A 115,343-nucleotide genomic window follows, 5' to 3' on the forward strand; every position below is an offset into this window, starting at 1 on the left:
CCGAAGAGTTGTGGCAAGCCTTGGAAGAACGCAAAGACGGCGAAAGCATCATGAATACGGATATGCCTCGTCCTACGGATTTTGAAGGAGACTATTTGTCGGCGTTCGATGTCGTAAAAGAGATTGTGTCGGGCATCCGTACCGTTCGTTTGCAGAAAAATATTCCTAATAAGGATGTTTTAGAGTTGAATGTTGTAGGTAGTTTTGATACGGCTTTTGCCCCTGTGGTAAAGAAGATGGGTAACCTTTTGGCAATAAACGGTGTGACTGAAAAACCGTCTGCCGCTTCTTCTTTTATGGTAGGTACAACCGAGTTTGCCATACCGCTTGGCGACAACGTTAATGTAGAGGAAGAACTTGCCAAGATGGAAGAAGAACTTAAATACACCAAAGGATTCTTGAATTCTGTAATGAAAAAACTGAGCAACGAGCGGTTTGTTGCCAATGCTAAACCCGAAGTGGTTGAAATGGAACGTAAAAAACAAGCCGATGCCGAGAGCAAAATTAAAACGCTCGAAGAAAGCATTGCCGGCTTACGGAAATAAGAATAAAGCTATATTGAAAAACCTCTCGATGATCCGTTTCAAAGAGAGGTTTTTCTTTTTATTACCTAAACCAATGCTTTTACCTTATACTATATATTCCATGTGTTGCTTATTCAACATAACAAATTTATATATGGATAGTATCCTGTGCAACAAAAATCGACAAACTGCTAAAATGAATCGACATAAAGTATGAAATAATCATTCGTCTGGAGTATTGCTAAACGGTATTCGGGAAAAATGGTTATTTTTGTTCGCTTCTTTACTTTTTCGGGGTGAAGAAAAGAATTCGATAACAAAACATCCGTCTTATATATATGGTGACCGCAAAAGATATCCAAACCCAATTAGAAGGGTATTCAACCCCTGAAAAAAGGGATTTTCTTCCTTACTTTTTTAAGACAGGAGAAGGACAGTATGGCGAGGGCGACAAGTTTATTGGAGTAGTTGTTCCCGATACCCGTAAGGTTGCCAAGGCAAATAAACTAATGCCGGTTGATGAAATCGAGAAACTTTTGCAGAGCCAGTATCACGAATGCCGGCTGTGTGCCTTGCTGATTCTGGTAGAGTTATTTAAGGGCGCAAAGAAGGATGAGAAAAAGAAAATTGTAGATTTTTATCTGGCCAATACCGAACGTATAAATAACTGGGATTTGGTTGATCTCAGTGCCCGTGATATTGTGGGCGAATATCTGGCAGATAAAACAGACCGAAGCGTTTTGTACAATCTTGCCGCAAGCAGTCTGCTTTGGAATCAGCGAATTGCCATCATATCTACTTTCGCTTTTATAAAGCAAAACGATTTTGAAGATACCGTCCGTCTTTCGGAAATATTCCTCACCCATAAGCACGATTTGATGCACAAGGCAACAGGCTGGATGCTCCGGGAGGCAGGCAAACGCGACAAAGAGGTATTGATAGCGTTTCTCGACAAGCATTACCGGGCAATGCCACGGACTATGCTCCGGTACGCAATAGAAAAGCTTTCGCCCGAAGAAAGGGCTCATTACATGAAGAAAGATTAATAAAATCGATATAAAATTCTTAATGGTTAACTATCAGTCATATACTTTACAGAATGGCCTCCGTTTGGTGCATAAACATAATACAAGCAGGGTTTCGTATGCCGGTTTTATAGTCAATGTAGGCACTCGCGACGAGGCCGACGATGAGTATGGAATGGCTCACTTTATTGAGCATATGCTCTTTAAGGGCACAGCCAAACGGACATCCCGCCACATAATAAATAGGGTAGAGGCCGTAGGTGGGGACTTGAACGCTTATACCAATAAGGAAGAAACGGTTCTTTATTCGGCCTTTCTTGAGGAAGATTTCGAAAGGATTTTTGAACTGTTGAGTGACATGATTTTCAGCTCCGACTTTCCGCAGAAGGAGATAGACAAAGAAGTTGAGGTTATTATAGATGAGATAAATTCGTATGAGGACAGCCCTTCGGAGCTTATTTTTGATGAATTTGAAAATCTTTTATTCAGAAGCACACAGTTCGGGCATAATATTTTGGGCACAAAAGAATCTCTGTTGACTTTCGATACTGAAAAAGCAAAGCGATTTTTCTCGAAATACTATGTTCCTGAAAACATGGTTTTTTTCTCGTATGGACAAACCAAGTTCGAAAAAATTGTCCGTTTAGCTGAAAAATATCTGGCAGGAATATGTTCCTCGCCACGAAATACAGAGAGGATAAAACCTGCGAATAATGTGCCATCGGAAGTAAAAGTGAATAAGGAAACATCGCAGGTGCATGCTATAATAGGCGCAACGGCATATACCCTGCACGATCCTAAAAGACATGCCCTTTATTTATTGAACAATATTTTAGGGGGGCCGGGCATGAATAGCCGGCTTAACTTGTCGCTCCGCGAGAAAAAAGGATATGTATATAATGTGGAGTCGAGTATCTCGTCTTTTAGCGATACGGGAATGTTTTCTATCTACTTTGGTACGGATGAGAAAAATTTCGGAAAATGTATCGAATTAGTATATAAGGAATTGGATGCGCTTTGCAGAGGAGGGCTGACGTCCCGACAATTCCAAACAGCTAAAAAACAGCTGTTGGGACAGATTGCCGTCCATAGCGACAATAACGAAAGCATAGCCCAATCGTTGGGGAAAAACTTTTTGCACTACAATCATTTTGATAGCCCCTCGGAAACTTACAGCAAGATAAATTTGATAAAAGAAGACGATTTATTTGCCGTAGCAAACGATATTTTTCAAAAAAATAAACTATCTTGCCTCATATATTTGTAAATTTGATGAAAGCCCATTTGCTCATCGATAGTCTGAAATGTGTTATATAATACATGTTTTGGAGGCGTTACGACACAAAAAATGTCATCCGCACATCAATTTAACAAATATATAAACTATATTTGCATAGTTTTACAGAAAATATATTTTTAAATTAAAATTGAAGGTTATGAAAAAATTATTTCTTACTCTTGCTCTTGCTCTTGGAGTACTAACTGTAAATGCTCAGGAAGTTGGACAATTCTGGGCTGGTGGGTCGTTAGGTTTTAGTATGAAAAGCATTAAAATTGAAAATGAAGCTATTACTGATACAAAATCTAAATCTTACACTTCTTTCAAATTTGTTCCTGAAATAGGATATGTTATTACAGAAAACTTAGGAGTAGGAGTAAATTTAGGATATACTCATGTAGAAGACGTGAGAAACTATAATGGAATAGAAGCGCCAACCAGAGAAGATGGTTACCTTTTTGGAGCATTTGCACGTTACACTTTCTTGAAAGGCGATCTTGGTAGTCTTTTCGTTGACGGTGGTGCTACTTACTCTTATCTTGAAGGAAAAAGAAAACCATTCAAATCAGAAACAACAGATTTGGAAATTGGTTTCCGTCCGGGTGTTGCCGTTAAATTGTCAAACACATTGGCTTTGACCGGAAAACTTGGTTTCTTAGGTTACAAACATGAGAAATCAGTTTTGAAAGGAGTAAAAGACAGTAAAGTTAGGGATAACAGTCTTGGTTTTGACTTCGATATGTCTCAATTCCAATTTGGTCTTAGCTTTATATTCTAAATAAAATACACTTTAAGAACAAAATTTCAGACATTATAGCATTCTATAATGTTGATAACTAAAAAAAGAAGACAATGAAGAAATTATTATTTACTCTTGTTCTTGTTCTTTGTGTATTTTCGATGAATGCACAAGAAGTGGGGCAAACATGGGTAGGAGCAAATATTGGTATGACAACTCATGCTCCTAAATTGGCCGGAAAAAGCCAAAAAGATGTAACCGGAGTTAAAGTATTGGGTGAAATAGGTTACAACCAAACAGATAAATTTGCTTTTGGACTTAAATTTGGTGTTGTAACAACATCAGGAGCATACGATCTTTTTGATGGAGATAAAGGTTACAATTTTGTTGTTGCACCTTTTGCTCGTTATTATGCGTATAAATTTGACCGCGGTTCTGTTTTTGTTGACGGAGGTGTGGAATATACTCATGGTAAAAACAAAAAATCTAAAGCCGAAGCAGACTATTTTAACGTAGGTTTTCAACCCGGATTTAATTTTGGTATTTCAGATAAACTTAGTCTTACGGCACGTGTTGGTTTCTTAGGATACAAACATATTAACGAAGATCAAGCCTTTCTTGATAATGAAGGACACTATTATGATGGCGGAACTAAAAAAACAAATACTTGGGGATTTGATTTTGATCTAAGCCAAATTCAGTTTGGTGTTAACTACGTATTTTAATTAAAAATATCAGATAGTCTATCCTTTTTAGACAACCAGTAAAACAGCCGGAAATATGCATTTTTGTATATTTCCGGCTGTTTTATTGTAAGAAAAGTAAATAGCTGGCATAAAAAATTAAAGTATGTTTTAAACGGAATGTAAAGTTATATCTTTAATTTATGTTTGTTGTGTAATATAAGTTTTCTGTGATGCTTGTATTCACATCTCTGAATTTGTTTTTAATAACTATGTATTTCCGAATAGTATGATAGACGATAATTTGAAAACTGAAGAAAAAATTAGAATTGCTGCTCGTGGAGAGTTTCTTGAAAAAGGTTTTAATGCTACCCGGATACGTGACATCGCAGAATTGGCCGAGGTTAATGTTGCTCTGGTGAATTATTATTTCCGTAGCAAAGAAAATCTGTTCGATATTATAATGTTCGATTGCATGCAAGATATGTTTTCGTTTCTGAATAAGATAGTAAATAATGAACAGACGAGTTTATCGTTCAAGATACAAGAAATAGTGAAGAGCTATGTCAATATGTACAAAACAAACCCTCATTTGCCGTTATTTGTTTTTCGCGAAATACAGACTAACCCCGACCGTTTGATAAGAAAAATAGGAATACCACAGGATAGTATGCAAAATAGCTATTTCTTTAAGCAATTGGGCGACCATATCTCTAAAAAGAAATTAGGTATAACACCTTTACATGTATTCGTAAACATAGTTTCTCTGACTATTTTGCCGGTTGTCGGTAAATCGTTTATTTTTAAAATGTGTACCTTCGAAAATGAGGAATACGAAAATTTTGTAAACGAAAGGGAAGCACTTGTTCCTGAATGGATCAAGGCAATGTTAGATTTGGATGAATAAAAGACAATACATAAAAATATTCTGGAAAGAAGTTATGTTTGCTTGAAAAGTTAATGTATCTTCGTAATAGGTGGTATTATTGATTTTTAAAATTATTTCAAGGTTTAAAAGAAAACAAAAATACCTCCTATTCGTTTATTTATTGTATAGGTGTAATTTGATACTAAATTAAGATTCGATAATCATGGAAATATCCTCGCTCTACGAGCTATATAAGCTGCATCCCCAAATAACAACCGATACCCGAAACTGTTTGCCCGATTCCATTTTTTTTGCTCTGAAAGGCTCTAATTTTAATGGAAATGAGTATGCGCAAAAAGCTTTGGAGTCTGGTTGCCGTTATGCTGTTGTTGATGAAGAACCTCTGGTTGTAAATGACAAGATAATCCTTGTGAGCGACGTGCTCGAAACATTACAGGAATTAGCAAATTACCATCGCCGTCAGCTTAAACTCCCGATAATAGCCATCACAGGAACAAATGGAAAAACAACCACAAAGGAGTTGATAGCCGCAGTATTACGTAAAGAGTATAATGTAATATATACCGAAGGTAATCTGAATAACCATATTGGTGTTCCGCTTACTTTATTAAAAATGACACGTCAGCATGATGTGGCGGTGATAGAGATGGGAGCCAACCATCCGGGCGAAATTAAGTTTCTGGCAAAAATAGTTGAACCCGATTATGGTTTGATTACCAACGTAGGACAGGCCCATTTAGAAGGTTTTGGCTCGTTCGAGAATGTGATAAAAACCAAAGGGGAGCTTTACGATTATATCCGTGATAGCGAAGATGGCAAGATATTTATTGATTATAACAATAGGTATCTGTCTAAAATTGCTGAAGGAATGATGCCTATCTATTACGGGGAGAACGAAGATTTATTTATCTCCGGAAAAGTATTGGCCTTAACTCCTTGCCTTAAATTTGCATGGCGCTCGCTCGACTCCGATTGTTTGGTACAGACAAAGCTGGTTGGCGACTACAATCTGTCGAATGCGTTAGCCGCAATAGCCATAGGGCGGTATTTTGGGGTTCGTACAGAACTCATCAATGAGGCTTTAGAAGAATATGAACCTGTCAATAACCGCTCGCAACTGAAGAAAACCGGTAAAAATATACTTATAATAGACGCCTACAATGCTAATCCTACCAGCATGCATGCTGCCTTGGAAAATTTCAGGCACATAGACGCTACTAACAAGACTTTAATTCTTGGAGAGATGCGCGAGCTGGGAGACGACAGCCAAAAAGAACATCAACGTTTGGTCGACTATATAGCCGACCATAAATTCCAGAATGTTTTTTTTGTAGGCTCAAGTTTTGAGCAAGTGAATACCTACCAGTATCCCCGATACGAAAGTTCGGATACGTTGAAAGAATACCTCTCAAAAAATCCGCTTGAAAATCAATATATATTGATAAAAGGATCGCGGGGCAATCGTTTGGAAGATTGCATTGATATCCTGTAAAGAGAGAACAAACGATTAGATATATAGAAAAAAGAGTTGTGATTATGTTTTTCACAACTCTTTTTTTGGAACAGTTATAGTCAAAAAGCTATTTAAAATCTATAATAAATCTCTTTAAAGAAGTATCCAGCAGGCTTTTGGGAACGGATTGCTTTGTTTCGTCAATCAGTATTTTAACAACACGTTCTCTGAGGAAGTCTTTACGGGTAACAAGGCTCACTTCTCTGACAGGAGTGATACCCACCAAGGGGCGGACATTCTTTTTCTGGCGTTCGCTCAATCCGTCAATTGCCATCTCCGGAATTATAGTCAACCCGCTATTGTTATCAACAATATTAATCAGAGTACTGATACTGCCTGCTTCGTATGAGAAAAGACTATGCGAACTTTTGCGTTTGCGCAGATTACAAATTCTTAGTATTTGCGTGCGGAAGCAATGCTCTTCTTCCAGAAGCCACAGGCGGTTTATGTTCAGGTCGTCTTCTTCCAGTTCTTTTTTGGCGTAGAGCGATGTTTCGCGAGGCGATACGTATGCATAGAATTTTTCGTAATATATAGGATATTCTTTCAGTTTGTCGTTTTTTAAGGGAGTGGCAAGAATAGCCCCGTCTAACGATCCATTTAGCAATCGCTCGGTTATCTGTCCGGTTGTGGTTTCTTCTATATTGAGTTGGATATCGAACCCGTTTTCGTCATGAAACTGCATCAGTTTAGGTAAAAGATAGGGCGCGATTGTAGGTATGATACCCAAGCGGAAAATGCCTTGCACAACCCCTTTTTCTTCTTGTATAATCTCTTTTACCTGCTTTACCTGCGATACGATGACACGCGCCTGATTGATTACCTGCGTTCCGATTTCCGTTGGCTGTACCGGAAGTTGGCTCCGGTCAAATATTTTAACCCCCAGTTCGTCTTCGAGCTTTTGTATCATCATACTCAGCGTAGGTTGTGTAACGAACGATGCTTCGGCAGCTTTCGCAAAATGACGATGATTATCGACAGCAATAATGTATTCTAATTGTTGTATGTTCATAATGGAAAAACTGATAGGGTAAATAATTTAGTATTCTCGGTTTCCGAATATCAAGGAGCCTACTCTTACCATCGTAGCTCCTTCTTGTATGGCTATCTGATAATCGTGCGACATTCCCATTGATATTTCCCGAAAATAGTCAAATTCTTTGAAATAGCTTTGTTTTAGCTGGTTAAAATATTCTTTTAACGCCCGGAATTCGCTCCTTATTACCGATTCGTTGTCTGTATTGGTTGCCATGCCCATCACTCCGGCAATTTTTGCATATTTAAGCTCTCGCCAATTTTCGGTTTCGAGCAAGGTTTTGCATGTATCGAATGTGAGCCCGTATTTGCTTTCTTCTTGGGCAATATGAATTTCCAGGAGGCAGTTTATTTCCCTCCCTGCCAGCTGTGCCTGTTTTTCTATTTCCTGCAAGAGCTTCCAACTGTCTACACTATGAATGGTGTGGGTGAAAGGAACTATAGATTTTACCTTGTTGGTTTGCAAATGCCCTATAAAATGCCATTCGATATCGGCAGGCAATTGAGGGCTTTTCTGAACCACTTCTTGCATGCGGCTTTCACCAAAAATTCTTTGTCCGGCATCGTAGGCCTCTTTAGCGGCAGAGGCAGGATGGAACTTCGATACGGCAACAAGCTTCACCCCATGGGGGATGGTTGCCAATATTCCGTTCAGATTTTCAGTAATGCTCATTGTACTATGAATTGTTTTGTTCGGGATTCACGTTCTTTTCGTTGGCAGAATAGGGGAAAACATCCATGATGGCTGTTTCGGTAAGGCTGGCAATCACATAGTCGGCCAGAGTGCCTTCCATTCCTTTTTCAACAACGGTCAGAGCTTCTTTTATATCGGATGCCTGCGCCAGCATTTGTGCCGCTGTTTTCTTTTCCGATCCGCTTTTTTCGTCGAGTGTGATAAAATACACTTTTGCTTTATAATAACGGTCGCCGTTTTCGTTGAAAAACAACTCCGACAGTTTTGCCCTTTTAATATCGGCAATGGTGAATTCGCCACTGATATAAGGCCTCAATTCTTCAATGATGCGAGCTTCGGCTTCGGTGAACGACAAGGCATCTACCAAATAAGGCTCCGATACTTTTTTTTGTATTCCGTTTTCAAGGGTTTTGTCATAGCTGACCTTGCATTCAAACCAATTGTGCATAGTTGTTTTTATTTGATAATTAGTTGTTTAATAATTTAATTTTTTACTTGGTTTTACCCGTTTATCGAAATCGAAAGGTAATATTTTCTCGTCATATATAGATAAAACCTATACAAATATAGTGAAAAGACTCCCGAAAAGTAAGCAAAAATAAAGAGAATTAGTAAGTGCTTGTGAATTTAGGAGTATCTGCTCGATACCGTTATCTTTACTGAATTACCAAACAGCGATGTGAATACACACCGAAATACATTCACAAGCAAGCTTACAATGACTTTCGGTGTTCACTATATTTTCATTTTTTGAGTATTCTTTTTAAATATCCGATATCCAACAAATTCACTGTCTCAAAACTTCCTTTGTAAAACACAGCCCAATTGTTGAAAACACATGGCAATTCTTTTGCTTTTTGCAGCGTATCCACTTGGATTAGAGATAGAGGAATGTTGTGTATTTTGCAATATTGTTTTATTGTCTCAATGTTTTGATGAACATAGGGGCATTGCATATCGTAATAGATAGTTAATTCCTTGCTTTCAATATTTTGTTTTTTAGCACTTTGTGCGAATTTTGGAGTTGTTCCGTCAAAAGAAAGTGCAAGCAATTCGTATCCGTTATCGGTAGTATCAACAACCTCAAAGCCAAACTTTTTGGCGAACGATTGGTCTGAAAGCCAAGCTTTTTGTTTTGTTGCGCCGAGCATACAAATGCCCGATTTGCCTTTTTCTTTAGCATCGGTTAAGCAGTACTCTATCAGCGATTTCCCATAGCCTTTCCCTTTGTAGCTGCCTAAAACCCATAAACAATACACATAAAGATAGTTGCTGCCGGTTATAGGAACCCATGCTGTTTCAAGAGGAGCGTATTCAATGAAAACAGTAGCCTTTGCATTCAACTTTCTAAAAACATGACCTTCTTTTAGTCGGTCTGAAAGCCATCTACGCTTTGCATCAATTCCCGGATGAGGCTTTTTACTGCGGATAATGCAGCATAAATGCTCATCGATAATATTTTCTGTTGTTAAGTTTATAAAATCGGCATTCATATTTATGCACCATAGTTTTAGCTTTGGGAAATATCAGAACGGATAACCTATGGCAAAGTGCCATGCTATATCACGGCTTACTTTAGGGCGGTAAATAACCCAACGGTCGCCTTCGTCGCGTGCGGGATCGTAAGCTTTCATTCCTACATCGAGGCGAAGCAGTAAGAACCCAAGATCGAAACGAAGCCCTACACCATAAGAAAAAGCAAGTTCTTTATAGAATTTCGAGAAAGAAAATTCGCCACCGGGTTGTTCATCATATTTCTTGATAGTCCAGATGTTTCCGGCGTCGAGAAATGCTGCCAGTTCGATATAATCGGTTGCTTTAGACCTGTATTCGAGATTCAAGTCGAGCTTTATATCACCTGTTTGGTTCACAAAATCGTTTGTTGCTCCCGGTTTGTATGATCCGGGACCCAACCGCCGGGTACTCCACCCGCGCACGCTGTTAGACCCACCCCCAAAATAACGCCGCTCAAAAGGCATAACGTTTGAGTTGCCAAAAGGATATGCCACACCAAGGGCTATCCTGTATGCAACCGAACCGGTTTTATTCAGCATCCGGGTATGGGCAAAACTGATGTCCCCCTTTATATATTCGGCATAAGCGATACCCAGTATCTGTTTTTGCCCGTCGCTGTTTCTTGAAGGCGAATCAAACGAAGTTGCCAAACGAGGCAGCAAGCCCCCCCAATCGGCTCCGAAGCGCAGGGTGTAATTGTCGCGCTTTACCCTTCCGGACGAAGAATTGACGTATACCCCCGTGTAGCCTATGCGCGATATTAATTGGTTTTGGTACATAGTTCTGTACAAAGCATTGTCGGGGTTGGATATAATGGAGTCGAATTTGGCCGAGATAGACGGCATGCGTATATAGTTTACGTCTATCAAGTCGAGAGAATGCCTCAGCCGGTTTCGTTTTGTAGTCCAGCGGTATGTGATTGTGGTATTAAAAAACTGACGTGTATATTCGGGGCGGTGCTGATTGTTCAACCCAACTGAAAATTGTGTACTGGCCGATGGCAGATTTCTCCAATCACTTTTAAGCCAAGGGAATAAAAATTGAGGGAATGATATAGCACTTTCAATCCCATATTCATAAAAATTCTGGTTCAATATATCCGAACTGTTCGACCCTGTGATAAATTCGTATGCCCCTTTCAGCTTTACACTAAATACTTCCCCTCCATTAAACAGGTTCTGATGCTGGTACGAAGCATGAGGAGCAATACCTAAATCGCCAGCGGTATTGGTTCCGTCAATTCCCAATTGAAACCAGTGAGGATTGGCGGGTTTTACTTCTATGAGGGCATCGACAAGCTTCACACTGTCGGGTGTTGCAACAGGGGTGAACAAAATCTGTGTTTGCCGCACAGTACCCATTCCGCTGAAGGCAGAATATGTGTTGGTATAATAATAATCGGAATACCTCTTGCCGGGACGTAGGTGGGTGTTACGGTAGATTGTGGAATTGCGCAGGAAATTACTCGGTCCGCGCACAATGGTCAATCCCCGGTAAGTTGTTGTGTCTAACTTGGTTTGTAGCTCCTGATTCCATTTTCTTACACCGCTAAGCACGGTTGTATTGCGGATATTGAACTTATGAAACACCGTACTGTCTTTATTCTCGGGATAGAACGAGAGGAACAAGTCTACCTGCCGGTTGCCTACTGTTGTATCGGCCTTGAAGTATACATACTCTTTCGAGAAGGAGTAATATCCTACATTCCGGAAGAAATTTGCGATATTGACCTTTTCCTCTTCCAGATTGTCTTGGTCGAACATATCGCCCGGATGTATCCCTGACAACCTTTTGTAATAGAACAGTATTTTATCCATGTGCGGATGGTTGGGATTTTTCCCGAAATCGTAAGTACGTATTGTATAAGGTTTATCGGCTTTTACGTTGTACGTTACTTTCATTTTCTTATCCTTAACCTCCAGAATGGTATCTACCTTAGCATTCAGATAGCCTTTATTTATCAGTTCTCGCTGTATTTGGGTTATTGAAGTTCCGGTCAGCCCCCGATTGTAAATGACAGGGGGTTCGCCTATCTTGCGGATAAAGCGCGTCATCCATTTTGAGGTATCCTGCCCTGCCATATTGTAAAGCCGTAGGCGGACTTTACCTAACAACGGAAAGCTTGAATTGGGTTCTTGCCGCAGGAAAGCTTCGAGCTCGGCAATGTCTACTTTCTTATTATCGGCTTTTATATCAACTTTGTCCAGCAAATATTGTTCTTGTGGGATATTTTTCTGAATACTGCACGACGAAGCCAGAATCAGAATAAAAGTAAATATGCAAAAAAGGCTTTTTTTCATGTAAAAACAATTTGCTGTTGTAGATATCCGGAACAAATATAGACAAATAGAGGCTTTTTTCACAAATTTATTGATAAACTTCTTCTTTATATTTTACATTTCGAATCGACATGCAAAATCTTAAAAAAATGACTAATATTGCATAATAGATATAAAGCATTATGTTCAGCAAAATTTTCATACGGTCATGAAAGAAAACAGGCATAAAGTTCCGTTTGGAGTTCTTGGTTTAGTCTTAGCTATCGGTGTGGTATATGGAGATATAGGAACATCCCCGCTTTATGTAATGAAAGCCATTATAAGCGCACTTCCGGCAGGGAAAATGGCTAATCCGGATTATATACTGGGGGCTGTGTCGTGTGTTATCTGGACGTTAACCATACAAACAACCGTAAAGTATGTTGTAATAACCCTTCGTGCCGATAATAACGGCGAGGGAGGCATCCTGTCGCTATATGCTCTGATACGGCAAAAATACAGATGGGCATATTTCATTGCGGCAATAGGTGCGGCAACACTTTTGGCCGATGGTGTAATCACGCCGGCAATTACCGTCATGACCGCCATGGAGGGGCTCAATGTCATTGTTCCTGAAATACCCGTTATCCCTGCAACAATAACTATTGTGGCCGGTATATTCTTACTGCAACCTTTGGGCACAAGCTCACTGGGGAGGTTCTTTGGTTCCATTATGCTTGTGTGGTTTCTTACATTGGGGATACTCGGATTTGGCCGCTTTATCGGCGACTTTTCGGTTTTGCGGGCATTCAACCCGTACTATGCCGTGAAATTCCTGATAGAAGCGCCGCACACGTTGGTTATTCTTGGAGCTATATTCCTGTGTACTACGGGAGCTGAAGCTTTATATTCCGATTTGGGGCATTGCGGACTGAAAAACATACGTGTATCGTGGATATTTGTGAAAAGTATGCTCATACTTAACTATCTGGGTCAGGCCGCATGGATTATAAGCCATCCTAACCTCATTAATCACGGGGTGAATCCTTTCTTTGCAATGATGCCTTCGTGGTTCACCTTTGTAGGTGTTGTTTTGGCAACACTGGCGGCCGTAGTTGCCAGCCAAGCACTTATTAGTGGTTCGTTTACGGTGATAAGCGAAGCTATTTCGCTCAATTTGTGGCCTAACGTTAAAATTAAATATCCCACCAACATCAAAGGACAAATGTTTATTCCATCCATAAACTGGTTTCTGATGATTTCGTGTATAGTTATTGTCGTGTCTTTCAAGTCGTCGGCAAATCTGGAAGCCGCATACGGGCTTTCCATCACCTTAAGTATGCTGATGACAACCTCATTGTTGTTCCTCTATATGCTCAAAAGGCAGGTTTCGCTGTGGGTTAGCATCGGGCTATCCGCTTTTTTTCTGATTATTGAACTTGGGTTCTTCGTTGCTAATATGCAAAAATTTGCACATGGAGGATTTGCCTCTTTGCTGATAGCAGGTGTTATTTTCTTTATGATGTACTCGTGGTACAACGGACGGCGTATAAAGCAACACTACACGAACTTTGACCAAGTGGATAACAAATATATTGAACGGATCAATAATATGAGCCAAGACCATACGATAGAAAAAACAGCTACCAACTTGGTATTCATTACCCGTGCAAAGAATAAAAATGCTCTTGAAAGTAAAATAACTTATTCTCTGTTTCAGAAAAAACCAAAAAGGGCAGACACCTACTGGTTTGTGAATATAAGGCGTACAGACTCGCCCTACGAGTTTGGCTATTCGGTCAAGACATTTATAGAAAAAAAAATATTCAGATTGGATATAAATGTAGGATTTAAAATAGGGTTGCATACCGACCAATATGTACGCCTCATTACAAATGAACTGGAGCGTACCGGGCAGGTTGATTTGTCGTCGCGCTATCCGTCTCTTCCGGATACGAAAGGCGATTTTACGTTTGTGGTTGTAGACCGTATATTCCGGAATGTAGACCTGTCTGTAAAACAAAAAATTATGTTGGGATGGTATAATATAATCAAACGATTTGCTACCTCCGACACACAAATGTACGACCTCGATCCTTCGTTTGCGATGGTCGAAACCGTACCTCTCACCGATGTGCAATCAAATCACAAAGAGTTGAACCGGCTATTGAATATTGAAAAAAAGGAAGCTGAAAAAGAACAGGAAGTTTAAAGCTTAAAAAATACTACACTACGTAAATGTTAGAATAAAGACAATCTAAACAGACTCTAAGAATAGAGAAAACTACTAAGTTTTTTTAAGAATTCCAACTAAGTTATTAAAAGCATTCTCTCTTTTCTCTTTAGATGACAGTTCACACTCCCATATTACAAATACACGCCATCCGATTTCTTTTAGTTGCTCTTGATTTTGAATGTCTCGATTTGAATTATTCTTTATTTTATTTCGCCAAAACTCAGCATTAGAAACTGGAAATCTACGATGATAAACACCCTTTATTTGATGACCATGCCAAAAGCATCCATGTACGAAAATTACCGCATTATATTTTGGCAATACAATGTCCGGCTTCCCCGGTAGGGTCTTGACATTAACTCTATATCTGAAACCTTGGGAAAAAAGATATTTTCGAACTATGACTTCTGGTTTTGTATTCTTTCCTCTAACTAAAGCCATCACCTCCGATCGTTTGTTTTTATCCCATATATCCATTACACTCGAAGATAATCCCGTAAGGGAAAGTCGGTTATTTCCGCAGCAGTTGCTGAGACTAAATTACACCATTGCTCATATATGATGGTCACATCAACATGAACACCCCAATGTTCCTCCAAATACTCAATATCAATATCTCGTAGCATTATTTTTATAGCATCTAAAGAATCTATAAGGTTCTTTATGATTTTAGGAATATCGTATTTCACTTTCTTATATAAGATTTCTCCACGGCCGCCAGCGGTATATTTATCTCTAATATTGGATGTTATAATGCCTTCCACGGTCGACAACCATAATGTCATTCTTGAAAATTTATCTTGCCGATTACTCAAAAGCTCGGGGAATAAACAAAATCCTTTAATTTTAAGATCGCTAGCCTCTTCTCTTGATAGGCTGCTCCATAAACGTACAACCATATTAGTTTCTTTACTTTTAGTACCGGTATCAGCCCACCAAGTGGTTTCACCTGGCTTTAGCTGTTTTCGATAGTAGTCCAATATCGTTTTTATCGGGTTTTCTTGTTTTCTAAGTTCATCATAGGGTATATCTATTTTATCAAAAAAAGTTTGTCCCTTATCTAAGGTCATGTCTATTAAGTATCTTGGAGAGTGTGTAACAACTACTGACACAAGACATTCTTCATAGGGTCGACACATAAAATCAATCGGCTCGCATATTTTCCCGAATAACATAAAAATCCTTTCTATTCCATTAACTCTTGTGCCTTCTGCAACACTGCTTCCGGTAGATTTCCAATGATTAGACTTAGTTGTTTTAACTTCAACCCCGTAATAATTACTGGCTATTATATCGGGAAAATTTTGACCGGACATTAATTTTATAGAACCTTCAAACGGGGTATTTGTCGCATGATGCTCCATTATATCGAAAACTTTGCCTTCCAATCTATTACCTGACAACGCTAAATATTCTTTAGGATTAGAATGCGACTCTTTCTTCAATGTATGAAGCATATTTGATAATAAAGACTCAAATTCGTTCCTATGCGGGTCGGTATTTATAGAGATAACCATATTATTCAAAATATATATTCCACAAATTTTCTATTCTTTTTGCTATGTGATAAGCTAATAAAGGAGGTACCGCATTGCCAATTAATTTATATGCGGCGGACGAACTAAGAATAAAGCCATTCTTTCTATGAGGGCTTGGTATTACAAACTCATAGTCCATAGGGAATGTTTGAATGACAGCGCATTCTCTCGGAGTTAATCGTCTTTCTATTAAACATTTATTCAATTCTTCAAAATGCCCGCCGCCATGCTCTTTTGATAATCTGCGATACTCAATATTGCCATGATGTTCCGAACGAATTGTCGGGCCAATACTATTCAGATTTATTTCTTTTTGCCCTTGACAATGAGCCCCCATATATTTGGCTTTCGAGTATATTTGTTGAGACGGATCTTCGCTTTTATCCGGCTCAGCCAACATTCCGAATACATCCTTAAGAGTAACGGATGGCTCTAAAGAGTTATCGACGAATGTATGAGCGTGTGTTGGTTTAGGATAAGGATTATATTTGTCAGGTATAGAATCGCTTGTTAAAGCGTCATACACTGATTTTTTTAAAGCTGATTTTTTAATTCCGATAAAGATCACTCTTTCTCTAGATTGTGGCACTCCGTAGTTAGCGGCGTGTAAAACTTGTGGAGGTAGAACCAGATAACCGTCTCCATCGGCCATTGAAAAATCTCTTTGTATAATATCTTTTACATCCGACAGATTAACCAGTCCTTTAACATTCTCCGCAATAAAAATTTTAGGCTTTGTTATGTCTATAACTTCTTTCATCCATGAGTAAAGTTTCCCACGAGTTTCCTCATTGATTATAGTGCCGTTAATCAGATCACCATTGTGATCTTTATGCGAATTAAAGCCCTTTCTTTTTCCCGCTACGCTAAAATCTTGACATGGGAATCCTCCTGTAACGATATCGACATTATCAGGAAATACTTTAAATCCTTGCCTATGCATCTTCACCAAGTCCACAATACTTTCTTGCCTATAAGTATCGGGAGTATATCCGTATTTTTTAAAATAATGAGACCATGCTACAAAAGCTTCTTTCAATATATCATTAGCGAAAACAGTTTTAAAAACCGTAGTTTTTAATAGCACGAAATACTCATTTATGGTTCGTTCTATAAAATCGCTTTTGGAAGACACACTCTTTTTGTAAACCGAGAACCCTCCTTCAAAGCCTAAATCCATACCTCCACAACCAGAAAATAAAGATAAAACATTAACGGTTTTATTCTCCGAATAAGTACTAGTGGTTTCAAAAGACATTGAAGGTTGGGGTATTTTCTTGCTTTTATTGTTTGTCATATACTATTAGAATTCATTCACGAAGGCACCTTATTTAGAATATAAGAAAGTGGAGATGTACATGTCGAGTTCCTCATTTTACTACCAATATTTTGGTGACAACGCCGTTTTTCCCGTCTTCGGATGAACCCATTACCAAGTATGTGCCTATATCCACTTTATTGCCTTTGGCATTGCGTCCGTCCCATACGTATTGTCCACCAAGCGATTTCCCCTGATTGATGAGGTTACCTTTTATATCTGTGATTTTCACATTAGAGTTTGCCTGCAAGCCGGTTACTACAATCGGGCCGTCGTAATCGGGGCGCACGGGGTTAGGGTAAGCATAAACGTCCGAATAGTCGCTTCGGCCTGTGGTTGCATCGCTTTTGTAAGCCACAAGGCCTTTATCGGTTCCTATATAAACCAAACCGGTATTGGGGTTGATAGCAATGGAATAAACCTTGTCCGAAGGCATAGGGCTGTTTTTGGTGGTGAAGTTATGGATTGTTTCCATCCCGTCTTCGCTCACAAGAAATATGCCCGAATCGTCTGTACCGAGCCATTTACGGTTAGCTCCGTCTATGGCTATTGCCGAAACGGATACATTCCCCAGCAGGATATCGGCATTGTTAGTTCCGTCGTTTCTCGGAATCTTTATTTTGTAGAGGGTTAGTTCTTTTTTACTGAAAATATTACTTTGATTGTATATCAGGAAAGGGCCAACATCGGTTGCAGCCCAGATTGTTCCGTTCAGATCCTCTTTCATGTCGTTAAAACTCGTGATGTTCACCGTACCTCCGTCTTGATCCGAGAAATGGTCTTGAAACAAAGTTTTATCGTCGTTCAGGTTGCTTACGGTATTGTTATCGTCCAGAATGAACAAAAAAGGATTCCGGGAGTAAGTAGACATCCACTTCCGGTTATAACGGTCTACCATTACGTTACGGCCAACAGTATTTTTCTCGGCAATGCTGCCATACCCCAATTTATGCCATGTTCCTTCCTTGGTAAGCACAGTTATCGGGTTGGCCACTTGTGTGCCTAAAAACCAGAGGTTGCCTCTTCGGTCGTAACTCATCCCGCCAAAACGGATATAGTTTTTACGTGAAGCTTCATCTATAGTTACCACTCCCTCAAACAGTGGGCTGCGATGTAATGATACAAATTCTTTGTCACGAAATTCATAGACTCCTTCGCCAAAACTTTCCACAAAGATATGTCCGGGATTGGACGGATTGGACGTAACCCTCGAAAAATCTCTCGCTCCACCTAAATCGGATGGGATTTTAGAATCGATCAGCGATTTATCGTAATTGAACCAAATGTTATTATCGCCCAGTTGAGACAGTTGTGCTTCATGCCCCATACGGTCGCCGCTATATCCTCCGCCCACAAGAAGAAGTTTTTCGTTATCGTGATACATCGAAAAAGCTACATTACTTAACGGTCCGTTGGGTCTTAATTCCGTACGTAAAGAATTGACATTCCCCGAAGGATCTACTTCTATAAGGGATAAATTTTCGTTCTTTGTTCCTACCCAATATTGAGTAGAATTTGCAGTACTGGGAGACAGGCTTGTCAGCCCCGGTATTCTTGCCGAGCGGATTTCGCCTAACCCCGTGAATATCCACAACGATTGGTCGTTGTACCCCAAAAGTCCATCTTCGCCATGAGGGATAATTCCTACCGGCCACCAGCCTGCCGCAAACCGTTCCACGTTATCACCGTTGAGGTAATATATGGCTTTAGTGGGGATATAGAAATGCAGGCATCCTTTATAAACACAAATGCCTCGGAGTTCGCTGTCGATAAAGGTATAGTCGCTGTAATGATATTTATCGCTGATGGTTATTGTGCTCCAGTTGTTGATATCCTGTATATTGATTGATGGGTCGACGTATTTAACTCCACCTTCGGAGCATATATACAATTTGTTGTCGTGTATGTACGAATCGTACACTTTAAATTGAAAAATGCATGAGGCTTTGATTTCAGCCTTCAGCATATCTATCACGAGCAGCCCGAAGTTCATAGACAGGTAAGCATAATCTCCGTCGAAATAAATACCATTCAGGGCTTTGTCGATATTTTGTGTGGAATTTTTAAGATAAGGAATATTGTACATATACCCGTTATCGTCCATGAGGTCTATATCGGCGTTTTCTCTGAAAATAAGGAGCAGTTTGTTTGTTTTATCGTACGCTATTTGTTTTATATTCTGATTTCCACCGTCTTTTTTCACATATATTTCCACCAGATTATCGGTTTCGTCTGTGCTGCACGAAAATAACTTCCCGTCGGTAAGTGTATATACTTTTTCGGTGGTAGCACATACGGTGGCAGGGGCGGTTTCGTACGAAAACAATGTTTCCCACTGACCTATGGCCTGTCCGAAACAAGAGGAGGAAAGAGACGTAAATAGTAAAAAAAGAACAGATAGTATTTTTTTCATAACATTTGCTGGTATCTATAACTTCATCATATAAAGTGCTATATAATAGTAAACGAAAAGTTCTTTCTAATATTATGAAAGATGCTTCCCCCTTCCGGAGTTTTGTGTAGGGAGGAACTTTCGTTTCAATCCCTGTATCGTTTTGTTATTTCCCCAAAGGCATCTATACGCCTGTCGCGGAAGAATGGCCAGATGCGGCGTACGGCTTCGGTGCGTTTTGGGTCTATTTCAACTATATGTACCGCTTCTTCGGTATTTGAGGCCTGCCAGAGGATTTCGCCCTGAGGGCCTGCCACAAAACTGTTTCCCCAAAACTGAATACCGTTGGTTTGCCCCGATGGGTCGGGTTCCATACCTACACGGTTCACCGATATAACATGCAGTCCGTTGGCTACGGCGTGTCCACGTTGCGATATTGTCCATGCACCCAATTGGCGGTCTTTTTCGGGCTGACTGTCGGTTTGCTCCCAACCGATGGCGGTAGGGTAAATCAAAATATCGGCTCCTGCCAGTGCCATCAATCGTGCCGCTTCGGGATACCACTGATCCCAACAAACCAACACACCGAGTTTGCCTACCGATGTTTGTATCGGCTGGAAGCCAAGGTCGCCCGGTGTAAAGTAGAATTTTTCGTAATAAGCCGGATCGTCGGGAATATGCATCTTTCGGTATTTCCCGGCAATAGAACCGTCTTTTTCCAGAACAACCGCTGTATTGTGGTAAAGTCCGGCAGCGCGGCGTTCAAAAAGCGAAAGAACGATAACCACACCCAATTCTTTAGCCAGAATGCCGAATTCGTCGGTCGATTTTCCGGGTATCGTTTCGGCCAAGTCAAACACATCGGTATCTTCCGTCTGGCAAAAATAGAGCGAGTTGTGCAGTTCTTGCAACACTATCAACTCGGCACCTTGCCCGGCAAGCGTACGGATTTTCGATTTTAGGTTTTCTATATTCTGTGCAATGTTGGTCGCATTGGCTTGTTGTATTATTCCTACTTTCATATCTGTTCAGGTATCTCGGTTATCGTATTATTCCTTTTGGAAACTGCATCGTTACACAGTGCAACGATCCATGTTGCCTGATTATGGGCAGGCAGTCTATACCCACCACCCGGTGGGAAGGAAAAGCTTTCTGTATCTGCTCAAGAGCCTCGGCGTCTTTGTGCGAGTTGTATGTGGGAACAAGTACAGCGTTGTTCATAATCAGAAAATTGGCATATGTTGCAGGCAGGCGTTCACCGTCTTCGATAACGGGTTCGGCCATGGGCAGAGGGATGAGGTTGTAGGGATTGCCCTCGTAATCGACAAACGTTTTCAGTTGGGCTTCCATCCGCTTCAGCTCTTCGTAATGTTCATCATTTTTGTCCTCAATATGCACGTAAGCAATGGTATGTTCGTTGCAGAAACGGGCCAGTGTATCTATATGGCTGTCGGTATCATCGCCAGCCAAGTAGCCATAATCGAGCCATAGCACACGGTTTAAGCCGAAGGCCTGCTTCAGGTAGTCTTCAATCTGTTGCTTGTTCCAATAAGAATTACGGTTTGGCGAAAGCAAACACTGCGATGTTGTGAGCAGCGTGCCTTTACCGTCCGTTTCTATCGCCCCACCTTCGAGTACAAAGTTTTTGCGGTTCAGATACTGAACATTGGGTGCGAATATGTTTTTGGCAAACAAATGACGGTTTATCTGGTTGTCTTTATCGGCTGCAAACTTCAATCCCCAGCCATTGAAGGTAAAATCGCAGATGCAAGGCTGTCCGCCATCGGCGAAAACCGAAATCGCTGCATGGTCGCGCGCCCAAGTGTCGTTGCTCGGCACTTCTACCAATGTCAGGTTCTGGTGTAATATATCTGCTCCCAGAAATTTAGCTACATTTTCCCTGTTTTGGCAGGCAATAACGAGGCGTTGTTCTTTCAGTATTTCGTTTGCCAAACAGGCAAAACACAGGCTTATCTCGTTGAGCATATAATGCCAGTCGCTATCCCGGTGAGGCCATGTAAGCATCACAGCGTCTTGGGGATACCATTCGGGCGGAAAAAATATTTTACTCATTTCAAATTATTATAACAGCTTCAGATACAAAAGTAAAACTATTTTTTGTGTTTTTAGGAAGATTGCGTCTTTCGGCAAAGATTTTTTATGAAAAAGACATTACCTTTGTCTATCTAAGATACAAAATCAACGTAATACGGGTAAATGGCTAAAAAGAAGGTACAAACCAAGAAAAAAACTCCCAAAGACGAAAACAAGCTTACGGCATTCGTAAATGCCTTCAGGAGCGAGCGGGCTCATTTCCTGATAGGGATAAGCATTGTTTTCATTGCTGTTTATATGCTTTTGGGGATGGTTTCGTTCTTTTTTACGGGTGCTGCCGACCAAAGTAAGGTTGTGAACAAAACCTTTTTCGACCTGATTTCTCACAAACAGATAATAGAAAACTGGACGGGAGTAGGTGGGGCTTTCATTGCCGAACGCCTCATCAATAAGTACGTAGGCATATTTGCCCTCATTATACCTGTTTTTATTACCCTTGTGGGGCTGAAGATGATGCGGGTGAAATCGATTTCTGTCATAAAATCGTTTCTGCTCTGTTCGTTTGCCATAATATGGGGGTCAATAACCAGTTCGTTCATCCTGACAAAATTATTCCCCGATACCCATATTACTTGGGGTGGCAGTCATGGGCTTATTATTGAGCAGACACTCGAAAATGCTCTGGGCATACCGGGAATGGTGATGGTAATAGTTTTGCTGCTGGTGATTTTTATAGTCATCACAAAAAACGCTTCGGTAGCGTTTTTCCGCGAATTGTTTCAAAATCCTTTGCGCAGGAAGAAGAAAGACGAAAGCGGCGATTTCCTGGACGATGAATTCGAGGTAACTCTTGCCGAAGACGAAGAAACACCGGAGGAAGCAAAAAAAGAGAGCCTCTTTGGCCGTATACTTGCCTTGATAAAAGGCACGCCAAAAAATGAAGAAACGAATAACGAAAACGAAGCACCGCAAAGCGATAGCTTTGCGGCGGAAGAAGAAATATATCAACCCTTCCATCAACCTGCCGACAAACAGTATCAGCCTGTCAGTACGGCCGACGATTTTGAAGTGGTGATACCCCATGCGGAAGAAACCGTTGAAGTGCCGCAAAATCAGAATACACCGCCCACGACGTCTGCCCACGACGCGATAGACGAGAATGACCTTGATGAACTGGGAGAATACGACCCCACGTTAGACCTTTCGTCTTATCAAACTCCATCGTTAGACCTCCTGAAAGTTTACGATACCGGCGGCAAAGGCGTGGATATGGAAGAACAGCGTGCCAATAAAGAAAAGATTATAAATACACTGCGGAATTATGGTATTGAAATAACCTCCATAAAGGCAACCGTAGGCCCTACAATCACCCTCTACGAGATTGTTCCGCAGGCAGGTGTCCGCATTTCTAAAATACGGAATCTGGAAGATGATATCGCCCTTAGCCTTTCGGCTCTCGGTATCCGTATCATTGCTCCGATGCCCGGAAAAGGGACTATCGGGATAGAAGTACCAAACAAAGAACCACAGATAGTTTCGATGCAATCGGTCATTGCCTCGAAGCGATTCCAGGAATGTACGTACGACCTCCCTGTGGCTCTGGGAAAGACCATTACGAACGAGATATTCATGTTCGACCTCTGCAAGATGCCTCACTTGCTTGTTGCGGGGGCAACGGGGCAAGGTAAATCTGTGGGGCTGAACGCCATCATAACATCGCTGCTCTACAAAAAGCACCCTGCCGAAATGAAGATGGTGCTGGTAGACCCCAAAATGGTGGAGTTCAATATCTATTCTACCATCGAAAAACACTATCTGGCAAAACTGCCCGATGCCGAAAAGGCCATCATTACCGATGTAACCAAGGTTACGCAAACCCTCAATTCGCTCACAAAGGAAATGGACGACCGCTACGAACTGCTCATGACAGCCAGCGTGCGTACCATTAAAGAGTATAACGAAAAGTTCAAGAAACGTAAGCTTAACCCACTGAAAGGACATCGTTTTCTTCCTTACATCGTGGTTATCATAGACGAGTTTGGCGACTTGATAATGACTGCCGGAAAAGAAATAGAGATGCCCATAGCCCGCATCGCCCAGAAAGCCCGTGCCGTGGGTATGCACATGATTATAGCCACACAACGCCCAACTACGAATATCATTACCGGAACCATCAAGGCGAATTTCCCGGCTCGTATGGCTTTCCGTGTAACATCGCAGATAGATTCACGCACCATTTTGGATATGTCGGGGGCAAATCAGTTGATAGGGCGGGGCGATATGCTCTTTTCGCAAGGCAGCGACTTGGTGCGTATCCAGTGCGCATTTGTAGATACGCCCGAGGTAGAGGGCATTGCCCAATTTATTGGTAATCAGCGTGGCTACTCGCATGCTTTTGAACTGCCTGAATTTATTGGCGAAGGCGGTGGTGACGGCAAAATGGAGTCGGTAGACCTGAACGACCGTGACCCTCTTTTTGAGGAAGCGGCACGCCTTATTGTGGTGCATCAGCAAGGGTCTACATCGCTCATTCAACGCAAATTCTCGATAGGATACAACCGTGCCGGACGCTTGATGGATCAACTTGAAGCCGCCGGAATTGTGGGAGGCACTCAGGGGAGTAAGCCCCGCGATGTGCTTATCATGGACGAATATAGCTTGGAGCAAAAGCTCAGTCAAATGAGATAGCCTACTTTTTACACAACATTAACATGGACTTCAAAACAGTGACAAAACCCGAACACAGGGGAACAATGCGGTCGTATCTGGGTAAAGAATACTTTATCATGAAACGGCGTATGCGTTGGCTGAAAGAAGCCGCCCGGTACGCAAAAGTAGAGCCTCGCAACTGCGGATGCACATATTCCCTCATAAAACACAGGTCGATGCTGTTGCGCCCGCTGAAAGATATAGACATGGTTTTGCAACACAATAAGATAACCAATCTGCGGTTAGCTATATCGAAAATAAATGGGGTGGTGATAAAACCGGGGCAAAAATTTTCTATCTGGAAACTGGTGGGGCGTCCCACAAAAGGGAAGGGCTACCTCGAAGGGCTGATTCTGCACAACGGACAAACACTGCGCGGAACAGGTGGCGGACTGTGCCAGTTGGGCAATCTCATTTATTGGATGGCACTACACTCTCCACTTGATGTTACCGAGCGTTGGCGGCACAGTTTTGATGTCTTTCCCGACGTTAACCGTAAAATTCCTTTTGCTTGCGGAGCCACTTTATCGTACAATTATGTAGATTTGCAACTGACCAACAATACACGGCAATCGTTCCGCCTCAATTTGTGGCTGGACAAAGAATACCTGAACGGTGAACTGTTCTCTGATACGGAGGCTACATCCCGTTTCGAAGTATTCGAAACCGATCACCAGATTCAGCAACAATGGTGGGGCGGGTACACACGGCACAATAAAATATGGAAACGCAGGTTAAACCTCCAAGGCGAAGTACTGGGCGAAGACCTTGTTACCGAAAATCATGCAATAATGATGTATAATCCACTGCTGAGGAAATAAACCTTTTTGCATTTAGCTTGTCTCAATTGAGAGAGCAACCAAAAGAATCAAAACCAAAAGAAGAATCATGAAACTTAAATTTTTATCGTTATTCATCGTTTTTTTGTCTGTTTGCGCCAATGGCCAAAACGCAAAAGCTATTTTGGATAAAGCTTCGTCCGAATTTTCGAAAGCAGGAGGTGTGAGCGTGAGTTTTACCCTCAACAATGAGTTTGTACGCGAAAAGAAAACATACAGCCAAGATGGTACAGCCTTCATAAAAGGCAATAAGTTCCGCATAGAAGTACCCGACGGTATCACCTGGTTCGACGGAAAAACCCAATGGGTACACCAAAAAGGCAGTGGCGAGGTAAACGTAAGCAACCCCACGCGTGAGGAGTTGGCAAGCATCAGCCCCACGGTTTTGCTCAATCTCTATAAAACGGGCTTCAACCTTACCTACAAAGGCGAAGCCAAAGACCGAGGTAAAGCCGTTCTTCAGGTGGAGATGGTTCCTCAGAAAAGCGGTAGTGATGTAAGTAAATTCCTTTTGAAGATAAATAAACAAACTTATCAGATAACATCTATCATCATTTACAATACCGATGGAAATAAAACCCATCTGCTGGTGAACAAATACAAAACCGGAGGCAACTACTCGGATGCTACTTTCCGATTCGACAGGAAAGCAAATCCAAATATCGAGGTCATCGATTTAAGATAAGTTAAGTCAATACCTTTTGCTTTGCATAACCCTTATCTATACCTTTGTACAGAGTATAGCAAAAACTTATATAGAAAGAAAAAATATACATATATGAGCGAAAAAGTAAGATGTCTTATCATTGGTTCGGGCCCGGCAGGGTTCACCTCTGCAATTTATACATCGAGAGCAAACCTCGATCCTGTTCTGTACGAAGGAATCCAGCCCGGCGGGCAGTTAACGATAACTACCGAGATAGAAAACTTTCCCGGATATCCGGAAGGTACTACCGGAACGGAGCTGATGGAAGACTTGAAAAAACAAGCCTTGCGTTTTGGTGCGAATGTACGTGCGGGAATAGTTACGGCTGTCGATTTGCTGTCTTCTCCTAAAAAAATAACGATTGATGGCGAGAAACTTATCGAGGCCGATACGGTTATTATCTCGACAGGAGCAAGCGCAAAATATCTGGGATTGCCCGATGAAACTAAATATGCCGGACAAGGCGTTTCGGCCTGTGCCACATGCGACGGTTTTTTCTATCGCAAAAAACAAGTTGCCGTTGTGGGCGGTGGCGATACCGCTTGCGAAGAAGCTATCTACTTGGCGGGATTGGCCAGCAAGGTATATCTGATTGTACGTAAACCGTTTTTGCGTGCCTCGAAGGTAATGCAAGACCGTGTTTTCAAGAACGAAAAAATAGAAGTGTTGTTCGAGTGTAACACCGTAGGTCTGTTTGGCGAAAACGGAGTGGAAGGTGCTCACGTAGTACGCCGCATGGGCGAAGCCGACGAAGAAAAATTCGATATCGCTATCGACGGGTTCTTCCTTGCCATTGGTCATAAGCCCAATACTGATATATTTAAAGGACAGTTGGATCTTGACGAAACGGGCTATATCAAAACCATACCCGGCACACCCAAAACGAAGATAGAAGGTGTATTTGCCGCCGGTGATGTTGCCGACCCTCACTACCGTCAGGCTATCACTGCTGCCGGAACAGGTTGCCAAGCTGCCATCGAGGTAGAAAGATACCTTTCGGAAAAAGGCTTATAATAGTAATATTATTGAATATGATAACGGGCTGCTTTGTTGTGAAGCAGCCCGTTCTGTATTTTTAGGAAAAGTACTATTTTTTTGTATCTTTGCAAGCTTTTTTAAAAAATACAAACATGGATATTCTTGAACTCGCACAGCAAAATCAACAGGCAGCATGGAAAATACTGGACGATGCCCGTATTTTTGAGACATGGGAAAAGATTGGAGCAAGCGTTCATCTGGTTGGATCGCTCAAATCTGGGTTATTAATGAAAAACAGGGATATAGATATGCACATCTATACCGACAAACTGGATGTAGGCGAAAGCTTCTCGGTGATGCAAGAGTTAGCCCAGCGACTACCACTGGCTGAAATCCATTACGGAAACCTGATCGATACCGAGGAAGAATGTATAGAATGGCATGCCACTTACAAGGATGCGGATGGTAATATCTGGAAGTTCGACATGATTCATATCCGTAAAGGCTCTAAATATGACGGTACGGTTGAGGGGGTAACCGAAGCTATAACCAAATTGCTCACCCCGGAAATTCGCCGGACGATTCTTCAAATCAAGTACGATGTACCGGAAGGTATGTTAATTCCGGGCATAGAGATATACCACGGTGTGTTTTCAGGGAATGTAAAAAGCTACGACCAATTGGAGCAATGGCGCAAAACAAACCCTTTGACAAACAGTCTGGATTGGCTTCCCTAATTAATAATATTCCCCCGATAACATTACATCATCGGGGGATACATTATCGGATAAGTAAGCCCCTTTCTGCCAGGCAAAACTTACTCCCTTATATTTTAATCAAAGCTTTTCAGAGGGGATATTGTTGCCCTTATACATTAAAGCGGAAGTGCATAATATCGCCGTCGGCAGCTATATAGTCTTTACCTTCAACGTTCATTTTTCCGGCTTCTTTACAAGCTGCTTCCGAGCCTAAAGCAATGAAATCGTCGTACTTGATGACTTCGGCACGGATAAAGCCTTTTTCAAAATCGGTATGGATAACTCCGGCACATTGTGGGGCTTTCGACCCTTCGGGAAACGTCCATGCACGTACTTCCTGTACTCCGCAGGTGAAATAAGTGAGCAATCCCAGAAGCTTGTAAGCGGCTTTGATGAGGCGTGCTACCCCCGATTCTTCGAGACCGATTTCGGATAGGAACATCTGCCGTTCTTCGTAAGTTTCGAACTCGGCAATTTCAGATTCAATCTTTGCAGCTACGATAAGTATTTCGGCTTGTTCGTCTTTTATCGATTCGCGTACCTGCTCTACATATTTGTTACCGCTAACGGCGCTTGCCTCGTCTACATTACAGACGTACAGTACAGGCTTGTAAGTGAGCAAATACAACTCACGGGCAATCTTTTGGTCTTCCTTGCTGTCGAATGTTACTGTGCGAGCCGATTTTCCTTGTTCCAGAGCGTCACGGAACTGCACTAAAACATCGTAAGCCCGTTTGGCATCCTTATCGCCTCCCGTTTTAGCCTGTTTTTCAACTTTCTGAATGCGTGCTATAACTGTTTCCAAGTCTTTTAGTTGAAGTTCTATGTCGATAATTTCCTTGTCGCGAACAGGGTTCACACTGCCGTCAACATGAGTTATGTTGTCGTCGTCAAAACAGCGCAATACGTGCAATATAGCGTCCGTTTCGCGGATGTTGGCAAGAAATTTATTGCCTAAGCCCTCACCCTTGCTTGCTCCTTTCACCAATCCGGCAATATCAACAATCTCTACCGTTGTAGGTACTATTCGTTGTGGATTTACCAGTTCGGCAAGTTTATTCAGCCGTTCGTCGGGAACGGTTATTACACCCACGTTAGGTTCTATTGTACAGAAAGGGAAGTTTGCCGATTGCGCTTTTGCGTTCGACAAGCAGTTGAAAAGGGTCGATTTACCAACATTCGGTAAACCTACTATACCACATTGTAGTGCCATTATACGAGTTTAAGTTTTTTATATACACAATTTTTCAGGCTGCAAAGATAATCATTTTTGCAGACCACAGAAAGCATTCTCTTATTTACAAAAATTCTGTATAATAACAGTATAGGACAAAGCGGGGGAATATTATTTCAGAAAAAAGCTGTTTTTAGAAGCGACAGAGTGTTGGGTTTATGGTAAAATCTATTATTTTTGCATATCCTAAAAAGGCGGCGTGGTAGTTCAATGGATAGAATAGAAGTTTCCTAAACTTTAGATTCGGGTTCGATTCCCGGCCGCGCTACACTCTTTCAAGAAAACCTCCCCCCCCTTTTGATTATATCTTGCAGAACAGCATTATAAAACATAAAATATTTGGCGGCATATAACTTTCTGATTGAAAGGCTATAAAATAATATACTGTTTTTTTTGTAATGGTAATTAGTTTTTTTATGACTAAATATATTTGTTTTCACGCAAATCGCATTATTTTTGCTGACTGTTAAAAAATGATGTAACCGATATTTAGAACTAAACCCTAACAAAAACAGAAAAAGATTATGTTGAAAACTATCTTATCAGTTTCGGGCAAGCCCGGTTTATACAAATTGGTATCCAGCGCAAAAAACATGATAATTGTCGAATCGTTGATTGAAAAGAAAAGATTTCCGATTCATGCCCGCGATAAAGTGGTTTCGTTGGGCGATATAGCGATGTACACACAACAAGGCGAGGAGCCGCTGAAGAATGTGTTGTCGTCTATCAAGAAAAAGGAAAACGGAGCAAAAGCTTCCGTTTTGCCAACAGCTAAACCGGAAGAACTGAAAGCATTCTTGGCAGAAGTGCTACCCGATTTTGACGGCGACCGTATTTATAGTAGCGACATAAAGAAACTGATTGGTTGGTATAACCTACTTATAGAAGCGGAAATAGATTTTGAAGCGGAAGACGAATCGGTGGATGAAGAGGGAGAAGCTCCTGCCACTGAATAATAGCAAATATATAACCCTCTTTTACAGAGGTTGAAGAGTAAGGATCCCCCTTGAAAGTTGAACAAAAACTTTCGGGGGATTTTTGTATATAGCCGTGGCAGAAAGATATTGATTCGGAAAAAGGAGAGGTTATCGTAATATTTTTATAGTTTTGTTTTATGTGTATAATTGTTACAGCGATATGATATATTTTAGCTTTAAAAAATTACTATTCATTACAATTTGTTTGTTTACGGGGAGTACATTATCGGCTCAAGAAAAACCTAATTACATCACATCTGGTTATTATCAGTTTATTTATCAGGCCGATTCAGCTTTATGGGAGGCAAACGAAGATCTCGCTTTCAGTAAATACCAAGAAGCCGAAAATGTTATGCCCTTACTACATCAAAGCCATTATTTTGAAATGAATAAGTACGTAGATTTACTTGTTAAACGGGGATATTACGACAAAGCTCTTTTCTATGTAAACAAAATGATAGATGAATATGGAGATATTCCAGAATTTTTGCTTTCTGGAGATTCGTTAGTACAGAATTTTATTCATAAATCGAATATTGACGTTTCGGAAGCTGCACTTTATGCAAGGTATCAAGCCTTTTATACGCCCGAAAGGATGGCTTTGGTTAACGAAATCAACGAGATGTATTATAATGACCAAAGGATAAGAAAAACAGAAAATGAGTGGGAAAAAGAGACCTCAGGGGAGTTCATGGATAGAATTCAAGAAATGAGTCGTATAGATGAATATAATGCAAAACGTATATTAGAGATAATAGAAGAATATGGATTTCCTGATGCTAAATTATTAGGAATTTGGAATTTAAGAGAAACTGTTCATAATGCGGAAATAATATTTCATCATATATCGAAAAAGGTGGATATAGATTCGCTTCTGCTGGCTGCCGTAGAAGAGGGGAAGTTATCGCCACAGCGGTTGGGAGTGATAAGAGACTACAATACTTATATAGTTGACTCTGCCCTAACAAAACGTTACAGTATATATGCTACATACGAGGGAACAAAAGACGAAGACATCGTAGATATCGAAAATCTCGACAAGCGGCGCTTGGCTATCGGTATGCCAACACGAGCTATGGAGAACAAGGTAAAAGTATTGATGAAAAACAAATAGAACAATCTACTGGTGAGTAGCTTCACACTTATGATAAATCGAAATAATATGAAAAGAATAGTATTTATTTTTCTTTGGATTAATGTTTTTTGGGTGGAAAAGGCATTCTCTGACGATAGAGTTGATTATATAACAAGTGGTTACTATCAATTGATATATGAGGCTGACGAAGCTTTATTAGATGGAGATGAAGAACTTGCCTTCGGCAAATACCAACAGGCAGAGAAAGTTACGCCTTTAATAGAACAGAATTTCTATTATGAAATGAGTCGTTATACAGACCTTTTATTAAAGTTTGGACAATACGATAATGCTATACATTATATGAACATTTTAGTGTCGGAATATGGTAGGGACCCAAGTACTTTTTGGAATAAAAATGCTACGTATTTTGCATCGTTGCAGGAACATATTAATACAGATTCGTTACTACTTGCTTTGAACCAAAAATTAGACGCTTATTATTCGCCCGAACGAAATAAACTTACAAATGAAATAGTCCAAATGCTTTCTAATGATGTTAGAATCAGAAATGAGGTTATTTCTAAATTGAAAAATAATAACGATTCGGAAATAATAAAAGATGAAATATTTATAGAGTTACAGAATGTGGATATACATAATGCGAAACGAATATTAGAGATAATAAAAGATCATAGTTTCCCTAATCTGGCATTATATGGATATAAAAATTTAGAGAAATGCAGTGGACTACCTGCACTTTTTCTTCATATTTCTGATAAAGAGAACATTAAGGGTTTATTTCTAAGAAATGTAAGAGAAGGAAAATGTTCACCTTTTGTATATGCAATAATTGTAGATAGAGAGACTATGATGAGTGAAAATCCAAAAAGTTATTATGCTGCATACGAAAGTATTGATGACCAAATCATAGATATTGAGAACCTTGACAAGCGGCGTTTAGCTATCGGTATGCCAACACGGAAGTTTCAGCGGAAAAAACTGGAATGGACAATGAAGCAGGCTGCGGAGTATCCCGAAGCTAACGAATAGTGTATTATCCAGAATAAAAACCGAAAGCCTGCTATCAATCAAGAAAGCAGGCTTTATATTTTTTTAGAAAAGTTGAACGGGAAATATTATTTATAGATATCCTCTCACAATGCCTCTTGGCGATTCTTTGATGAATCTTACAACTAAATCCATTTCTGGAGTGCGTTCAAAGTCTTGTTCTATTTTTTTTACTGCGTCACTAAAATTCAAGCCTGATTGGTAAATGACACGGTATATCTCCTGAATCTGGTTTATCTGTTCGTTTGTGAAACCCGAACGGCGCAGGCCTACCAAGTTGATGCCCGAATAGGTTACAGGCTCGCGTCCGGCAATAACAAAGGGAGGTATATCTTTCCCCAGCCTTGTGCCTCCTTGTATCATAACGTGTTCGCCGATACGTGTAAACTGATGAACAAGCACCCCTCCGCTCAAAATCGCGTTGTCAAATATTTCAACTTCGCCGGCAAGCTGGGTTGCATTACCAATTATGATGCGGTTTTTCAGAATACAGTCGTGAGCAACATGGCTGCATGCCATAAGTAGGCAATTATCGCCTACCACGGTTTTGCCTTTTGCTGCCGTTCCCCGGTTTACGGTACAGCATTCGCGAATGGTTGTATTATCGCCTATGATGGCAAGCGTTTCTTCGCCTCTGAATTTTAAATCCTGAGGAATGGCTCCTATTACGGCGCTCGGAAATATGACACAATTTTTACCTATGCGCGATCCGTATCGGATGTTGGCATTAGACATGATACGAGTGCCATCTCCAATTTCCACATTGTTTTCTACGTATGCAAAAGGCTCAATGGTAACATCGTTGCCAATGATAGCATCCGGATGAATATATGCAAGATTGGATATGTTAGACATAAGATATGAGTGGTTTAATTTTATTTATTTTTGATTATCTGTGCGGTAAATTCGGCTTCCGAAACAACTTTTTCTCCCACAAAAGCGTAGCCTTTCATGTTGGCTATACCCCGGCGGATTTCTGTCAGAAGGTCGAGCCTGAATATCAGTGTGTCGCCCGGAACTACCTTTTGTCTGAATTTAACGTTATCTATTTTAAGGAAGTAGGTAGAGTAGCGGTCGGCTTCTTCCAGTCCGGATAGGACTAAAATGCCCCCTACCTGAGCCATGGCTTCTACTTGCAGAACGCCCGGCATTACGGGTTCCTGAGGGAAGTGTCCTTCAAAAAACGGCTCGTTTGTTGTTATATTTTTAACTCCCACGATGTGTTTCTGACCTATTTCGATGATTTTGTCGACCATCAAAAACGGATAACGGTGAGGAAGCATATTCCTTATCTGGTTTATATCAAAAACCGCAGGCTCATTGACATCGTATATAGGCGGTTGAACGTCGTTCTGTTTTATTTGCTTACGAATAACACGCGCCAGTTTGTTATTGATATTATGCCCCGGACGGGTCGCTATAACACGGCCTTTTATCGGTTTGCCTATCAGAGCCATATCGCCTATTATGTCGAGCAATTTGTGGCGTGCGGGTTCGTTAGGGAAAAGGATGGATTTGTTGTTGAGATAGCCAAGTTCGGAGGCATCCTTATGAGGTACGCCAAGCAAATCGGCAAGCTTGTTGAGAGACTCCTGATCGATTTGTTTTTCGTAAATAACAATCGCATTGTCTAAGTCTCCTCCTTTGATGAGGCCGGCTTCGAGAAGCTTCTGAATTTCCCTGACAAAAACAAAAGTACGGCAACTTGCTATTTCCTTTTCGAAATCCTGAATATTATCGAGGCTTGCCGATTGGTTGGGAATATATTTCGATTCGAATTCGATGAACGAGTTTACACAAAAGTGATCGTCTGGAAGAAGTATAAGTTTAGAACCGGTTTCTTCGTCCATAACCTGTATTTTGCGGCGCACTACAAAGTAGTCGCGGTCGGCCGATTGCTCTTCCAGCCCAACACGGTTTATTTCTTCGACATACTTTATGGAACTGCCATCTAAGATAGGGAATTCGGGGCCGTCAACATCTATCAGGCAGTTGTCAACCTCCAAAGCATACAGGGCAGCCATAGCGTGCTCTACTGTACTTATCTGTATATCATTTTTTATGAGAACAGTGCCTCTCTGTGTTGCGCCCACATTCTCGGCAAGGGCATCTATGATGGGTTGTCCTTCAAGGTCTGTTCGTCTTATTTTATATCCGTGGTTTTCGGGAGCGGGATTAAAGGTTACTTTCAGGAATAAACCTGTATGAAGGCCTTTGCCTTCGAGAGTGAAGCTTTCTTTAATCGTTTTTTGTTTTTCCATCTATAAGTTTAGTATATATACTTTGATTGTTGTATTCGTTGGAGTAATAAATATTATTCTTCTCCTTCCTTAACAGCATGAATATTAAGGCTCTTTAATCGTTCAAGTTCTTTTGTCAAATCGTTTAGCTGTTTATACATATCCGGCAATTTTGCAAAGATAATGCTACTTCTGAAGTAATCTTTTACAGGAATGGCCGGAGCGCCTTGTATCTTTGACCCGGGTTTGACGTTGCTGATAATTCCCGATTGAGCACCGATACCGCTGTCGTCTCCAACAGTGATATGTCCGCCCAAGCCTACCTGCCCGCCAATTACACAGTTCTGCCCTATTTTTGTGGAACCCGATATACCGGCTTGCGAGGCCATGACTGTATTCTGGCCAACTTCAACATTGTGGGCTATCTGAATCAAATTGTCGAGCTTAACCCCACGGTGCACGATAGTGGCATCCATAACGGCACGGTCTATCGTGGTGTTTGCTCCAATCTCAACATCGTCTTCGATAATAACAGCACCCATTTGGGGAATCTTCTTGTAAGTGCCATCGTCTTCCTTTGCAAACCCGAAACCATCGGCGCCGATAACGGCTCCGGCGTGGATTATGCAATTTTTCCCGATTTTGCAACCATAATATATCTTGGCTCCCGGATATACAATTGTATTCTCTCCGATTTCGACTCCCTCACCAACATATGCCTGAGGGTATATTTTTACATTATCTGCAATCTTCGCATTATCAGCCACATAGGCAAACGAACCCAAATAGAAGTTTTTGCCTGCTTGTGCAGAATCGGCTATATACGACATTGGCTCTATCCCGGTCTTTTGAGGCTTGCTTTTTTCGACCATATCAAGTAAAATAGCTAATGCAGCATAGGCATTAGCAACTCTTATGAGGGTTGTTTTTACGGGATGTTCGCAAACAAAATCAGAATTTACCAAAACAATGCTGGCTTCTGTCGAATAAAGGTGATGCGTATATTTAGGGTTAGCCAGAAAACTTAAAGTACCTGTTTTCCCTTCTTCTATTTTAGAGAAACTACTGACTTCAACATTCGGATCGCCTTCTATTGTACCATTAAGAACGCTGGCAATTTGTTGTGCAGAGAATGATATATGCATGTTTTCTATAAAAAAGTGCTTTTATTTTAGCTATAAAACTGCGAAATAATAAATAATTTTCCAAATATAGACTTTTTAGTCCTAAAATATTTTGCAGATGGTGTTAATAATGCATTATTGCTTATTTTCCGAATGTTTTTTCAACTTCTAAAGTTCCGTGAAAAGTGATTGGTAACCGGGCTGCGTCTACTACTTTTAAGTTTCCGAATCCGATTTTCTGTGGGTCGAACTCTAAAGTAAACGTGGTTTGATGTCCCGAACGGGTTTTAACTGTGATAACCCTTTTATTCTTTCTGACATCTTCCGATTGAAAGGAAAATTTCTTTGTTTTAACATTGATTCCTGTACTGGAAGCTCCTATCGGGGCTTTATTCGATTTTCCCAAATAAGGCAAATCGGCATAGAGTTGTTGTTTTGATATTTTGAAGGTATAGCCGCTTTTTGCTACATCAACCGCCCGTTCGCCCATAGGGAAAGCAGTTGTAACTTTTAGCAGGTAGGTTACCGAGTCGAGCTCGTTTTCTGTGTCGGAAGTTGTTACGTTAAAATTTTCGGCCGATATGTTACCTAAACAAATAGCAGTAAAAACAAGGCAAATAGATAATAACTTTTTCATAGCGGGTTGTTTTTTTAAGTAGATTATTTCATAATCAGATAAAAATAGTGAATTTTATTTAACTATCAATATACGAAATGGAAAAATCCGCAAAAAATTAAAAATATAATGACTACCGTATAAAAGAAATATATCTGCCATCGCTTTTGGGTAAGAGCAAAAAAGTGCGCGGCAATCATCGATAAAGACAGCAGAAATATCATTTTGGTAAGCACCTGATTTATGGGTAAAAACAAATAAAGTATTCCGGAAGTAATGAGCAGAATATTGAAGAACGAGATACAGGCTCTTATCCTTATCTTGTCCTTAAAATTGTTCATATAGTTGTATGCCAGAATAATAGTAGATGTAATGATGGCAAAGCCCAAATACATATAATAGAACAAGTTTCCGTACAGGGATATAAGATTGGAGAAGTCTATTTCGGTCCATTTAACGAAAGGGGCATAAAACGCGTCTATGTTGTTTGTGTATACAAAATAGAATATCACAATCCAGTAAACTAACCCTATACCTAACAAAGATGAGAGGATGGCTTTGAAGCGGAACGAGCGCATCAGAAGCAACCCAACCCAGAACAGGGGCAAGAACATCAGAACATCGGGAGTAAACAAACTGCCTAAAGCCAGATAAAACCCCATATATAGCGAATGCCTTGCTGAAATAGGGTTCTGATAAGCATCCAGTAACTTGTCGAGAGTAAGCAAGAAGAAAAATATTGCGAGGTATTGGGGCGTAAATAAAGCAAACGCGGAGTCGGAACTAAGCAATAATATTGAAAAAGCAAAGGGTAGGGAAGTGCGGGTTCTTATCAGGGCATGTTTTGTGTTTATGTGCAACAAGAAGAACGAAATGCCGAAAGCACAGGCAAAACTTAGCACAAACGACAAAAGCCCCGACGAAGTTATGATAGGTTCAATGGGGTTCCATAAATACCCGCCATCGTATTTCACTGTCGGGAAACGCGATGAGAAGCAACTCGCAAAGCGCATAACGAAAGCAAGTATGGTTGCCCAAGTAACAACCAATCTGCCTTCTGATATATATTTTTTGTACGATTTTAGCACTTCGGTTATTTTAGGTCGAACCCGATGTCTTTTCTGAAATATTTTTTGTCAAAATCTATTTTATCCGCATTGCGGAACGATACACTCAAAGCCTCGTCTTTGGTTTGTCCATAAGATGTTACGGCAATAACGCGCCCCCCATTGGTAAGCAAACACCCGTCTTGCTTTTGGGTTCCGGCATGGAACAGTATGCTGTCGGTAACGGTATCGGCGTTTTTAATCGGCTTTCCCTTCTCATAATCGCCCGGATAGCCGCCCGAAACAAGCATTACCGTTACGGCATAGCGGTTATCTATCTCCAGTTCCTTATTTTTTAAAGTGCCGGAGGTTACACCCTCAAGTAAATCTACTAAATCCGATTTTATGCGGGGCATAACGACTTCCGTTTCGGGGTCGCCCATGCGGACGTTATATTCTATAACCATCGGTTCGCCGTTTACGGCCATAAGCCCAATGAAGATAAACCCTTTATATTCGATGTTGTCTTTCCGCAAACCATTAATGGTTGGGATAACGATGCGCTGCTCCACTTTTTCCATGAAAACTTTGTCGGCAAACGATACGGGCGATATCGCCCCCATGCCGCCTGTATTCAGTCCCGTATCGCCTTCGCCAATACGTTTGTAGTCTTTGGCAACGGGCAATATTTTACACGAATGACCATCTGTAAGCACAAATACCGAGCATTCTATACCCGAAAGGAATTCTTCAATAACGACTGTATTTCCTGCTTTCCCAAACATCCCGTTCAGCATGGCATGCAATTCTTTTTTTGCCTCGTCCAAATCCTGAACAATAAGCACTCCTTTTCCTGCCGCCAGTCCGTCGGCTTTCAGTACATAGGGGGCTTTCAGAGTTTCCAGAAAAGTGTAAGCGTCCTGAATCGTATCGAGTGTAAAGCTTTCGTAGCGGGCGGTTGGTATATTGTGGCGGTTCATGAATTGCTTGGCAAAGTCTTTACTGCCCTCAAGTTGCGCGCCATTCTTTGAAGGGCCTATAACGGGAATATGGCAAAGCTGACCATCGCCGGTAAAAAAGTCGTAAATGCCTTTAACCAAAGGGTCTTCTGGGCCTACCACCACCATGTTGATGTTATTGGCCAGCACGAAATTTTTTATTTTAGGGAAGTCCGTCGGTTTTATATCTACATTTGCCCCTAAGGTTTCCGTCCCGGCATTTCCGGGAGCAACAAAAAGATTTTCAACTTTTTTACTTTGTTTTATTTTCCATGCCAACGCATGTTCGCGGCCTCCGCTGCCAAGCAATAGTATATTCATGATTTTATTTTAAAATTTCTCCGGTTGCTGCAAAGATAGTATAACGATTGTTATTTTAAGTTGCCGGAAGGGATGTTTTCGTGCTCAAAATATATTTTATGTGGCATTATTTGTATTTTTGAAACAAATAACCTAACTGTGGTAATGAAAAGATTTATGTTGCTGACACTGTGCGCTTTTGCATTGTGTTCCTTTCAAAATAAAACCAATATGACCAAAGAAGAAATAGAACTTATAAACAACGGAACCGCCCAAACCCCGTTCAGGGTTTTGCTTGTTACCGACGAGGCTGATGCCCTGTTCCTGCGCCGGCAGTGCAGAGATATAGAACACATAGAGGCAGATAAAGACCTGCATTTTTTTATAGAAAGGCTAAAACTGACAATGGAACAGGAAAACGGCATAGGCATTGCCGCACCTCAGGTTGGTCTTGGGCGCAATCTTTTTCTGTTTACCCGGCTCGATAGGCCTGAATATCCGGTTCAGGTAGCAATCAATCCCCGCATCGTTGCCCACTCGGACGAAACGATGGATTTTGAGGGTGACGGTTGCCTGTCGATACCCGATTTTAACGGAACAAGCCTTCGTTACCGCTGGGTAGACGTGGAGTATACCGATCAGGATGGCAGCCTGCACAAAGAACGGCTGCATGCCGGAGGCAGGGGCGACGATTACACAGGGGTTATCTTCCAACACGAATACGACCATCTGCAAGGAATACTGTTTACCGACAGACTGGTTCCGACCCCCGAAGAGGAGGAACAACAAGCTTTTCCTGCCAATAGTATTTTAAAGTAAAAATTAAGAACATTTAAAGGAGATTGTTTAAAGGTATTCTGTACTTTTGAAATTCAAAATAAGATATTAGAACAGAATAAGCACAAATCAGTAATAACACGATACTCAAAAATAGGAGAATCAAATATTCACAAAATTTATCATGCAACAAGAATTTACGATTGGCCGAGGCAAAGCAATGATTAACTTCACCCTGAAGTATTGCGATACCCGTCAGAAAATGATGAACAGTTATGGTTTTAAACGGGTCATCGAAAGCTTTATTCAGCATAAACTGAAAAAAGACGAGGTGATAATCTATAACTATTACATCGAAACCTTCAAAGACGATGAAACTTTAGCCAATTCGTTGATAGACTTTTTTAAGCTGCTCAATGTTTGCGAAACGGACGAGGTTTTGAAGGTGAACAGCATTTACTCGGTTTTTCTTGAAGATAAAGACTTGTTTATTGAACTCATAGAGTTGCTTTATTCGTATTGGCGTCAACTTCAGCGTATTACTATTGTGCGCAACTCTCAATTGGGAGATGGATTGCAGAATGTGCGCTTTATTCAGGCAAACGACCTGTTTAACGAACTGATTCTTTCGATATACCGCCGTGTAGCCGAAACAGTGGTAGGCTACCGCCATCGTGTATACAGGCAACTGTCGGCAGGGGCAATCGCGGGATTGACACTCAATGATGTGAAATGGAATTGCCCGATGGAGTACAACGGATTGTCGGCAGTACCCTTTATCAGTTCCATAGTGTTTAATCCTCCGGTCATTACCTACACAAAGCGTAACACCCGCAGCGGTATTTTTGAAGAACATACATCCAATCCTCTCAATAGGATAATACTTAACGACGACGAGTGGTTTGTGTTTCCGGCATGGGTTGGCAGTATGCTGACGTTCGTATATTTCCATAAAGATTTCATTGACCATGGTTTGGGGTTGGCCAATCTTTTTGAGCTTGCCACCGAGAGCGAATACAACGGGCGCAAACCCGATATGATATACGTGTTTGGATATCCCGACGGATACGAGGAAAAACGTATTTTCTATTACAAGGACAAGAAAAACGATATCATGATAGGCTATGCAAACTATTGCGACGATATCGATTATTTCGGGTATATGAAAAAGATGTTGCTTACCCTCCACAACATCAAGCAGATGGAAAAAGAGCATCTGCCTATACATGGCGCCATGGTTAACGTTCTGCTTAAAAACGGGAAAGAGGCAAATATCGTTATCATAGGCGACAGCGGTGCCGGCAAATCGGAAAGCCTCGAAGCCTTCCGTTCGCTCAACGAAAGCTATATCCGCCACATGCGTGTTATCTTTGACGATATGGGCTACCTGAAAGAAGAAAAAGACGGCTCCATAAAAGGCTATGGAACAGAGATAGGCGCTTTTGTGCGTACCGACGATTTGGACCCTACTTATGCCTTTGAGCAATACGACAGGGGTATTTATACAAATCCCGATAAAATTAATGCCCGGGTTACAATCCCTATTTCAACCTACCAGGTCATATCGAAAGGTTATAAGGTTGACTATATGCTCTATGCCAACAATTATAGCGAAAGCCAGAAGAAGATAAGTTTTTTCGATAATCTGGACGAAGCCATCAAGGTTTTTGAAACAGGTGCGCGCCGTGCCAAAGGCACAACTTCCGAAACAGGCTTGGTGACATCTTATTTTGCTAATCCGTTTGGAGCTGTGCAAGAGAAAAAAACAGCACAGAAACTTGTTCAACACTATTTTAAAGCAATGAATAAGAATGGAGTGAAGATTGGCGAAATACATACCGGTCTGGCTATCGAAGGGCAATCGAAGGAAGGGCCACGCATGGCTGCCGAAGAACTGTTCAACCTCATAAACGAGTAAGAGATGATAATTTAAGGATAAAAACTCTCGGGGCTGCCTATACTTTTTAGGCAGTCCCGTTTTTTCGTGCCTAAAAGTCTTGCATATGTTTTTCTTTGTGTAATTTTGTGAATTTGTGATTTTTTAGTGAAATCGCAGAAATATATCTGTATCAGACATTAAAATATAAGTGTTATGATAAAATTATTAAAGTTTACACTGTTTGGTTTACTATTCCCTTTGGGGTTAGCGGCTCAGAATGTAGAATTGGATTTTCTGCTTAAAGGAAAAGAATACGAACAGATAGAATTGAAGGCCGAACGCTATAACGGAACACGCTTCGATACGAAAGGTGAAAACATAGATGGTTGTTGGCGTTTTTCCATTCCTGCCAATATTTATGAATCTATTACAGGCTTCTGTCTGATACCTAAAGATTATAACAAAGAACCAATTACTAATCATAAAATAGTTTTTGGCAGCGTTGTTTTAAATGATACTATGACCGTTTCCTCTTTTTTCCCGATGGAGAAGAAGAAAATAATTGGGGGCAACTATATCCGGAGAGCAGAAATCAATAAAGTGCTGGGGGAGGATGAAAAGCAAGAACCTGTTATAATGACCGAAGTTGAAGATATCTTCTTAATACCTTACAGCGAAATAGAAGGTGACGAACTGGAAATACGGATGCTTTTCCCACGGTTCGGTCGCGTCATCCCTGAAATGGGAGAAAGTTTGTGTTATACGGATGTTTTGCCTCAATACATACAAATAGCAAAACGATATCCTGATTCAAAATTTCTTGCTGCAAATCTTATAAAGGGGGGGGATATTAGGTTTTATAATTCAAAAGAAGATGTAAAAAAGATTTATGATTGTTTTTCGGAAGAAAACAAGAACTCTTATTTTGGCAGTAAAATAGGTCAGTACCTTTCTTACTTCCGGTTCGAAAATATTTCTTTACCAACAACAAAAGACACCACAATAGTGGAGCCCATCCTTGCCAATAGCCGAAAATATAACCTGATTGTTTTTTCTGCTTCGTGGTGCGTGCCTTGCCATAAACTGATTCCTAAACTAAAAGAAATACACAACGATTTGTCGGATAATCTGGATATCGTTTACCTCTCGCAAGACGAGCCCAAAACAAAAGACAGTTGGGTAAAACTCATGAAAAAAGAATCCATACCGTGGCGAAGCCTGTTTATAGGCGATAATAGGCCTTACATGAGAGAGCGATATGGACTGAAGGGAGTGCCTTATACTCTGTTGGTGCATCCGGACGGCAGAGCCGAAACATTAGAAATAGGGAATAAGAAAGACAGTGCGAAATTGTACGAAATAGTAAAGCAATAAATAAAAGTAATAAAGAATTAACAAAGAAAAAATGTCATTGATTGATTTTAAACCGAAAATTATTTCTTCTCTGAAAGACTATTCGAAGGAGACGTTTTTTGCCGATTTGATGGCAGGTATTATTGTCGGCATTGTAGCCCTTCCGCTGGCAATAGCGTTCGGTATAGCATCGGGTGTAACGCCCGAAAAGGGTATTATCACGGCAATTATCGCCGGGTTCATTATTTCTTTTCTGGGGGGTAGCAAAGTCCAGATTGGGGGTCCTACGGGGGCGTTCATCGTTATCGTGTATGGCATTGTGGCTAATCCGCAGTATGGAATAAAAGGGTTGCTTGTGGCTACCATACTGGCAGGGGTGATACTTATCCTACTGGGAGTGTTTAAGCTGGGGGCGGTTATCAAATTTATTCCTTATCCCATTATTGTGGGTTTTACGAGTGGTATAGCCCTCACGATATTCACAACACAGATAGCCGACCTTTTCGGGTTGGACTTTGGAGGCGAAAAAGTACCGGGCGATTTCATTGGCAAATGGGCTCTTTATTTCAAGCATATCGGCTCCATTAACTGGGCTAACACAGCGGTAAGTATTCTTAGTATATTGATAATTGTTTTCACTCCTAAGTTTCTGAAAAAAATACCGGGTTCGCTGGTTGCTATCATAGTAATTACCGTGCTTGTGTATCTGCTGAAAGAATATGCGGGCGTAACCAACATAGCAACGATAGGCGACCGCTTCACAATCAAGGCGGAACTGCCCGAAGCCGAAATTCCCAATCTGAATTGGGAGGCGATAAAAGGCTTGTTCCCGTTGGCCTTCACGATTGCTTTGCTTGGAGCGATAGAGTCGTTGCTGTCGGCTACGGTAGCCGATGGGGTGATTGGCGACAAGCATAATTCCAATACCGAACTTATAGCCCAAGGAGCGGCAAACATTATAACCCCTTTGTTTGGAGGTATTCCCGCAACGGGAGCCATAGCCCGCACAATGACCAACATAAACAACGGGGGGCGTACCCCTGTGGCTGGCATCATACATGCGGTGGTGTTGCTGTTAATACTGCTGTTGCTGATGCCGTTGGCGCAGTATATCCCGATGGCTTGTTTGGCAGGGGTATTGGTTATAGTGGCTTACAATATGAGTGAGTGGCGGTCGTTCAAGGCATTGTTCAGCAATCCTAAGTCGGATATCCTTGTGCTTGTTATAACATTCCTGCTGACCGTTATCTTCGATTTGACGATAGCCATAGAGATAGGCATGTTCCTGGCATTTCTTCTCTTCTTGCGCCGGGTTACCGAAACAACAAAAATATCGCTCATTAAAGATGCCATAGACCCCAATGCCGAGATAGATATCAAACTGCAAACCGAAGAGCATCTGATAATCCCCAAAGGGGTGGAAGTGTACGAGATAGACGGGCCATACTTTTTTGGTATAGCCAATAAATTTGAAGAAAGTATGCGCTCGATAGGCGACCGCCCCAGAATCCGTATTATCCGTATGCGGCGGGTTCCTTTCATAGATTCCACGGGTGTACATAATCTGGAAAGCCTGTGTAAAAAATCGAGACGCGAGGGCATTGTCATAATTCTTTCGGGGGTAATACCCGAAGTAAGGCAAGTGCTGGAAAGAGCCGGATTTGATACACTTTTGGGCAAAGAAAACGTTTGCCCGAATATTAATTCGGCTTTGAGCAGAGCGAAAGATATATTGAACGAAACAAGCCCTGAAAAGGCTGAATAAATGAACTTGCAGGAAATATTCGCCCGCAACATTTGTATATTTGAAATAAACTATCTATTTTTGCAACCCTGTTTTGTAAAGAATCATAACAAAGAAAATTAAAATATAGCGATGAAAAGAACTTTCCAACCATCAAACAGAAAGAGAAAAAACAAACATGGTTTTCGCTCTCGAATGGCTACTGCAAACGGTCGCAGAGTGCTTGCGGCACGCCGTGGTAAAGGCAGAAAGAAACTTTCTGTGTCGGACGAATATCTGGGCACTAACAAGTAAGTAAGCCAAATAATAGAAGATATTTTGCTTTTGCAAACTAAAGTAAGGATTTCACACCAGAAGTTCTTACTTTTGTTGTATATATACCTTTGGTGTTATGATTTGGTTCGATTCTTTGATTCTTGTAATACTTGCCGTAGCCTGCGTAAAAGGCTTTATGTCGGGGTTTGTGACGCAAATAGCCACCCTTGCCGGAGTTGTGCTGGGGGCTTTGTTTGCGGGTAAGGTTGCGGAGTTCATATTGCCCTATCTGGATGGGGCATCGTCGTCGGCCAACGTGCTTAGTATAGCATCTTTTACTATTGCCTTCGGGCTCATCATGGTAGGTGTGATATTTGCCGGTAAGCTGATAAACACGCTTGTGGACGCAATGATGCTTGGTATTCCTAACAAATTGGCGGGAGCGTTTTTTTGTGCTCTCAAATACTTATTCGTTTTCAGTATAGCCTTAAACCTGCTTATACAAATGGATGGTGACGAAAAACTGATGACACCCCAGATTAAAGAAAACTCCGTTTCGTTTCATTACATCACAAAAATATCATCAATAATTGTCCCTTACCTTAAACTTTAAGAGTGTTGAAGGTGTTTTTTATTTGCTCCGATAGGGCAGAATAAATTATATTTTTGTTAATTTTGTTGTATTACGGCTTCCTTCGTGGTTTGATAAGAATTTAATAATCAATCATCCTTATGGATAAAAAAGAAGAAATAAGGAAACATAAACTTGGTCTTGCCCTTAGTGGTGGAGGGGCTAAGGGCTTTGCGCACCTTGGGGTGATGAAGGCTCTGGAAGAAAGGTATATCCATCCGAACATAATATCGGGGACGAGCGCGGGGGCTTTGGCCGGTGTTTTGTATGCCGACGGATATAGCCCGATGGAAATAGCCGAGCTTTTTAAGAATAAAGGGTTTAAGGAGTTTGCCAAATTTACTATCCCCCAAGCGGGAATATTTAAAAGTGACGGAATCTACGATTTTCTGAAGAAGCATCTCCGTGCTAAAACTTTCGAGGGGCTGAATATTCCACTCCGTGTTGTAGCTACCGATATTGAACGGGGTACGAGCGTTGTATTTTCCGAAGGGCCGGTCATTGACGCCGTTGTTGCCTCGTGTTCTTTCCCCATTATCTTTACGCCAAAAGAAATAAAGGGCAGACATTACGTAGACGGAGGGTTGTTCCGTAACTTTCCGGTTTCGGTTATACGGCAAGAGTGCGAAAAAGTGATAGGAGTGAATGTAACCCCTCTGACGCACGAAAAGTACCGCAATTCGATGATCCATATTGCGGAACGCACCTATCATTACATGTCGATAGGCAATACCATGGGCGACCGCAAACTTTGCGACATACTGATTGAATCGACAGATGTATCGAAATTTGCGATGTTCAGCCTCGACCATATCGACGAAATAATAAAGATAGGTTACGACATAGCCATAGAAGCATTAGGACAAAAGATTGAGGGTACTAAAGAAAATGCTTCGATAGCGAAAAGCACAAAAAAATAATAACCAAGAAAAGTATCGGCAATGGCAAAATTTCTTATATACCAAGTATTTCCACGTTGGTTTGGTAATACCTGCTCCACAAATAAAGAGAATGGAACGAAGGATGAAAACGGGGTAGGCAAGTTTTCTTCTTTTTCGGCGAAGGCGCTTTCGGAAATAAGGAAAATGGGATTTTCGCATATCTGGTACACAGGGGTGATTGAGCATGCCACAAAAACCGATTATTCGGAATACAGAATACAAAAAGATAATGACTCCATAGTGAAAGGCAATGCCGGTTCGCCTTATGCCATAAAGGATTATTACGACGTAGATCCCGATTTGGCTGACAATGTCGAAAATCGTATGCAGGAGTTTGAAGCACTGGTTGCGAGGACACATAAGCACGATTTGAAAGTTATCATAGATTTTGTTCCCAACCACGTTGCCCGCCAGTATTGTTCGGACAGAAAGCCCCGAAAGGTTGACGATTTGGGCACAAAGGATGATACCACAAAAACATTCTTGCCCGACAATAATTTCTATTATATCCCCAACCACGATTTACGATTGGATTTTCTCCCTGCCGATGCGCAGGAAACGTATCACGAATCGCCGGCAAAGGCAACCGGTAACGACCGTTTTGACAGCACTCCTACCGCAAACGACTGGTACGAAACCGTTAAACTGAACTACGGAGTAGATCACCTTAACGGGCACACAAAATACTTTACGCCGATACCCGACACATGGTATAAGATGTACGACATACTGATGTTCTGGGCATCGAAGGGTGTAGACGGCTTCCGTTGCGACATGGCAGAAATGGTTCCTGTTGAGTTTTGGAACTGGGTAATAGGTAAAGTAAAGAATAAACACAAAGATATTATATTCATTGCCGAGGTATATAATCCGAGCGAATACGCGGGCTTTATCAAATCGGGACGTTTTGATTATTTGTACGACAAGGTGGGGCTTTACGATACCCTGCGGGGAGTGGTATGCGGACACCGGCCAGCTTCGGACCTTACAGCCTGTTGGCAAAGCTTGGGCGAGTCGCACTTGCAGATGCTGAACTTTTTGGAAAACCACGACGAACAGCGCATCGCTTCCGATTTTTTTGCCGGCGACCCTCGCAAAGCTATCCCTGCACTGATAGTTTCGGCCACGATGAACACAAACCCTTTTATGGCATATTGTGGGCAGGAGCTTGGCGAACGGGGTATGGACAAAGAAGGGTTTAGCGGTATGGACGGGCGGACTACAATTTTCGATTATTGGTCGGTCGAGAGCGTCCGTAATTGGTATAACGGGGGTAAATGTAATACCGAAAAACTGACCGATGTCCAGAAGTCTTTACGGACGATTTATTGTAGGGTACTGTCGGTCTGCAACACCGAACCGGCTATCAGCAAAGGCGGTTTCTACGACCTTATGTATGTAAATTACCGGAACGAACATTTCGACCCATCCAAGCAATTTGCTTATTTGCGGGCGAGCGAAGGAGAACTGCTGTTGGTTGTTGTCAATTTCGACGATAAGGACGTTCGCCTGAAAATAAATATTCCTGCCGAAGCTTATGCTTATTTCAATATCGATCCCCGAAGCCTGAAGCCGGACAAGGAACTGATGTGGGACGGACAAGAGCCTGTCGGAGAGCCTTTATTATCGGCTTATGAAGTTAGGCTTAAAGCATATTCCGGGAAGATTATTAAGTTTTTAAGTGATTAAATGAACCGACCTTTCTGAAAGTTCGTGAACTATTTTATACCTTTGTGGGGTTTAAAGTCTATTTACACATATTATTATAATATCAAAAGAAGAAATAAATGGAAAGAGCTCCTTTCAAAGTTTTTTCGGGAACAAATTCCCGATATCTTGCCGAAAAAATTTGCAACAGCCTTGGTTGTCCGTTAGGAAATATGAACATCGAATACTTTGCCGATGGCGAATTTTCGGTTTCGTACGAAGAATCTATCCGCGGACGCGATGTGTTTTTGGTGCAATCAACGTTCCCCAATTCGGATAATTTATTGGAGCTTCTTCTGATGATTGATGCTGCAAAAAGAGCATCGGCAAAGTCGATAGTGGCCGTTATTCCTTACTTTGGATGGGCGCGCCAAGACCGTAAAGATAAACCCCGTGTGTCTATCGGAGCTAAACTGATAGCCGATATGCTCAGCGCGGCGGGAATCAGCCGCCTTATTACAATGGATTTGCATGCCGACCAGATACAAGGGTTCTTTAATGTTCCGGTAGACCACTTGTACGCATCGGCTATATTTACCGAATATATTGACACGCTCGATAAAGAAAATCTTGTTATGGCAACCCCCGATGTGGGAGGTACAAAAAGAGCCAGTTCGTATGCCAAATACTTTGGTATACCGATGGTTATTTGCTATAAACTGCGTAAAAAAGCCAACGAGGTTTCAGAAATGCAAATAATTGGCGATGTGGAAGGTATGGATGTTGTTTTGGTTGACGATATTGTTGACACAGCCGGCACGATAACCAAAGCTGCCGATTTGATGATGGCTCACGGAGCCCGTTCGGTGAGGGCTATTGCCAGCCATGCCGTAATGTCAGACCCCGCATCTACAAGGATAGACCAGTCGAGCCTTACACAAATGCTGTTTACAGACAGTATTCCTTATTCTAAAAAATGCGAAAAAGTAACGATACTCTCCGTAGCCGATGTTTTTGCCAAAGCTATTCAGAGGGTATATAACAATGAGTCTATCAGCTCATTATATGTAATGTAGCCCTAAATTGTCCGCTACATTTTGTATATATACATAAAAACAGATATTTTTGCATCATTCTAAACAAACGATGCAAAATAAATTTACATGATATGAAAGTTCACCATGAAGGTCGTGATGTTTTGGGCATACTCATAACTCTGCTTGCCATTATTAATGGATGCTTGTTTTACTTTTGTAGGATAGAGTTTATTAATTATTTGGTTCTTGCAGCATCAGTGGTATTTTTCTTGATTGTTTTGAACTTTTACAGAAGCCCGTACCGGCGTTTTACGGGGAATATGCGCGACTCGGTGGTGGCGCCTGCCGATGGCAAGATTGTTGCTATCGAAGAAGTTTTTGAGCCCGAATACTTTAAAGATACCCGTTTGCAGGTTTCTATCTTCATGTCGCCTTTCAATGTGCATGCAAACTGGTTTCCGGTAAATGGCAAGGTTATTGTCAAGAAGCATCACAACGGGCGCTTCAAGGCGGCTTACCTGCCCAAATCGAGCACGGAAAACGAACGGTCTACCGTTGTTATCCGTCGCGAAAACGATGTAGATGTGCTTGTAAGACAAGTGGCGGGTGCTATGGCGCGCCGCATAGTAACCTATCCCGAGATAGGCGAAGAGGCACATATTGACGAGCATTTTGGTTTCATTAAGCTCGGTTCGCGCGTGGATGTATATTTGCCCGTGGGAACAAAGGTGCTTGTGGATATGGATCAGAAAGTGACGGGCAACCAAACGGTGATAGCCGAACTGCCGATAGAATAGAAAAAAGGAAAGGATGAAAAAACATATTCCCAATCTGTTGACTTGCTTAAACCTATTTTCGGGCTGTATAGCCTGTGTGATGGCTTTTGGCGGGGAATACGGATTGGTTGTTGTTTTTGTTTTGTTGGGATGCGTTTTTGATTTTTTTGACGGATTTGCGGCTCGCTTGCTCAAAGCCCCGTCAGCAATAGGGAAAGAATTGGATTCGCTGGCCGACATGGTTACCTCGGGCATGGCTCCTTCTCTGATGGTGTTCCGCTACCTGTCGGATAATATTACCGAAGCATCTTTATTGTATCCCCTGCACGGCTATGTACCCTATTTTGCGTTCCTGTTGGCGGTATTTTCCGGAATCAGGCTTGCCAAGTTTAATATAGACCAACGGCAAACAACTTCGTTTATCGGGTTGGCCACTCCTGCCAACGCCCTTTTTTGGATTAGTTTTTGCTATGGGTTGCATACACAGGTAACAGGGCGGTACGATTGGGTTTTATTCTTGATTTTGGCTCTTGTTATGGTGTTTTCGCTGCTTCTGGTTTCAGAATTGCCTATGTTCTCGCTGAAAATTAAAAGCTTTGGGCTGAAAGGGAACGAATCCAGATATTTGCTTATTTTATGTTTGCTTATTTCCGTTATTTTGGCTCCTGCCTGGGCATTGGCCATAACAATACTGTTCTATATAGTTCTTGCTGTGACAGAATACGCAAGGATGCCTCATGGAGGTGAACAAAACCAATAAAACGAGTGTTAACTAACTGTCTTATCCTCTCCCGAAGAGGTTCGATATTAGCTTTTTATTTACGAATATCAGGCAAAAAAAGCCTGTAAACACAGATATATGTCTTTTATTGTATTTATACTTTTTCTTATTCTTGCTTTTTTTGTGGCTATTCTTGCCGCGGGAGGGCAGATTATTTCGGCAATACTACGTTTTCTTTTCGGGAAACCCAATACCGGCAATCAATCGAAACAAAATTCAAAACAGAGATACAACAGCAATACCTCACATAACGATACGGCAGATTCTCATTCGCAGAAGAAAATATTCCGAAAAGACGAAGGAGAATACGTTGACTACGAAGACGTAAACGACAGCTCGCAGTAATATGCCATATAATAATATAAAAACACCGCAAACTGTTAGGTTTAGTCTGCGGTGTTTTTGTATATAGTGTGTTTCTCTGCTATTTGTTGAGAGTCTAAATACTTCCTGATTAAGGGCAAGTAGGTTCAACTATCGAAGGATCAGGGTTATTAGGATTACCTACATAACGTTGAGGAATAACTTTCCTTTTAGACTTACTTATTAAACAATAGGCCGGATTTTCGAGAAATTTATCCAACTCTGATTGTATAAGTTCGTTTGATTGGCATTCAATATGCTTCAGGTTTGTATTTTGAGAGACGTCAAGGCTGGTTATCGCACTTCGTTCACAAAGAAGTACTTCCAATTTTGGGTTTTGGGTTACATCGATATAACCCAGCCCATCTATCCTTTGAGCATCCAAAAGGGTCAGGTTCTTATTTTGGGAAACATCTATGCTGGTCAACGGCAAATCGAAAATGCTCAGATGCTCTAACTTTAAAAGTTTCTCAATACCGTCAAGCGAAGAAATTTGACTATCTCCAATATACAGCCATATTAACCGTTTCTCACCGCATTCGTCGGTTTCCCACTTGACGCAAGGGTTACCTATACCGTCCGTACCAAAACTCTCTGTGTCGAAATTCCAGTTGAGGGTATTACCCGGATTATTGTTATATATTTCTTTAAGAGCAGCTATGTCGGAGGCATGACTGTTGTTTGTAGTTCCACAAGGGGGAGTACACGGTTCATGAGGGGGAGTACACGGTTCATGCATGCGCAACCAACGGTTTCCGAGCCAACAATATAGCCCGGGGCAGATGTTTTCGGCCAACACCGTATTGGTGTTATATACCCAAAGGCCGGCATGTGCCGTCATATCCCAACCGGTATCGGCTCCTTCCATTGTAGCCAACATGTTAGCACCGGTTTCTTTTAGTAGATTAACCCTTGGCATCAGTAGCCCACGGGTAGAATTAGCATCCGTTCCTGCCTTCTCCTTGAGTTGGAGTATGGCGCCTTTTTCGGTTTTCTGGTCTTGCCCAATAGTTACCTGGGCTTTCATCCCTGCAAAACTAAAGAATAGAACAACAGGTAGAAGTATTTTTATATATTTTAAGCTTTTCATAATCTTTGTTTCATATTGTTTTGTGTTTATAGTTGGCACCCGTTTTTAATTGGGCGGAGTCAGTTTTACAGCCAGCCATTGGTAAACATCGTTTTCATCTTTGTTCCATACATAGACTCCGGGGTCTATACTGTTACCGCCAATGTGGTAAACCACCAATCCGATATGCTTGTCCTTGTCCCAAGGACCGGTTGCACCGTTTATAGTTGTCGCTATATCGCTACCACTTGCCGTAAGCGATGTGAGGATGACACGTGGCAAAAGGAGCCCTTTGTCTGCATTGGAATTATCGTCAGTAATGCCCTTCTCGGTTTTCAGTTGGAGTAGAGCGCCCTGAACAGGACTTTCGTCTGTACCTATGGTTGCCTGTGCTTTCGCCGATAGGATGGCAAAAAGCATCAAGGTAAGAATGAGTGTAAGTTTTAGTTTCATATGTTTTTGTATAATGTTTTATTTAGTTCTGTTTTCTGGGTCGAACAATATTAATCTTTTTTGCAACGGACTGTATAGAGACCATAACGCCCAGCGGTGCCACGCATTACTTTCTGAGAATCCCCATCGCCCGTTCTACCTGTAAAAAACTGTCGTCGCCATGAATTGCCATTGCTGTGCGCACTGGCCGTCCAAAACTGTGTGTAGCGGCCATAATCTCGAGATTCGCCATCAGCGGCAGAGCCGACAATAAGAATATCGAAGCCACCCTGAGCCGCAGAAAGGCTTCTTCCTTTGTATTCCCCTTCGCCAACTCCAAAACATTCCGAAATCATAGCCAACCCGTGTCCTTGGTCAGTGTCAGATCCTCGATTAACTAAACCATAATAAATTTTTTCCCATTCTGCACCATCCCATGTAGGAGGATTAAAATTATAGTCTGTTTCGTACCAACTGTAAGGTGTAGGGTTATTGTAAATAGCTTCTTCCAGATCGTTCCATTCCCTGTCGCTGGGCAAATGCCAACCATCAGGGCAAACGCCCTGGTGAACTACGGCCACACTTTCTTGTTCATCTCCCTGACCTTCTTTTTTATTATCATGCTTACGGTTAGCAGCAAAATACCAATTATAGAGTATGCCGTTACGAGGACTCCATTCTTCTGTAGCCTTCACCTTGTCATAAGGACATATCCACAAGCCGGGAGAGCTATATTTCCTTGACTCCTCCCAAGGGTAAGCCCAGCATTTAGTAGTATTAACGCTTTGCTTACCATTCCCGTCAACAATAATGGGTTGACGTTCTGCCGTATGCAGATAGTTAGGATCGTTGGGGTCGGCAGGAATAAACCGCAGATTTTCGGTCATCCATTCGCCAACGCTGACGCCGTTCGCATCGAAGAATTCACGGTAGCGATAAGTTTGTGGGCCATTCAACTGAGACCGATTATCGGTAAAGGTATTAACTTCGTCTGCATTGTCCGCATCTACCCCTTTTCCCATATATTGCCATTTGGTTCCATTCCACACATACAATCCTTTGTAGATAGGATCGAGGCTACAATAATCGTCCTTGTGGTTGTAAACGGATAACCCGATATGTTTTTCATATTGTTCGCCGCCATCCTCGGTGTCGGTTATTTCATTTTCCCCCATCTTTAGCTTCTTCAAATCGCTCAATTGTACGCGAGGCATAGCCAGTCCGCGCGAAGCGTTAACTCCGGTGGTTTGCGTTTGTTTCAGGTCGAGCAACGATCCGGGATTAGAAGTTTCTGTCGAACCAATGGTTACCTGAGCCCTAAATGCAGGACTCAAAAATAACGTTACAAAGAGTAATAAAAGCGGTAGCTTTCGTTTGCTCAGTTTTGTGTGTCTGTTTGTTTTCATAAAATTGATGTTACATGTCTGTTATATTAGTAATGTTTTTTTATATCCATTTTCAGAAAAAAAAGTACGGGGCTCTATGCCGGGCTTAATTAATAGAGAGACTACCTGCTATTTTCGCAAACGGCAGGACAATCGAATAAATTAAAAGGCAAAATAATAATGAGGCACAGAATGCCCCGTACTTAGTCTTGAATGGCCACTTCTTCTTTATCTTTTGGTTGAAGTAATGGCACAGAAAGGGTGGATAAACTTTTCTGAAAAAATTTATCCGGATATTTTTATTGATAAAATTATTTGGTATAATATGATGCGTGCACGCACGTTTTTTATTACACGATAAAATAAAGAAATAAGTCTTTATTATTTGTATAATAAAAGATGGTAAAGAATGTAGTTTTGTTAGTTGTGGTTTATGTGAGGCTCTCTCTCTCTCTCTCTCTCTCTCTCTCTAATAAAATAACAACACCATCCAAATTCTTGGATAACAAAAATTCGATTGTAAATCGTTATGTATTGGCCTTTCATTGTTTCAATTCGATATTCAGGATGCAAATATAACGATAAAAATCAAATACAAAACTATAAAAACAGAACTTTTATGAAAAGAAGTTAAAAATAGGCAGACCGTATTTTGCCCCGACAGTGATGTACTTACCGTTGCTTTATGCTACCCGAACCTTTTATGTTTTTATGCACGTTTTCAGGATTTCCTATGTATAGTATATCTCCGCTGCCTTCTATGGCTGCGGTTAGTTTTTGGGTAACGTTTACCTTGATATCTCCACTTCCTTGAACGAAGCATTGGGCTGTTTGACTTTCATAATCGAAGAGATTCATGTCTCCACTGCCCTCTATAACGCAGGTTAGCTTTCGCGATTTTCCGCTGAGTTCGATATCGCCCGAACCTGCAATTTTCATATTGGTTTCCTGGCATTGCAGTTCTTCAGCTTTTATATCTCCGCTACCTTCCACAAGCAAGCCTAAGAATTCGGTGTACATAGGGCCTTTCAGAAGAATGTTGCCCGAGCCTTTTATCACCGCTTCATGTAAAGACCGGGAATTTGTATAGATAGTGAACCGCGTTGGGCGTATATCCGAAGAAGGATGCATGTCGATTGTAAGCGTTTTTCTATGCACTTTTACGATTACTTCCGGCTGTATGTTATCGTCGGTCTCTACCCGTATATAAGGGGCAGTTTCCGTCTTTTTTTCGTATATAAGCTGTCCTCCTGTTTCTAATACAATAAGGTCATAATCTGATATGGTATATTCACGGCTGACTATTTTACCGCTTCCTTTTATTTTTTGAGTGTCGTTATTGTTTTTTGTGATAGTACATGATGTTTGTAATAAGACAGCAAACAGCAGTATAAATAAGAAATGTGCAGATTTTGTATTCATAATAAACAGATTTTAGATAATACCTCTTTTTTGATATGACGAATCGAACAAAATTTTATAACATCAATACCTTTATTTATACTATACATTTGTCATACTGACGATAGGAAACATCCGGAAAGAGATTCTTCATTTCACTCAGAATGACAAAGCGAGTAACACTTTTTCTTTGGCAGCGGCCAGAAAAAATGATTTTACATGCACTTGTGAGTCATGATATCCAGAACAACCTTGTCGGTTTCGTTCATTCCTTGCGATCCTATCAGGGTTAGGTTTCGGATGCACTGGTCTACATCACCGTCAATAATGCCTTCGACCGATGTTACGTATTTTTCTTCCATGGCCATCATTGCCGAAAGAACGGCCGTCGATACGCCTGTCGATAGCTTGAGCGCGCAACTGGGTTTGGCTCCGTCGCAAATCATACCGGTAAGGTTGGCAATCATGTTTTTCACGGCAAAAGTGACCTGTTCATATCCGCCTCCCATCAGGTAAACGATTCCGCAGCTCGAACCTGTGGCCGCCACAACACAACCGCACAGAGCCGAAAGTTTACCCAAGCTTTGTTTTATGTAAATTACGGTAAGGTGGCTCAGGATGAGGGCACGGATAAGCTCTTCGTCAGACTTACTGTATTTTTCGGCAAACACTACAACCGGAACGGTTGCGGCAATACCTTGATTTCCACTGCCCGAATTACTCATCACGGGTATCATTGCCCCTGCCATCCGGGCATCGCATGCCGCAGTGGTGTATGATAGCATTTTGGTGAAAACAGTGCAGCCCATTATTTCCTGCTCAAGCGGACTGCATAAGGTTTTACCCAGACTGTGCCCGTAGCTGCCTTGCAATGATTTTTCGGCCGCCGCCTTGTTGAGACGTGCCGCTTCCATAATAAAATCGATTTCTTCGAGAGGGGCGGTCATGGCAAAATCGTACACTTTGCGCATAGACAACTGTAAGGGGGCTTCTTCCGTTTCCTCTTTTTGCGAGGGAGTACGTTCGTCGAGTAGCACTTCGTTGTTTTTGGCTATGTACACGAAATTGGTGTGCCCTCCGGCAATAACAGCGGTTGCCGAATCGTTGCCGGCCTTGCAGGTGATTTCTATGTAAAGTTTTTCTGTTATTCCTTCTTTAAGGGATATATCTATAACCTTTGCCTCGATTAAATTTTTTCCTTGTTCAACGGCTTGGGGGGTAGAGTCTTTCAATACTTCGAGTTGGTATTCCGATTTGCCAACCAAAGCTCCCAGTGCTATTGCTATCGGCAACCCAATCATGCCTGTTCCGGGGATACCTACGCCCATTGCGTTTTTAAGTATATTGGCACTCAGGTGCGCGTCTATACAGGTTGGTGTTTTTCCGAGTGTTTCGGTAGCTTTAGCTACACACAAGGCTACGGCGATAGGCTCGGTACATCCTATTGCGGGAACAACTTCGCTTTGTATAAGTTGTATAATTTGAGTTCTTTCAGCTTGATCCATCTTTTTTGTTGTAATTAGACAAAACAGTGCAAAGCTAACAAAAAAACAAAAAAGGAAGAGGCAATCCGATACTCTTTCTTAGGTGTGCGGAGAGTTAAAAAAGCAATTCGTTATCAAACATTTGCAATTTCTGGTTCAAACTGTTTATCTCATCTTGCAGATTGTCTATTTTATCTAACAAATTCTGTATTACATCTATCCCTTCTATGTTGATAGACAAATCGTAATACCAACGCGAATAGCGGTCGAGGATAGCAATTTGCGACGAGAGCAGGTATTCGGCACCGTCTTTTTCTACAATGTCTATTAACCCCTCCGTTTGCAGCATTTTCAGAAATCGCGGCTCTATTGTATTGTATTTACAATATTCTGTTATTATGATTAATTCCGTATTCATGGTTGTTCTTTTTTAAAGGGGATTAAATTCGGCGAATTTTTTGAACAATTCTTTCTGTTGGGCCGATAGATGGGTCGGTATTTTTACCGAATAGGTGATTATTAAATCGCCAAATTCGTTTTCCTTTTTGTATTTAGGGAAACCTTTTCCTTTGAGGCGTGCTTTTGCCCCGTTTTGTGTACCTTCTTTTATTTTCAGTTTTACTTTACCGTTGAGCGTATCGAGGGTATGCTCTCCACCTAAAACGGCAGAGTTGAGGTCTATCGTTACGGTTTGGTATAGGTTGTCGCCTACACGCTTAAATACAGCATCTTCGTCGATGACGAAAGTAATATATATGTCGCCTGCGGGACCTCCGTTCATTCCTGCTCCTCCTTGTTTAGGTAGCTTTATAACCTGCCCGTTGGCCACCCCTGCCGGAACGGTGAAGCGTATGGTTTTACCGTTTACATCCAGCGTTTGCTTGTGGGTTTGTGCTGCCTGCCGTAGGGAAAGATACAGTTCGGCGGTATAATCTTGCCCTTTATAAGCCGCTTGACGCCGTCCGCTTTGAGACGAATAGCCACCACCACGATTTCCGAATAGCGATTCAAAGAAATCGGAGAACCCTTCGTCATCGCCCGAGAACGAGTAACTGCCCCCACCGAATCCGCCAAAGTCGCCGGCAAATCCACCATTTTGCTGCTGTTGCTGACGGGCTTTTTCGTACTCTTCGGCATGCTTCCAATTCTCTCCGTATTCGTCATATTTTTTCCGCTTTTCAGGGTCGCTCAATACCTCATTCGCTTCATTTATTTGTTGAAACTTTTTGTGAGCTTCCTTATCGTCCGGATTCAAATCCGGATGATATTTACGGGCCAATTTGCGATATGCCTTTTTTATGTCGGCGGCAGTCGCGTTTTTATCTAATCCCAGTATGCTATAATAGTCGATGAATGCCATTTTGAATCGTTTTGCTTTTTTTGTACGGTGCAATTGTTATGCCACAGGCCTATATTATGCCATTAGTTAGAGGCATATAGGTATTCTGTTTATTATATAACAAAAATATAGGGATTGATGTTTATATTAATACCGGTTATATTCTGTTTTATATAGAATTCTACATAAATAGAATTACTTTTAAGGCTTTTCCTGAAGGAGAAAGCAGATTATAAAGACTTCAAGATAACTTGCCATGCTTCAATTTTCTGAGGCAAAGACATTCGTGCGTTTGCCGGGCTGGGCGAGGGTAGGGTTGTGTAAGCAAAGCCTTCTTGCTTGCCTACATATTCGTTGAAAAAGCTTTCGGCTTTTTTGCTGGCAAAAAACACATGGCGAATATGGGGGTATGAAGCAAAGAACGAGGAGAAATTGTTTGCCTTTTCGTTTCGTATATCGGAATCGGCACTGCCTTTTCCCTCGCAGCTTGCCAATACATCCCACAGGGCAATCCGTTTTTCGTGCAGTAGGTTTATTCTTTTCTGATAATCGTCCGTCAAAGGTTCTTCAAACAAAGCAAACATTATCGGCCAGAACTGATTGTTGGGATGCCCATAATATTGTTGTCTGCGCAGCGATTCTTCGCCGGGCATAGTGCCTAAAACCAGTATTTGGGAATGAGGCGATACTATCGGAGGAAATGCTTTCTTCATGTTTCTTTTACGCTTCGGGCACTAAAGATAGTAAGAAACTGTTTTACATTTCATATATTTGTTTTGCTTTAAAGTGCCCTTGATAGATATGGCGAATGTTCTGCAAACAGATATAAAATACCTGACAGGTGTAGGTCCTAAACGTGCCGAAATACTGAACAAAGAGATAGAAGTATTTTCGGTCGAAGATCTGTTATACTATTTCCCATATAAGTACATAGACCGTAGCCGTATATACTATATTCACGAAATTGACGGCAATATGCCTTATATTCAACTTAAAGGGCGTATCACGGCTTTCGAAACGGTTGGCGAAGGACGGCGCAAACGCCTTGTAGCTCACTTTACCGACGGCACAGGCTTTATTGATTTGGTTTGGTTTCAGGGGCTTAAATTTGCACAGGAAAAATACCGTACCAATATGCCTTATATCGTTTTTGGCAAACCTACCCTTTATGGCAATAAGTTCAATATAGCCCATCCCGATATAGACAGTTATGTAAGCGATCAGCAAAACCTAACGGGGTTGATGGCATATTACAACACTACCGAGAAGATGAAAAAGCATTACCTCAACTCGAAGGCAATGCAAAAAATAATTGGCTCATCACTCCAGTTCGCAGCAGGACAAATCCATGAAACCCTCCCGCCCGAAGTGATACGGGAGGCTAACCTCATTGATTTGAAAACAGCCCTGCGGAATATACATCAACCCTTGAACCCGTCCGTGTTGCGACAGGCACAATTCCGGTTGAAGTTTGAAGAATTGTTTTATATCCAGCTCAATATACTCCGGTATGTGGCTAAACGGAATGCCTCGTTAAAAGGCTTTGTTTTTTCGCAAGTAGGCAATAGTTTCAATACTTTCTACGAAAAGAATTTACCCTTCGAACTGACTAATGCCCAAAAACGCATCATCCGCGAAATAAGGCACGATATGGTCACCGGCAAACAGATGAACCGCCTGCTGCAAGGCGATGTGGGTAGCGGAAAAACACTTGTAGCTCTGATGCTGATGCTGATAGCCGTAGATAATGGATTTCAGGCGTGTATGATGGTGCCTACCGAGATATTGGCAACTCAACACTATCAGACCATTTGTGAGCTTCTTTTTGGAATGGATGTTCGTGTTGAACTGCTCACAGGATCGACACGGAAAAAGAAACGCGAGGAGATACATCTCGGTCTACAAACAGGCGATGTTAAGATACTGATAGGCACACATGCAGTGATAGAAGACACGGTGCGGTTTGCAAATCTGGGGTTCGTTGTCATTGACGAGCAGCATCGTTTCGGGGTAGCCCAAAGGGCTAAATTGTGGGCAAAAAACACTATCCCCCCTCATGTTCTGGTAATGACCGCCACCCCCATACCCCGCACGTTGGCTATGACCGTGTACGGAGATTTGGATGTTTCGGTAATTGACGAACTTCCCCCGGGCAGAAAACCCATACAAACCATTCATCAATACGACAAACGGCGTGGAGCTTTATACCAATCTATTCGCAAACAGTTGAAGGAAGGGCGGCAGGTGTACATCGTTTATCCGCTGATTGAGGAAAGCGAAGCCCTCGACCTTAAAAATCTGGAGGATGGTTACGAGCATATAAAAGAAGTATTCCCCGAATATACCGTCTGTAAAGTACACGGACGGATGAAGCCTGCCGAGAAAGACGCCCAAATGCAGCTTTTTGTGAATAACGAGGCGCAGATAATGATGGCAACAACCGTAATAGAGGTTGGCGTAAACGTGCCTAATGCCTCGGTGATGGTTATTGAAAGCGCGCAGCGTTTCGGGTTGTCGCAACTGCACCAGCTGCGTGGACGCGTGGGGCGTGGAGCCGACCAGTCGTTCTGCATACTGATAACTCCTTACGAACTATCGGCCGAAACAAAGAAGCGTATCGACATTATGGTTGAGAGTAATGACGGATTCGAAATTGCCGAAGCCGACCTTCGCCTGCGCGGCCCCGGCGATATGGAAGGCACACAACAAAGTGGTGTAGCTTTTAACCTGAAAATTGCCAACATTGTTCGTGATGGCGAAATACTGACTTATGCCCGTCAGGTAGCTGAGCAAATACTTGAAAAAGACCCTAATCTGGAACACCCCGACAATCAAATACTGAAACATCAACTCCGCAAACTTTCGGGCAACCGCTACAACTGGGGGCTAATCAGTTGAAAATTGCAGACTATTTCTCAAACTTCAAATAGTGAGCTAAACGGATGACGTCTTTGTCTAAAAACGTATCTAAAGCCTGCAAGTCGTCTATCGAGCCGATTGTTCCGTTTTTCAAATACTGCCTGAGGCTTTCTATTTGCCTCTCTGACAAATAAGGGTGTGCTTGCAAACGAGCCAAAGACGGTAAATTGACCGATATTTGTTTATGCTTTTTGCGAATGCACATATAGGATGCGCATTTACCAAGTTTTTTATCGGAAAATCCTTTTACTTCCTTCAACTGTTCCAAGCTTACAAAACCACCCAAAGCATTGCGGTAGTCAAGAATACGCTTTGCAAATGCATCGCCAATACCCGGAATGCGTTTCAGGGCTTCCACATTTGCGTTATTGAGGTCTACGGTCTGTCCTTCTGTGAGTTTTCCCTTTGATTTTTCTTTGTTGTCTGAGGCTTCTCTATCTGATGGTAGTTGGTCAGGAGCTTCGCTATTTCCGTTCAGATAATATACCGGCTGCAAATCTCGTTGAAATTCGTCGAATTCAGCAAGAGCTTTCTTATCGTCAGTGGGCCGACTCTTATCTGTCCATAGTCCGGCAAACAAATAGACTCCTGCCGAAAGAAAAATAAGGATAAGAAGAGCTATCACCGCAACCCTTTCTTTCGAGCGAAAATACAGAAAGTCTTTCCATTTCATATGCCACAAACAAGATATTTTTATTGCAGCCTAAAATTAAAAAATAATACTCACAGCATACATATTCTCTCTAAAACTTTTATGTTTTAAGCTTAAGTGTGTATATAATCTTTTAGGAGAATTTCTATTTACACATAATGCAACAAGCCAACGGGAGCAAAATAATGATCGACCATTTGCCGATAGGAGTATATTTTATTTGGAGTAAATGATAAAAGTGGTGAAAAACTAAATGTTTTTAAGAGGAAATACAAATCATTTCAAAATTCGCTTTCTGAAAATTAATAGCATAATTATGCTAATGATACAAAGTAAAATCAATCCTCGAATAATCCAGATTGTTAAACACAAGTTTTCTCCATTTGTCGCAGAAATACAATCAGAACCGTCAAACAAAGCACTTTCTGCTGTTTCATATTTTTCTCTGTCTTTTCTCCAAATTGTTGTTAATAAAACAAGGGTGTGCCAAGTTTGTTTTGACACACCCCGAACTATATATAACCTAATTCGGTTTTATTTAGCAGGTTTAAGTTTCACTGTAAAGTGGCGCATTAGGTCTGCTTCCCAAACAATTTCAAGACCTTTTGTGATTGTATCGCGACGGTCATATACATTCTTTAAAGCAACAGCAATCACATCCATGTGGTTGTTAGTGTACACACGGCGAGGGATAGCCAAACGCAATAGGTCTAATCCACCGAAACGGTTTTCGCGTGTAACTGGGTCACGGTCGGCCAACATATAACCGATTTCGCATCCACGGATACCTGCTTCAAGGAACAACTCAACAGTTAATGTTTGAGCAGGGAATTGTTCTTTAGGCACATTTGTTAATATTTTAGATACATCAACAAAGATAGCGTGACCACCGGCAGGACGTTGGTAGGGAATACCATATTCATCGAGTTTAGCACCCAGGTATTCAACTTGTTTGATACGTGTTTCAAGGTTATCGAATTCTGTGTTTTCGTCCAAACCTACCGCCAAAGCTTCCATATCGCGTCCGTTCATACCACCGTAAGTGATATAACCTTCCATCACGATACCTTTCACCTTAGCTTGGTCGTACCAATCTTCGATATTTGTAGCAAAGAAACCACCCATGTTAACGATTGCGTCTTTCTTAGAACTCATTGTCATACCGTCGGCATACGAGAACATTTCAAGGCAGATTTCTTTTATCGTTTTGTTGGCATATCCTTCTTCGCGAGTTTTGATGAAATAAGCATTTTCAGCAAAACGGGCAGAGTCGATAATAACCGGAAGATTGTATTTTTTAGACAATTCGCGAACATCGCGTAGGTTCTTCATAGATACAGGTTGACCTCCCGCGGTGTTGTTTGTACAAGTCATTATGATGAAAGGAATCTTGTCGTGATGCTTAATGATGGCATCTTCAAGTTTCTTTACGTCTACGTTTCCTTTGAAAGGAATTTCCAACTGAGTGTCTTTAGCTTCGTCGATAGTACAGTCTAAAGCCACAGCACCGCGCGATTCAATATGACCTTTTGTAGTATCGAAGTGTGAGTTACCCGGACAGATGCTTCCCGGTTTAACCAAGCACGAGAACAATACGTTTTCGGCAGCACGTCCTTGGTGAGTTGGCAATACAAATTTGAAACCAGTGATGCGTTCGATAGCGTCTTTCATGTGGTAGAAAGATTCTGCTCCGGCATAGCTTTCGTCGCCCATCATCATGGCCGACCATTGACGGTCGCTCATAGAGCCTGTACCCGAGTCTGTAATCAAGTCGATGTAAACTTGTTTGGCTTTCAGCTGAAACACATTGTAATTAGCTTCTTTAATCCATTGTTCACGTTCTTCGCGTGTACTTTTTCTGATTGGTTCAATCATCTTGATTTTCCAAGATTCTGCAAATGGTAATTCCATAATACTTTTTATATTTTAAAATTTAAATAATAAATTGATTTGTTTTTAATGTAAGGTTATATAACAACAAACGGCAATCTCCATGATATGGGATATAGCCAAATGTTAATAATAACTGTTTGAGGAGAGGCGCCGGTTAGGCACACACGCAAAAGGGGTCTCTCTTTTTAATATTAAGATAGACCTTCGAATGAGGTAAATTGCTATAACAGAAATACATAATCCTATTATATACTTTTCTATCCACGAAGTTAATATATCTATCTGGAAATGACAATTTTGGAGGCTTAAAATATTCCGATTTACGCTGCAAAACATATTTTGAATACCTGAAAACTATCCGCAATATGTTAACCGGTTGGTTTTGAATATTATTATGGCATCGGTACGGTAATCACAGGGAGCCATTCCGGCATTCATAGCCGCAAAGATAGGCTATATTTGTGATATGTGGCAGGGAAAATCAACCACGAAAATCCGCTGACCCTACATATGGCTGTGTTAATGAATGGCTAATACGGAAAAAGCCTCCAAGCAAATGCTCAGAGGCTTTTCTGTTTCTTTCTCTATAGTTTTTGGTATAGTCGTTATATTTTTTTGGCTATAACTAAGATCAAGACATTAGTTGTCTGGAATTACAGAGCCAGTTCTGCTCCTGGTTTGAATTTAGCAACTTTCTTTGCAGGAATGTCGATTACGGCTTTTGTTCTTGGGTTGATACCTTTTCTTGCGCTCTTTTCAGCAACCGAGAAAGTTCCGAAACCTACAAGGGCAATTTTGCCGCCTGATTTTAATTCTTCTGTTACAGATTCAATGAAAGCATCAAGAGCTTTTTTTGAATCGGCTTTACTTAACCCTGATTTTTCAGCGATAGCGTTTATAAGTTCTGTTTTGTTCATAATAAAGAAGGAATAAATTAATTAAACATTTAAAATTCAATTATCATTATAATCTTTTGCTCACCAAATATAGATTATAATTTCAAAAACTTCAAACAATTACAAAAAAAACCATCATTAAAAGCCTAAAATTATTCTAAACAGGATGATTTAGGAGCAAAATAGAAAAATTTATCTGTATTTTTGCATCTAACATCAGTAAAAATAAGGAAAGTACATGAATCAAAATAGTTCCGGGTTTTTCAGTTCAATCCCTGTTGTAACGAAAAACCTGCTCATTATAAACATAATTATCTGGCTTGCCCAATTCATCCTTGCCCAAAAAGGATTCGACCTTACGCAATACTTGGGTTTGCATTATGTCGCTTCCGACAATTTTCAGATTTGGCAGCTATTTACATATATGTTCCTTCATTCTCCAACCGATTTTACACATGTGTTCTTTAATATGTTTGCCGTTTTTATGTTCGGCCGTACTTTAGAACATGTATGGGGAGGCAAACGCTTCCTTACCTATTACCTGATAACAGGTATTGGCGCAGGATTGGTACAGATATTGGTAACATATTTTAGAATTCAGTTTATTGAATCATCGCTATCCCCTGAATTTATTAGTGAGGTATATAGAGATGGAGCAACATTGCTAAAATCGGGAAAAAACTACATTGATGAAGGAGCGGGCAGCTTGAATCTATTGCTGAATGTTTCTACCGTTGGTGCTTCGGGTGCTGTGTTCGGTATTCTTTTAGGATTCGGGATGTTGTTCCCTAATGTGGAGTTGATGATGATTCCGATACCGATGCCTATCAAGGCAAAATATTTTGTTGTTTTGTACGGGCTGTTGGAACTGTACCTGGGTGTTGCAAACCGTACGGGCGACAATGTAGCCCACTTTGCGCACTTGGGAGGATTATTGTTTGGGTTGATACTTATACTTTACTGGAAAAAGAAGAACAAGATAGATGTCAAACTTTATTGATAACATAAAGTACAATTTCAGGCATGGAGGTATACTGACGAAGTTTATTTTCGTCAACGTATTCGTTTATTTGCTTCTGCTGATATTGTACCTCGTAGGTAAGTTGTTTGTGGTTAATACCGATGTAAGTGTTTATATTGCGCTTTATTCGAACATAAATACGGCTCTTGTGCATGCTTGGACGTTGTTCACTTATATGTTTGTGCATTACGACTTTCTGCATATATTGTTCAATATGCTGGTATTGTACGGATTCGGCCGGATATTCCTAACCCTATTCAACGAAAAACAATTGGGTAGCCTATACATTCTGGGCGGCTTGGCAGGAGGAGTTCTTTACCTGCTCATATATAACCTGATTCCTTATTTCGTACTGAAAGGCAATATCCCTATGGTTGGAGCCTCGGCTTCGGTTATGGCCATAATATTTGCCGTGGCTTTTTATATGCCCAATATGCAGGTGAATATGTTTCTGCTGGGGCGTATAAAGCTGATATACATAGCTATTGCCCTTTTAGTAATGGACCTTCTGACGGTATTTTGGGGTGGAGATAATCAAGGAGGGCACATAGCCCATATCGGGGGGGCATTGTTGGGATATCTGTTTGCCAAGCAGTATCTGAAAGGAAAAGACATAACCCGCCCTACAAGCCGGCTTATAGACCAGGTGGTAAATATTTTTTCGAAAAAGCCGCGCAAGCCTGCAAAAATGAAGGTGAAATATAAACGCCCCGAAACCGATTATCAATATAACCGGCGCAGAGCGAACGAAACGGAAGAGATAGACAGGATATTGGATAAAATAAAGGCTTCGGGCTATTCGAGCTTGAACAAAGAAGAAAAAAAGAGACTATTCGATGCCAGCAATAAATAAATCTTTGCGTAAGGTGTTTTCTTACTTGAGGCGTTATGCCCGGTATATAACAATAGCATTCAATGTTGTAGCATTGGTACTATTGTTGTGCTCTTATTTGGCATGGTCGGTATCGCCTGCGCAAACTACAGCTTTTGCCTATATAGGCATTGGGTTCATTTTTGTTTTCGTAGTAAATATCCTTTTTGTTTTGCTCTGGTTTATAGTGGGTTTGTGGAAATACGGGTTAGTGGCCTTGGTATGTATCCTTTTGTGTTGGAAACCTATACTCACTTACTTCCCAATGCACGGCCGAACCAAAGATGTGCCGGAAGATTGTTTCAAACTGTTGTCGTACAACGTGTTTATTTTTAACTGGGACATGAACTGGAAAAAAGGCCCCGACCAAAACCCTATCATTAAATACATAAACGACAGCGATGCGGATATTGTCTGTCTGCAGGAATTTGCTTACGAAAAGAAAAAACGGCAATCGCTCGAACAAGTTCTGAAAGAAACCTTCCCCGATTATCCATATAGCTCTATCGTTAACCTCAGAGCCAGAGAAAGTAATATTATATACGGACTGTTGTGTCTGTCAAAATATCCGATAGAAAGCTCAACGCAAATACCCATCGAAGCACGCGACAATGGCGCAGTTCTCTGTAAGCTGAATGTTAAGGGAAAAACCGTATCTTTATTTATCAATCATTTGGAATCGAACCGCATTACAGCAAACGATAAGAAACTATACAGCGAATTTATGAAAGAAAAAACGGCGGAGAAGTTCGATAGTGTTACTCACAATATCAGGCAAAAACTGAATATAGCTTACCAGACCCGTGCCCGCCAAGCCGATTTGATTTCCGAATGGATAAAAAACCAAGACTCGGACGCCATCATAGTTTGTGGCGATTTTAACGACACACCCATATCGTATGCTTATAACCGCATAAAAGGAGACTTGAACGACGCTTATTACGAAACAGGCTTCGGCCCCGGAATATCATACCATGCCAATTATTTTTGGTTTAGGATAGACCATATTATGCACTCTCAGAATCTGGAAGCGTTCAACTGTACGGTTGATAGGAGCATAAAAAACTCCGACCATTATCCCATCTATTCATATCTGAGATTTAAAGATTAAATGAACACAAAAAAATTATGTATAAAATAAGTAAACAATTTTCGTTTTCGGCATCACATATATTAGAAGGCTTACCGGCCAACCATTCTTGTGCCCGTTTGCATGGGCATAACTATGTGGTAAGGGTTTATCTGAAGTCCGAAACTTTGAACCAGATTGGTTTTGTTGAAGACTATAAGGCGCTGAATTTTGTGAAAGACTATATCGATGCTAACCTCGACCACCGGCATCTGAACGATGTACTACCTTTTAACCCGACAGCCGAACGTATAGCCAAGTATCTTTTTGACCTTTTCAAGAAGGATATTCCGGAACTATACGCTGTGGAAGTTTGCGAAAGCCCCAAAACATCGGCCATATATGAAGCTGACTGTTAACGAAATATTCTATTCCCTGCAAGGAGAGGGTGGGCGCACGGGCGAGGCTTCGATATTTGTTCGCCTAACGAAGTGCAATCTGGCCTGTTCTTTTTGCGATACGGACTTTTCTCACGGGCAGGATATGACTCCCGGCGAAATACTGAGCATCATTGCTGCTTATCCTTGCAAATGGATTATATGGACAGGAGGTGAGCCAACCCTTCAACTAAGGGACGAACACTTGCAGGTGTTCCGTGAAGCGGGATATAAACAAGCCATCGAGACAAATGGTACAAACCCTGTTCCGTCGTTGATAGACTATATTGCTTGCAGTCCTAAGGTGAAATACGAGAGCGTGAAGGAATGTATCCCCTTTGCCCACGAAATCCGCATTCCCGTATCGGTGGGTGATGCGATTCCCGATATAAGTATGTTTCCCCAAGCCGACAGATATTTCCTAAGCCCTGTTTTTGATGGCGAAGAGCCGAACCCGGAAAACATTAATTACACTATCGAGCACATAAAAAAACACCCCGAGTGGGCATTGAGCCTGCAAATGCATAAACTGATAAAAATTCAATGAAAAGGTTCGAACTCAATATACTGGGCTGTGGATCGGCTTTGCCTACACAACAACATTGGCCTTCGTCGCAAATAGTGAATGTGCGCGATAAGCTTTTCATGGTCGATTGCGGTGAGGGGGCACAGCTACAATTCCGGAAAACAAGATTGGGTTTCAACCGTCTGAACCGTATATTCATTTCGCATCTGCATGGCGACCATTGCTTCGGGCTTATGGGGCTAATCTCTACTTTGGCACTTCTGGGGCGTACCGGCGATTTGGTTATTCATGCCGTTAGCGATATTGAGCAGGTTATGCAGCCGCAGCTCGATTATTTCTGTCGCGAAATGCCGTATAAGGTCGTATTTGAGGCTTTCGACGCATCTAAGAATGAAGTAATATACGAAGATCGTTCCATCAAAGTTTCTACTATTCCGCTCAATCACCGAGTTCCGTGTGCGGGCTTTTTGTTTCGCGAGCAGCAATCTGAGGCACACCTCATAAAGGAGATGGTCGATTTCTACAAAATTCCGATTAAAGAACTGGTTAAGATAAAACAGGGGGCTGATTTTGTTACGGAAGACGGTGTGCTTGTCCCCAACAACCGTCTGACTCGCCCGGCAGAAATTCCACGGTCGTACGCCTACTGCTCCGATACGGCATATAACGAAAAAATTGTTCCCATAATAGAAGGTGTAGACTTGTTGTATCACGAATCTACATTTGCCCAGCAAGACGCATCGCATACAATAAAAACAGGACATTCAACAGCCGCGCAAGCCGCTACAATAGCTAAAATGGCGAATGTCGGTAAATTGATTCTGGGGCATTTCTCGTCACGTTATAGCAACAACAATATTTTGCTCGATGAAGCTAAGCTGATTTTCCCCAACACAATCCTTGCCAATGAGGGAATGTGCGTAAATATTTGAGGGGCAGTTTTTGTTACTGAATACTTTTTGAATAAATTTATTTATTAGAGTTTATATACAATAGTTAATTAAAGCGTTCTTTTACATACATTTGTGATGTGCTAAAATTTAGTAACAATCATGAAATACGACAAGATTCGAAAAAATCCCAAGCAATTGCTGTCATTGACAGGTTTCACAGTCGTGGAGTTCGAAGCATTTTTACCCACTTTCAAGTATCATTGGGAGGAGTATTATTCTCATTTTACCTTGACAGGTAAACCTATAGAGCGAATCTCTTACAACCGAAAGTCTGGTAAAATTCCATTGATAGGAGACAAGTTACTATTTATACTCTCTTATCTAAAGAACAATCCATTACAGGAATATCACGGAGCAACTTATAATATGACACAACCACAATGTAATGAGTGGGTTCATCTATTGTCCGATATTTTGGTCAAGACTTTGAAAACACTAGGAGAACTTCCTGATAGGAATCATTTGCGAGTTCAATATGTTGCCTCACAATGTAAGAATATATTACTTGATGGAACAGAAAGACCAATAGAAAGACCGCAGGATTCAGACAGACAAAAATCATGTTACAGTGGTAAAAAAAACTCATAATGTGAAAAATAATCTGCTTTGTACTCCTGAAAAAAGGATTCTATGGCTATCCCAGACCTATGAAGGTCATGTTCATGACAAAAGAATCGTAGATGAACAGCCTTTGAGTTTACCAACAGGAATTACCTTATGGCAAGATACAGGCTTTATTGGTCATAAACCAGAAAATGTAACTATCAAGATGCCAACCAAGAAACCTAAAGGCAAAGGCCTATCCGATGTACAAAAGAAAGAAAACAGGAAAATATCCAGTTTTCGTATACTCGTAGAGCATGCCATTGGAGGAATTAAAAAATGTCGTATTGTCAAAGAGCGTTTCAGATGTCGCAAGTTGGGCTTTAATGATTTAGTTATGCTCATAGCTTGCGGTCTGCATAATTTTAGAATATCATTGAAAATGTGTGATATAGAACTTTGTTCAATATAATATCTATTAAAGGAAGACATGAAGCAATTATAGAAAAAGATGTTTTTTGGAAAGTGCAAGAGGTTATAGATGGTAAAAAGAAACGAGTTCCAAAATTGTCTAAATGTATCAACCCTGATTTATTTTTAAGAAAGTACATTGTTTGTCCTGTTTGTGGCTGTCCTCTTACAGGTGCAACAAGTAGAGGGAATGGAGGTCAATATACCTATTACAATTGCAGTAATGAAGCCAAACATTGTAGATACAGAGCAGAACAAGCAAATGAATTATTTGCCAAATATACAGCCAGCCTAAAACCAAATGAAACTGTATTGAAGTTATACAGTGAAATCTTAAATGATTTAAGATTAGAGAAAAATGGTAATACCAAACAAGAAATAAGTAAATTAGACAAGCAATTGCAAGAAATAGAAACAGCTATAAATAAAGCTGATGATAAATTTGTAAAAGATGAGATTGATAAACCTACTCATATCAGGCTAATGGAAAGATATAACAAAGAAAAGGCAGAATTACAAATAAAGATAGATTTGATGAAAACCCCTAATCGTTCAAATCTCGAACCAAAATTAAGATACTCTATGTTGTTGATAAATAACATAGATAGCTACATGAGAGATGCTAAAGTAGAAGTAAAATGTAAGCTAATAGGTTCGATGTTTCCTGAAAAAATCACTTTTGATGGAAAATCATATCGAACCAATTCTTACAATTCAGTGCTTGACTTAATCTATCAGCAAACCAATGAGTTAAGAGGGGATAAAAATAAAAGCGAAGAAAGTTTTAACACTTTCTCCGCTTCTGTACCCAGAGCCGGGATCGAACCGGCATGGAAATGAATCCACTGGTGTTTGAGACCAGCGCGTCTACCAATTCCGCCATCTGGGCATTGTTTACGGGTGCAAAGGTAATTATTTTTCTATATATAAATTATAAACAGATAAATTTTTTTTACACAAAAATTTATCTTTCTTTGTATAAGTTGCTTTTACATTTGTATTTCAACTTTAGTACTACACTTAAAACATTGAATAGTAATGGATAAAAATAATTATTGCGTTATCATGAGTGGCGGTATCGGAAGCCGTTTTTGGCCTTTCAGTCGGGAAACACGCCCTAAGCAATTCTTAGATTTTTTTGGAACAGGGAAATCTTTATTACAAATGACATTCGACCGTTTCAAAAAAATTCTACCCTTAGAGAACATATATATCGTAACAAACGAAAGTTATGCACAAATGATTTGCGAAGAACTGCCCGAAATAAGTTCTTCACAAATATTGCTCGAACCAATGCGCCGTAACACTGCGCCTTGTATAGCTTTTGCTGCATATCACATCAATGCCATAAACCCCGATGCTAACATCGTTGTGGCTCCGTCCGACCATCTGATCCTGAAAGAAGACGATTTTTTGGAGGTAATACAAAACGCGTTTAATTTCGTTAAAAGGAATAAAATACTCCTGACCTTAGGCATGAAGCCAACACGACCCGAAACGGGTTACGGTTACATTCAGGTAAGTGACGATATGATAGACGGGGTTACCAAAGTAAAAGCGTTTACCGAAAAACCCAATTACGACTTGGCAAAAGTTTTCTACGAAAGCGGTGAATTCCTTTGGAATTCGGGGATTTTTGTATGGAATATAAAAACCATAATGGAAGCTTTCCGTGAACATTTACCCGATATGGCAAGTGTTTTTGACCAAGGGGCGGAATTGTTCAATACACCTCAGGAAAAAGTATTTATTCAAGAAAATTTTCCGGCATGTCAGAATATTTCCATTGACTTCGGAATAATGGAAAAAGCATCGAACGTTTGTGTGAAAGCTGCCAGCTTTGGATGGTCTGACCTTGGTACATGGGGCTCTCTGCATGAAATATCGAAGAAAGACGAACATGCTAATGCCGGACTTATTGGCGATACATTATTTTTTGAAAGTTCGGAAAATATTGTTGCCGGACAGAAAGAAAAACTTGTTGTTGTTCAAGGGCTTGACGGATATATTGTTGCCGACACCGATAATGTACTGCTGATTTGCAAAAAAGAAGATGAGCAACGCATCAAACAGTTTGTTACTGATGTCAAGTTAAAACACGGAGACAAATACATCTAAATACAAATATTGTCAAAGAAAAAAACCAAAAGTGGTATTAGAATGCCACTTTTCTTATATCCGTACATTTTACTAAGAGGGAAAGTATATGAGTAAAACTGTATCAATCATCACCGTTAATCTGAATGATGCTCAAGGTCTTGAAAAGACCATAAAGAGTGTTATCGGCCAGACTTATACCGATTTTGAGTTTATTATTATTGATGGAGCATCTACCGATGGCAGTGTTTCGGTTATAGAAAAGTATGCTTCGCAAATCGATATTTGGGTGAGCGAGCCTGACAGCGGTATTTTTAATGCCATGAACAAAGGTATAAAACGGGCATCGGGCAAATATTGTTATTTTTTAAACGCTAATGATATACTCACTTCCAATACCGTTTTTGAGCAGATATTCAAAGAAAAAGAATACGCTGCTCCTTATATCTGTGGAAACCAGATAAACGATTTTGGGAATGGAGATACAGGCATTGTAAAGAATGCAGGGCGTCCGCTTACTCTCTATGATTTTTATTGGGGCACGATAAAACATCAAGCAACCTTTATTCGCCGAGATATGTTTGCCCTATACGGACTTTATGACGAAAACTTACGGATAATATCAGACTGGAAATTTTTCTTGCAGACAATAGGATTAAAAAACGAGCAGCCTGTTTATGTGGATACAGACATCGTAATATTTGCATGGTTCGGGATGAGCACCGACAAAAAAATGCAAGAAAAGCACGACATTGAAAGGGAACAAGTACTAAAGGCTCTCATTCCCCCTACTGTCAGGAAAGATATGGAGCAACTGCATTATTTAAAGAATTACGAGTACATTGCACAAAGCATGAAGAAGAACAAGATTGTAGATGCAATAATCCGTTTTATTATAAAACTATTTTAGAGGTAACAATGCAAAAATAAGACAAGGAGCTGCCTTCAAAAAAAAGACAGCTCCTTATATATTTCGGGAATCCGGAAATACTATTTTTTTGCGGAAGAACTTAAAGCCTCAAAAATCAGAGCTTCCAACTCTTCGGCCAGCTCAGGATTATCTTTTATACAATCCTTAGCAGCTTCACGGCCTTGCGCCAATTTGGTGTCGTTATAACTATACCACGATCCGCTTTTTTTGATGATTCCCAGTTCAGAGCCTAAATCAACAATTTCGCCCGACCGGGAAATTCCTTCACCATACATAATATCGAATTCCGCTTTACGGAAAGGAGGCGCAACCTTATTTTTTACCACTTTCACTCGGGTTTGGCTACCTTTTACCTCGTCGCCATCTTTCAATTGTGCGGCACGGCGAATATCCAAACGCACCGAAGAGTAAAACTTCAACGCGTTTCCCCCTGTTGTGGTTTCTGGATTGCCAAACATCACACCAATTTTATCGCGAAGTTGGTTGATAAAAATACAAGTAGTATTCGTTTTACTGATAGCTGCCGTAAGCTTACGTAAGGCTTGCGACATAAGGCGTGCTTGGAGACCCATCTTGGAGTCGCCCATATCGCCTTCCAACTCGGCCTTAGGTGTCAAAGCGGCAACAGAGTCTATTACGATGATATCTACTGCCGACGAGCGAATCAACTGTTCGGCAATCTCCAACGCCTGCTCCCCGTTGTCGGGTTGAGAGATGTAAAGGGTATCGAGATTGACTCCCAGTTTTTCGGCATAAAAACGGTCGAAAGCATGTTCCGCATCGATAAAAGCCGCAATACCTCCGGCTTTTTGGGCTTCAGCTATGGCATGTATTGCCAGCGTTGTTTTACCCGACGACTCGGGACCATATATTTCTATAACACGCCCACGAGGATATCCACCAACACCCAAAGCCGCATTAAGGGCTATCGAACCTGTTGGGATAACGGGAACGTCTTCTATTTTTTCTTCACTCATTTTCATGATCGAGCCTTTTCCAAAATTTTTCTCGATCTTATCCATTGCAGCCTGCAATGCTTTTAGTTTGTCGCTATTGGGTGCAACGTTTTTTTCTTCTGCCATATATATTTTAGTTTTGTTTTTTAGCTTGTTCGTCCAGATAATCTATTATTTGGTCGGCATGTTCTTTCGTTTTTATTTCTTTAGGAGTAATAATTTTTTCTATGACTCCCTCTTCATTAATTAAAAAAGTGGTGCGTAGGGTTCCCATGTATTTTTTACCGGCAAGGGTCTTTTCTGCCCACAGGCCAAACTCCTGAACCAGCTTCTTGTCCGTATCGGCAATCAGGGGAAAAGGCAGTTCGTGCTTTTCAATAAATTTTTTGTGCGATGCCTCATTATCAACACTTACGCCCAATATATCGTAACCTCTTTTTTTGAGATCGTAAAAATTATCCCTAAAACTGCAAGCCTCGGCAGTACATCCCGGCGTACTGTCTTTCGGATAAAAATACAGGACGAATTTTCTGCCCGCATAGTCCGACGCTTTAATCAGTCGCCCATCTTGATCCGATCCTAAGATTTCAGGTATTTTGTTTCCTACTTCCAATGCCATATCATTTCTATGTTTTTCGTTATTATATCAAAGATAGGAGAATATTCTCTTTTCAAAAAAATTATTCCGCTATTATACATAATTTTGTTTATAAACTTTTGGGCGAATCAGTGGTGATAAAGCTTTTTTCGTTTTCAGGCAGGGACAAAGAGCCTGCCATCAAGGAGAGCAGCTCCTTCTGGCTTTCACTTACCACATACGAGCAACGTGATTCGGGTTTTACGAAGCGTTTTTCGATGGTTTCGTCCAAAAATTTCAGCAACGTATTGTAATAACCATCCACATTCAGAAAACCTATCGGCTTGCTGTGCAATGCCAATTGCCCCCAAGTCAGTACCTCGAACAGTTCTTCGAAAGTTCCGAAGCCTCCGGGGAGAGTAATAACCCCATCGCAAAGCTCATGCATTTTAGCTTTACGCTGGTGCATATCGCGGGTAACGATCAGTTCTGTTACCCCTTCGTGAGCCAACTCCTTAGGAATCATAAATTCGGGAATAACCCCTATCACTTCGCCGCCCACACTCAAAGCACCATTGGCAACAGCCCCCATCAGGCCTACCTTTCCGCCGCCATAAACAAGTCCTATTCCATTCCGAGCCAAGAATCGCCCCAGTTCGTAAGCTTTTTCCTCATATACAGGCATATCGCCCGAACTGGAACCGCAAAAAACAGCTATCCTCTTTATCTCCATTCTTATTTATTCAATTTTATTTTTATTCTTCGGTAAACAAACATAAACCAAATCGGTAAGATTGTTCCTTTACATACCGTCGATACAGCTATTGCCCACCAAACGCCTTCTATACCCAGATTCAAGCCTTGGGGCGAAGCAAACAGGTAAGCCATCGGGATACGCAGTATGTTGAACGTTATGCTTATTACAGCCGGTTCTATGGTTCGTCCCACCCCGTTAAACATCCCTTGTGTGGTAAGCTCGAACATCATAAAAATCTGCACCAAACCCATTATTGCCAGATACCGGCCTCCGCCAATCATGGCTTCTTCTTCGGGTACAATTATACCAAAAATCTGCTTACCAAAGAATATAAATGTAATGCTGACAAATATACCAAGACTGACCATAATGCGCAGAGCATAAATATAAGCCTTACGTCCGCGTTCGGGCTTGCCGGCCGCATAGTTTTGTGCCATAAATGCACTCAACGCCGTAGAAAATCCCTGCGAGGTGTTCCACGTTATACCCTCAATCTGGCCACCTGTTGTTTGCGACATCAACCCTATATGACCACCATAGGTAGAAGCCGCCCGCGCCAAACTCATATTTATGAAAGCATACAACGAATTCATTGCCGATACAGGTGCTCCCAAAAACAATAGCCTTTTCAGATACACCCATTTTGGCGCCACAATAAACGAAAAATACCCCAGTACATCGTTCTTGTAACGAATATTGAACACGAACAGTCCAAACACAAAAAGCTGTGCTACGACCGTTCCTATTGCTGCTCCGTAGAAACCAAAACCGAAATAAAACATCAGTATAGGGTCGAGCACCATATTCAGAACCAACCCCAAAGTATTTATCTTGAAAGGAACGATACTTCGCCCTGCACCATTATAAACCCCGCCCCAATTCACCGACAAGAATTGAAAAGGCAGGCAGATTGCCAGAATACGCAAATAATTCACTGCTTCGGCTGTAATATCGGCTTCCAGTTTGAAAAACGATAGTATCTGAGGGGCAAATACCGCAAGCAAAAGAGTCCACAAAACCCCGATGCCGATTGCCAAAGTAGAAGCATTCGAAGCAAAGTTACGAGCCCTGCCCATTCTTTTCGCCCCAATGGCTTGCCCCACACTTACTTCTACGCCTATCATTGCCAGCACGGCAAAAGTGTAGCTAAGCCAAAGCAACATGCCAATAGCCCCGATAGCAGCTTCGTGTCTCGACCCCAAACGGCCTACCCATGTCATAGACAGAAGCGTATACGACATCTGCACGAAGCTTGTTCCCATCAGTGGAAAAGCCACGCGTAAGAGGTTGGAAAGTATTTTTCCATTCGTCAGATCCAGTACTCCTTTTGCCATCGAAATTTAGTTGTAGAAAAATAGTTTGCAAAGATACAGATAAAATTCAGCTTTCAAGATAGAAGCGGTAAACCTCACACAGGGGGGTACTTCAAAATTAGATATTGAATATGACTTTCGGGGGGAGGAGATACAAAAAACCTCCCAAACTGTTGTTTGAAAGGTTTTGTCTTTTGCTTTCTCTAAAGTATCTTCTTTAAAACTAGAGCGAAAGACGGGATTCGAACCCGCGACCCCGACCTTGGCAAGGTCGTGCTCTACCAACTGAGCTACTTTCGCAAAATATCATTACATCGCACAATCCCTGTTAAGGATTATCCCGCGTTAGCGAACGCAAAAGTAAAACGTTTTTTTCATTTCCACAAACTTTAGCCTCTTATTATTTAGGATTCGAAACAAAATAAATACCGGTATTACCCTGCTGCGCATATACATTATAGGGTTGTAAACGCTGTTTTCCTACTCCTTCCTTCGGACGTCCTCCGTAAGTGATGTCATAAACGGTTTTGCATTTAGGGCAACGAGCGGTTAAACCATCGGCCGTCGATACTGTTACACTCCAATCGTCTTCATAAGGGCAACACCTGTCGAAAGCTTCTAAAATCCAGATATCTGTGTTCTCGTAAAACATCCCTGTATTCCTGACTATTATACCCGACGGGCTCAACCTATCGGAAGCCAACAAGACTTTAGGGAATATCTTATATCCATACGCTCCGCTCAGTTCTTTATCCCTAAGGCGAATATCTACTTTAAAATTGATTTCTGCGGCAGGAATGGTATATAAAGGTTCTTCGTCCCCGCACGAAGCAAAACTTAATGGTATCAGAAATAGTATAAATAAAAATTTCAAATGTTTCGTCATTGGAGTCTAAATTTGGTATGCAAAACAAAGATATCAAATAAATACGAAAAATAATAACACCTAAATGCTGTAATGCAATGTAAGGCTATACGGTAGCCCCCACCTTTTGGCACTTAAAATAAACGAGGCTCTCAAAAAAAAAATGAGAGCCTCGTTGTCTGTATAATAATGTTTATTCGGAGTTACTATCCTTCTATTGCGGCTTGTGCAGCTGCAACACGGGCGATAGGCACACGCATTGGAGAACAAGACACATAGTTAAGCCCTATACGGTGGCAGAATTTAACTGATGATGGTTCGCCTCCGTGCTCGCCACAAATACCACACTTGAAGTTAGATTTCACGCTGCGTGCTTTTTTAACAGCACCTTCCATCAACTGGCCTACACCTTCTTGGTCAAGAACTTGGAATGGATCTTCTTCTAACAATTTCTTTTCAAGATAAACAGGTAGGAAAGAGAAGAAGTCATCGCGCGAGAACCCGAACGACATTTGCGTTAAGTCGTTTGTACCGAACGAGAAGAATTCAGCTTCTTTGGCCACAGCATCGGCAGTAAGGGCCGCGCGTGGAGTTTCGACCATGGTACCTACTTGGAACTCTATGCTGTCGCCATACTCTGCAAATACTTCTTTGGCTGTGTTCTGGATGATTTCTTTCTGAAGTTTGAACTCGCTTACAGAGTTTATCATCGGAACCATGATTTCGGGCATAGTTTTCACACCTTCTTTCTTAAGGTCGAGAGCTGCCGAAAGCACGGCACGCGTTTGCATTTCTGTGATTTCAGGATATGTATTACCCAAACGACAACCACGGTGACCAAGCATAGGGTTGTGCTCTTCAAGGGCTTCGATGCGTTGTTTTACAACTTCAAGAGAAAGACCCATTACTTCGGCCATTTCTTTTTGTCCTTTTTCATCGTGAGGTACAAACTCGTGCAAAGGTGGGTCTAACAGACGAACCGTTACAGGCAAATCGCGCATAGAGCGAAGTATGCCTCTGAAGTCTTCTTGTTGGTAAGGCAACATTTTAGCCAAAGCAGCTTTACGGCCTTCAACAGTGTCCGAAAGAATCATTTCGCGCATCGCTTTTATTCTTTCGCCATCGAAGAACATGTGTTCCGTACGGCACAGACCAATACCTATTGCTCCGAAGGCACGGGCTCTTTCGGCATCGAATGGAGTATCGGCATTGGCGCGTACACCCATTTTTGAGTATTTTTCGGCCAACTTCATCAACTGATCGAACTCGCCTTCAAGCTCAGCAGCCTGAGTTGGTATCTGTCCGTTATAAACGTTTCCTGTCGATCCGTTTACCGATATATAATCGCCTTCTTTCAGAAGAAGGTCACCTATACGTAAGGTTTTAGCTTTGTAGTCAACAACAATCTCGCCTGCACCCGATACACAACATTTACCCATACCACGAGCCACAACGGCGGCGTGCGATGTCATACCTCCGCGAGCGGTAAGGATGGCTTCAACTACGGCCATACCGGCTAAGTCTTCGGGTGATGTTTCGATACGTACCAATACTGTTTTCTTGCCTTCGGCATGCCATTGTGCTGCGTCTTCGGCAAAGAATACTATCTGTCCGCTTCCTGCTCCGGGCGATGCTGGCAAACCTTTGGCAATAACTTTGGCTGATTTTTCCGCTGTTTTATCAAAAACAGGGTGAAGCAATTCGTTCAGCTTGTTAGGCTCGATGCGTGCAAGGGCTGTTTTTTCGTCAATGCGTCCTTGATTCAACATATCCATGGCAATTTTTACCATTGCCGTACCTGTTCTTTTTCCGTTACGTGTTTGCAAGAACCAAAGTTTTCCTTCCTGAACGGTGAATTCCATATCCTGCATGTCGCCATAATGGTCTTCCAGTTTTTGTTGAAGGGCATCAAGTTCTTTGTATATTTCGGGCATTACTTCTTCCAACGATGGATATTCGGCCTTACGTACATCTTCGGGGATATTCATCAGTTTGGCCCAGCGTTGCGAACCTATCAATGTGATTTCTTGAGGTGTACGGATACCGGCAACCACGTCTTCGCCTTGCGCGTTGATCAGGTACTCGCCATTGAAAAGGTCTTCGCCACTACCGGCATCGCGGCTGAAGCAAACACCTGTTGCCGAAGTGTTACCCATATTACCGAACACCATCGCCTGTACGTTAACGGCTGTTCCCCATTCAGCAGGAATACCTTCCAGTTTGCGGTAAAGGATAGCACGGTCGTTCATCCAAGAGTTGAACACGGCGCAAACAGCACCCCAAAGTTGTTCGTAAACATCGGTTGGGAAGTCTTTGCCTGTACGTTCTTTAACTGCTTTTTTGAAGCGGGTTACCAACGATTTCAGGTCTTCAACTGTAAGTTCGTTGTCAAGTTTAACGCCTTTTTCTTCTTTAACGTGTTCTATGATTTCCTCGAATGGGTCTATGTCTTCTTTGTTTTCGGGTTTCATTCCAAGAACCACATCGCCATACATCTGAACGAAACGGCGGTATGAGTCCCATACAAAGCGTTCGTTGCCTGTCTTTTTTGCCAAACCGTCGGCAATTTCGTCGTTCAACCCTAAGTTAAGGATTGTATCCATCATACCGGGCATTGATGCGCGGGCACCTGAACGAACGGAAAGCAAAAGCGGGTTTTTAGCATCGCCAAAGCCTGAGTTCATATGGCCTTCAAGTAGTTTGATAGCCGAATTTACTTCGCTGGTAAGCAATTCCACTACTTTTTCTTGTCCCACTTCGTAATACTCTGTACAAACATCTGTTGTAATAGTAAAACCGGGAGGAACAGGAACCCCGATAAGATTCATTTCGGCCAGATTGGCTCCTTTACCACCAAGCAGATTTTTCATGTCTGCTTTTCCTTCGGCAACGCCATTACCGAACGTATAAACCCTTTTTTTGTTCATAACGATTAAAACTTAAATTGTTATTTTGTTTATGTTTCTAAATTCTATACCTGATGCACACAAAGCCAAAATTGGCAGAAAAGCGCATCAGAAAACAATCTTGCGCCTCTGCACACAAATGGTTCTGGCAAAGCGACACAAAAATAGCGATAAATGATTTATTCTCAAAACAAATATTTTTTTTCAGTCAATTTTTAAATATTTGTTTGTTAAGCGTATTTAATTCAGATCAATAAAAAAATTGATTCTTTTTGTGTGCCGGAAAAACATGTTTTTACATACTTTCTGAATATCTTTGCCTGCTGAAAACAGATTTTATATTTTTGAATTGAGTATGAAGAAACTTGGATTTTTATTTTTGTTGTGTTCATTGTCGTTGGGTATTGCAGCCCAAAGCGTTAGCCTGAAAGACATAACGGGAGGCAAATATCAGGCTAAGGATGTTGAACCGTTTGTGTCGTCGGCCGATGGTGAGTTTTACTTTCAGGTAGACAAACAAAATTCAAAAATCATTAAATACGCATTCAAAAGCGGATTGGCTGTTGATACTGTTTTTGACGTGAAGAAAGCCCGGGGATGCGATTTCGACAGTTTTGAAGGATTCCTTATGAGCCCCGACGAAAAACGCCTTTTGGTGTATCGTAACTCCGAAAGCATTTACCGCCATTCGTTTAAGGCCGATTATTTTTACTACGACATTCGCCGGAATCTTATTCGTCCTCTTACCGAAAATAAAAATAAACAGATGGTTCCCGTATTCTCGAAAGACGGGCGTATGCTGGCTTTTGTGGTCGATAATAATATCTGGTTGGCTAAGTTCGATTATGATACCGAATCGCAAATAACAAAAGACGGTGAGTTTGGCAAAATTATCAATGGAGCTACCGATTGGGTTTACGAAGAAGAATTTGTAACTACCTGTTTGATGGACTTTTCGGCCGATAATTCGCTTTTGGCTTTTGTTCGTTTCGACGAAACGGCAGTGCCCCAGTACTCGTTCCCTGTTTATGGCGGACAGCTCTACACATCGTCTCTTTCTTTTAAATACCCAAAGGCGGGGGAGGTTAACTCTAAAGTCAGTTGCAATGTATTTGATATAGAGTCGAAAACCATTCGTCAGATGGATTTGCCAAAAGGTAAAATAGAATACATTCCCCGTATCGCATTTTTGCCCGAAGGCGATCAGTTGGCTATCATGACCCTGAACCGTGAGCAAAACGATTTCAGCATGTTTTACGCCAATGCCCGTTCATCGGTTTGCAGGCTTGTTCTTCACGATGTGAGCGATCAATATATCAACTCCGATTTTTTAAGTTCCATCCGGTTTTTCGACAAACAATTCACATATATAGGCGAAAAGAGCGGATACAGCCACCTGTATTTGTATGAACAGACAGGAAACCTGAAACGCGCCCTGACCAGTGGCGACTTTGATGTTACAGCACTCTTGGCGATAGACCCTGTTTCTAAAACCGCATTCTATGAGTCGGCCGAAGAAAGTCCATTGCGTAGGGCTGTATATAAGGTCGATTTGGTAAAAGGAACAACCACAAAATTATCGTCAAAAACAGGATATAACAGAGCTTCGTTCAGCAGTAACGGTAAGTATTATATAAACCGTTGGTCGGATGCTGCTACCCCTACCCGCATCACAGTAAACGATGCTGCGGGAAAAGAGATTCGGGTTTTGGAAGACAACGCGGCCCTTAAATCGGCTTTAGCGTCGGCCGGTTTGCCTAAAAGGGAATTTGTGACTATTCCTGTTGGGGGAGAAACCCTCAACGCATGGATTATTCGTCCCGTTAATTTCGATTCGTCTAAAAAGTATCCCCTTGTGATGGTTCAGTATAGTGGCCCTAATTCGCAGGAAGTTCTGGACAAATACACAGTAGATTGGGTAGAATACCTTGCCACACAAGGTTTTGTTGTAGCCGCCGTTGACGGACGGGGCACAGGAGCACGAGGCACAAACTTCCGTAAATGTACGTATATGAATCTGGGAATAAAAGAGTCGGACGACCAGATTGCCGCCGCCCGCTATTTTGCCTCACAACCTTATATAGATGGCAATAATATCGCTATCTGGGGATGGAGTTATGGCGGATACAATGTACTGATGAGCATGAGCCGCGACAATGTGTTTAAAGCCGGTGTAGCTATTGCCCCGGTAACCGACTGGCGTTTTTACGATTCGGTATATGCCGAGCGTTTCATGCGTACTCCGCAGGAAAATGCAAGGGGTTACGATAATGGCTCGCCTATAAAATTGGTCGATAAACTTAACGGAAAACTGTTGCTTATTCATGGGTCGGCCGATGACAATGTGCATCTGCAAAACTCTATGGAATATACCGATGCCTTGATTAAGGCCGAAAAGCAAATAGATATGTTCATTCTGCCCGACAGAGATCACTCTATGCGAGGTGTAACAAACCGTACTTATTTGTACCAGAAAGTAATTGACTTTTTGAAACAAAACTTGCAAAACAAGTAAAGAATCTTCAGATTTCAGTAAAATGACACAGCACGTAAAAAAACCCGATTGGTTAAAGATAAGACTGGGAGGAAACGACCGTTTCACCCAGACAAAAAAGATAGTAGAATCGCACTGCCTGCACACTATTTGCAAAAGTGGTCGTTGCCCTAATATGGGCGAATGTTGGGAGCGGGGCACGGCAACGTTTATGATTGCCGGTGATATTTGTACCCGTTCGTGTAAATTCTGTAATACACTGACCGGAAAACCCTTACCACTGAATCAGGACGAACCGGCCAATCTTGCGCAATCAATTAAATTGATGAAGTTGCGCCATGCGGTAGTCACATCGGTAGACCGTGACGACTTGCCCGACTTGGGCGCTCAGCATTGGGTCGATACTATCGACGCGATAAGAAAAGAAAACCCTACAACAACTATCGAGGTGCTTATACCCGACTTTCAGGGCATAGACAGCCTCATTGACCTTGTTTGTGCAGCCAAGCCCGATATCATAGCCCACAATATGGAAACCGTGAAAAGCCTTACACCCAAGGTGCGGAGTGCTGCCAAATACGATGTCAGTTTGCACGTTTTGCAGCGGATTGAAGAGCAAGGCTGTTCATCCAAATCGGGCATCATGTTAGGCTTGGGCGAAACCAAAGACGAAATTCTGGAACTGATGGACGACCTCCTTTCCGTTGGTTGCAAGCGCCTCACAATGGGGCAATATTTACAGCCTACACGCAAGCATTTGCCTGTTTCAGAATATGTTACCCCGGAGGCTTTTACTCAACTGAAAGCCATCGCTTTGGATAAAGGTTTTGTTCATGTCGAAAGCGGACCGCTTGTCCGTTCGTCATATCATGCAGATAATTCAATTTAAGCTAAACAAAAAGCTTTTTTATTTGTTCTAACCTAAACAATAGATATTTTATCTTTGTTTAGCAAACAAAATTGCACTAAACCGGATATAGCAGTAACGTCATTGCATTGTTCGGTTCAGCCCTAAATTTTTATATTTATAATGACAAGTAAAGGAGCAAAAAAATACTTCCGGAATCCAACTATAGGTGTACTGCCTTTTGTCGTTTTTGTTATAAGCTTTCTGATAACGCTTGAGATAGAACGATCATCGATCATAGGTATGCTTTCTGCCATGTTTTTCGAACTGTGTTGCCGTATTTATGGCAAATCGAAAATATCGACTATGGCCTTGGGCACCTCTTTTTCGGCTTTGCTTCTTACCCTGATTACACACATTATTTTTGGTGATGTAATATTCTCTAAAGGCTTTTTTCTTGTTCTGGGCGAAATCTATTTTGTTTGCATTGTTATGGTGGTGCGCCTGTTTCAACCCCAAATAAAACAAAGTTTCTTTTGGCACAAACACTACACGCAAAAGGTTTATCTGAACGATTTTTTTGAAACTGCCGCTCTTATACAATACCTGCTTTCGGTTCACTTGTTTTATATGCTCATATATGTGTATTTGCGCCACAAGACAACCAACTATACAATACTGGATGGCGTAAGCTATATATGGATACCGTTGAGTTTGTGTGCAGGCCTGTTCTTGTACGGACATATAAAAATATGGAATGTTTCGCGGAAGTTGCGTAAGGAAGAGTGGTTACCCATCGTGAACGAAAAAGGTGAGGTTTCGGGCAAAATTGCAAAAATGGAGTCTTTGAAACTGAAAAACCGTTTTATGCACCCTTATATCCGCATAGCTGTGGTTTGCAACGAGAGGATATATTTGAAACCCCGGCAAGAAAAAAATATTATCGACATTGGGGCATTAGACCATCCTTTCGAGAATAACCTGTTGTTCAGCCACGATGTGAATATTTCAGCCCGCGATAGCATTGCACATATTTTGGAAAAGAGCGATGAATCGACTTTCAAGTTCCTGCTTAAATATTCGTTCAAGAACGAAGAAACAAACCGGCTTATTTTCCTATACTTGCTACGGGTTAAAGACGAAAGCCTGTTGCGCGAACTAAATATTGGAGGAGGGAAATTCTGGTCGTTGAAGCAGGTGGACGAGAATATGTTGCAAGATGATATATTTGGCGAATGTTTCCAATTAGAATACGAATACCTCAAAAACACCATCTTTATTGCCGAAAAAGTAAAGAACGCCACAAAAAATAGTTAACACTTGCTTATTGTTAAACTTCTTGTTTTGAATCGCCCCGGTTCAAAATTCAAAGCCATAAGATAGGATTAGTTGTGTATGTTTTATATTTTTGTTTCGTCATATTCAGATTTGAATCTGAATTAAAGATTAAGGAAACGTATGTCTGAACAAAGCGAATATTCTTTACTGAATAAAATAAACTATCCGTCTGATATTAAGCAACTTTCAACAGAACAACTTGAAGTTGTTTGCTCAGAATTAAGGACATTCATCATAGATCAGCTAAGTTCCAATCCGGGGCATTTCGCATCGAGTTTGGGTACTGTAGAGCTGACCGTTGCTCTTCATTATATCTACAACACACCTTACGACCGCATTGTGTGGGATGTAGGCCATCAGGCGTATAGCCATAAGATACTTACAGGCCGGCGCGAAAAATTCTCTACAAACCGTAAGTTTGGTGGTATTTCCGGATTCCCTAACCCTCAAGAGAGCGAATATGATGCCTTCATAGCGGGGCATGCCTCCAACTCTATTTCGGCGGCGTTGGGAATGGCCGTAGCATCCGAACTGAAGCACGAAAATCGTAATGTTGTAGCCATTATAGGCGATGGAGCTATGACCGGCGGACTTGCCTTCGAGGGGCTTAACAATGCCAGTTCGCAACCAAACGATATGCTTATCATTCTCAACGATAACGATATGGCCATATCGGACAATGTGGGCGGCTTCCGCGATTATTTGGTGAAGATGACAACCTCGCAGACCTACAACCGCGTGCGGTACGACGTTTACCAGAAGTTTAAGTCGAGAAATCTCATCACGGAAAAAGGGAAGAATTTTATTCTGCGGTTCAATAATAGCCTGAAGTCGCTTATCACCAAACAGCATAATATATTCGAGGGCTTCAATATCCGCTACTTTGGCCCCGTAGACGGGCACGACCTTCCCAGTCTGATAAGAATTATAAGCAATATAAAAGACCTGAAAGGGCCTAAAATTCTGCATATCCACACCAAAAAAGGAAAGGGCTACAAACCTGCCGAAGAGTCGGCCACCGAATGGCATGCACCGGGCAAGTTCAATAAACTGACAGGCGAACGCATCGTTTCGGAGCAGAAAGATCAGCCACAACGCTATCAGGACGTATTTGGCCATACTCTTGTGGAGATGGCAAAGAAAGACGAACGCATAGTGGGTATTACCCCTGCCATGCCTACGGGTTGTTCTATGGATTTTCTGATGAAGCAACTTCCCGGACGGGCATTCGATGTAGGTATTGCCGAAGGTCATTCGGTCACTTTCTCGGCCGGGCTGGCTAAGGAAGGCTTGATTCCGTTTTGCAATATATATTCGTCGTTTATGCAGCGGGCCTACGATAATGTTATACACGATGTTGCCCTGCAAGGGCTGCATGTAGTGTTCTGCCTTGACCGTGCCGGTCTGGTGGGCGAAGACGGAGCCACGCATCACGGAGCCTTCGACCTAGCTTATATGCGCTGCATACCTAACCTCATTATCGCATCGCCATACAATGAGCATTATCTACGCCATCTGATGCATACGGCTACTTACGGAGCCAGTTCTCCGTTCGTGATACGGTATCCCAGAGGACAGGGCGAGCTTGTGAACTGGGAGTGCGATATGAAGATATTGAAGATTGGAAAAGGGCGCAAACTGAAAGAAGGCAAAGATATGGCCGTTCTTTCTATTGGCCCTATCGGCAATACAGTCAGGGCTGCCATTACCGAAGCCGAAGCACAAGGGTATAGCATAGCCCATTACGACATGATTTTTCTGAAACCGATAGATACTGAGCTTTTGGACGAAGTAGCCAAGAACTATAAGAAAGTTGTTACGATAGAATACGGAACTATAAACGGAGGATTGGGGTCGGCCGTGCTTGAGTATTTTTCGGATAAACAATACGACAGTGTTGAAGTTACAAGAATCGGTATTCCGGACAAGTTTATAGAGCATGGCTCAATGGCCGATCTTAACCGTATTTGTGGCTTAGATTCCGATGGTATCAGCAGCTCATTGTTAACCGTCTTAAATAGAAGATGATATGAGGATAGTTATTGCCGGAGCAGGGGCGGTTGGTACACACTTGGCAAAACTTCTTTCGCAAGAAAACCAAGATGTTATCCTTATGGACCCCGACAAGGAGAATCTGAATTTTTCAAGGAACAACCTCGAAATGATAACAATGGTGGGATCTCCTACTTCGCTGAAAGACCTGAACGAGGTGGGTATAAAAGAAGCCGATTTCTTTATCGGGGTCACACCCGAAGAGTCGCTCAATATCACCTCCTGCATGTTGGCTGCAAGGCTTGGGGCAAAAAAAACATTTGCCCGTATCGACAACTACGAATACCTCTTGCCTAAAAATAAAGATTTTTTCGAGTCGCTGGGCATCAATGCGATGGTGTATCCCGAAATGCTGGCCGCCAAGGAGATTGTGTCGGCCATAAAAAGACCTTGGGCACGGTTCTGGATAGAACTCTGTGGCGGAGCCATTATCTTGGTGGGGGTGAAAGTCCGTTCCAATTCGGAACTGGTAGGGAAACATCTGTACGAATTGGGCTCAGACCGCAAAAAATTCCATATCGTTGCCATCAAGCGCGAAAGTACTACTATCATACCCAACGGTAACCATCAGATATTAGACAACGACCTTGTTTTCTTTTCTACCACCAACGAGTTTGTGAGCGAACTGCCCGACCTGACCGGCAAAGAAGATTTTGACGTGAAGGATGTAATGATAATGGGAGGTAGCCGTATCGCTGTGCGTACATCGCAATACCTGTCGGAAAAGACAAACATCAAACTTTTGGAGTCCGACCGCGACAAGTGCCATTTGCTGCTGGAAAGAGTACCTAAAAACGTGACTGTCTTCAACGACGACGGGCGCAATACCGATTTCCTCCTGCAAGAAGGAATACGCGACACCGACGCATTCATTGCCGTTACCGGAAACTCCGAGGCCAATATCTTGGCATGCCTTGCCGCAAAACGCTTTGGGGTACGCAAAACGGTGGCCGAGGTGGAAAACATGGACTATGTGTCGATGGCCGAAAGCTTGGGCATAGGAACCATCATCAACAAGAAACTGATAACCGTGAACAACATATACCGCTTCTTGCTGAACGCCGATATATCGACCGTCAAATCGCTGGCCTTTGCCAATGCCGATGTAGCGGAAATTATAGCCCATCCAAACTCAAGAATAACGAAAAAAGAAATTAAACGGATGGTTTTCCCTAAGAATGTTACTCTGGGAGGGCTTATCCGCAATGGCGACCCAATGATGATTGACGGTGATACTCAAGTTGAACCGTACGACCATGTTGTGGTTTTCTGCTTGGAAGATTCGCTGCGCGACATCGAAAACTTCTTTAATTGAGTATAATTAGTGAACCTGATATAACCGAAAGAAAGACACACACGCAAACGGAAAAAAGATGAATAAATTTAATTTAAAATTTATTTTCAAGACCCTTGGGTTTCTGCTTATCATCGAATCGATGTTCATGATGGTGTCGACCGTTGTCTCTTTTTACTTTCAGGAACAATGTAGCGACTGGTTGCTTCTGTCGGGTGTGATAACCATTATTAGCGGTGTTTTTCTGCGTATTATCGGTACGGAGCATTACGAAAAACCCATTGGCAAGCGCGAGAGTTTTCTGGTGGTGGCGCTCTGCTGGGTGGTTATGTCGGCCTTTGGTATGTTGCCTTACTATTTCAGCGGAGTGATTCCCAATGTATCGGATGCTTTTTTCGAAACTATGTCGGGCTTCACAACAACAGGCTCGACCATCATTCTCGACATAGATTCCGTTCCCAAAGGTTTACTATTCTGGCGAAGCCTCACGCAGTGGATAGGCGGTATCGGAATAATAGTTTTTGCACTGGCCTTTCTGCCTATGATTGGGGGGAATGCTTCGGTGCTTTACGATGCCGAAACCACGGGTATCGTACACGAGCGTTTCCGCCCGCGGGTTGCGCAGATAGCTAAACGTATCTGGGGAACATACATTGCCATAACTGTTATTCTGTGCATTTTGCTGTTTTTGGGGCCGATGAATCTTTTCGATTCTATCTGCCATTCACTGGCTACACTGTCTACGGGAGGGTATTCGACCAAACAGGCCAGTATAGCTTATTGGAACTCGCCTTACCTCGAATATGTGATAAGTGTTTTCATGTTTATCGGGGGAACGAACTTCGCCCTGATATTTTTCCTCTTTAAGGGAAAACCGCAAAGGTTGCTGAAGGACGAAGAGTTTCGCTGGTATGGTGTTATTTGCCTTATTTTTATCGCATTGATAAGTTCGTGCCTTATTATGTCGGGGCAGATAAAGGATGTTGAATATGCATTGCGCACGTCTCTGTTTCAGGTCACCTCGGTTATTACCACCACAGGCTTTGCTACGGTCGACTATATGAACTGGGGAGCATTTTATACGCTTTCTATCTGTCTGTTGATGCTGTTTTGTGCCTGTGCGGGTTCTACATCGGGAGGGGTGAAGATTGTGCGTATAATAATCCTTTGTAAAAATGCCGTGAATGAATTTAAACGGCAAGTACACCCCAATGCAATTCTGCCCGTAAGGCTCAACGGCAATGTGATACCTATCGAGATTGTAACAAAAATATTGGCTTTTATATTCCTCTACCTTGCCATTCTTGTGGTAAGTTTCCTTGTGCTTTCTTTCACCGGAATGGGGTTCGAAGAATCGGTGGGTTCGGCCATATCCTGTATGGGTAACGTTGGCCCCGGTTTGGGCAGTGTTGGGCCAAGCGGGCACTTTGCCGATGTTCCTACGTTTTCTAAATGGTATCTTTGCTTTTTGATGATGACAGGCCGCTTGGAGCTGTTTACCGTGCTGTCTTTGTTTATGCCTGCTTTCTGGAAGCGGTAACACATAATATTTTTTGCCTTATGAAAATAGTAAACAGGTTTGTATTCTTTTTCTCGGTTCTTTTGTTTTGCGTCAGTGTATTTCCGCAGGAAAAAAAGACAGTGAACCTCTTGTTTGCCGGCGATGCCATGCAACACCAAAGTCAGTTGGATGCTGCGAAAATCCGTGGGGGAGGTGGGTACGATTATTCATCCTACTTCAGACATATACAAAAAAAGATAGAATCGGCTGATATCTCTGTTGTTAATCTGGAAGTTACCCTACCGGGAAGAAATTACACGGGATATCCTTGTTTTGGCACGCCCGATACTTTTGCCGTGGCTCTTAAAGATGCGGGCTTCGATGTTTTCCTGACGGCCAACAACCACTGTCTGGATAAAGGTAAAAAAGGGTTGGAAAGAACTATCTCCACTCTGAAAAGGCTGCAAGTAAAACACCTTGGCACTTATACCAACAATGAAGAAAAGGAGCTGCTGTATCCTGCGATGATAATAAAGAACGGAATCCGTATAGCCATGCTTAATTATACGTACGACACTAACGGGATCAAAGCCCAGCAGCCAAATGTAGTAAACTATATAGACAAAAAACAGATACAGGACGACATTGAACGTTGCAAGCTGATGAACCCCGATATTATTGTAGCCAATATGCATTGGGGCGAAGAATACCACCTGAAGCAAAGCAAGGCACAGGAGCGGCTTGCCAATTTCCTGATTAATAACGGTGTTCGTTTGGTTATAGGTAGCCATCCACACGTTGTTCAGCCGATAGATATCCGCAGGGAAGGCGATTCAATTACAGGTATTGTAGTTTATTCGCTCGGTAATTTTGTTTCGGGAATGAAGGCCGCTAACACATATGGCGGTATGATGGTAGATATCGCTATCAGCAAAGACCAGAATAACGGGGTAAGTATAGACACTTGTTTATACTCGTTGGTATATGTGCATAAACCGATTGTTGGGGGCAAGCCCGATTTTCAGCTTATCCCTGTTGAAGAATACGACAATGAAGCCGGAAAAGAAAAATTGGGAGCCGATGCCTTCGCCCGGATGAAACAGTTTGCAACTACCGCCCAAAAAGCCGTAGAAAGCCTTTGGTAACCAGGGTATTTAAAGAAAAAAATATTCCACTTCCTCTTATATCTAAAACAGGAAACCTTGCTCGGCTTGACGTATCTTACCCAGATGTTTGTAAGCAAGGTCGGTAACCTCACGCCCACGGGGGGTACGTTTCATAAAGCCTTCTTTAATGAGGAACGGTTCGTACACTTCTTCTATCGTACCCGAATCTTCGCCCAAGGCTGTTGCTATGGTAGAGATACCAACAGGGCCACCCTTAAACTTGTCGATAATGGTGAGCAGTATCTTATTGTCTATTTCATCAAGGCCGTATTTGTCAATATTTAATGCCTCAAGGGCGTACGATGCAATTTCTTTGTCTATCACACCTGTCCCTTTCACTTGGGCAAAATCCCTTACACGACGCAACAGGGCGTTAGCTACACGGGGTGTACCACGGCTGCGGGACGATATTTCGACGGCAGCCTCCTGTTGGCACTCCACACCCAGAATATTGGCCGAACGCTTAACAATACCTGTAAGGGTCTTAATATCATAATACTCCAAGTGCATATTGATTCCAAAACGTGCCCGTAAGGGGCTTGTAAGCAATCCGCTTCGGGTGGTTGCTCCCACCAGCGTAAAGGGACTCAGTTCTATCTGAACGGAACGTGCGCTTGGTCCTTTATCTATCATTATATCTATCCGGTAGTCTTCCATTGCGCTGTACAGATATTCTTCCACAACAGGCGACAGGCGGTGTATCTCGTCGATGAAAAGCACATCGTTTGCTTCGAGCGAAGTGAGCAAGCCTGCCAAATCGCCAGGTTTGTCGAGCACAGGCCCCGATGTGATTTTAAAGCCTACACCCAATTCGTTGGCAATGATGTTCGAGAGGGTTGTTTTCCCCAGCCCGGGAGGTCCATGCAGAAGGGTATGGTCGAGCGACTCGCCACGCATCTTTGCGGCAGTAACAAAAATCCGCAGATTTTCCACAACCTTGTCCTGACCGCTGAAACTACCGAACGAAAGAGGACGGAGCGCGTTCTCAAATTCACGTTCCGCGCTGTTTAGCTGTTGGTCGCGTATGTCGAAATTATTATCCATAGCCTGAAAGTTGAAGCAAAAGTACATATTTTGTATCAAACCCGAAAGCGACGCCAAAGTTAAACAACCTTACCGACTATAGCTGTGCTTTTTACCTGTTTAGGTATTGCCCAGTTTAAATTTTGTGCTTATATTTGCAGCCGCTTTGCGTAATCTCTGACGGGACGAGCCCGTGAATATTGCGTAATGATATTTTTAAAGCTATATAAATCATGGATTTAATAAAAGTTGCAGAGCAAGCATTTGCCACAGGAAAAGAACATCCTAAATTCAGAAGTGGAGATACCGTTACAGTATCTTACCGCATCAAAGAAGGTAACAAAGAGCGTGTACAGCAGTATCGTGGTGTTGTTATCAAAATTGTAGGACATGGCGACAAAAAACGCTTCACAGTTCGTAAAATGTCTGATAACATTGGTGTTGAAAGAATTTTCCCTCTCGAATCTCCATTTATCGACAGCATTGTTGTAAACAAATACGGTAAAGTGCGCAGAGCTAAATTGTACTATCTACGTGCCCTTACAGGTAAAAAAGCAAGAATCAAAGAAAGAAGAGTTGTTCGCTCTTAATACACTTTCTTTAAGAGATAAAAAAATAGAAGAATTTTTGTTCTTCTATTTTTTTTTGTGCCTTATATAAAATGGTAACGATGCCAAAAATTAAGGGGGAGGATATCAGTGCGAAACAAACTTCAAGCCTACTATCGAAGATATAAGCGTAAGTATAAAGAATATACGCCAAAAACCTGCGGGTTCTTTAAAAACCAATATACCAAGCAGAGCCGTGCCAACGGCTCCGATTCCCGTCCAAACGGCGTAGGCTGTTCCTAATGGCAGGGTTTGCGTTGCCTTTATCAGCAAGAGCATACTCGTAATCAGGCTAATGCCAAATCCAACATACCACAGGTACACCTCTGTACCGTTGCTTATTTTTGCTTTATTCAGGCAGAAGGTAAAACCTACTTCAAAAAAACCACCTATGATGAGTATAATCCAGTTCATTTCGTATCAGAAATTTTAAATAAACGGATACAAAATTCGGCAGATTATCCCGAAAACTATTTTACAAATGATAAAAAAGCGTAGCGGAAGGTTTTTTTATCTTACCTCCGCCCTGATACGACTGAGGGTAACCTGACTCACACCCAGATACGAAGCTATGTGCCCCAATTGTACTCTCTGGGTAAGATATGGGTTTTTGGCCATAAGGTCGGCATAACGTTGTGCTGCAGGCTTAAACTGACGGGAAATAAAACGTTCTTCGGTGCGGATAAGCTCTTTTTCAACCATTTTGCGCCCCCAGTTAGCTATTTCTATCTCCTGATTATACAAACTCTGCAATTCCCTGTAAGGAAGGCGGAACAGTTGGCAGGGTTCTAATAGTTCAATATTCTCATACCCTGGCTTATTTTCTATATAGCTCTTCAAAGATACGAGCAATTCGCCTTCGGTAGCGATTTGCACGGTAACCTCATTGACGTCTTCCATGCAATAGGCACGGGCAACGCCCTGTGATATGAAGTAAAGGTCACGGTCTTTTTTTTCTGCCTCGAAAAGCATATATCCTTTGTGGTGTTCTACCGGAGAGACGCGGTCAACCAGTTTCCGCAACCCCTTTTCCGAAAGAGGCGTGATTGATGTAAATATATTCCGGACATCAATTGCTTTGTGGTGGTATGTTGCAGATGGTTTATTCAACGAGTTTCAGACTTCCCCAACTTATCGAAGCCCGATAAGTGTAGTGTTTTTATTTTCTGTACGCACGCAAAAAAGCGGATAATTTTTGTGTAGCTAATGCCCGGTGACTGATAGCGTTTTTCTGGCTGTCTGGCATTTGGGCAAAAGTTTGGGTATATCCTTCGGGAATAAAAACAGGATCGTAGCCAAACCCGGCTACGCCTCTCTCTTCAGAGATTATGGTTCCATTCACAACCCCGTTAAATTGGTATTCTTCATCACCAATAAACAGCGATATTACAGTGCGGAAACGTGCATTACGGTTCTGTTTATCTTGTAGTTCGGAGAAGAGTTTAACGATGTTTTGCTTAGGGTCTTTGCCCTCACCCGCATAACGGGCCGAATAGACTCCCGGAGCATTATCAAGTGCTTCTACCTCAAGCCCCGTATCGTCGGCAAAGCAATCGTGATGATAATTATCTTTCACATACTTTGCTTTTATACGGGCGTTTTCTTCGAGCGTTTTGCCGGTTTCGGGAATATCTGTAAAACAACCTATACCTTCGAGCCCCAGAACTTCAAAATCGCTGCCAAGAATAGCCCTCACCTCTTTGAGCTTATGTTGGTTGTTGGTTGCAAAAATCAGCTTTTTACGACTATCCATACAAACACCTCTCCCTATCTGTTACGGCGATTACGCATACTTGCCTTAGGAGCGGATTTTTGTTTCGATCCGCCCGATTTGGAGCTGTTCTTATCGACTTTGCGGTTTTCGCGTTTTTTCACATCCGATTCTTTTTCTTCGTCTTTCTCCTTTTTGTCTTTTTTATCAGCCTTCGTTACTTCAGCCTTTGTGCTGTCGGTCTGCATCCAGAGGCGTTTGTTGAATTCTATCAACTGGTTCTCTATCTTCTGCTGTTCTTTCTTCAACGAATCGGCGGGCATTCCCGAAGTAGCAAGCGGACGGTTTTGCATATTGGTTGTGCGGTAAATATCGCCTTGGTACGACCGTTTACGGAAATAGTCGTCGATGGTCTGGTTTTGCGCATTATTCAGGTTCGATACCATTATAGGCATACGTGCCGCATAAGGACGAATGTCTTCGTATTTAACCCAAAACAGGGGATAGCCGGTCTTGTCGGCACTATAATCGTCCTGTACATACAGAATAGGGCTGAGAGCTACTATTTTGGTATCGACCACCGAATTGTTTTTATCGAAAAACCAAACCTCTTTCACATTGTATCCTTGTATTTCATTGGCATACATATCATAATCTTCTACAATAATCTGCCCGTTTTCTTCACGATAGATGATAGAATGGCTTTCCAAAAACTTTTTTACATCGAGCTTCTTATCATCGTCAAACGCCTCTAAGCCGCTATGCACATCATAAACATAAGTTGTTATATCATTATTCAAAAACAACTTCATGATAAGCGAAAACAGGTTCATCTTACCATCGCGGGGGGTAGTAGGATAGTAAAGAGCCGCGTTTTGATCTTTATTTAAGTCCAAAACACGGTAAATCTCGCGCATCCATACCACGCCTTCTATGTCCTGTGTTTGGTCTTTGTTCATATTTTCGGCACGAATGGTGAGTTGCGCATTCGACTTTTTTTGTTGTTGCTGTTGCCGGCGGTTAATCCTGTCTCGGGCAGTTTCGCCTGTTTGAGCCGAAAGGCCTTGAGCCAAAATCAAACTACAAAAACCTATTGATAATATTACTAAATATCGCTTCATTGTTCTATATTTTAAATTCCTTCAGGAATAAAGAATTTTTCTTTTGTATATATATCTATTATCCCGTTAATTGGTTTTTATTTCCATTGGTGGTAAATCTTGCGTTATGCCATCCGGGCCTTTTGCCTTAATATCGGTTATAAGGAAAGTCATACCCCGGCTTAAACGCCTGATTGCATCAAGTTGCGATTCGGAGAATCTCCCGCTGTTAGAAGCCATCATACTACCTTCGCCCGTTGCTCCGAATACTCTTACCGTGAAACTAAGAACGGTGAACTCCCTGTAAATCAATCCATCGTCGATAGCGGCTTTTATTCCACCGGCAGACACGATGGCTGCTTTCGATATTTTTTCACGTCCCAACGCATCGTATTTCTTAGGGTTACCACTCGCATCGGTATATTGTATGAATGGCGATGCTTTTGGCAAAGCCCTTACCTTGAATACCTGTTTGGCTACTTCCATACGGCGCCCATTCATTTCGGCAGTTACCGAAACGATGAAGTCTTTACCCACTTGGCTCGGTTGGGCAACCCAACCTTTAGCCGTTTTAGAGAGCGAGCCATTGCCACTAGTTACCGCTGCCGATATCTTATCGTTAGTAACACCCGGCACAGAGATACTCAATTCGTTAGGTATTCCGGCATAAAGAACATTCATCATGACCGAAGCAACCGTTGCCATTGGCTCTACAACCGAGTACGTGGCCTCGAAAGGTATCCGCAACGGGTCTTTATCTATACGATCCCATTCTATACGACCTGTAAACTTCTTATTAGCACCGGCTGCACCTGCTCCAATCTGGAAAGCACCTTTTCGGTCGGCAGGCAGCATTGTGTCGCCAATATATATTCTTGGTTGTTTGGTTGTATCCACAGCGGCCAAGATAATTTCCCCTTCGTAGCTACCGCCTTGCATCACAATCATAGACCTCGGGATAACTTCGGCACGAAGACTGTTTACACGGAAATCGCCACCGCCAATGCTATTCAGAAGGTCTGCAAGGACTTCGCCCTGCACGGCACGCACATCGCTTTGTATCTTAGTGAGCAGAGTTACAGCCGCAGCCGTAGGCATCTGGTCAAAAAGGGCTTGTTCCCAATTCTTGTTGTTTTCTTTTGCTTTGTCGGAAGGTTCTGTTTTCAGGCGGTTATCTATCGCTGCCTTCAGTTTAGAATCGCTAACCAATTTGCCTGCCTCGATACGATATTGGTCTATCAGCGTTTTCAGCGTTTTAGCCTTCTGATCTTTACCCAGCATCACATTAAACGCCGCATCTACACCCTCTTTGTTATTGATATTACGTACGTTACCTTCTTCTCCATCGGCATACTTCACTATCTGCTCCTTCATGTTTTGAATCATGTTGTATAGCGAATCGGATTTTTGCGTAAAGGCATTCGCATGTTTATACCATACTTCGGCTTTTACTTTATTTTGTTCGTACGAGTCGTTTAGCTTGTCCATAGTCAGTTTGTTCTGACTTTCGGTACTAACTATTGTTTGTTGTAGTCCTTCTTCGACCAACTCAAAACCCTCCAGCACCTCCGACGATACGTTGAGGGCAAGCATAGCGATAAACACTAAGTACATTAGGTTTATCATTTTTTGTCTTGGTGAATTTGGATTATTTGCTGCCATTTATAAATATTTGGATTATAGCTACAATGTCTCTTTTTTTATTTATTGCTGTCCGCTTCAGGCATCTTGTCCGAGCCGGGATTGTTCAGGTTAGCCGGATTGTATGGATTATATCCGCCACCGCCCATATTCATAGTCATGTTGGTAGTCATAGCGTGCAACATTCGTGAATACACCTGATTCAGTTCGGTAAGCTGGCGAGCCATCTTTTCGGTTTCGTTCTTGAAGATAGAACTGTCTACAAGCGAGCCCGAATACAGATGCTTGATACGTTCAAGCCCGGCATTAACCTCCTCGATAGTATGTATCTGCCCACTGACGCCTTTCAACTGTATTTCGTATATAGTATTCAAACCGGCAATGTTGCGGTTAAGGTTTTCCATTTGTGTGATATACCCTTGTGTGTTCAGGCCGATACCATCCGAATTGTCGGTAACGCTTTTGAAAGAGTTGAGAAGTGTATCAGACACTTTAGTCAGCGATTCGGTAACCTCTGCAAATTTGCCCATGCTTTCGGCCAGTTTTGTCAGCTGTTCCGAATAGGTTTCGGACGCCTCCTGCATTTCAACAGGGTCGCCAACCGTTGTTGCGGGGCTAAATCCGCCACCGCCGCCTATAATAACCGTTCCGCCTTGGCCGCCGCCTGTTGTAGTTGCAGCGCCACCACCTGCGGAAGAAGTGGGAATATTAGAAGCCGAAGATGCCGCCGACGCGCTACCGCCCACAAAAACACCACCGCCAAAACCGCCGCCACCGCTTATATTTGTTGTTCCTCCCTGAACTGTCGCTCCGGCAAAAATGTCGTCGTTTTCTTCTCCTTCGGTCGCATCGTCTTGCGGCTCACTGCTTGGTTTGCGGTTCAATCTGGGGAATATTCTGTCCCACTTATACTCGCGGGCAGGAAGGTCGAAGGCCGATATAAAGAAGATGACAGCCTCGGCAATCATACCAATCATCAAGATTTCGGTACCTCCTCGCCAGTGGTTTATCTTGAACAAAGCACCAACAATAACTACCGATGCCCCGATACTGTAGAAGATGTTGAAAAAACGTTTCCCTTTTTCGCTACCCAAAAATGTTTCGAGCGAATTTTTATATCTACTATATTTTTTCCCCATGGTCTCTATTTTGTTTTAATCTTGAAAGTCTTTGTTTAATTTATCTTTTTGCTTTTGCAAAACCTATCTGCGAGCGCACACACCGGAAACCGATGTACGAGCGTGGCTGGTTTTGGTATTCCGAGTCAGTGAGGTCGGCACGGATAAACATGCCCACATCTTTCCACGAACCGCCTTTCACCACCTTTTTCTTTATGGCATACGGATCTTCTTTGGCTGCGTTGTACTGATACTGCGGGTTTACATCATTCATAGAGAGAACGCCCGACTCGGTATAGGTTGTAGATGTCCATTCGGCAACGTTACCGGCCATATCATAAAGTCCGAACACGTTTGGCGAATACGTTCCCACACGCGATGTTATCAGGTTGCCGTCTTTCGTATAGTTACCTTCGCCCGGTTTGAAGTTGGCCATGAAGCAACCTTTGTCGGTCATGGTGCCTTCTACATCCCAAGGATATTTATATTCTGTTTTTCCGTTACGGGCGGCAAATTCCCATTCTCCGGCCGTAGGCAAACGGTAAGGCTCTATTTCGCGGCCTTTATCGCCCTGCCCCATTCTGTAATACATGGTTCGCCATTGGCAGAAAGCATTTGCCTGCTCCCAGCTTAGCCCCACAACAGGATAATCGTTATATCCCGGATGCGAGAAATAGAGGCGCATATAGGGTTCGTTGTACGCATTTTTGAAGTCATTAACCCAACAGGTAGTATCCGGATAAATGTTTACGATACGTGTATGCAGGAAGTCGAACAGAGAGCCTAACGGACGGGTAACAGTCTGATTCACAATAACACCGTTCTCGTCTATATAGGCCGTATCTTTCGATATCATAACAACTTCGTTCAAGTCGACCGGTATATCCGTGTTCAGATTACGTTCAGCAGGGTTCAGCCTGTTGCGGCGTTTTGCGGCTTCGGTATGGTCAAACCATTCGTATTTGAAGTTCATTTGCTCGTTATCGATGCCTCGCGCTCCGGTAATAGGGTTTACGGCCGTTATACTCAAAATGGCGCGTTCTTCGTCCTCGTTCGGTTTTTTCCAAGGGATAGCTTTACGCCAGTTTAGGTGAGGGGTAACAGGGTCGCCGTAGCGGTCTTCCGTTATTTTGTATGTTTCGTCGTTGCCATAGTTTGGGTCGGCAAGTCGTTCGCGGATAATGGAGTCCCTTACCCAATAAACAAACTGACGATATTCGGAATTGGTAATCTCGGTATCGTCCATCCAAAAGTTATCGACAGAAACACCTTTCGAGTTCGCGCTAATGCCCCAAAGCGAATCAATCTCCGACGGACCCATGTCGTAAGCTCCTCTCGAAACCAAAACCATTCCATAGGGCGATGATTCGGCCCAACCCGAACCACCCGAACCAATCAGTTCGCCACCCGAGCTACTGCTTCCCGAAGGAGCGCCACAGGAAGCCATAAAAAATATAACTCCCAGAATCGCAACAATTATGTTCTTCATATTCATATCGTGTACATGAGAGGCACTTACAAAGCCTCTCTTTTTATTATTATCTTTTTCAATCTGTTTATAATACCCTAACATTCTTATGCCTGTTCTTTTCGGTTTTACCTAAATTAAGCGGCAGGTTATAGCGGACAAAAAACTCGTGCGACCCTTTACTTACCGCCGATATGGCCGATGTGTTGAGGTCGTAGGCATATCCTATATCGAAGCCTTTTATGTTCAAGCCCAGTAAAAATACAAAGCCATCGTCCTTTCGCCAAGATATACCGCCATTAAACATTTTGTTGTAAACAACCCTGCCCGTAACGTCTACCTGGTAGACCGACTTGGTTGCCTTCAGCAAAAAAGAAGGCTGCAATTCAAATAACGGGTTTCTCAGTTTAATATTGTATCCCGCCGTCAAGAAATATCCACGGCCGATAAATGCCGAATGTGTTTCGCCTATATCAAAACTGGGTTCCAAGACGTGCGTTGTTGATAATCCGACATAGTATTGAGGTGTAACCCACGATATACCCAGATTTATATCGAAAGCCGACGAGGCTTCTCCGGATGTAGGGATTGCATCGTCGCCTGTGGTACCACCACTTCCGTCATCATCGTTATTACTATCCGATGGTATATATATCTTGGAGGCATCGAAAGTTATACTTGACATGCTCAGTTGCACACCTATATTAAGGTTACCTTTTTTAATTTTTTTCTTATAGGCATATTGGGCGCCAACAGTTGTGTTGCTGAACAACCCGATAGATTCGTTCATGAACTGCACGCCAACACCATGTTTATGTCTTAAAAAATTGACAGGCATATGTGCTGTACCGATCAACGTTTTCGGAGCATTTTCAACACCCATCCATTGCGCGCGATACAACCCCATAACCTCAAGACTGTCGGCTTCGCCCGCAAACGAAGGGTTATAATAGTTCTTTACCCTCCAATACTGACTTATTTGGGCATCCCATTGCGCATGTGCTTCAGAAAAACACATGATAAGCAACAGAAATAGAACTAAATGTTTAATATTCATCTAAATAAACTGCCGGTAGTTTGCTCTAAACACCAACATTGCGGCAAAATTAGCATTAATTTATTAATATTTAACTTGAAATAAAAAGATATATTGTGTTTGGAGTTGCAATTTAACCAGAAAAAACTGCTAACCCCCGATTTCGTAGCATAGGGTTAGCAGTCTTTGAAACTAAACTATTTAAAAACAAATTTTATTTATACCTCATCCATTTTGCCAATTCCTTGAGGCTTGGTTTCTTTCCATACATAAGAATACCCACACGATACACCTTTGCCGATAGCATCACAATGAGGATTGTGGAAACAAAAAGAATTCCCACCGAAACAAGCTCTTCCCACAGCGGAACGCCAAAAGGCACACGTACCATCATCACCACGGGCGATGTGAGCGGAATCATAGAACACCAGAAAGCCAGTGGCCCATCAGGATTGTTTATACTATACATGCCTGCATACAAGGCAAAAAGGAAAATCAGGGTTATGGGCATCACAAACTGTTGTGAGTCTTGCACATTATCGACCGCTGAGCCGAACATAGCGAACAATGCCGCATACATCAGATATCCGCCTATGAAGAACAGGAAGAACATAACCAATATCTCAACCCAGTTGATAGACGAGAGCATGGTCATAGCATCGGCCATCTCGTTCATATTATCCATACTGCCCATCTGAGCCATATTTACGGTATCAACCGAAGCGGAAGACATCAAAAATGAAGAGCCGATGGTCGAAAATCCGGCAATGAGCACTCCCCATATAGCAAGCTGGGTGAGGCCTACAAGGCTGATGCCTAAAATTTTGCCCATCATCAAATCGAAAGGTTTTACGGACGAAACCATGACTTCAACAATACGATTGCTTTTTTCTTCTATCACGCCCTGCATCACCATTGCTCCGTACGAGATAATGAAAATGTACATCAGCATAGTACAGGCAACCCCGATGACGGATGCAACCATCGACGAAGTTTCTTTTTCTTCTCCATTCTGGTCGAAGCGGATGGTACTTATCTGTAATTTATTGGACGAAGCTTCTATTTCCTGTACCGACTGTATGGTGGCAAGGTCTACATTTTGCTCTTGTGCCAAAACGGCCAGTTTTTCTTTCTTTATTTCGTCGCCAAAAGTACGTTGCATGGCCGAGATTAACTCCATGGGTGGTTGCTTTTCCGAAAAGAAAGTTGCCCCGTTGGGGTTCTTAGCCAAATCGTCGGTTATCTGCAATACACCAAAAATCTCGTCGCCTATTTTTGATTTGGCGTCTTCGCTTTGCTCGTGCGCCAGTTCATAGTTGTACGAATCGTCACTGGTGAGATGTTGTCCGTATTTGCCTGTGGTGTCTATAACTACAATTCTCTTAACATCAGAATCCTTTATGCCGGCCATGAAGATAGAGCCTACTATTATTCCGATAAAGATTACGGGTGTCAGAATGGTTGAGAGGATAAACGATTTTTTTTTCACCCTCGTGGTGTATTCCCGTTGTATTATAAGTGGTAATGCTTTCATATTCTGTTTACTATATATGCTTATTGGGCTTTAGGCTCGTGATTGGTAACTGTTTTAATAAAGATATCGTTCATGGTGGGCAGTTCTTCTTCGAACAAGAGAACTTCGTACCGATTGGCAACAAGGCGTAATATTTCCGAATTGGGAACCTCGTTCACGTTTTTGAGGCGCACCTCTGTATAATTCTCGTACCGATTGTTGGATAAGATGGTAAACAGGGGCGATTCGAGGTTAAAGTCTTCTTCGGCTATCTTAATTCTGTATTGATGCTCACGATGCTGGCGGCGGATGTCCTCGACTTTACCCTGCAATACAGCGCGCGACTTGTTGATAAGCGTAATGTTATCGCAAAGTTCCTCGACCGACTCCATGTTGTGTGTCGATAAGATTATGGTCTTGCCTTTGGCCTTCAGTTCCAGAATTTCGTTTTTCAACAGCTCGGCGTTTACGGGGTCGAAACCGCTGAAGGGTTCGTCCAGAATCAGCAAATCGGGTTCGTGTATCACAGTGGTGATAAACTGTATTTTTTGCTGCATGCCTTTCGACAGTTCTTCAATCTTCTTGTCTTTCCACGAAACTATGTCGAATTTTTTGAACCAGTAGTCCAACCTTTTCCATGCTTCGGCCTTGCTCAATCCTCTTAGCTGCGCAAGAAAAAGAGCCTGCTCGCCAACCTTCATTTTTTTATACAACCCACGTTCTTCGGGCAGATAACCGATGTTATACACATCGTTGGCGGCAAATGGCTGTCCCTTTATCAGCACTTGCCCGCTATCGGGAGCTGTTATGCGGTTGATGATGCGGATGAGCGTTGTTTTTCCGGCTCCGTTAGGCCCCAACAAACCGTATATACAGCCTTCGGGTACTTGTATGCTCACACCATCGAGGGCACGATGCCCGGCATATTGTTTAATTACGTCTTTTGTTTCTAAATAGAACATCTGTATATATTAAATATAATGAGTTATCTGATTCGCTTCTTTAATAAAGTAAGTCGCCTGTTATGTAAAATAATCACAAAACCGGCTTATATTTTTTAAAAAAAAGTTCTGTCTTTAGGAAGGGAAACTCTCACCATCGCACAATGATGCGTTCGCCAAGCTCCTTAGCCAATATTTTTTTTATCTCCTCAAGCTGTTTTATCTGTTGCATCACGGCAATTGCACCTTCGGTATCGCCATCGCTTTGTTTGTTTATCATCTGCTTCTTCAAATCGCGAATCTGCAAGGCGATATAAGCGTTTTTCAGTTCGGTGAGTACACGTGGAACGGCCGTAGCCAGATGCTTCTGTTCGGCAAGGGGAGTGTCTTCGGGTTTCACATCGTTCCCGAATTGTTTCATATGTACTTTGCTTAACTCGTACTTATCTTCGAGCAAGCTGGCAGCCGTGCGACTTATTTGTTGTTCGGGGTGCGCCAAATAATAGCGACTCGGATTGAAAGCGTTGTCAGCGATATGCTCAACAGCTTCGTCCAGTATTTTTTTATAAACCGGATTGGTAAACCACAGGCTGTCGCGTTCTAAATCGAACTTCACGTATTGTATCACAGTAGGGTTGTCTTCCACCCCTTCGGCTTCTTCGCCTTGTAGAAGGCGGGTTGTGCCAAAACGTATTATATAATATACAATGGCACGCTCAAACTTATCCAATTCCTTGTTTGTTTGCTCCGTTGCCGAGGCGGGCAAATCTTGGGGCAAGGGTTGAGATTCGGGCAAATGAGCCACAAACCGCTTTTGCGACTCTTTCTCTAAAATATTGAGGTGCTTCTTGTTGACTTCCTGCACCAGAATACGCTCGTCTACACCAAGCAAGAGACTGCAATCGCGAATATAAACCGAACGGATAATATTATCGGGGATGATGGATATACTGTTCACGATGTCGGTTATCAGGGCTGCCCGTTTTATGGGGTCGTTACCCGCGTCATTGAGCAATAGTTGGGTTTTGAAGCGGATGAAATCGACTTCGTTTTCCTGTATAAACCGATGGAACGACTCTGCATTCTGCTTACGGGCAAAGGAGTCGGGGTCTTCGCCATCGGGCAAAAGAACCACTTTTATGTTCATCCCCTGCTCCAAGAGCAGGTCTATACCCCTCAAGGCGGCTTTTATCCCTGCCGCATCGCCATCGTAAATGACTGTGATATTGTTCGTGAAACGGTGTATAAGGCGAATCTGCCCTTGTGTGAGTGCCGTTCCCGACGAAGATACTACGTTTTCTATTCCCGCCTGATGCATGGAAATAACATCAGTGTATCCTTCTACCAAGAAACATCTGTCGTGCTTCGATATGGCTTGCTTGGCAAAGTAGAGCCCGTATAGCTGGTCTCCTTTATGATAGATACTACTTTCGGGCGAATTTACGTACTTACCCGTATTTTCAGCTTTTTTCAGTATCCGTCCCCCAAAAGCAACTACCTTGCCCGATAGGGTATGCACGGGAAACATAACACGCCCACGAAAACGGTCGGCCACGTAATTATCGCCTTCTATCGTTAATCCTGTTTTTACGAGGTATTCTTTCTTGAAGCCGTTTCGCAAAGCTTCTTGGGTAAAAGCATCACGCTGTTCGAGGCTATACCCCAGTTGGAATTTTTTTATCGTATCATCCCTGAACCCACGTTCCCGGAAATAACTCAAACCTACGGTTTTACCCTCCATATGCTGATTAAGGGTAGTGACAAAATAATTCCGTGCAAAATCGTTCAGAATGAAAAGACTTTCACGTTCGTTTTGAGCTTGTTTCTGTTCGTTGGTCAACTCACGCTCTTGTATCTCTATGTCGTACTTCTTGGCAAGGAACCGCAGGGCATCGTAAAACGAAAGTTGTTCGTGTTTCATAATAAAATGCACAGCACTTCCTCCCTCGCCGCAAGCAAAGCATTTGCAGATATTCTTTGCAGGCGAAACGTAAAACGAAGGCGTTTTGTCCGAATGAAAAGGGCACAGTCCTACCAAGTTGACACCTTTTTTTTTGAGCGTAACAAACTGCCCCACAATATCTTCGATGCGGGCGGCGTCCATAATACGATCTATGGTCAGTTGGTCTATCATCTTGGCCGGAAACGATTGAACAACGAAAGTACGAAATTCCTCAGAAATATAGCCTCCTTTTACGATGCCCCGACTGTTAAATATTATCATTAGTCTGTAAATTTAATAAGTGCTGTAAAATATCATAATAAGGGTGCGAATGTTATTTTAATATTGTAATTTTGCGTACTAATTTATATAAAACACTGATTTTTAAATAAAAAACACTACTATGAGTAAAATGGATTGGAGTACGCTGTCTTTTGGCTATGTAAAGACAGACTACAATGTAAGAAGCTATTACAAAGACGGTAAATGGAGTGAATTGACCGTTAGCGATTCTGAGACTGTTGATATCCACATGGCTTCAACTTGTTTGCACTACGGACAAGAAGCCTTCGAAGGGCTGAAAGCTTTTAGAGGGAAAGACGGTAAAATCCGTGTATTCCGTATGCGCGAAAACGCTTTGCGTATGAATTCTTCTTGCCGCGGTATAGCCATGGCCGAACTTCCTGTGGAACTTTTTGAAGAAGCTATCATCAGAGTAGTAAAAGAAAACGAAGAATTTGTTCCACCTTACGAAACAGGAGCATCTCTTTACATCCGTCCGCTACTTATAGGAGTAGGAGCTCAGGTAGGTATTAAAGCCGCGAAAGAATATCAATTCATCGTATTCTGTACTCCTGTAGGTCCATACTTTAAAGGTGGTTTCGCTACATCGCCAATGGTTATCTTCCGCAGTTACGACCGTGCTGCTCCTCTGGGAACAGGAACCATCAAAGTTGGGGGTAACTATGCCGCAAGTTTGATTCCTAACGAAAAAGCTCACGCTATGGGCTATTCGGCTGCGATCTTCCTTGATGCAAAAGAAAAGAAATATATTGACGAATGCGGCCCTGCCAACTTCTTCGGTATCAAAAACAATACATATGTCACACCGGCTTCGTCTTCAATCTTGCCATCAATCACAAACAAAAGTTTGATGCAATTGGCCGAAGATATGGGGCTGAAAGTAGAACGCAGACAAATTCCTGAAGAAGAATTAGGTACATTCGAAGAAGCCGGAGCTTGCGGAACCGCTGCCGTGATTATGCCGATAAACAAAATAGACGATATTGAAGAAAACAAAACTTATGTGCTGTCGAAAGACGGAAGCGTAGGTCCTATTTCTACAAAATTGTACAACAGACTACGTGCCATTCAATATGGCGACGAGCCCGATGTACACGGATGGAATACCATCATTGAGTAACTTGAAATAAATGCAAGATAGTACACAATCGAAAATGGTACTTCGCACAGAGGGACTTGTAAAAAAATACAAGTCCCGTACTGTTGTAAACCAAGTATCAATAGAGGTTAAACAAGGAGAAATAGTTGGTTTGCTGGGGCCGAATGGCGCCGGCAAAACAACTACTTTTTATATGACCGTGGGCCTTGTTATGCCCAACGAAGGGCGGATTTTTCTGAACGATCAGGAAATAACCCGATATCCGGTCTACAAACGCGCGCAGAATGGCATTGGCTATCTGGCACAGGAAGCCTCTATTTTTCGGAAAATGTCGGTCGAAGACAATATTCGCGCTGTTCTTGAAATGACAAAAACAAGTAAGGAATATCAAAAAGAAAAACTCGAAAGCCTTATATCTGAGTTCGGCTTGCATAAAGTGCGCAAAAACCTGGGAGACCAACTTTCGGGTGGTGAACGTCGGCGTGCCGAAATAGCCCGTTGCTTGGCAATAGACCCCAAGTTTATAATGCTCGACGAACCTTTTGCGGGGGTAGACCCCATTGCCGTGCAGGATATACAGGAAATCGTTGCTCAGCTTAAATACAAAAATATAGGTATTCTTATCACCGACCACAATGTTGACGAAACGTTGAGTATCACCGACAGAGCTTATCTGCTGTTCGAAGGGAAAGTTCTATTTCAGGGATCGGCCGAAGACCTTGCCGCGAATGAAATTGTCCGTGAAAAATATTTGGGTCGGGATTTTGAATTAAAAAAACGCTCTTTCGAACATTTGAAGCAAAAATAAATGTTTTTTTATATCTTTGTCGGCTGTGGGAAGATTACTTGCAATTGATTATGGTACAAAGCGTACCGGTATAGCCATAACCGACACGCTGCAAATAATAGCAACCGGCCTGACAACCGTGTCTACACACACTCTTTTTGCTTTTTTGAAGCAATATATGGAAAAAGAAACTGTAGATTGTGTTGTAGTAGGATTGCCTCGGCAATCGAACAATGAACCGTCAGAAAATCTGAAAAATGTTGAAAGTTTCACAAAAAAATTAGCAAAACTATATCCCACACTAAACATACAACTTTATGACGAACGCTATACATCGGTGTTAGCCCACAGAGCAATGATTGATGGCGGTCTGAAAAAAAAAGACAGAGCAAACAAAGCGTTAGTTGACGAGATTAGTGCCGTTATTTTATTACAAAGCTACATGGAAAGTAAGCAATATAATGACCAAAAATAAAATATGATATTACCTATTTATTTATATGGACAACCTGTTCTTCGGAAAATGGCAGAGGATATATCGCCCGATTATCCCGGCTTACAGGATCTGATAAATAATATGTTTGAGACGATGTATAACGCCGATGGGGTTGGATTGGCAGCACCCCAGATAGGTTTAAGCATCCGCTTGTTTGTTATAGACCTCGAACCCCTGAGCGAAGACGAGCCTAAATATAAAGACTTTAAGAAAGTATTTATCAATGCTCAGATTCTGGAACGTACCGGTGAGATTGTTTCGGCAACGGAAGGCTGTTTAAGCCTGCCCGGAATAAACGAAACCGTGCAACGCCCTGCAAAAATAAAAATAAAATATCTGGACGAAAATTTTGTGGAACATATCGAAGAATATACCGACTTCTTTGCCGTATGCATCCAACATGAATATGACCATATAGATGGATTGATGTTCATTGATAAAGTATCAGGAATACGAAAACAATTAATAAAATCGAAATTAAATAATCTGATAAAAGGGCGAGTAAATTGCCATTACAGAGTTAAAGCAGTACAAAAAAAATAAAATTTATGAAGAGTAAATTTCTACTTTTACTATTATCGGTAGCCGTAGTTCTTTCTTCTTGTATCACAACAAAAGACACAGAGCTATTACAGGATATACCTAAAAATTACCCGATAGAAACACCTCCTGATTATAAAATTATTCCTGGAGACAGGCTAATCCTTACCATATATACGCTGAACGAAGACATGAAATCCTTGTTTTCTGTTTATATAAAACAAGGAAGCACCGTTCAGTTGAACACTGGAGGAATGTCATCAAGAGCTTCAGGCTCACTGTCGGGCGGAGGAGGAAGTAATAATTTGCTTGTAAGCATGGATGGAAATATCCGTATCCCCTATGTAGGTAAAATTCAAGTAGAAGGTTTGACTTTACTGGAAGCCAGAGAATTAGTTGCTGAACGTTTTAGGGGATTTTCAGATCAGGTTACTATCGATTTAACTTTACAAAATACATATTTTTATGTATTAGGAGAAGCTGGCTGTAAAAGTATAAATATGGATAAACAACGTTATACCATATTGCAAGCTTTATCTGTTTCGGGAAGTATAACCAGAGTTGGTAACCGAAAAGAAGTCAAAATAATAAGGCAAACGGCCGAAGGAACCCAAATAAAAGTTTTTGATTTAAGATCGAAAGATGTTCTTGATTCTGAGTTTTATTATATACAGCCCAATGATATAATCTATATTCCTAAACTGGGGCGTACTTTTTGGGGAGAAATTGGAAGTGTAAGTAGCATACTCAATATGATATCAACAGTAATAGGTACGGCTACACTTGCAATATTTGTAGCAGATCAATTTTAAAATTTTAATGAAATCATAAAATGAAATATAAATATTTCCAAATTATAACGGTAATTTTTTTCGGGATTCTTTTGTTTTCGTGTATGACAGCCGGGAAAACAAATTTATTACAAAAAGAAGGAACACATTACACAAAATTTGCATACGAAGACTATCGCTTGCAAATGAATGATATTGTATTTTGTAACATTCTTACCAGTGAAACAGAACTCGCAAACGAATTTAATGGGGTGGTATCGACTACTGCAACAGGAGAGTCGGGAGGCCCTTCTTATCGTATACTAGAGAATGGATGTATATTGGTGCCCTTTTTCGGGGAAGTGAAAATAGAAGGCTGTACTATCAATGAAGCAGAAATTCGGATTAGAGAAAAAATGCAAAAATCATTCCCAGATGCAGAAGTTATTGTCCGGTTATCGAATAATTCGTTTTTTATTTATTCTTCAACAAAAGCAGGTAAGTATTACATGGATAAAGAAAATATGACAATTTTTCAAGCTTTAGCTGCAACTGGCGCACCGGATGAAATTATTGATTATAGCAAAGTAAGGATTGTACGTGTAGAACCCGATGGGCGAACTGTTGAAAAAACATTCGACTTACGTGCCGAATCAATTATTGATTCCGAATTTTATTATATAAAACCAAACGATGTTATTTACTATAAGGCGAGTACTGCCAGATCATTTTTTGGAAAAGGAAGTACAATATTTTCTGTTCTCGGAATTATAACAACACCGGCATTATTCTTCTTTGCTTTGAAAAATACTTTCTAAAGATTAAACGTAATGGAGCAAAATATAAATAACACAAATAATCCCGCAGGGGCAGATCCGTTTTTCGATGAAATGCAGAGCAGATCGAAGTTTTCTTTCGACTTCGTGCTATGGTTTTATCGTTTACTCAAATATTGGTATCTGTTTGTAATTTCTTTGGCATTGTGCATAGGGTATGCATATGTATTGAATCAATCGTGGGTTCCCTATTTTCAGACGGAGGCTGTTTTAATGATGGAACCCAGAGGGAATATAGGAGTAGGAAACAATGCTGTTCCTTTAGGTAATATGGTAAAAAGTTCTGTAAACCAGAATATAATACTGCAATCGTACGACTTGACTGTGCGTACAGTAGAAAGTTTGCCTCAAATGCAGGTCGCTTATTTCCGTCCCGGAAAGTTTACACCCGAAAATTTGTATAAAAGAACGCCTGTTACTATCGAATGTCAATATATATCGCCATCGGCCTACTCCGAGTCTTTCACTCTTGCTCCTATAGATGATAAGCATTGCCGGATATATTATGATGCCACGGAAACAAAGCCCGCTTTCTCTATGGATGTTCCTTATGGACAATTTGTACAGGATACACGTTTTTATATAAAAGTGGTGAAAACAGATCGCTTTACAGCTAAATTTTCACCTTTTAATTTCCGATTTGTATCGAAAGACGAATTAGTAAACCGCTATCGGGATCAGATATATACAAGAAGCAAAGGTGAAGGTTCATCTGCAATGACTGTTGGTTTGGTTGGTGCTTGTCAGTTGCAAGACCAAGATTATTTGTCGGCGCTATTGGTTGAATACGAAAAATATAACCTTTCACTCAAAAATCAGGCAGTAGACAGGGCTATCGAATTTTTGGAAAAACAATTAATTTTGATTAGAGACTCACTATCCGTATCGGAATCCGCGTTTAAAGATTTTCAAGAAAGAACTGGTATTTATGAAGTTCAGAATACAAATGTAAGAAAAGAACTGAACCAAATAAGCCAGAATATGAGCGAAGTCAAGCACAAAGACTTATTAGTCAGGGAGGCTACTGGGCTAATGAACAAGGCGATAGCAGAGGATATAGAACTACCTGACCCAAGCTCTTTTGGGCTGACTAACACTGCTCTATCCAAGCAAATTGCCGATCATAATGCGTTGTTAGCCAATATAAAAAAGGTAGGAAGTTCATACCCCAGATACGAGGAATTTAAGAGGAATCTGAGGGATATGAAAATTAATATTCTCAAAGAACTGCAGAGGTTGCAAACTCAAGTACAGTCAGAATCGGAAGGCTTGCAACAAGCCTCAAATAACCTGCAAGGGCAAATAGATGTACTTCCGGCACAAGAAAGGGAGTATATACGATATGAAAATAAGTATAATATGAATGAGAACTATCATACATATTTAAGACAAAAAATTATTGAAGCAAAGTTCCAACAAGCATCGCAAATTGCGGATAACTATATATTGGAAGCACCCCGTCAAGCATCAGGTGTAATAAATGGGGACGAACGTTCGCAAAGATATACATTCTATCTTCTGATAGGATTTGCTATACCGTTACTTTTTGTTGTTTGTAAAGAAGAATTCTTCAACTACACCATTGCCACAAAAGAAGACTGCGAGCGTATTGCCAACCTTCCGGTAATAGGTGCTATCGAAAACGTGTCAAAGAAAGTAAACAAAGGCTTGGCTATTGTCAAAAATTATCCGAAATCGAGCTTTGCCGAGTCGTTCCGTAATATGCGTGTTCGTATTGAATATATGGCTCAAAAAGAATCGGGAATAAAATTATTGCTAACATCGGCCGAACCGGGAGACGGAAAAACATTTGTTGCTATAAACGTAGCTTCTATTTATCAACTGACAGGGAAACGCGTAGTTTTGGTCGACTTTGACCTTCGCCGTCCTGCTGTTGCCGGGCAACTGGATATCGCAAACAAAAAAGGTGTGTCGAATTATCTGATTGGACAAGTGTCGCTCGATGAAATTATAATCACTCACCCTGATTACGGATTTGATGTTATTCCTGCGGGAACACTGCCTCCGAACCCGAGTGAGTTGATTAAAACAAAGAAAACAAGCGATTTAATTCAACACCTGAATGCTAAATACGATTATGTGGTTGTAGACTGTAGTCCGGTGGGGCTTGTATCGGATGCTTATATTCTATCCCGTTTGGTTGATACTACTCTTTTCGTGGTTCGTAGAGCTAAAACCAATAAGGCATTCTTCCGGAGCGTTATAGCCCAGATTAAGAATGATGGTTTGACCAATATTGGGTTGGTATTTAATGACGTGAAAGGTCGTGAAGGGTACTATGGAACATCCCGTTATTATGGAGATAAGACATATTATCTGAAAAAGAACTCATATTATCACGACGATTATTTTGAAAAATAAAACACTCAGAATATAACAACAAAAAATAGCCCGAAAATCCCGGGCTATTTTTGCATATATACAATACGTGATATAAATTATTTTTTGATTAGCAACACTACATTTTCTACATGATGTGTATGGGGGAACATATCCACAGGCTGAACTTTTTCTACCCGGTACTTTGCATCCAGCAGATTCAAATCGCGTGCTTGGGTAGCAGGGTTACAGCTCACATACACAATCCGCTTGGGTTCGGCAAATAGGATAGCATCTATCACATCGTCGTGCATTCCGGCACGGGGAGGGTCGGTTATGATAACATCCGGGCGTCCATGCTCATTGATAAAGTTCTGCGTAAGAATATCTTTCATATCGCCCGCATAAAACAGTGTATTATCAATGCCGTTATTCGCAGAATTCACTTTTGCGTCTTCGATGGCTTCTTCTACATATTCTATACCTACAACTTTTTTGGCTCCCTCAGCCACAAAATTGGCTATCGTACCCGTACCGGTATAGAGGTCATAAACAAGCTCATTGCCTGTCAGCCCTGCAAAATGGCGAGCTACCTTATAAAGGTTATAGGCTTGGCGACTATTGGTTTGATAGAAAGATTTAGGGCCGATTTTAAATTTAAGCCCCTCCATTTCTTCATAGATGAAATCGTTACCCTTCCATGTAATAACATCTTGGTCGGTAATGGTATCGTTTGCTTTTTGATTCACGATATAGAGCAATGCCGTTATTTGAGGGAATTTATCGGCAACGGCTGTCAACAGGTCTTCGCGCTGCTGTTTGTCGTCGTCATAAAAAACGACAATCAACATCAGTTCGCCCGTTGTGGATGTGCGCACAATCATATTGCGCATCAGCCCACCGCGATTGCGAAGGTCAAAAAACGTGTATTCTTTCTCATTGCAATAATCACGGATAAAGTTGCGTATCTGGTTCGAAATATCGTCCTGCAGCCAGCATTTATCTATGTCGAGTACCTTATCGAAGCAACCCGGTATATGAAATCCCAGAGCATTCATATTACTGAAAGTAACACCCGATTGAATTTGCTCAATAGTAAGCCACTTTTTGTTCGAGAACGTAAACTCCAGTTTGTTGCGGTAAAACTGTGTTTCGGCCGAACCCAAAATTGGGTCTATGGCAGGTAAATCAATCTTCCCGATGCGGGTAAGGCTATCGGTGACCTGTTTCTGCTTATATCTGAGCTGTTCCTCGTAAGGAAGAATTTGCCATTTGCAACCACCACAAACGCCAAAGTGTTCGCAAAAGGCCTCGCTGCGTTTGTCTGAATATTTTTCGAAACGCACCGCTTTACCTTCGGCATAACTATTCTTTTTGCGGGTAAGCTGCAAGTCAATAACATCGCCGGGAACAACATAAGGAACAAAAACAACAAGGTCGTTCACCTTTGCTATGGCTTTTCCTTCGGCGGCTACATCAACCACCTCTACCGAAGGATACAGAGGCAATTCTTTCTTTTTTCTACTCATTTCTATCTTAAAATTCTTGCTGCAAAAGTAATACAAAAAACAGAACCCGTTGCAGTTAAAATAGCCCTTTCAGCATTTGTTCGGCACACTCATAGCCATGATCGTAAAAATAGGTGAGCTTATTCACGTCTTTTTCGAGGCGGTCTATCGTCATCGGGGCAATGGGGCGCACCACCGTTATCTGACCTTCTTCTTCAAGACGGTCAATCAAATCGAGTTGCGCATTATAAATCTCGTTGCGGTTATTCACGGCTTCGCGCATCAGCGGATAATCCTTATAAAGGAAGGATGGCATTTTCAGCACGGTTTTCTTTTTGCGGTAACTCTTATTCCGGGTCAGTACAACCACATTCTTTCCATACCCTTGCGCTATCGCCCTTTCAAGAGGGATGGAGTCGCAAACACCGCCGTCGAGCATGGGTGTGTTATCGACATAGGCGATAGGCGAAAATACAGGCATGCTGCTCGATGCTTTTAGTATATCCAGCAAACGCTTATCATTGCCATATTCTTCCATATATTCGGCCCTGCCTGTAAGGCAATTGCTTACAACCGACTCGAAACGTTTGCCCGAGTGGCGATATGCCTCAAAATCGAAAGGGATAATTTTATTGGGGAAATCGTCAAAGAGCAAATCAAAATCAAGTATATTCCGGCTACGGACATAATATTTAAGCCCTACGTAACGATATTTTTCGAACAAATCTATATTGCTGTATTTTGCCCTGCCCCGTTGCCCCGATATGTAAGATGCCCCGTTGCATGCTCCTGCCGAAACGCCCACCACATAGGGGAAGTGCAAGCCGTTGTCCATCATCCAGTCTAACACCCCGCAAGTGAAAACACCGCGCATGGCTCCACCTTCGAGCACTAAGCCATAATCTTTTATATTTTCTTTTTGTGCAATCATATATCTGTTCTGTGGTTACGTGGATGGTGTTCTATAATTTCCTGACGCAGAAATTCCCTGTCCATGTGTGTATAAATTTCGGTAGTCGTGATTTTTTCGTGTCCCAACATTTGCTGAATGGCTCGGATATTGGCTCCACCCTCCAACAGGTGAGTGGCAAACGAATGTCTGAATGTATGCGGGCTGATGGTTTTACCAATACCTGCCAGTTGGGCGTACTCTTTTATGAAATGGAAAACCATGATACGCGATATGGGCGTGCCTCGCTTGCTCAGGAACAGAACATCTTCAGCCCCCTTTTTTATAGGATAAGACGCACGGTCTTGTAAATAGAAATTAATCTCCTTAATAGCCTTAGGCGATATCGGTACGAGGCGTTGTTTACTTCCCTTTCCCTCAACTTTCAGAAAACCCTCGTCAAGAAACATATCCTGAAACTTCAACCCTATCAGTTCCGATATGCGCAATCCACAACTATAAAGGGTTTCTATGATGGCTCGGTTACGCTGCCCTTCGCGGGTAGAAACGTCTATCACCGAAAGCAGACGGTCAATCTCTTCTACGGTCAGCACGGTAGGTAGTTTCGTCCCTATTTTGGGCGATTCCAAGAGTTCGGTAGGGTCGGTCTG

The 115,343-nt window shown here is 41.8% G+C and carries 104 protein-coding genes, 3 tRNA genes and 1 pseudogene (2 of these 108 cut by a window edge); 56 read left to right on the top strand and 52 right to left on the bottom strand.

Translation table 11 applies throughout. The features are described 5' to 3' along the window. The 7 genes from M2132_RS00230 to murF form a co-directional block, all read left to right on the top strand. Positions 1-545, top strand: partial view of a valine--tRNA ligase gene (locus M2132_RS00230; protein WP_280670102.1) — the end only. The gene continues 2,071 nt to the left of window position 1, outside the view; the window shows 545 of its 2,616 coding nt (coding positions 2,072-2,616); its start codon lies off the left edge, out of view; it ends in the stop codon at positions 543-545. Between the two features lie 317 nt (positions 546-862). Further along, the gene (locus tag M2132_RS00235) at positions 863-1,570 is read left to right on the top strand and encodes a DNA alkylation repair protein (protein ID WP_280670104.1); all 708 of its coding nucleotides are present in this window, start codon (positions 863-865) and stop codon (positions 1,568-1,570) included. 22 nt (positions 1,571-1,592) lie between these two features. Beyond that, entirely contained in the window at positions 1,593-2,816 is a 1,224-nt protein-coding gene (locus tag M2132_RS00240) for a pitrilysin family protein (protein WP_280670106.1), read from the top strand. Positions 2,817-2,985: 169 nt separating this feature from the next. Further along, positions 2,986-3,606, top strand: coding sequence for an outer membrane beta-barrel protein (locus M2132_RS00245; RefSeq protein WP_280670108.1), 621 nt, complete (start codon positions 2,986-2,988; stop codon positions 3,604-3,606). A 74-nt stretch (positions 3,607-3,680) separates the two neighbouring features. Continuing rightward, on the top strand, positions 3,681-4,292 hold the full coding sequence (locus M2132_RS00250) for an outer membrane beta-barrel protein (RefSeq protein ID WP_280670110.1): 612 nt from the start codon (positions 3,681-3,683) through the stop codon (positions 4,290-4,292). Positions 4,293-4,539: 247 nt separating this feature from the next. Next, on the top strand, positions 4,540-5,157 hold the full coding sequence (locus M2132_RS00255; RefSeq protein WP_280670112.1) for a TetR/AcrR family transcriptional regulator: 618 nt from the start codon (positions 4,540-4,542) through the stop codon (positions 5,155-5,157). A 184-nt stretch (positions 5,158-5,341) separates the two neighbouring features. Then, positions 5,342-6,631 carry a UDP-N-acetylmuramoyl-tripeptide--D-alanyl-D-alanine ligase gene (murF, locus tag M2132_RS00260; protein WP_280670114.1) on the top strand — a complete coding sequence of 430 codons (1,290 nt, stop codon included), beginning with the start codon at positions 5,342-5,344 and terminating at the stop codon, positions 6,629-6,631. Between the two features lie 88 nt (positions 6,632-6,719). Here the strand turns inward: murF and M2132_RS00265 are convergent, their stop codons facing one another. The 5 genes from M2132_RS00265 to M2132_RS00285 form a co-directional block, all read right to left on the bottom strand. After that, complete coding sequence (locus tag M2132_RS00265) at positions 6,720-7,664, bottom strand: hydrogen peroxide-inducible genes activator (RefSeq protein WP_280670116.1); 945 nt, start codon at positions 7,662-7,664, stop codon at positions 6,720-6,722. 27 nt (positions 7,665-7,691) lie between these two features. Beyond that, positions 7,692-8,360: a YggS family pyridoxal phosphate-dependent enzyme gene (locus tag M2132_RS00270; protein WP_280670118.1), complete on the bottom strand. Its 669-nt coding sequence runs from the start codon at positions 8,358-8,360 to the stop codon at positions 7,692-7,694. A gap of 4 nt (positions 8,361-8,364) precedes the next feature. Then, complete coding sequence (locus tag M2132_RS00275; RefSeq protein ID WP_280670120.1) at positions 8,365-8,829, bottom strand: DUF4494 domain-containing protein; 465 nt, start codon at positions 8,827-8,829, stop codon at positions 8,365-8,367. 295 nt (positions 8,830-9,124) lie between these two features. Then, positions 9,125-9,874: a GNAT family N-acetyltransferase gene (locus M2132_RS00280; protein ID WP_280670123.1), complete on the bottom strand. Its 750-nt coding sequence runs from the start codon at positions 9,872-9,874 to the stop codon at positions 9,125-9,127. Positions 9,875-9,907: 33 nt separating this feature from the next. Continuing rightward, positions 9,908-12,196, bottom strand: coding sequence for a BamA/TamA family outer membrane protein (locus M2132_RS00285; RefSeq protein WP_280670125.1), 2,289 nt, complete (start codon positions 12,194-12,196; stop codon positions 9,908-9,910). Positions 12,197-12,383: 187 nt separating this feature from the next. Here M2132_RS00285 and M2132_RS00290 point away from each other — a divergent pair, with 187 nt between their 5' ends. Continuing rightward, entirely contained in the window at positions 12,384-14,366 is a 1,983-nt protein-coding gene (locus M2132_RS00290) for a KUP/HAK/KT family potassium transporter (protein ID WP_280670127.1), read from the top strand. A gap of 75 nt (positions 14,367-14,441) precedes the next feature. Here the strand turns inward: M2132_RS00290 and M2132_RS00295 are convergent, their stop codons facing one another. The 6 genes from M2132_RS00295 to M2132_RS00320 all read right to left on the bottom strand — a co-directional run bounded on the left by M2132_RS00295 (position 14,442) and on the right by M2132_RS00320 (position 21,711). Next, positions 14,442-14,867, bottom strand: a complete 426-nt coding sequence (locus M2132_RS00295; RefSeq protein ID WP_280670128.1) for a very short patch repair endonuclease — start codon at positions 14,865-14,867, stop codon at positions 14,442-14,444. Then, the gene (locus M2132_RS00300; RefSeq protein ID WP_280670129.1) at positions 14,867-15,847 is read right to left on the bottom strand and encodes a hypothetical protein; all 981 of its coding nucleotides are present in this window, start codon (positions 15,845-15,847) and stop codon (positions 14,867-14,869) included. The genes M2132_RS00295 and M2132_RS00300 overlap by 1 nt, the downstream gene beginning before the upstream one ends. Before the next feature lie 61 nt (positions 15,848-15,908). Further along, positions 15,909-17,186, bottom strand: coding sequence for a DNA cytosine methyltransferase (locus M2132_RS00305; RefSeq protein WP_280670372.1), 1,278 nt, complete (start codon positions 17,184-17,186; stop codon positions 15,909-15,911). 112 nt (positions 17,187-17,298) lie between these two features. Further along, positions 17,299-19,659, bottom strand: a complete 2,361-nt coding sequence (locus tag M2132_RS00310; protein WP_280670132.1) for a hypothetical protein — start codon at positions 19,657-19,659, stop codon at positions 17,299-17,301. A 125-nt stretch (positions 19,660-19,784) separates the two neighbouring features. Further along, positions 19,785-20,660 carry a carbon-nitrogen hydrolase gene (locus tag M2132_RS00315; RefSeq protein WP_280670134.1) on the bottom strand — a complete coding sequence of 292 codons (876 nt, stop codon included), beginning with the start codon at positions 20,658-20,660 and terminating at the stop codon, positions 19,785-19,787. A gap of 19 nt (positions 20,661-20,679) precedes the next feature. Continuing rightward, positions 20,680-21,711 (bottom strand): agmatine/peptidylarginine deiminase, encoded by a 1,032-nt coding sequence (locus M2132_RS00320; protein WP_280670136.1) that lies wholly within the window; start codon positions 21,709-21,711, stop codon positions 20,680-20,682. Between the two features lie 144 nt (positions 21,712-21,855). Here M2132_RS00320 and M2132_RS00325 point away from each other — a divergent pair, with 144 nt between their 5' ends. From M2132_RS00325 to M2132_RS00345, 5 genes are all read left to right on the top strand, one after another. Next, positions 21,856-24,381 carry a DNA translocase FtsK gene (locus M2132_RS00325; RefSeq protein ID WP_280670138.1) on the top strand — a complete coding sequence of 842 codons (2,526 nt, stop codon included), beginning with the start codon at positions 21,856-21,858 and terminating at the stop codon, positions 24,379-24,381. Between the two features lie 23 nt (positions 24,382-24,404). Next, positions 24,405-25,223: a VanW family protein gene (locus tag M2132_RS00330; RefSeq protein ID WP_280670140.1), complete on the top strand. Its 819-nt coding sequence runs from the start codon at positions 24,405-24,407 to the stop codon at positions 25,221-25,223. A 67-nt stretch (positions 25,224-25,290) separates the two neighbouring features. Then, positions 25,291-25,926 carry a LolA-like putative outer membrane lipoprotein chaperone gene (locus M2132_RS00335; protein WP_280670142.1) on the top strand — a complete coding sequence of 212 codons (636 nt, stop codon included), beginning with the start codon at positions 25,291-25,293 and terminating at the stop codon, positions 25,924-25,926. A gap of 93 nt (positions 25,927-26,019) precedes the next feature. Continuing rightward, positions 26,020-26,961, top strand: a complete 942-nt coding sequence (trxB, locus tag M2132_RS00340) for a thioredoxin-disulfide reductase (RefSeq protein ID WP_280670145.1) — start codon at positions 26,020-26,022, stop codon at positions 26,959-26,961. A 116-nt stretch (positions 26,962-27,077) separates the two neighbouring features. After that, positions 27,078-27,662: a phosphoglycerate mutase family protein gene (locus M2132_RS00345; protein ID WP_280670147.1), complete on the top strand. Its 585-nt coding sequence runs from the start codon at positions 27,078-27,080 to the stop codon at positions 27,660-27,662. Positions 27,663-27,792: 130 nt separating this feature from the next. Here the strand turns inward: M2132_RS00345 and ychF are convergent, their stop codons facing one another. Next, complete coding sequence (gene ychF, locus M2132_RS00350) at positions 27,793-28,896, bottom strand: redox-regulated ATPase YchF (RefSeq protein WP_280670150.1); 1,104 nt, start codon at positions 28,894-28,896, stop codon at positions 27,793-27,795. A 217-nt stretch (positions 28,897-29,113) separates the two neighbouring features. Between ychF and M2132_RS00355 the strand changes: the two genes are divergently transcribed. The 4 genes from M2132_RS00355 to M2132_RS00370 all read left to right on the top strand — a co-directional run bounded on the left by M2132_RS00355 (position 29,114) and on the right by M2132_RS00370 (position 32,022). Further along, positions 29,114-29,185 (top strand) — tRNA-Arg (locus M2132_RS00355). 256 nt (positions 29,186-29,441) lie between these two features. Next, entirely contained in the window at positions 29,442-29,873 is a 432-nt protein-coding gene (locus M2132_RS00360) for a DUF5606 domain-containing protein (protein ID WP_280670152.1), read from the top strand. Between the two features lie 181 nt (positions 29,874-30,054). Further along, on the top strand, positions 30,055-31,008 hold the full coding sequence (locus M2132_RS00365; protein WP_280670154.1) for a hypothetical protein: 954 nt from the start codon (positions 30,055-30,057) through the stop codon (positions 31,006-31,008). A 48-nt stretch (positions 31,009-31,056) separates the two neighbouring features. After that, positions 31,057-32,022 (top strand): hypothetical protein, encoded by a 966-nt coding sequence (locus M2132_RS00370; protein ID WP_280670156.1) that lies wholly within the window; start codon positions 31,057-31,059, stop codon positions 32,020-32,022. Between the two features lie 90 nt (positions 32,023-32,112). On the opposite strand, the gene lpxA is transcribed toward M2132_RS00370, so the two are convergent. From lpxA to purD, 6 genes are all read right to left on the bottom strand, one after another. Then, complete coding sequence (gene lpxA / locus M2132_RS00375; RefSeq protein WP_280670158.1) at positions 32,113-32,895, bottom strand: acyl-ACP--UDP-N-acetylglucosamine O-acyltransferase; 783 nt, start codon at positions 32,893-32,895, stop codon at positions 32,113-32,115. Between the two features lie 20 nt (positions 32,896-32,915). Next, positions 32,916-34,301 (bottom strand): bifunctional UDP-3-O-[3-hydroxymyristoyl] N-acetylglucosamine deacetylase/3-hydroxyacyl-ACP dehydratase, encoded by a 1,386-nt coding sequence (locus M2132_RS00380; protein WP_280670160.1) that lies wholly within the window; start codon positions 34,299-34,301, stop codon positions 32,916-32,918. A gap of 53 nt (positions 34,302-34,354) precedes the next feature. Further along, positions 34,355-35,419 carry a UDP-3-O-(3-hydroxymyristoyl)glucosamine N-acyltransferase gene (gene lpxD, locus M2132_RS00385; protein ID WP_280670374.1) on the bottom strand — a complete coding sequence of 355 codons (1,065 nt, stop codon included), beginning with the start codon at positions 35,417-35,419 and terminating at the stop codon, positions 34,355-34,357. Positions 35,420-35,546: 127 nt separating this feature from the next. Beyond that, a complete protein-coding gene (locus M2132_RS00390; protein WP_280670162.1) occupies positions 35,547-36,041 on the bottom strand; it encodes a DUF4251 domain-containing protein in 495 nt (164 codons plus the stop codon). Between the two features lie 65 nt (positions 36,042-36,106). Further along, a complete protein-coding gene (locus M2132_RS00395) occupies positions 36,107-37,108 on the bottom strand; it encodes a hypothetical protein (RefSeq protein ID WP_280670164.1) in 1,002 nt (333 codons plus the stop codon). Between the two features lie 5 nt (positions 37,109-37,113). After that, positions 37,114-38,385 (bottom strand): phosphoribosylamine--glycine ligase, encoded by a 1,272-nt coding sequence (gene purD, locus M2132_RS00400; RefSeq protein ID WP_280670166.1) that lies wholly within the window; start codon positions 38,383-38,385, stop codon positions 37,114-37,116. A 210-nt stretch (positions 38,386-38,595) separates the two neighbouring features. Here purD and def (M2132_RS00405) point away from each other — a divergent pair, with 210 nt between their 5' ends. The 12 genes from def (M2132_RS00405) (at position 38,596) to M2132_RS00460 (ending at position 50,530) form a co-directional block, all read left to right on the top strand. Continuing rightward, positions 38,596-39,183 carry a peptide deformylase gene (gene def, locus M2132_RS00405; RefSeq protein WP_280670168.1) on the top strand — a complete coding sequence of 196 codons (588 nt, stop codon included), beginning with the start codon at positions 38,596-38,598 and terminating at the stop codon, positions 39,181-39,183. 142 nt (positions 39,184-39,325) lie between these two features. After that, entirely contained in the window at positions 39,326-41,059 is a 1,734-nt protein-coding gene (locus M2132_RS00410) for a phosphoenolpyruvate carboxykinase (protein ID WP_280670170.1), read from the top strand. Positions 41,060-41,233: 174 nt separating this feature from the next. Then, positions 41,234-42,394 (top strand): TlpA disulfide reductase family protein, encoded by a 1,161-nt coding sequence (locus M2132_RS00415; protein ID WP_280670172.1) that lies wholly within the window; start codon positions 41,234-41,236, stop codon positions 42,392-42,394. A gap of 31 nt (positions 42,395-42,425) precedes the next feature. Beyond that, complete coding sequence (locus tag M2132_RS00420; RefSeq protein WP_280670174.1) at positions 42,426-44,138, top strand: SulP family inorganic anion transporter; 1,713 nt, start codon at positions 42,426-42,428, stop codon at positions 44,136-44,138. A gap of 111 nt (positions 44,139-44,249) precedes the next feature. Then, complete coding sequence (rpmH, locus tag M2132_RS00425; RefSeq protein ID WP_280670176.1) at positions 44,250-44,411, top strand: 50S ribosomal protein L34; 162 nt, start codon at positions 44,250-44,252, stop codon at positions 44,409-44,411. 97 nt (positions 44,412-44,508) lie between these two features. Further along, a complete protein-coding gene (locus M2132_RS00430; RefSeq protein WP_280670178.1) occupies positions 44,509-44,985 on the top strand; it encodes a CvpA family protein in 477 nt (158 codons plus the stop codon). A gap of 119 nt (positions 44,986-45,104) precedes the next feature. Then, on the top strand, positions 45,105-45,923 hold the full coding sequence (locus M2132_RS00435; RefSeq protein ID WP_280670180.1) for a patatin-like phospholipase family protein: 819 nt from the start codon (positions 45,105-45,107) through the stop codon (positions 45,921-45,923). Between the two features lie 21 nt (positions 45,924-45,944). Continuing rightward, on the top strand, positions 45,945-47,633 hold the full coding sequence (locus tag M2132_RS00440; RefSeq protein WP_280670182.1) for an alpha-amylase family glycosyl hydrolase: 1,689 nt from the start codon (positions 45,945-45,947) through the stop codon (positions 47,631-47,633). Positions 47,634-47,731: 98 nt separating this feature from the next. Further along, positions 47,732-48,667 (top strand): ribose-phosphate pyrophosphokinase, encoded by a 936-nt coding sequence (locus M2132_RS00445; protein ID WP_280670184.1) that lies wholly within the window; start codon positions 47,732-47,734, stop codon positions 48,665-48,667. Between the two features lie 92 nt (positions 48,668-48,759). Further along, entirely contained in the window at positions 48,760-49,425 is a 666-nt protein-coding gene (locus M2132_RS00450) for a phosphatidylserine decarboxylase family protein (protein WP_280670186.1), read from the top strand. Positions 49,426-49,438: 13 nt separating this feature from the next. Further along, the gene (locus tag M2132_RS00455; RefSeq protein WP_280670188.1) at positions 49,439-50,164 is read left to right on the top strand and encodes a phosphatidylcholine/phosphatidylserine synthase; all 726 of its coding nucleotides are present in this window, start codon (positions 49,439-49,441) and stop codon (positions 50,162-50,164) included. Between the two features lie 99 nt (positions 50,165-50,263). Beyond that, positions 50,264-50,530: a DUF4834 family protein gene (locus M2132_RS00460; RefSeq protein WP_280670190.1), complete on the top strand. Its 267-nt coding sequence runs from the start codon at positions 50,264-50,266 to the stop codon at positions 50,528-50,530. Positions 50,531-50,639: 109 nt separating this feature from the next. Here M2132_RS00460 and M2132_RS00465 read toward each other — a convergent pair whose 3' ends face one another. The 8 genes from M2132_RS00465 to M2132_RS00500 all read right to left on the bottom strand — a co-directional run bounded on the left by M2132_RS00465 (position 50,640) and on the right by M2132_RS00500 (position 58,371). Next, a complete protein-coding gene (locus tag M2132_RS00465; RefSeq protein ID WP_280670192.1) occupies positions 50,640-51,638 on the bottom strand; it encodes a hypothetical protein in 999 nt (332 codons plus the stop codon). Between the two features lie 45 nt (positions 51,639-51,683). Then, positions 51,684-52,070 carry a hypothetical protein gene (locus M2132_RS00470; protein WP_280670194.1) on the bottom strand — a complete coding sequence of 129 codons (387 nt, stop codon included), beginning with the start codon at positions 52,068-52,070 and terminating at the stop codon, positions 51,684-51,686. A gap of 50 nt (positions 52,071-52,120) precedes the next feature. Further along, complete coding sequence (locus M2132_RS00475) at positions 52,121-53,455, bottom strand: FISUMP domain-containing protein (RefSeq protein ID WP_280670196.1); 1,335 nt, start codon at positions 53,453-53,455, stop codon at positions 52,121-52,123. A 651-nt stretch (positions 53,456-54,106) separates the two neighbouring features. Beyond that, positions 54,107-54,856 (bottom strand): head GIN domain-containing protein, encoded by a 750-nt coding sequence (locus tag M2132_RS00480; RefSeq protein WP_280670198.1) that lies wholly within the window; start codon positions 54,854-54,856, stop codon positions 54,107-54,109. A gap of 194 nt (positions 54,857-55,050) precedes the next feature. Then, the gene (locus M2132_RS00485) at positions 55,051-56,340 is read right to left on the bottom strand and encodes a serine dehydratase subunit alpha family protein (protein ID WP_280670200.1); all 1,290 of its coding nucleotides are present in this window, start codon (positions 56,338-56,340) and stop codon (positions 55,051-55,053) included. 94 nt (positions 56,341-56,434) lie between these two features. Continuing rightward, positions 56,435-56,737, bottom strand: a complete 303-nt coding sequence (locus tag M2132_RS00490) for a chaperone modulator CbpM (RefSeq protein ID WP_280670202.1) — start codon at positions 56,735-56,737, stop codon at positions 56,435-56,437. Between the two features lie 12 nt (positions 56,738-56,749). Next, a complete protein-coding gene (locus M2132_RS00495; RefSeq protein ID WP_280670204.1) occupies positions 56,750-57,679 on the bottom strand; it encodes a J domain-containing protein in 930 nt (309 codons plus the stop codon). A gap of 209 nt (positions 57,680-57,888) precedes the next feature. Next, complete coding sequence (locus M2132_RS00500; RefSeq protein WP_280670206.1) at positions 57,889-58,371, bottom strand: DNA-deoxyinosine glycosylase; 483 nt, start codon at positions 58,369-58,371, stop codon at positions 57,889-57,891. A gap of 88 nt (positions 58,372-58,459) precedes the next feature. Here M2132_RS00500 and recG point away from each other — a divergent pair, with 88 nt between their 5' ends. Next, positions 58,460-60,556, top strand: coding sequence for an ATP-dependent DNA helicase RecG (recG, locus tag M2132_RS00505; RefSeq protein ID WP_280670208.1), 2,097 nt, complete (start codon positions 58,460-58,462; stop codon positions 60,554-60,556). Positions 60,557-60,566: 10 nt separating this feature from the next. On the opposite strand, the gene M2132_RS00510 is transcribed toward recG, so the two are convergent. The 3 genes from M2132_RS00510 to M2132_RS00520 form a co-directional block, all read right to left on the bottom strand. Next, positions 60,567-61,250, bottom strand: a complete 684-nt coding sequence (locus tag M2132_RS00510; protein WP_280670210.1) for a ComEA family DNA-binding protein — start codon at positions 61,248-61,250, stop codon at positions 60,567-60,569. A 513-nt stretch (positions 61,251-61,763) separates the two neighbouring features. Further along, positions 61,764-63,140, bottom strand: a complete 1,377-nt coding sequence (locus M2132_RS00515; RefSeq protein WP_280670212.1) for a tryptophanase — start codon at positions 63,138-63,140, stop codon at positions 61,764-61,766. 635 nt (positions 63,141-63,775) lie between these two features. Then, on the bottom strand, positions 63,776-64,039 hold the full coding sequence (locus tag M2132_RS00520) for an HU family DNA-binding protein (RefSeq protein ID WP_280670214.1): 264 nt from the start codon (positions 64,037-64,039) through the stop codon (positions 63,776-63,778). 217 nt (positions 64,040-64,256) lie between these two features. Between M2132_RS00520 and M2132_RS00525 the strand changes: the two genes are divergently transcribed. The 9 genes from M2132_RS00525 (at position 64,257) to M2132_RS00565 (ending at position 70,749) form a co-directional block, all read left to right on the top strand. Further along, positions 64,257-65,018 (top strand): rhomboid family intramembrane serine protease, encoded by a 762-nt coding sequence (locus tag M2132_RS00525; RefSeq protein ID WP_280670216.1) that lies wholly within the window; start codon positions 64,257-64,259, stop codon positions 65,016-65,018. Continuing rightward, positions 65,002-65,892, top strand: coding sequence for a rhomboid family intramembrane serine protease (locus tag M2132_RS00530; protein WP_280670219.1), 891 nt, complete (start codon positions 65,002-65,004; stop codon positions 65,890-65,892). Before M2132_RS00525 ends, M2132_RS00530 begins: the two co-directional genes overlap by 17 nt. Continuing rightward, entirely contained in the window at positions 65,876-67,021 is a 1,146-nt protein-coding gene (locus tag M2132_RS00535) for an endonuclease/exonuclease/phosphatase family protein (RefSeq protein ID WP_280670221.1), read from the top strand. The genes M2132_RS00530 and M2132_RS00535 overlap by 17 nt, the downstream gene beginning before the upstream one ends. A gap of 17 nt (positions 67,022-67,038) precedes the next feature. Then, the gene (gene queD / locus M2132_RS00540; protein ID WP_280670223.1) at positions 67,039-67,398 is read left to right on the top strand and encodes a 6-carboxytetrahydropterin synthase QueD; all 360 of its coding nucleotides are present in this window, start codon (positions 67,039-67,041) and stop codon (positions 67,396-67,398) included. Next, a complete protein-coding gene (locus M2132_RS00545; protein WP_280670225.1) occupies positions 67,382-67,963 on the top strand; it encodes a 7-carboxy-7-deazaguanine synthase QueE in 582 nt (193 codons plus the stop codon). The genes queD and M2132_RS00545 overlap by 17 nt, the downstream gene beginning before the upstream one ends. After that, positions 67,960-68,874 carry a ribonuclease Z gene (locus M2132_RS00550; protein ID WP_280670227.1) on the top strand — a complete coding sequence of 305 codons (915 nt, stop codon included), beginning with the start codon at positions 67,960-67,962 and terminating at the stop codon, positions 68,872-68,874. Before M2132_RS00545 ends, M2132_RS00550 begins: the two co-directional genes overlap by 4 nt. A 120-nt stretch (positions 68,875-68,994) precedes the next feature. Next, positions 68,995-69,483 carry a transposase family protein gene (locus tag M2132_RS00555; protein ID WP_280670233.1) on the top strand — a complete coding sequence of 163 codons (489 nt, stop codon included), beginning with the start codon at positions 68,995-68,997 and terminating at the stop codon, positions 69,481-69,483. Between the two features lies 1 nt (position 69,484). Further along, a complete protein-coding gene (locus M2132_RS00560) occupies positions 69,485-69,910 on the top strand; it encodes a transposase family protein (protein ID WP_280670235.1) in 426 nt (141 codons plus the stop codon). Further along, complete coding sequence (locus M2132_RS00565; RefSeq protein ID WP_348523147.1) at positions 69,898-70,749, top strand: zinc ribbon domain-containing protein; 852 nt, start codon at positions 69,898-69,900, stop codon at positions 70,747-70,749. Before M2132_RS00560 ends, M2132_RS00565 begins: the two co-directional genes overlap by 13 nt. On the opposite strand, the gene M2132_RS00570 is transcribed toward M2132_RS00565, so the two are convergent. Continuing rightward, positions 70,715-70,798 (bottom strand) — tRNA-Leu (locus M2132_RS00570). The genes M2132_RS00565 and M2132_RS00570 overlap by 35 nt on opposite strands. 149 nt (positions 70,799-70,947) lie before the next feature. On the opposite strand from M2132_RS00570, the gene M2132_RS00575 reads away from it, so the two are divergent. Continuing rightward, a complete protein-coding gene (locus tag M2132_RS00575) occupies positions 70,948-72,027 on the top strand; it encodes a mannose-1-phosphate guanylyltransferase (protein ID WP_280670237.1) in 1,080 nt (359 codons plus the stop codon). A gap of 88 nt (positions 72,028-72,115) precedes the next feature. Then, positions 72,116-72,916, top strand: coding sequence for a glycosyltransferase family 2 protein (locus tag M2132_RS00580; RefSeq protein WP_280670239.1), 801 nt, complete (start codon positions 72,116-72,118; stop codon positions 72,914-72,916). An 80-nt stretch (positions 72,917-72,996) separates the two neighbouring features. On the opposite strand, the gene recA is transcribed toward M2132_RS00580, so the two are convergent. The 7 genes from recA to ppdK all read right to left on the bottom strand — a co-directional run bounded on the left by recA (position 72,997) and on the right by ppdK (position 80,332). After that, a complete protein-coding gene (recA, locus tag M2132_RS00585; RefSeq protein WP_280670241.1) occupies positions 72,997-74,019 on the bottom strand; it encodes a recombinase RecA in 1,023 nt (340 codons plus the stop codon). A 7-nt stretch (positions 74,020-74,026) separates the two neighbouring features. Continuing rightward, entirely contained in the window at positions 74,027-74,512 is a 486-nt protein-coding gene (gene bcp / locus M2132_RS00590) for a thioredoxin-dependent thiol peroxidase (protein WP_280670243.1), read from the bottom strand. A gap of 88 nt (positions 74,513-74,600) precedes the next feature. Continuing rightward, entirely contained in the window at positions 74,601-75,203 is a 603-nt protein-coding gene (locus M2132_RS00595) for a TIGR00730 family Rossman fold protein (RefSeq protein ID WP_280670245.1), read from the bottom strand. Between the two features lie 2 nt (positions 75,204-75,205). Beyond that, complete coding sequence (locus tag M2132_RS00600) at positions 75,206-76,561, bottom strand: MATE family efflux transporter (RefSeq protein WP_280670247.1); 1,356 nt, start codon at positions 76,559-76,561, stop codon at positions 75,206-75,208. A 206-nt stretch (positions 76,562-76,767) separates the two neighbouring features. Next, a tRNA-Gly gene (locus tag M2132_RS00605) sits at positions 76,768-76,840 on the bottom strand. Between the two features lie 100 nt (positions 76,841-76,940). Beyond that, a complete protein-coding gene (locus tag M2132_RS00610; protein WP_280698172.1) occupies positions 76,941-77,426 on the bottom strand; it encodes a hypothetical protein in 486 nt (161 codons plus the stop codon). A 185-nt stretch (positions 77,427-77,611) separates the two neighbouring features. Beyond that, the gene (ppdK, locus tag M2132_RS00615) at positions 77,612-80,332 is read right to left on the bottom strand and encodes a pyruvate, phosphate dikinase (protein WP_280670251.1); all 2,721 of its coding nucleotides are present in this window, start codon (positions 80,330-80,332) and stop codon (positions 77,612-77,614) included. A 334-nt stretch (positions 80,333-80,666) separates the two neighbouring features. Between ppdK and M2132_RS00620 the strand changes: the two genes are divergently transcribed. The 7 genes and pseudogenes from M2132_RS00620 (at position 80,667) to M2132_RS00650 (ending at position 90,982) form a co-directional block, all read left to right on the top strand. After that, positions 80,667-82,826 (top strand): S9 family peptidase, encoded by a 2,160-nt coding sequence (locus tag M2132_RS00620; RefSeq protein ID WP_280670253.1) that lies wholly within the window; start codon positions 80,667-80,669, stop codon positions 82,824-82,826. A gap of 10 nt (positions 82,827-82,836) precedes the next feature. Beyond that, positions 82,837-83,694: pseudogene (gene lipA / locus M2132_RS00625) on the top strand (lipoyl synthase); the annotation flags it as partial. A gap of 141 nt (positions 83,695-83,835) precedes the next feature. Continuing rightward, a complete protein-coding gene (locus M2132_RS00630; RefSeq protein ID WP_280670255.1) occupies positions 83,836-84,969 on the top strand; it encodes a hypothetical protein in 1,134 nt (377 codons plus the stop codon). 141 nt (positions 84,970-85,110) lie between these two features. Next, positions 85,111-87,018 (top strand): 1-deoxy-D-xylulose-5-phosphate synthase, encoded by a 1,908-nt coding sequence (dxs, locus tag M2132_RS00635; protein WP_280670257.1) that lies wholly within the window; start codon positions 85,111-85,113, stop codon positions 87,016-87,018. A 1-nt stretch (position 87,019) separates the two neighbouring features. Next, the gene (gene trkA / locus M2132_RS00640; RefSeq protein WP_280670259.1) at positions 87,020-88,357 is read left to right on the top strand and encodes a Trk system potassium transporter TrkA; all 1,338 of its coding nucleotides are present in this window, start codon (positions 87,020-87,022) and stop codon (positions 88,355-88,357) included. 58 nt (positions 88,358-88,415) lie between these two features. Continuing rightward, positions 88,416-89,876, top strand: coding sequence for a TrkH family potassium uptake protein (locus M2132_RS00645; RefSeq protein ID WP_280670261.1), 1,461 nt, complete (start codon positions 88,416-88,418; stop codon positions 89,874-89,876). 20 nt (positions 89,877-89,896) lie between these two features. Beyond that, the gene (locus M2132_RS00650; RefSeq protein WP_280670263.1) at positions 89,897-90,982 is read left to right on the top strand and encodes a CapA family protein; all 1,086 of its coding nucleotides are present in this window, start codon (positions 89,897-89,899) and stop codon (positions 90,980-90,982) included. 42 nt (positions 90,983-91,024) lie between these two features. Here M2132_RS00650 and ruvB read toward each other — a convergent pair whose 3' ends face one another. Beyond that, positions 91,025-92,047: a Holliday junction branch migration DNA helicase RuvB gene (gene ruvB, locus M2132_RS00655; RefSeq protein ID WP_280670376.1), complete on the bottom strand. Its 1,023-nt coding sequence runs from the start codon at positions 92,045-92,047 to the stop codon at positions 91,025-91,027. A gap of 212 nt (positions 92,048-92,259) precedes the next feature. Between ruvB and rplS the strand changes: the two genes are divergently transcribed. After that, positions 92,260-92,616, top strand: a complete 357-nt coding sequence (rplS, locus tag M2132_RS00660) for a 50S ribosomal protein L19 (protein WP_280670265.1) — start codon at positions 92,260-92,262, stop codon at positions 92,614-92,616. A 105-nt stretch (positions 92,617-92,721) separates the two neighbouring features. Here rplS and M2132_RS00665 read toward each other — a convergent pair whose 3' ends face one another. The 11 genes from M2132_RS00665 to dnaG all read right to left on the bottom strand — a co-directional run bounded on the left by M2132_RS00665 (position 92,722) and on the right by dnaG (position 105,296). Beyond that, positions 92,722-93,048 carry a multidrug efflux SMR transporter gene (locus tag M2132_RS00665; RefSeq protein WP_280670267.1) on the bottom strand — a complete coding sequence of 109 codons (327 nt, stop codon included), beginning with the start codon at positions 93,046-93,048 and terminating at the stop codon, positions 92,722-92,724. A gap of 96 nt (positions 93,049-93,144) precedes the next feature. Further along, entirely contained in the window at positions 93,145-93,744 is a 600-nt protein-coding gene (locus M2132_RS00670) for a Crp/Fnr family transcriptional regulator (protein ID WP_280670269.1), read from the bottom strand. Positions 93,745-93,793: 49 nt separating this feature from the next. Beyond that, entirely contained in the window at positions 93,794-94,387 is a 594-nt protein-coding gene (locus M2132_RS00675; protein ID WP_280670271.1) for a non-canonical purine NTP diphosphatase, read from the bottom strand. 14 nt (positions 94,388-94,401) lie between these two features. Continuing rightward, entirely contained in the window at positions 94,402-95,466 is a 1,065-nt protein-coding gene (gldN, locus tag M2132_RS00680; RefSeq protein WP_280670273.1) for a gliding motility protein GldN, read from the bottom strand. A gap of 66 nt (positions 95,467-95,532) precedes the next feature. Beyond that, positions 95,533-97,107 (bottom strand): gliding motility protein GldM, encoded by a 1,575-nt coding sequence (gldM, locus tag M2132_RS00685; RefSeq protein WP_280670275.1) that lies wholly within the window; start codon positions 97,105-97,107, stop codon positions 95,533-95,535. A 38-nt stretch (positions 97,108-97,145) separates the two neighbouring features. Then, positions 97,146-98,225, bottom strand: coding sequence for a gliding motility protein GldL (gene gldL / locus M2132_RS00690; RefSeq protein WP_280670277.1), 1,080 nt, complete (start codon positions 98,223-98,225; stop codon positions 97,146-97,148). 40 nt (positions 98,226-98,265) lie between these two features. Continuing rightward, complete coding sequence (locus M2132_RS00695) at positions 98,266-99,693, bottom strand: SUMF1/EgtB/PvdO family nonheme iron enzyme (protein ID WP_280670279.1); 1,428 nt, start codon at positions 99,691-99,693, stop codon at positions 98,266-98,268. A 67-nt stretch (positions 99,694-99,760) separates the two neighbouring features. Further along, positions 99,761-100,729, bottom strand: a complete 969-nt coding sequence (locus M2132_RS00700; protein ID WP_280670281.1) for a type IX secretion system membrane protein PorP/SprF — start codon at positions 100,727-100,729, stop codon at positions 99,761-99,763. A gap of 193 nt (positions 100,730-100,922) precedes the next feature. Next, a complete protein-coding gene (locus M2132_RS00705) occupies positions 100,923-102,242 on the bottom strand; it encodes an ABC transporter permease (RefSeq protein WP_280670284.1) in 1,320 nt (439 codons plus the stop codon). A gap of 20 nt (positions 102,243-102,262) precedes the next feature. Then, entirely contained in the window at positions 102,263-103,183 is a 921-nt protein-coding gene (locus M2132_RS00710) for an ABC transporter ATP-binding protein (RefSeq protein ID WP_280670286.1), read from the bottom strand. 130 nt (positions 103,184-103,313) lie between these two features. Beyond that, entirely contained in the window at positions 103,314-105,296 is a 1,983-nt protein-coding gene (gene dnaG, locus M2132_RS00715; protein WP_280670379.1) for a DNA primase, read from the bottom strand. 211 nt (positions 105,297-105,507) lie between these two features. On the opposite strand from dnaG, the gene M2132_RS00720 reads away from it, so the two are divergent. From M2132_RS00720 to M2132_RS00750, 7 genes are read left to right on the top strand one after another with little or no spacing between them, the layout of a single operon-like run. Further along, positions 105,508-106,527, top strand: a complete 1,020-nt coding sequence (locus tag M2132_RS00720) for a branched-chain amino acid aminotransferase (RefSeq protein WP_280670288.1) — start codon at positions 105,508-105,510, stop codon at positions 106,525-106,527. Positions 106,528-106,537: 10 nt separating this feature from the next. Next, positions 106,538-107,314, top strand: a complete 777-nt coding sequence (gene lptB, locus M2132_RS00725; RefSeq protein ID WP_280670290.1) for an LPS export ABC transporter ATP-binding protein — start codon at positions 106,538-106,540, stop codon at positions 107,312-107,314. 25 nt (positions 107,315-107,339) lie between these two features. Beyond that, positions 107,340-107,768, top strand: coding sequence for a Holliday junction resolvase RuvX (ruvX, locus tag M2132_RS00730; RefSeq protein WP_280670292.1), 429 nt, complete (start codon positions 107,340-107,342; stop codon positions 107,766-107,768). A gap of 3 nt (positions 107,769-107,771) precedes the next feature. Next, positions 107,772-108,332, top strand: coding sequence for a peptide deformylase (gene def / locus M2132_RS00735; RefSeq protein WP_280670293.1), 561 nt, complete (start codon positions 107,772-107,774; stop codon positions 108,330-108,332). 5 nt (positions 108,333-108,337) lie between these two features. Beyond that, positions 108,338-109,141, top strand: coding sequence for a polysaccharide biosynthesis/export family protein (locus M2132_RS00740; RefSeq protein ID WP_280670294.1), 804 nt, complete (start codon positions 108,338-108,340; stop codon positions 109,139-109,141). Between the two features lie 20 nt (positions 109,142-109,161). Next, the gene (locus tag M2132_RS00745; protein WP_280670295.1) at positions 109,162-109,917 is read left to right on the top strand and encodes a polysaccharide biosynthesis/export family protein; all 756 of its coding nucleotides are present in this window, start codon (positions 109,162-109,164) and stop codon (positions 109,915-109,917) included. A gap of 12 nt (positions 109,918-109,929) precedes the next feature. Further along, positions 109,930-112,317 (top strand): exopolysaccharide transport family protein, encoded by a 2,388-nt coding sequence (locus M2132_RS00750; RefSeq protein ID WP_280670296.1) that lies wholly within the window; start codon positions 109,930-109,932, stop codon positions 112,315-112,317. A 77-nt stretch (positions 112,318-112,394) separates the two neighbouring features. Here M2132_RS00750 and rlmD read toward each other — a convergent pair whose 3' ends face one another. The 3 genes in view from rlmD to xerD are tightly spaced (at most 55 nt apart) and all read right to left on the bottom strand, a layout consistent with a single transcriptional unit that may run on beyond the window. Continuing rightward, positions 112,395-113,804 (bottom strand): 23S rRNA (uracil(1939)-C(5))-methyltransferase RlmD, encoded by a 1,410-nt coding sequence (rlmD, locus tag M2132_RS00755; RefSeq protein ID WP_280670297.1) that lies wholly within the window; start codon positions 113,802-113,804, stop codon positions 112,395-112,397. Between the two features lie 55 nt (positions 113,805-113,859). Continuing rightward, positions 113,860-114,714, bottom strand: coding sequence for a patatin family protein (locus M2132_RS00760; protein ID WP_280670298.1), 855 nt, complete (start codon positions 114,712-114,714; stop codon positions 113,860-113,862). After that, positions 114,711-115,343 carry the 3' portion of a site-specific tyrosine recombinase XerD gene (gene xerD / locus M2132_RS00765; RefSeq protein WP_280670299.1) on the bottom strand. 267 nt of this gene lie beyond the right edge of the window, so only the last 633 of its 900 coding nucleotides appear in the window; its start codon lies off the right edge, out of view; the stop codon is at positions 114,711-114,713. The genes M2132_RS00760 and xerD overlap by 4 nt, the downstream gene beginning before the upstream one ends.

Source organism: Dysgonomonas sp. PH5-45 (assembly GCF_029893235.1).
Taxonomy (GTDB): Bacteria; Bacteroidota; Bacteroidia; order Bacteroidales; family Dysgonomonadaceae; genus UBA1309.

Excerpts from the sequence above, each read along its gene's own strand:
- M2132_RS00450 (WP_280670186.1), top strand. The coding sequence starts at position 48,760 with ATGAAAGTTCACCATGAAGGTCGTGATGTTTTGGGCATACTCATAACT.
- M2132_RS00705 (WP_280670284.1), bottom strand. The coding sequence starts at position 102,242 with ATGAAAGCATTACCACTTATAATACAACGGGAATACACCACGAGGGTG.
- M2132_RS00270 (WP_280670118.1), bottom strand. The coding sequence starts at position 8,360 with ATGAGCATTACTGAAAATCTGAACGGAATATTGGCAACCATCCCCCAT.
- M2132_RS00320 (WP_280670136.1), bottom strand. The coding sequence starts at position 21,711 with ATGAGTAAAATATTTTTTCCGCCCGAATGGTATCCCCAAGACGCTGTG.
- lptB (WP_280670290.1), top strand. The coding sequence starts at position 106,538 with ATGCAAGATAGTACACAATCGAAAATGGTACTTCGCACAGAGGGACTT.
- M2132_RS00245 (WP_280670108.1), top strand. The coding sequence starts at position 2,986 with ATGAAAAAATTATTTCTTACTCTTGCTCTTGCTCTTGGAGTACTAACT.
- queD (WP_280670223.1), top strand. The coding sequence starts at position 67,039 with ATGTATAAAATAAGTAAACAATTTTCGTTTTCGGCATCACATATATTA.
- M2132_RS00275 (WP_280670120.1), bottom strand. The coding sequence starts at position 8,829 with ATGCACAATTGGTTTGAATGCAAGGTCAGCTATGACAAAACCCTTGAA.
- M2132_RS00695 (WP_280670279.1), bottom strand. The coding sequence starts at position 99,693 with ATGAAGAACATAATTGTTGCGATTCTGGGAGTTATATTTTTTATGGCT.
- lpxA (WP_280670158.1), bottom strand. The coding sequence starts at position 32,895 with ATGTCTAACATATCCAATCTTGCATATATTCATCCGGATGCTATCATT.
- M2132_RS00370 (WP_280670156.1), top strand. The coding sequence starts at position 31,057 with ATGAAAAGAATAGTATTTATTTTTCTTTGGATTAATGTTTTTTGGGTG.
- trkA (WP_280670259.1), top strand. The coding sequence starts at position 87,020 with ATGAGGATAGTTATTGCCGGAGCAGGGGCGGTTGGTACACACTTGGCA.
- M2132_RS00380 (WP_280670160.1), bottom strand. The coding sequence starts at position 34,301 with ATGGAAAAACAAAAAACGATTAAAGAAAGCTTCACTCTCGAAGGCAAA.
- M2132_RS00305 (WP_280670372.1), bottom strand. The coding sequence starts at position 17,186 with ATGTCTTTTGAAACCACTAGTACTTATTCGGAGAATAAAACCGTTAAT.
- M2132_RS00610 (WP_280698172.1), bottom strand. The coding sequence starts at position 77,426 with ATGACGAAACATTTGAAATTTTTATTTATACTATTTCTGATACCATTA.
- M2132_RS00235 (WP_280670104.1), top strand. The coding sequence starts at position 863 with ATGGTGACCGCAAAAGATATCCAAACCCAATTAGAAGGGTATTCAACC.
- M2132_RS00665 (WP_280670267.1), bottom strand. The coding sequence starts at position 93,048 with ATGAACTGGATTATACTCATCATAGGTGGTTTTTTTGAAGTAGGTTTT.
- M2132_RS00490 (WP_280670202.1), bottom strand. The coding sequence starts at position 56,737 with ATGAATACGGAATTAATCATAATAACAGAATATTGTAAATACAATACA.
- rlmD (WP_280670297.1), bottom strand. The coding sequence starts at position 113,804 with ATGAGTAGAAAAAAGAAAGAATTGCCTCTGTATCCTTCGGTAGAGGTG.
- M2132_RS00600 (WP_280670247.1), bottom strand. The coding sequence starts at position 76,561 with ATGGCAAAAGGAGTACTGGATCTGACGAATGGAAAAATACTTTCCAAC.
- M2132_RS00335 (WP_280670142.1), top strand. The coding sequence starts at position 25,291 with ATGAAACTTAAATTTTTATCGTTATTCATCGTTTTTTTGTCTGTTTGC.
- M2132_RS00545 (WP_280670225.1), top strand. The coding sequence starts at position 67,382 with ATGAAGCTGACTGTTAACGAAATATTCTATTCCCTGCAAGGAGAGGGT.
- M2132_RS00445 (WP_280670184.1), top strand. The coding sequence starts at position 47,732 with ATGGAAAGAGCTCCTTTCAAAGTTTTTTCGGGAACAAATTCCCGATAT.
- murF (WP_280670114.1), top strand. The coding sequence starts at position 5,342 with ATGGAAATATCCTCGCTCTACGAGCTATATAAGCTGCATCCCCAAATA.
- M2132_RS00595 (WP_280670245.1), bottom strand. The coding sequence starts at position 75,203 with ATGGAGATAAAGAGGATAGCTGTTTTTTGCGGTTCCAGTTCGGGCGAT.
- recA (WP_280670241.1), bottom strand. The coding sequence starts at position 74,019 with ATGGCAGAAGAAAAAAACGTTGCACCCAATAGCGACAAACTAAAAGCA.
- ychF (WP_280670150.1), bottom strand. The coding sequence starts at position 28,896 with ATGGCACTACAATGTGGTATAGTAGGTTTACCGAATGTTGGTAAATCG.
- M2132_RS00345 (WP_280670147.1), top strand. The coding sequence starts at position 27,078 with ATGGATATTCTTGAACTCGCACAGCAAAATCAACAGGCAGCATGGAAA.
- M2132_RS00465 (WP_280670192.1), bottom strand. The coding sequence starts at position 51,638 with ATGAAAAGCTTAAAATATATAAAAATACTTCTACCTGTTGTTCTATTC.
- M2132_RS00510 (WP_280670210.1), bottom strand. The coding sequence starts at position 61,250 with ATGAAATGGAAAGACTTTCTGTATTTTCGCTCGAAAGAAAGGGTTGCG.
- M2132_RS00360 (WP_280670152.1), top strand. The coding sequence starts at position 29,442 with ATGTTGAAAACTATCTTATCAGTTTCGGGCAAGCCCGGTTTATACAAA.
- M2132_RS00575 (WP_280670237.1), top strand. The coding sequence starts at position 70,948 with ATGGATAAAAATAATTATTGCGTTATCATGAGTGGCGGTATCGGAAGC.
- dnaG (WP_280670379.1), bottom strand. The coding sequence starts at position 105,296 with ATGATAGACCAACTGACCATAGATCGTATTATGGACGCCGCCCGCATC.
- M2132_RS00365 (WP_280670154.1), top strand. The coding sequence starts at position 30,055 with ATGATATATTTTAGCTTTAAAAAATTACTATTCATTACAATTTGTTTG.
- M2132_RS00740 (WP_280670294.1), top strand. The coding sequence starts at position 108,338 with ATGAAGAGTAAATTTCTACTTTTACTATTATCGGTAGCCGTAGTTCTT.
- M2132_RS00415 (WP_280670172.1), top strand. The coding sequence starts at position 41,234 with ATGATAAAATTATTAAAGTTTACACTGTTTGGTTTACTATTCCCTTTG.
- M2132_RS00525 (WP_280670216.1), top strand. The coding sequence starts at position 64,257 with ATGAATCAAAATAGTTCCGGGTTTTTCAGTTCAATCCCTGTTGTAACG.
- M2132_RS00280 (WP_280670123.1), bottom strand. The coding sequence starts at position 9,874 with ATGAATGCCGATTTTATAAACTTAACAACAGAAAATATTATCGATGAG.
- M2132_RS00310 (WP_280670132.1), bottom strand. The coding sequence starts at position 19,659 with ATGAAAAAAATACTATCTGTTCTTTTTTTACTATTTACGTCTCTTTCC.
- M2132_RS00515 (WP_280670212.1), bottom strand. The coding sequence starts at position 63,140 with ATGGAATTACCATTTGCAGAATCTTGGAAAATCAAGATGATTGAACCA.
- def (WP_280670168.1), top strand. The coding sequence starts at position 38,596 with ATGACCAAAGAAGAAATAGAACTTATAAACAACGGAACCGCCCAAACC.
- M2132_RS00500 (WP_280670206.1), bottom strand. The coding sequence starts at position 58,371 with ATGAAGAAAGCATTTCCTCCGATAGTATCGCCTCATTCCCAAATACTG.
- M2132_RS00480 (WP_280670198.1), bottom strand. The coding sequence starts at position 54,856 with ATGAATACAAAATCTGCACATTTCTTATTTATACTGCTGTTTGCTGTC.
- M2132_RS00240 (WP_280670106.1), top strand. The coding sequence starts at position 1,593 with ATGGTTAACTATCAGTCATATACTTTACAGAATGGCCTCCGTTTGGTG.
- M2132_RS00295 (WP_280670128.1), bottom strand. The coding sequence starts at position 14,867 with ATGGATATATGGGATAAAAACAAACGATCGGAGGTGATGGCTTTAGTT.
- rplS (WP_280670265.1), top strand. The coding sequence starts at position 92,260 with ATGGATTTAATAAAAGTTGCAGAGCAAGCATTTGCCACAGGAAAAGAA.
- M2132_RS00330 (WP_280670140.1), top strand. The coding sequence starts at position 24,405 with ATGGACTTCAAAACAGTGACAAAACCCGAACACAGGGGAACAATGCGG.
- M2132_RS00475 (WP_280670196.1), bottom strand. The coding sequence starts at position 53,455 with ATGAAAACAAACAGACACACAAAACTGAGCAAACGAAAGCTACCGCTT.
- gldL (WP_280670277.1), bottom strand. The coding sequence starts at position 98,225 with ATGGGGAAAAAATATAGTAGATATAAAAATTCGCTCGAAACATTTTTG.
- dxs (WP_280670257.1), top strand. The coding sequence starts at position 85,111 with ATGTCTGAACAAAGCGAATATTCTTTACTGAATAAAATAAACTATCCG.
- M2132_RS00530 (WP_280670219.1), top strand. The coding sequence starts at position 65,002 with ATGTCAAACTTTATTGATAACATAAAGTACAATTTCAGGCATGGAGGT.
- M2132_RS00495 (WP_280670204.1), bottom strand. The coding sequence starts at position 57,679 with ATGGCATTCATCGACTATTATAGCATACTGGGATTAGATAAAAACGCG.
- M2132_RS00420 (WP_280670174.1), top strand. The coding sequence starts at position 42,426 with ATGTCATTGATTGATTTTAAACCGAAAATTATTTCTTCTCTGAAAGAC.
- M2132_RS00300 (WP_280670129.1), bottom strand. The coding sequence starts at position 15,847 with ATGCTTCATACATTGAAGAAAGAGTCGCATTCTAATCCTAAAGAATAT.
- M2132_RS00710 (WP_280670286.1), bottom strand. The coding sequence starts at position 103,183 with ATGTTCTATTTAGAAACAAAAGACGTAATTAAACAATATGCCGGGCAT.
- M2132_RS00250 (WP_280670110.1), top strand. The coding sequence starts at position 3,681 with ATGAAGAAATTATTATTTACTCTTGTTCTTGTTCTTTGTGTATTTTCG.
- ruvB (WP_280670376.1), bottom strand. The coding sequence starts at position 92,047 with ATGGATAATAATTTCGACATACGCGACCAACAGCTAAACAGCGCGGAA.
- M2132_RS00620 (WP_280670253.1), top strand. The coding sequence starts at position 80,667 with ATGAAGAAACTTGGATTTTTATTTTTGTTGTGTTCATTGTCGTTGGGT.
- M2132_RS00650 (WP_280670263.1), top strand. The coding sequence starts at position 89,897 with ATGAAAATAGTAAACAGGTTTGTATTCTTTTTCTCGGTTCTTTTGTTT.
- M2132_RS00285 (WP_280670125.1), bottom strand. The coding sequence starts at position 12,196 with ATGAAAAAAAGCCTTTTTTGCATATTTACTTTTATTCTGATTCTGGCT.
- M2132_RS00440 (WP_280670182.1), top strand. The coding sequence starts at position 45,945 with ATGGCAAAATTTCTTATATACCAAGTATTTCCACGTTGGTTTGGTAAT.
- M2132_RS00720 (WP_280670288.1), top strand. The coding sequence starts at position 105,508 with ATGAGTAAAATGGATTGGAGTACGCTGTCTTTTGGCTATGTAAAGACA.
- M2132_RS00580 (WP_280670239.1), top strand. The coding sequence starts at position 72,116 with ATGAGTAAAACTGTATCAATCATCACCGTTAATCTGAATGATGCTCAA.
- M2132_RS00485 (WP_280670200.1), bottom strand. The coding sequence starts at position 56,340 with ATGGATCAAGCTGAAAGAACTCAAATTATACAACTTATACAAAGCGAA.
- M2132_RS00390 (WP_280670162.1), bottom strand. The coding sequence starts at position 36,041 with ATGAAAAAGTTATTATCTATTTGCCTTGTTTTTACTGCTATTTGTTTA.
- M2132_RS00470 (WP_280670194.1), bottom strand. The coding sequence starts at position 52,070 with ATGAAACTAAAACTTACACTCATTCTTACCTTGATGCTTTTTGCCATC.
- M2132_RS00750 (WP_280670296.1), top strand. The coding sequence starts at position 109,930 with ATGGAGCAAAATATAAATAACACAAATAATCCCGCAGGGGCAGATCCG.
- M2132_RS00460 (WP_280670190.1), top strand. The coding sequence starts at position 50,264 with ATGTCTTTTATTGTATTTATACTTTTTCTTATTCTTGCTTTTTTTGTG.
- M2132_RS00745 (WP_280670295.1), top strand. The coding sequence starts at position 109,162 with ATGAAATATAAATATTTCCAAATTATAACGGTAATTTTTTTCGGGATT.
- purD (WP_280670166.1), bottom strand. The coding sequence starts at position 38,385 with ATGAATATACTATTGCTTGGCAGCGGAGGCCGCGAACATGCGTTGGCA.
- trxB (WP_280670145.1), top strand. The coding sequence starts at position 26,020 with ATGAGCGAAAAAGTAAGATGTCTTATCATTGGTTCGGGCCCGGCAGGG.
- rpmH (WP_280670176.1), top strand. The coding sequence starts at position 44,250 with ATGAAAAGAACTTTCCAACCATCAAACAGAAAGAGAAAAAACAAACAT.
- M2132_RS00760 (WP_280670298.1), bottom strand. The coding sequence starts at position 114,714 with ATGATTGCACAAAAAGAAAATATAAAAGATTATGGCTTAGTGCTCGAA.
- gldN (WP_280670273.1), bottom strand. The coding sequence starts at position 95,466 with ATGAAGCGATATTTAGTAATATTATCAATAGGTTTTTGTAGTTTGATT.
- M2132_RS00630 (WP_280670255.1), top strand. The coding sequence starts at position 83,836 with ATGACAAGTAAAGGAGCAAAAAAATACTTCCGGAATCCAACTATAGGT.
- M2132_RS00410 (WP_280670170.1), top strand. The coding sequence starts at position 39,326 with ATGCAACAAGAATTTACGATTGGCCGAGGCAAAGCAATGATTAACTTC.
- def (WP_280670293.1), top strand. The coding sequence starts at position 107,772 with ATGATATTACCTATTTATTTATATGGACAACCTGTTCTTCGGAAAATG.
- M2132_RS00325 (WP_280670138.1), top strand. The coding sequence starts at position 21,856 with ATGGCTAAAAAGAAGGTACAAACCAAGAAAAAAACTCCCAAAGACGAA.
- M2132_RS00555 (WP_280670233.1), top strand. The coding sequence starts at position 68,995 with ATGAAATACGACAAGATTCGAAAAAATCCCAAGCAATTGCTGTCATTG.
- M2132_RS00700 (WP_280670281.1), bottom strand. The coding sequence starts at position 100,729 with ATGAATATTAAACATTTAGTTCTATTTCTGTTGCTTATCATGTGTTTT.
- M2132_RS00455 (WP_280670188.1), top strand. The coding sequence starts at position 49,439 with ATGAAAAAACATATTCCCAATCTGTTGACTTGCTTAAACCTATTTTCG.
- gldM (WP_280670275.1), bottom strand. The coding sequence starts at position 97,107 with ATGGCAGCAAATAATCCAAATTCACCAAGACAAAAAATGATAAACCTA.
- M2132_RS00290 (WP_280670127.1), top strand. The coding sequence starts at position 12,384 with ATGAAAGAAAACAGGCATAAAGTTCCGTTTGGAGTTCTTGGTTTAGTC.
- M2132_RS00675 (WP_280670271.1), bottom strand. The coding sequence starts at position 94,387 with ATGGATAGTCGTAAAAAGCTGATTTTTGCAACCAACAACCAACATAAG.
- recG (WP_280670208.1), top strand. The coding sequence starts at position 58,460 with ATGGCGAATGTTCTGCAAACAGATATAAAATACCTGACAGGTGTAGGT.
- bcp (WP_280670243.1), bottom strand. The coding sequence starts at position 74,512 with ATGGCATTGGAAGTAGGAAACAAAATACCTGAAATCTTAGGATCGGAT.
- M2132_RS00520 (WP_280670214.1), bottom strand. The coding sequence starts at position 64,039 with ATGAACAAAACAGAACTTATAAACGCTATCGCTGAAAAATCAGGGTTA.
- M2132_RS00435 (WP_280670180.1), top strand. The coding sequence starts at position 45,105 with ATGGATAAAAAAGAAGAAATAAGGAAACATAAACTTGGTCTTGCCCTT.
- M2132_RS00645 (WP_280670261.1), top strand. The coding sequence starts at position 88,416 with ATGAATAAATTTAATTTAAAATTTATTTTCAAGACCCTTGGGTTTCTG.
- M2132_RS00315 (WP_280670134.1), bottom strand. The coding sequence starts at position 20,660 with ATGAAAGTAGGAATAATACAACAAGCCAATGCGACCAACATTGCACAG.
- M2132_RS00550 (WP_280670227.1), top strand. The coding sequence starts at position 67,960 with ATGAAAAGGTTCGAACTCAATATACTGGGCTGTGGATCGGCTTTGCCT.
- M2132_RS00535 (WP_280670221.1), top strand. The coding sequence starts at position 65,876 with ATGCCAGCAATAAATAAATCTTTGCGTAAGGTGTTTTCTTACTTGAGG.
- ppdK (WP_280670251.1), bottom strand. The coding sequence starts at position 80,332 with ATGAACAAAAAAAGGGTTTATACGTTCGGTAATGGCGTTGCCGAAGGA.
- M2132_RS00255 (WP_280670112.1), top strand. The coding sequence starts at position 4,540 with ATGATAGACGATAATTTGAAAACTGAAGAAAAAATTAGAATTGCTGCT.
- M2132_RS00430 (WP_280670178.1), top strand. The coding sequence starts at position 44,509 with ATGATTTGGTTCGATTCTTTGATTCTTGTAATACTTGCCGTAGCCTGC.
- M2132_RS00265 (WP_280670116.1), bottom strand. The coding sequence starts at position 7,664 with ATGAACATACAACAATTAGAATACATTATTGCTGTCGATAATCATCGT.